The organism is Mesorhizobium sp. M0910, from assembly GCF_040319465.1.
Taxonomy (GTDB): domain Bacteria; phylum Pseudomonadota; class Alphaproteobacteria; order Rhizobiales; family Rhizobiaceae; genus Mesorhizobium.
The window spans coordinates 115,343-208,734 of record NZ_JAMYNZ010000010.1; the positions used below are offsets into that span (position 1 = coordinate 115,343).

At 59.9% G+C, this 93,392-nt stretch carries 83 protein-coding genes and 14 pseudogenes (1 of these 97 cut by a window edge); 47 read left to right on the forward strand and 50 right to left on the reverse strand.

Features of this window, described 5'->3' with window-relative positions; all coding sequences use genetic code 11:
* Window positions 1–11, forward strand: a pseudogene (locus tag NKH78_RS23950) (IS256 family transposase) (its annotated part extends 114 nt beyond the left edge of the window); the annotation flags it as partial.
* Window positions 12–21: 10 nt separating this feature from the next.
* Here NKH78_RS23950 and NKH78_RS23955 read toward each other — a convergent pair.
* Entirely contained in the window at window positions 22–1,191 is a 1,170-nt protein-coding gene (locus NKH78_RS23955; protein ID WP_352884442.1) for a site-specific integrase, read from the reverse strand.
* A gap of 9 nt (window positions 1,192–1,200) precedes the next feature.
* Window positions 1,201–2,298, reverse strand: a complete 1,098-nt coding sequence (locus NKH78_RS23960) for a hypothetical protein (protein WP_352884443.1) — start codon at window positions 2,296–2,298, stop codon at window positions 1,201–1,203.
* 229 nt (window positions 2,299–2,527) lie between these two features.
* On the opposite strand from NKH78_RS23960, the gene NKH78_RS23965 reads away from it, so the two are divergent.
* The 8 genes from NKH78_RS23965 (at window position 2,528) to NKH78_RS24000 (ending at window position 8,553) form a co-directional block, all read left to right on the forward strand.
* Entirely contained in the window at window positions 2,528–3,655 is a 1,128-nt protein-coding gene (locus tag NKH78_RS23965) for an RHE_PE00001 family protein (RefSeq protein ID WP_352884444.1), read from the forward strand.
* 438 nt (window positions 3,656–4,093) lie between these two features.
* On the forward strand, window positions 4,094–4,783 hold the full coding sequence (locus NKH78_RS23970; protein WP_352884445.1) for a hypothetical protein: 690 nt from the start codon (window positions 4,094–4,096) through the stop codon (window positions 4,781–4,783).
* 41 nt (window positions 4,784–4,824) lie between these two features.
* Entirely contained in the window at window positions 4,825–5,670 is an 846-nt protein-coding gene (locus NKH78_RS23975) for a hypothetical protein (protein ID WP_352884447.1), read from the forward strand.
* A gap of 76 nt (window positions 5,671–5,746) precedes the next feature.
* On the forward strand, window positions 5,747–6,127 hold the full coding sequence (locus tag NKH78_RS23980) for a hypothetical protein (protein ID WP_352884448.1): 381 nt from the start codon (window positions 5,747–5,749) through the stop codon (window positions 6,125–6,127).
* Window positions 6,124–6,384 carry a DUF433 domain-containing protein gene (locus tag NKH78_RS23985; protein ID WP_352884449.1) on the forward strand — a complete coding sequence of 87 codons (261 nt, stop codon included), beginning with the start codon at window positions 6,124–6,126 and terminating at the stop codon, window positions 6,382–6,384. The genes NKH78_RS23980 and NKH78_RS23985 overlap by 4 nt, the downstream gene beginning before the upstream one ends.
* Window positions 6,381–6,941, forward strand: a complete 561-nt coding sequence (locus NKH78_RS23990) for a PIN domain-containing protein (RefSeq protein WP_352884450.1) — start codon at window positions 6,381–6,383, stop codon at window positions 6,939–6,941. Before NKH78_RS23985 ends, NKH78_RS23990 begins: the two co-directional genes overlap by 4 nt.
* Before the next feature lie 254 nt (window positions 6,942–7,195).
* Window positions 7,196–8,248 carry a hypothetical protein gene (locus tag NKH78_RS23995; protein WP_352785625.1) on the forward strand — a complete coding sequence of 351 codons (1,053 nt, stop codon included), beginning with the start codon at window positions 7,196–7,198 and terminating at the stop codon, window positions 8,246–8,248.
* Window positions 8,249–8,319: 71 nt separating this feature from the next.
* A complete protein-coding gene (locus NKH78_RS24000; RefSeq protein WP_352884502.1) occupies window positions 8,320–8,553 on the forward strand; it encodes a BrnA antitoxin family protein in 234 nt (77 codons plus the stop codon).
* 396 nt (window positions 8,554–8,949) lie between these two features.
* Here the strand turns inward: NKH78_RS24000 and NKH78_RS24010 are convergent.
* The 11 genes and pseudogenes from NKH78_RS24010 to NKH78_RS24055 all read right to left on the reverse strand — a co-directional run.
* Window positions 8,950–9,280: pseudogene (locus tag NKH78_RS24010) on the reverse strand (UvrD-helicase domain-containing protein); the annotation flags it as partial.
* Window positions 9,281–9,335: 55 nt separating this feature from the next.
* Window positions 9,336–11,114: an SIR2 family protein gene (locus tag NKH78_RS24015; protein WP_352784319.1), complete on the reverse strand. Its 1,779-nt coding sequence runs from the start codon at window positions 11,112–11,114 to the stop codon at window positions 9,336–9,338.
* A gap of 101 nt (window positions 11,115–11,215) precedes the next feature.
* Window positions 11,216–13,651, reverse strand: a complete 2,436-nt coding sequence (locus NKH78_RS24020; protein WP_352873626.1) for an AAA family ATPase — start codon at window positions 13,649–13,651, stop codon at window positions 11,216–11,218.
* Complete coding sequence (locus NKH78_RS24025; RefSeq protein WP_352784323.1) at window positions 13,648–14,274, reverse strand: hypothetical protein; 627 nt, start codon at window positions 14,272–14,274, stop codon at window positions 13,648–13,650. The genes NKH78_RS24020 and NKH78_RS24025 overlap by 4 nt, the downstream gene beginning before the upstream one ends.
* On the reverse strand, window positions 14,271–16,040 hold the full coding sequence (locus tag NKH78_RS24030) for an SIR2 family protein (protein WP_352884452.1): 1,770 nt from the start codon (window positions 16,038–16,040) through the stop codon (window positions 14,271–14,273). The genes NKH78_RS24025 and NKH78_RS24030 overlap by 4 nt, the downstream gene beginning before the upstream one ends.
* 153 nt (window positions 16,041–16,193) lie before the next feature.
* Window positions 16,194–16,478, reverse strand: coding sequence for a PGN_0703 family putative restriction endonuclease (locus NKH78_RS32675; RefSeq protein ID WP_502899831.1), 285 nt, complete (start codon window positions 16,476–16,478; stop codon window positions 16,194–16,196).
* 158 nt (window positions 16,479–16,636) lie between these two features.
* Window positions 16,637–17,071 (reverse strand): hypothetical protein, encoded by a 435-nt coding sequence (locus NKH78_RS24035; protein WP_352873628.1) that lies wholly within the window; start codon window positions 17,069–17,071, stop codon window positions 16,637–16,639.
* Window positions 17,072–17,085: 14 nt separating this feature from the next.
* The gene (locus tag NKH78_RS24040) at window positions 17,086–17,676 is read right to left on the reverse strand and encodes a hypothetical protein (RefSeq protein WP_352784325.1); all 591 of its coding nucleotides are present in this window, start codon (window positions 17,674–17,676) and stop codon (window positions 17,086–17,088) included.
* A gap of 9 nt (window positions 17,677–17,685) precedes the next feature.
* Complete coding sequence (locus NKH78_RS24045; RefSeq protein WP_352784328.1) at window positions 17,686–18,474, reverse strand: PD-(D/E)XK nuclease family protein; 789 nt, start codon at window positions 18,472–18,474, stop codon at window positions 17,686–17,688.
* A 284-nt stretch (window positions 18,475–18,758) separates the two neighbouring features.
* Window positions 18,759–19,004 (reverse strand): DUF6074 family protein, encoded by a 246-nt coding sequence (locus NKH78_RS24050; protein ID WP_352784331.1) that lies wholly within the window; start codon window positions 19,002–19,004, stop codon window positions 18,759–18,761.
* 56 nt (window positions 19,005–19,060) lie between these two features.
* Window positions 19,061–21,514 carry a UvrD-helicase domain-containing protein gene (locus tag NKH78_RS24055; protein ID WP_352884453.1) on the reverse strand — a complete coding sequence of 818 codons (2,454 nt, stop codon included), beginning with the start codon at window positions 21,512–21,514 and terminating at the stop codon, window positions 19,061–19,063.
* 42 nt (window positions 21,515–21,556) lie between these two features.
* Between NKH78_RS24055 and NKH78_RS24060 the strand changes: the two genes are divergently transcribed.
* The 4 genes from NKH78_RS24060 to NKH78_RS24075 all read left to right on the forward strand — a co-directional run bounded on the left by NKH78_RS24060 (window position 21,557) and on the right by NKH78_RS24075 (window position 23,563).
* Window positions 21,557–21,688, forward strand: coding sequence for a hypothetical protein (locus NKH78_RS24060; protein WP_352873635.1), 132 nt, complete (start codon window positions 21,557–21,559; stop codon window positions 21,686–21,688).
* Window positions 21,689–21,966: 278 nt separating this feature from the next.
* On the forward strand, window positions 21,967–22,644 hold the full coding sequence (locus NKH78_RS24065; protein WP_352884454.1) for a hypothetical protein: 678 nt from the start codon (window positions 21,967–21,969) through the stop codon (window positions 22,642–22,644).
* Window positions 22,645–22,838: 194 nt separating this feature from the next.
* Window positions 22,839–23,156, forward strand: a complete 318-nt coding sequence (locus tag NKH78_RS24070; RefSeq protein ID WP_352873637.1) for a hypothetical protein — start codon at window positions 22,839–22,841, stop codon at window positions 23,154–23,156.
* Window positions 23,105–23,563 (forward strand): hypothetical protein, encoded by a 459-nt coding sequence (locus NKH78_RS24075; protein WP_352884455.1) that lies wholly within the window; start codon window positions 23,105–23,107, stop codon window positions 23,561–23,563. The genes NKH78_RS24070 and NKH78_RS24075 overlap by 52 nt, the downstream gene beginning before the upstream one ends.
* A 14-nt stretch (window positions 23,564–23,577) precedes the next feature.
* Here the strand turns inward: NKH78_RS24075 and NKH78_RS24080 are convergent, their stop codons facing one another.
* The 5 genes from NKH78_RS24080 to NKH78_RS24100 form a co-directional block, all read right to left on the reverse strand.
* Window positions 23,578–24,030 (reverse strand): hypothetical protein, encoded by a 453-nt coding sequence (locus NKH78_RS24080; protein ID WP_352884456.1) that lies wholly within the window; start codon window positions 24,028–24,030, stop codon window positions 23,578–23,580.
* A gap of 44 nt (window positions 24,031–24,074) precedes the next feature.
* Window positions 24,075–24,977 (reverse strand): hypothetical protein, encoded by a 903-nt coding sequence (locus tag NKH78_RS24085; RefSeq protein WP_352884457.1) that lies wholly within the window; start codon window positions 24,975–24,977, stop codon window positions 24,075–24,077.
* 141 nt (window positions 24,978–25,118) lie between these two features.
* A complete protein-coding gene (locus NKH78_RS24090; protein WP_352873640.1) occupies window positions 25,119–25,478 on the reverse strand; it encodes a hypothetical protein in 360 nt (119 codons plus the stop codon).
* A gap of 41 nt (window positions 25,479–25,519) precedes the next feature.
* The gene (locus NKH78_RS24095; protein WP_352451809.1) at window positions 25,520–26,437 is read right to left on the reverse strand and encodes an endonuclease/exonuclease/phosphatase family protein; all 918 of its coding nucleotides are present in this window, start codon (window positions 26,435–26,437) and stop codon (window positions 25,520–25,522) included.
* A gap of 73 nt (window positions 26,438–26,510) precedes the next feature.
* A complete protein-coding gene (locus NKH78_RS24100; protein WP_352884510.1) occupies window positions 26,511–27,539 on the reverse strand; it encodes a ComEC/Rec2 family competence protein in 1,029 nt (342 codons plus the stop codon).
* Between NKH78_RS24100 and NKH78_RS24105 the strand changes: the two genes are divergently transcribed.
* Complete coding sequence (locus NKH78_RS24105) at window positions 27,525–27,707, forward strand: hypothetical protein (RefSeq protein ID WP_352884512.1); 183 nt, start codon at window positions 27,525–27,527, stop codon at window positions 27,705–27,707. The two genes, NKH78_RS24100 and NKH78_RS24105, sit on opposite strands and share 15 nt — an antisense overlap.
* On the opposite strand, the pseudogene NKH78_RS24110 reads toward NKH78_RS24105, so the two are convergent.
* The 3 genes and pseudogenes from NKH78_RS24110 to NKH78_RS24120 all read right to left on the reverse strand — a co-directional run.
* A pseudogene (locus NKH78_RS24110) lies at window positions 27,657–27,854 on the reverse strand (metallohydrolase); the annotation flags it as partial. The gene NKH78_RS24105 and the pseudogene NKH78_RS24110 overlap by 51 nt on opposite strands.
* Window positions 27,836–29,668: a gluzincin family metallopeptidase gene (locus NKH78_RS24115; protein ID WP_352884458.1), complete on the reverse strand. Its 1,833-nt coding sequence runs from the start codon at window positions 29,666–29,668 to the stop codon at window positions 27,836–27,838. The pseudogene NKH78_RS24110 and the gene NKH78_RS24115, both read right to left, overlap by 19 nt.
* Window positions 29,669–29,727: 59 nt before the next feature.
* Window positions 29,728–30,567 (reverse strand): S1/P1 nuclease, encoded by an 840-nt coding sequence (locus NKH78_RS24120; RefSeq protein WP_352784353.1) that lies wholly within the window; start codon window positions 30,565–30,567, stop codon window positions 29,728–29,730.
* Between the two features lie 240 nt (window positions 30,568–30,807).
* Between NKH78_RS24120 and NKH78_RS24125 the strand changes: the two genes are divergently transcribed.
* The 3 genes from NKH78_RS24125 (at window position 30,808) to NKH78_RS24135 (ending at window position 34,584) form a co-directional block, all read left to right on the forward strand.
* On the forward strand, window positions 30,808–31,866 hold the full coding sequence (locus NKH78_RS24125; protein WP_352884460.1) for a hypothetical protein: 1,059 nt from the start codon (window positions 30,808–30,810) through the stop codon (window positions 31,864–31,866).
* A 943-nt stretch (window positions 31,867–32,809) separates the two neighbouring features.
* On the forward strand, window positions 32,810–33,274 hold the full coding sequence (locus NKH78_RS24130) for a hypothetical protein (protein WP_352784359.1): 465 nt from the start codon (window positions 32,810–32,812) through the stop codon (window positions 33,272–33,274).
* Window positions 33,275–34,380: 1,106 nt separating this feature from the next.
* Window positions 34,381–34,584, forward strand: coding sequence for a hypothetical protein (locus tag NKH78_RS24135; protein WP_352784365.1), 204 nt, complete (start codon window positions 34,381–34,383; stop codon window positions 34,582–34,584).
* Between the two features lie 119 nt (window positions 34,585–34,703).
* Here the strand turns inward: NKH78_RS24135 and NKH78_RS24140 are convergent, their stop codons facing one another.
* From NKH78_RS24140 to NKH78_RS24150, 3 genes and pseudogenes are all read right to left on the reverse strand, one after another.
* Window positions 34,704–36,119 carry a hypothetical protein gene (locus NKH78_RS24140; protein WP_352884461.1) on the reverse strand — a complete coding sequence of 472 codons (1,416 nt, stop codon included), beginning with the start codon at window positions 36,117–36,119 and terminating at the stop codon, window positions 34,704–34,706.
* Window positions 36,120–37,343: 1,224 nt separating this feature from the next.
* Window positions 37,344–37,664: a hypothetical protein gene (locus tag NKH78_RS24145; RefSeq protein ID WP_352784380.1), complete on the reverse strand. Its 321-nt coding sequence runs from the start codon at window positions 37,662–37,664 to the stop codon at window positions 37,344–37,346.
* Between the two features lie 182 nt (window positions 37,665–37,846).
* Window positions 37,847–38,575: pseudogene (locus tag NKH78_RS24150) on the reverse strand (IS6 family transposase).
* A 268-nt stretch (window positions 38,576–38,843) separates the two neighbouring features.
* Here NKH78_RS24150 and NKH78_RS24155 point away from each other — a divergent pair.
* The gene (locus NKH78_RS24155; RefSeq protein WP_352451800.1) at window positions 38,844–39,221 is read left to right on the forward strand and encodes a flagellar export protein FliJ; all 378 of its coding nucleotides are present in this window, start codon (window positions 38,844–38,846) and stop codon (window positions 39,219–39,221) included.
* Window positions 39,222–39,422: 201 nt separating this feature from the next.
* Here the strand turns inward: NKH78_RS24155 and NKH78_RS24160 are convergent, their stop codons facing one another.
* Together NKH78_RS24160 and NKH78_RS24165 are read right to left on the reverse strand one after the other, a co-directional pair.
* Entirely contained in the window at window positions 39,423–41,342 is a 1,920-nt protein-coding gene (locus NKH78_RS24160) for a potassium transporter Kup (RefSeq protein ID WP_352884462.1), read from the reverse strand.
* Between the two features lie 84 nt (window positions 41,343–41,426).
* A pseudogene (locus tag NKH78_RS24165) lies at window positions 41,427–41,601 on the reverse strand (IS6 family transposase); the annotation flags it as partial.
* Between the two features lie 470 nt (window positions 41,602–42,071).
* Between NKH78_RS24165 and tyrS the strand changes: the two are divergent.
* The 4 genes and pseudogenes from tyrS to NKH78_RS24185 all read left to right on the forward strand — a co-directional run.
* Entirely contained in the window at window positions 42,072–43,331 is a 1,260-nt protein-coding gene (gene tyrS / locus NKH78_RS24170) for a tyrosine--tRNA ligase (RefSeq protein ID WP_352884463.1), read from the forward strand.
* 322 nt (window positions 43,332–43,653) lie between these two features.
* Window positions 43,654–43,932 carry a hypothetical protein gene (locus NKH78_RS24175; protein ID WP_352451797.1) on the forward strand — a complete coding sequence of 93 codons (279 nt, stop codon included), beginning with the start codon at window positions 43,654–43,656 and terminating at the stop codon, window positions 43,930–43,932.
* Window positions 43,933–44,995: 1,063 nt separating this feature from the next.
* Window positions 44,996–45,235 (forward strand): annotated as a pseudogene (locus NKH78_RS32680) (hypothetical protein); the annotation flags it as partial.
* Window positions 45,151–45,528, forward strand: a pseudogene (locus NKH78_RS24185) (hypothetical protein); the annotation flags it as partial. The pseudogenes NKH78_RS32680 and NKH78_RS24185, both read left to right, overlap by 85 nt.
* Before the next feature lie 389 nt (window positions 45,529–45,917).
* Here NKH78_RS24185 and NKH78_RS24190 read toward each other — a convergent pair.
* The 4 genes from NKH78_RS24190 to NKH78_RS24205 form a co-directional block, all read right to left on the reverse strand.
* Window positions 45,918–46,205: a hypothetical protein gene (locus tag NKH78_RS24190; protein WP_352830472.1), complete on the reverse strand. Its 288-nt coding sequence runs from the start codon at window positions 46,203–46,205 to the stop codon at window positions 45,918–45,920.
* A 556-nt stretch (window positions 46,206–46,761) separates the two neighbouring features.
* Complete coding sequence (locus NKH78_RS24195) at window positions 46,762–47,505, reverse strand: 2OG-Fe dioxygenase family protein (protein WP_352884464.1); 744 nt, start codon at window positions 47,503–47,505, stop codon at window positions 46,762–46,764.
* Entirely contained in the window at window positions 47,502–48,743 is a 1,242-nt protein-coding gene (locus tag NKH78_RS24200) for an argininosuccinate synthase-related protein (protein WP_352884466.1), read from the reverse strand. The genes NKH78_RS24195 and NKH78_RS24200 overlap by 4 nt, the downstream gene beginning before the upstream one ends.
* Window positions 48,744–48,746: 3 nt before the next feature.
* A complete protein-coding gene (locus tag NKH78_RS24205) occupies window positions 48,747–49,658 on the reverse strand; it encodes a DMT family transporter (RefSeq protein WP_352509681.1) in 912 nt (303 codons plus the stop codon).
* A 917-nt stretch (window positions 49,659–50,575) separates the two neighbouring features.
* Between NKH78_RS24205 and NKH78_RS24215 the strand changes: the two are divergent.
* From NKH78_RS24215 to NKH78_RS24235, 5 genes and pseudogenes are all read left to right on the forward strand, one after another.
* Window positions 50,576–50,728: pseudogene (locus NKH78_RS24215) on the forward strand (IS110 family transposase); the annotation flags it as partial.
* A 701-nt stretch (window positions 50,729–51,429) separates the two neighbouring features.
* Window positions 51,430–51,732, forward strand: coding sequence for a DUF982 domain-containing protein (locus NKH78_RS24220; RefSeq protein WP_352509682.1), 303 nt, complete (start codon window positions 51,430–51,432; stop codon window positions 51,730–51,732).
* A 284-nt stretch (window positions 51,733–52,016) separates the two neighbouring features.
* Window positions 52,017–52,235 (forward strand): DUF982 domain-containing protein, encoded by a 219-nt coding sequence (locus tag NKH78_RS24225; protein WP_352785962.1) that lies wholly within the window; start codon window positions 52,017–52,019, stop codon window positions 52,233–52,235.
* A gap of 401 nt (window positions 52,236–52,636) precedes the next feature.
* Window positions 52,637–52,873, forward strand: a complete 237-nt coding sequence (locus NKH78_RS24230) for a DUF2442 domain-containing protein (RefSeq protein WP_352774745.1) — start codon at window positions 52,637–52,639, stop codon at window positions 52,871–52,873.
* A 104-nt stretch (window positions 52,874–52,977) separates the two neighbouring features.
* The gene (locus tag NKH78_RS24235; protein ID WP_352509686.1) at window positions 52,978–53,619 is read left to right on the forward strand and encodes a hypothetical protein; all 642 of its coding nucleotides are present in this window, start codon (window positions 52,978–52,980) and stop codon (window positions 53,617–53,619) included.
* Between the two features lie 1,012 nt (window positions 53,620–54,631).
* On the opposite strand, the gene NKH78_RS24240 is transcribed toward NKH78_RS24235, so the two are convergent.
* Window positions 54,632–54,922, reverse strand: coding sequence for a hypothetical protein (locus NKH78_RS24240; RefSeq protein ID WP_352707951.1), 291 nt, complete (start codon window positions 54,920–54,922; stop codon window positions 54,632–54,634).
* Window positions 54,923–55,165: 243 nt separating this feature from the next.
* Here NKH78_RS24240 and NKH78_RS24245 point away from each other — a divergent pair, with 243 nt between their 5' ends.
* Genes NKH78_RS24245 through NKH78_RS24255 form a run of 3 tightly spaced genes read left to right on the forward strand, consistent with a single transcriptional unit; the run spans window position 55,166 to window position 56,744 of the window.
* Entirely contained in the window at window positions 55,166–55,519 is a 354-nt protein-coding gene (locus NKH78_RS24245) for a hypothetical protein (protein ID WP_352884468.1), read from the forward strand.
* A complete protein-coding gene (locus NKH78_RS24250; protein WP_352884469.1) occupies window positions 55,480–55,878 on the forward strand; it encodes a hypothetical protein in 399 nt (132 codons plus the stop codon). Before NKH78_RS24245 ends, NKH78_RS24250 begins: the two co-directional genes overlap by 40 nt.
* The gene (locus NKH78_RS24255; protein ID WP_352884470.1) at window positions 55,875–56,744 is read left to right on the forward strand and encodes an SGNH/GDSL hydrolase family protein; all 870 of its coding nucleotides are present in this window, start codon (window positions 55,875–55,877) and stop codon (window positions 56,742–56,744) included. The genes NKH78_RS24250 and NKH78_RS24255 overlap by 4 nt, the downstream gene beginning before the upstream one ends.
* 97 nt (window positions 56,745–56,841) lie before the next feature.
* On the opposite strand, the gene NKH78_RS24260 is transcribed toward NKH78_RS24255, so the two are convergent.
* Entirely contained in the window at window positions 56,842–57,030 is a 189-nt protein-coding gene (locus tag NKH78_RS24260) for a hypothetical protein (RefSeq protein WP_023722438.1), read from the reverse strand.
* Window positions 57,031–57,209: 179 nt separating this feature from the next.
* On the reverse strand, window positions 57,210–57,491 hold the full coding sequence (locus NKH78_RS24265; protein WP_023722439.1) for a hypothetical protein: 282 nt from the start codon (window positions 57,489–57,491) through the stop codon (window positions 57,210–57,212).
* A 312-nt stretch (window positions 57,492–57,803) separates the two neighbouring features.
* On the opposite strand from NKH78_RS24265, the gene NKH78_RS24270 reads away from it, so the two are divergent.
* A complete protein-coding gene (locus tag NKH78_RS24270) occupies window positions 57,804–58,082 on the forward strand; it encodes a hypothetical protein (RefSeq protein WP_023722441.1) in 279 nt (92 codons plus the stop codon).
* On the opposite strand, the gene NKH78_RS24275 is transcribed toward NKH78_RS24270, so the two are convergent.
* The 9 genes and pseudogenes from NKH78_RS24275 to NKH78_RS24315 form a co-directional block, all read right to left on the reverse strand.
* Window positions 58,076–58,429 carry a hypothetical protein gene (locus NKH78_RS24275; RefSeq protein ID WP_352451783.1) on the reverse strand — a complete coding sequence of 118 codons (354 nt, stop codon included), beginning with the start codon at window positions 58,427–58,429 and terminating at the stop codon, window positions 58,076–58,078. The genes NKH78_RS24270 and NKH78_RS24275 overlap by 7 nt on opposite strands.
* A gap of 1,151 nt (window positions 58,430–59,580) precedes the next feature.
* Window positions 59,581–59,727, reverse strand: a pseudogene (locus tag NKH78_RS24280) (IS5/IS1182 family transposase); the annotation flags it as partial.
* Between the two features lie 426 nt (window positions 59,728–60,153).
* On the reverse strand, window positions 60,154–61,179 hold the full coding sequence (locus tag NKH78_RS24285) for a transketolase family protein (RefSeq protein ID WP_502899832.1): 1,026 nt from the start codon (window positions 61,177–61,179) through the stop codon (window positions 60,154–60,156).
* Window positions 61,176–62,015 carry a transketolase gene (locus NKH78_RS24290; protein WP_352884472.1) on the reverse strand — a complete coding sequence of 280 codons (840 nt, stop codon included), beginning with the start codon at window positions 62,013–62,015 and terminating at the stop codon, window positions 61,176–61,178. Before NKH78_RS24290 ends, NKH78_RS24285 begins: the two co-directional genes overlap by 4 nt.
* Before the next feature lie 19 nt (window positions 62,016–62,034).
* Window positions 62,035–62,787 carry an SDR family NAD(P)-dependent oxidoreductase gene (locus NKH78_RS24295; RefSeq protein WP_023722445.1) on the reverse strand — a complete coding sequence of 251 codons (753 nt, stop codon included), beginning with the start codon at window positions 62,785–62,787 and terminating at the stop codon, window positions 62,035–62,037.
* A gap of 35 nt (window positions 62,788–62,822) precedes the next feature.
* A complete protein-coding gene (locus tag NKH78_RS24300; RefSeq protein ID WP_352884473.1) occupies window positions 62,823–63,716 on the reverse strand; it encodes an amidohydrolase family protein in 894 nt (297 codons plus the stop codon).
* 64 nt (window positions 63,717–63,780) lie between these two features.
* Window positions 63,781–64,737, reverse strand: coding sequence for a substrate-binding domain-containing protein (locus tag NKH78_RS24305; RefSeq protein WP_502899837.1), 957 nt, complete (start codon window positions 64,735–64,737; stop codon window positions 63,781–63,783).
* A gap of 28 nt (window positions 64,738–64,765) precedes the next feature.
* Window positions 64,766–65,770, reverse strand: coding sequence for an ABC transporter permease (locus NKH78_RS24310; protein WP_352786282.1), 1,005 nt, complete (start codon window positions 65,768–65,770; stop codon window positions 64,766–64,768).
* Entirely contained in the window at window positions 65,767–67,299 is a 1,533-nt protein-coding gene (locus tag NKH78_RS24315; RefSeq protein WP_352884474.1) for an ATP-binding cassette domain-containing protein, read from the reverse strand. Before NKH78_RS24315 ends, NKH78_RS24310 begins: the two co-directional genes overlap by 4 nt.
* A gap of 103 nt (window positions 67,300–67,402) precedes the next feature.
* Between NKH78_RS24315 and NKH78_RS24320 the strand changes: the two genes are divergently transcribed.
* Window positions 67,403–68,398, forward strand: a complete 996-nt coding sequence (locus tag NKH78_RS24320; RefSeq protein WP_352884475.1) for a LysR substrate-binding domain-containing protein — start codon at window positions 67,403–67,405, stop codon at window positions 68,396–68,398.
* A 203-nt stretch (window positions 68,399–68,601) separates the two neighbouring features.
* On the opposite strand, the pseudogene NKH78_RS24325 reads toward NKH78_RS24320, so the two are convergent.
* Both NKH78_RS24325 and pdxR read right to left on the reverse strand, forming a co-directional pair.
* A pseudogene (locus NKH78_RS24325) lies at window positions 68,602–68,697 on the reverse strand (MOSC domain-containing protein); the annotation flags it as partial.
* A 161-nt stretch (window positions 68,698–68,858) separates the two neighbouring features.
* Window positions 68,859–70,355, reverse strand: coding sequence for a MocR-like pyridoxine biosynthesis transcription factor PdxR (gene pdxR, locus NKH78_RS24330; RefSeq protein WP_502899833.1), 1,497 nt, complete (start codon window positions 70,353–70,355; stop codon window positions 68,859–68,861).
* An 83-nt stretch (window positions 70,356–70,438) separates the two neighbouring features.
* On the opposite strand from pdxR, the pseudogene NKH78_RS24335 reads away from it, so the two are divergent.
* The 4 genes and pseudogenes from NKH78_RS24335 (at window position 70,439) to NKH78_RS24350 (ending at window position 73,493) form a co-directional block, all read left to right on the forward strand.
* A pseudogene (locus tag NKH78_RS24335) lies at window positions 70,439–71,607 on the forward strand (trans-sulfuration enzyme family protein).
* Window positions 71,608–71,659: 52 nt separating this feature from the next.
* Window positions 71,660–72,562, forward strand: a complete 903-nt coding sequence (locus NKH78_RS24340; RefSeq protein ID WP_352884478.1) for a dihydrodipicolinate synthase family protein — start codon at window positions 71,660–71,662, stop codon at window positions 72,560–72,562.
* 34 nt (window positions 72,563–72,596) lie between these two features.
* Window positions 72,597–73,297, forward strand: a pseudogene (locus NKH78_RS24345) (FMN-binding negative transcriptional regulator).
* A 70-nt stretch (window positions 73,298–73,367) separates the two neighbouring features.
* Window positions 73,368–73,493: a type II toxin-antitoxin system prevent-host-death family antitoxin gene (locus NKH78_RS24350; RefSeq protein WP_352779269.1), complete on the forward strand. Its 126-nt coding sequence runs from the start codon at window positions 73,368–73,370 to the stop codon at window positions 73,491–73,493.
* A gap of 539 nt (window positions 73,494–74,032) precedes the next feature.
* Here the strand turns inward: NKH78_RS24350 and NKH78_RS24355 are convergent.
* Window positions 74,033–75,109 (reverse strand): hypothetical protein, encoded by a 1,077-nt coding sequence (locus NKH78_RS24355; RefSeq protein ID WP_352884480.1) that lies wholly within the window; start codon window positions 75,107–75,109, stop codon window positions 74,033–74,035.
* 191 nt (window positions 75,110–75,300) lie between these two features.
* Window positions 75,301–75,660 carry a hypothetical protein gene (locus NKH78_RS24360; RefSeq protein WP_352884481.1) on the reverse strand — a complete coding sequence of 120 codons (360 nt, stop codon included), beginning with the start codon at window positions 75,658–75,660 and terminating at the stop codon, window positions 75,301–75,303.
* An 8-nt stretch (window positions 75,661–75,668) separates the two neighbouring features.
* On the opposite strand from NKH78_RS24360, the gene NKH78_RS24365 reads away from it, so the two are divergent.
* The 5 genes from NKH78_RS24365 (at window position 75,669) to NKH78_RS24385 (ending at window position 83,948) form a co-directional block, all read left to right on the forward strand.
* Entirely contained in the window at window positions 75,669–76,187 is a 519-nt protein-coding gene (locus tag NKH78_RS24365; protein WP_352884482.1) for an AbiU2 domain-containing protein, read from the forward strand.
* A gap of 1,175 nt (window positions 76,188–77,362) precedes the next feature.
* On the forward strand, window positions 77,363–78,211 hold the full coding sequence (locus tag NKH78_RS24370) for a DUF3991 and toprim domain-containing protein (RefSeq protein ID WP_502899838.1): 849 nt from the start codon (window positions 77,363–77,365) through the stop codon (window positions 78,209–78,211).
* A 329-nt stretch (window positions 78,212–78,540) separates the two neighbouring features.
* The gene (locus NKH78_RS24375; protein ID WP_352884483.1) at window positions 78,541–79,146 is read left to right on the forward strand and encodes a DUF1419 domain-containing protein; all 606 of its coding nucleotides are present in this window, start codon (window positions 78,541–78,543) and stop codon (window positions 79,144–79,146) included.
* A 10-nt stretch (window positions 79,147–79,156) separates the two neighbouring features.
* Complete coding sequence (locus NKH78_RS24380; RefSeq protein ID WP_352884484.1) at window positions 79,157–79,555, forward strand: DUF3085 domain-containing protein; 399 nt, start codon at window positions 79,157–79,159, stop codon at window positions 79,553–79,555.
* 85 nt (window positions 79,556–79,640) lie between these two features.
* On the forward strand, window positions 79,641–83,948 hold the full coding sequence (locus NKH78_RS24385; protein WP_352884486.1) for a helicase-like domain-containing protein: 4,308 nt from the start codon (window positions 79,641–79,643) through the stop codon (window positions 83,946–83,948).
* Between the two features lie 196 nt (window positions 83,949–84,144).
* On the opposite strand, the gene NKH78_RS24390 is transcribed toward NKH78_RS24385, so the two are convergent.
* Complete coding sequence (locus NKH78_RS24390; RefSeq protein ID WP_352884488.1) at window positions 84,145–84,507, reverse strand: hypothetical protein; 363 nt, start codon at window positions 84,505–84,507, stop codon at window positions 84,145–84,147.
* Window positions 84,508–85,306: 799 nt separating this feature from the next.
* Here NKH78_RS24390 and NKH78_RS24395 point away from each other — a divergent pair.
* The 4 genes and pseudogenes from NKH78_RS24395 (at window position 85,307) to NKH78_RS24410 (ending at window position 88,781) form a co-directional block, all read left to right on the forward strand.
* On the forward strand, window positions 85,307–87,019 hold the full coding sequence (locus tag NKH78_RS24395; RefSeq protein WP_352884489.1) for a ParB N-terminal domain-containing protein: 1,713 nt from the start codon (window positions 85,307–85,309) through the stop codon (window positions 87,017–87,019).
* Between the two features lie 94 nt (window positions 87,020–87,113).
* Window positions 87,114–87,587 carry a UCP036055 family protein gene (locus NKH78_RS24400; RefSeq protein WP_352884490.1) on the forward strand — a complete coding sequence of 158 codons (474 nt, stop codon included), beginning with the start codon at window positions 87,114–87,116 and terminating at the stop codon, window positions 87,585–87,587.
* A pseudogene (locus NKH78_RS24405) lies at window positions 87,584–88,468 on the forward strand (DUF7007 domain-containing protein). Before NKH78_RS24400 ends, NKH78_RS24405 begins: the two are co-directional and overlap by 4 nt.
* Window positions 88,468–88,781, forward strand: a pseudogene (locus NKH78_RS24410) (hypothetical protein). Before NKH78_RS24405 ends, NKH78_RS24410 begins: the two co-directional pseudogenes overlap by 1 nt.
* Before the next feature lie 13 nt (window positions 88,782–88,794).
* On the opposite strand, the gene NKH78_RS24415 reads toward NKH78_RS24410, so the two are convergent.
* On the reverse strand, window positions 88,795–89,037 hold the full coding sequence (locus NKH78_RS24415) for an alkylphosphonate utilization protein (protein ID WP_352884492.1): 243 nt from the start codon (window positions 89,035–89,037) through the stop codon (window positions 88,795–88,797).
* Window positions 89,038–89,608: 571 nt separating this feature from the next.
* Here NKH78_RS24415 and NKH78_RS24420 point away from each other — a divergent pair.
* Complete coding sequence (locus tag NKH78_RS24420) at window positions 89,609–90,196, forward strand: BAR domain-containing protein (protein WP_352884508.1); 588 nt, start codon at window positions 89,609–89,611, stop codon at window positions 90,194–90,196.
* 305 nt (window positions 90,197–90,501) lie between these two features.
* Here NKH78_RS24420 and NKH78_RS24425 read toward each other — a convergent pair whose 3' ends face one another.
* Both NKH78_RS24425 and NKH78_RS24430 read right to left on the reverse strand, forming a co-directional pair.
* Window positions 90,502–90,984, reverse strand: coding sequence for a GrpB family protein (locus NKH78_RS24425; RefSeq protein WP_352884493.1), 483 nt, complete (start codon window positions 90,982–90,984; stop codon window positions 90,502–90,504).
* A gap of 143 nt (window positions 90,985–91,127) precedes the next feature.
* Window positions 91,128–92,021: a LysR family transcriptional regulator gene (locus tag NKH78_RS24430; protein ID WP_352884494.1), complete on the reverse strand. Its 894-nt coding sequence runs from the start codon at window positions 92,019–92,021 to the stop codon at window positions 91,128–91,130.
* A gap of 123 nt (window positions 92,022–92,144) precedes the next feature.
* Between NKH78_RS24430 and NKH78_RS24435 the strand changes: the two genes are divergently transcribed.
* Window positions 92,145–93,056 (forward strand): DMT family transporter, encoded by a 912-nt coding sequence (locus tag NKH78_RS24435; RefSeq protein WP_352884495.1) that lies wholly within the window; start codon window positions 92,145–92,147, stop codon window positions 93,054–93,056.
* Window positions 93,057–93,392: the final 336 nt, after the last annotated feature.

Consider the following 93,392-nt stretch of genomic DNA (forward strand, 5'->3'; position numbering starts at 1 on the left):
CCGCAACCGGGGGTCCGGGTTCTAAACGATGAGTCTTGCTGCCCTTCCGAGCGTGCGTTCGGCCTCGTTGTAGTAGTTCGACGCCTGCTGCACAGAGCGATGCTGTGACTGCTGCATGGCTTCGGGCAGCGGAATGCCGCGGCGAGCGGTTTCGGTGAGATAGCCGGAGCGCAGGCCATGGGCGGAAAACGCCGCCGGGTCGAGGCCAGCCTCGGCAACGCGCCGCTTCAGGATCAGGTTGACGGCCTGCGGGGTGAGGGCGCGTTTTTCGAGATTTCCCCAGCGGTCGATGCCGCGAAACACGGCGCCCTCGCTGATGCCGGCGCGCTCGAGCCAGTCCTTCAGGGCCAGCACCGGGCGGCCGACGAGCAGCACGAAAGCGTCGGTGTCGGCCTGTGTCGTCTTGGTGCGGCCAAGCCGGATTTTTAGGCAGGGCAGCTTTGGTCCGTCCGGGTCCTTCGGATCGGCCGGCACAGGCTCTTCCTCAACCAGCTGCTCGACACGCAGGGACGAAATTTCGCTGCGGCGGCGGCCGCCGGAGGCGAAGGCGGTGATGAGAAGCGCGCGGTCGCGCACGTCGACGAGACGGTCGCCGGCACAGGCTTTCAGAAGGGCGGCCAAAATATCGGCGGTCACCGCCTTCCTGCTCTTGCGGCCGCGCGGGCGGGCGCTGGCGCGCACCGCCAGTTTTAGCGCGCTGTGCAGTCCAGGGGCGTTGAATTTTCCGCGCAAACCGCGCCATTTGGTCAAGGTCGACCAGCTCGACAGCCGCCGGCGCACGGTGGCGGGCGCGTGCGGACCGTCGCTGCGCAGAAGCCCTTCAGCTTTCAGCGTTATCGCGACTTCGGCGGGCATGCCGTGCGCCGGATCCGTCTCCCGTTTCGAAAAATCCCAGAGATGATGGGCGACGAATTTGATCAGCAGCGCTTCCGGCGCGGGCCAGGGGAGCGAAAAACCGGTCGCGGCAAGCGACCAGGCTTCGAGGTAGCCGAGATCCGAGGCCAGCGCCCGCAGCGAATTCTCGCCGATGCCTTCTTTGGCCAGATGGCGCAGCGTGGCGACGTCGTCGTCGGTGAGGATGTCGGCCAAAAAGTCGCGGCGGTCGAACGGCAGCACAGACTCCAGCGCGTCGAGCGCCTCGGCGCGGCGCAGTTTCTGGTCGGATGCGGGTTTTGGCAGGCGAAGGTCCATGACGCCGCCTCAGAACAGATATTTTCTGTCGGCCCACTCAAGCAGCACGGCGGCATCGCGGTCTGGCAGGCGCACGCGCCCGGTCCGCAGCCCGTCAGCGACGGCGTGGCCGACGTCGGGATCGACAAAATGGCCGTGGGTCATCAGAAAAAACCAGGCGAAGGGCAGGCCGACTTCTTGGTCGATCGCTTCGATCCGCTCCATCAGCCGGTGCACGGACACCCCCTCTCCAGCGAGTAACTTTTCGGCCGGATGTTTCAGCGGCCGCGGAATAAACCCGATCTCGCGTTTTTGGCCGCGTCCCTCAAAATCGTGGATGTCGAAGGCCCAGTGGTCAAAGATGCGTGCAGCCGCGGAGCTGGATCGCGCCCAGTCGGCAAAAAAGCGGTTTTCGCGCGGAAAAAAATCGAACCAGTCCGGGTTGGCGTCCAGGAACGGCGTGTCCCTGACACCCTCGGAGCCGACCTCGTGGATGATGCGGTTTTCGAGTTCGGGCCGGCTTGCTTCGCGTTGCTCGCGTTCGATGCGGGCACGGCGCGCCAAAAAACTCCTCATGTGGACGATGCCGCCGCCGGTGCGGCCGCGCAGCCGGTAAACCGGTCCGGCGAGCTGCCGCGCCGCAACCGCGAAATCGCGAGTAACCCAGGTCGGCTCGAACAGATCGTCGGCGCTGGTGGGGCGGTAGTCGGGATCGACCAGGGCGCCGGCCAGATGTTCCGTCTCGCGGCCGAGCGAGAGCTGGACGAAGTCTGCGACGCCCGGACCGGTCGGCGCGAAGGTGAAGACGCTGGTGCCGCGCCATTCGGCAAAGTTTTCTCCGCTCTCGCGATGCCGGCTCCAGAAGGCGGTGAGGTCGCCGCCGACATCGGCCAGAGCGCGCTCGACCCAGGCGCGATGGTCGCCGCGGCGCGTGCCGTCGGCAGCGACGACAGCATGAGGGTTGCACCAGTAGGGGTCTTTGATCCTCGCGACGGTAAAGGCGAAGCCCGCAAAAGCGTTGTTCAGGGCCGGGGCGAGTTCGGCGTCGGCCGACTGCGGCTGCAGAGCTGCGAGCACGGTTTCGACGGAAGCGGGATCGGGCAGGCGGACGGTTTTTTGCTCGGGCATGCCGGGTGCTTCTCTATTGGTCTATTGGCCAGAAAAGGCCGCCCAGAACGCCGACCGTACGACGCCGGCGGTCATCTGGAGGACGATTCTGGCTGATTTGCGGGTCAAAAACCATCACTATCGATAAGAGGTCATTATCGATAGTGATAACGATCGCCGGGAAAGTCCCCGGCCAGTCAAGTTAAAGGGCATCTAGCTTGACAATTGCAAATCAGATACAAGCAAAACAATGGCTTACGAGATCGGAAAAATCCCCCTGGAGAGCCTCATCGGGCCCATCGCACAGGCCACGGGGGCGTTGGTGCGTCTCGACGAGCGCATCGCCCGCTCACCGGTGCGCCAGGGTTGGATCGAGCGCTCGCACTTCCATGACGCCGCCGCCGCGCTGTGGATTGAGGGCGAACTCGTCCACCTCGAGGACCTGGTCTTCCACGACGCGCATATGGACCAGCGCACGCCAACCCACGAGCTGACGCGGGCCCACGCCGTGGTTCGCAAACGCCGCCGCATACTGTCTCAGCCGCGCGACTGGGCGTTCGGTCGCGAAGGGCTGCGCGAGCTGACTGGGCAGCAGGGCGAGATCGGAACGATCCAATCGGAAGACGATCGGGAAGGGGAGGGGAGCGTGCTGCCGGGGGCCGAGCCTCCAGTGCCGGCCAACAGCCCGGACGACGATTTGCTCGCGCAGGAGTTTGCGGAGATCGACGCCTTGCTGGCCCGATCGTCCAAGGTCCTCAGCGGCGCAGAAATGCCGCCGCGACGCCTTCCGCAGGACGACGACCGGCTGTCGGTGCTCTACGACCAGGATTGGGACGAGGCAGCCCGACTCTCCGAGTGGCGCGAAATGCTGGACCGGTCGCGGCACGTTCCCGTCGTGCTGCGCGTGGCCCTGGCGCTTGACGCTTGGAACGACATCGATGTGCTGGAACGCGGCGCCTGGGTCGGTCCGCTGCTCATGGGGGCGCTCATGCGCCAGGAAGGCTTGGCCGCCCACCACCTACCGTGCCTGCATCTCGGCGCCAAGAACATTCCGCGGGAACGGAGGCGCGCGCGCAACCGCTCCGACCGGCTGCTCGCCTGGATCGACGCGATGTACGAAGCCGCGAGCGCTGGACTGAAGGAGCACGACCGTTTGCTGCTTGCCAAGGGCCAGATGGAACGTGTGCTGCGCGGCCGCCGCGCCAGCTCGAAATTGCCCGCGTTGCTCGATCTGGTGCTGTCGCGTCCGCTCGTGTCGACCAGCATGATTCAGGATGCACTCGAGGTTTCCCGGCAGGGTGCGCTCGACCTCATCGGCGCACTCCACCTGCGCGAGATGACGGGCAGGGGGAGTTTCAGGGCGTGGGGAATCCTGTAGATCGGATACGTGTGAGGCGGCCACTCGGCTTCGCCAGCGAAGGTCAGGCCTCTCGAACTTCGGCAAGCCGCCCATCAAGGCGGTCAAGCTGGAAGTGATCGCCCTTATCCTCAGCGCGATACTCGACCTGTGCCGGCAAGAGACCGGTCGGGATAGGATTTGTTGCGAGGGGTTGTGGACCACAGCCATTGGCTGAACCCTTCCCAAGAGCAGGGACTCATCAACGTCCACCGCCCATATCGCGCTGACCGCGGCGAAGGCCGGATCGAGAAACGTGTATGCCGAAACGGAAGCCCCGTTGGGCTTGGGAATGTGGAAGCGCTCCTGATGGTCTGACCCGACGGCTTTCTGGGTTTCCCGATCAATGTGTACCTGCGTAGGACCCACACCGAATGTGGCCTCGACTGCAAAAGGGAACTGACTGATGCCGTTTAATTCATGGAAGACGCCATCGGCACTGCGCAGAAGCCGGCCATTGACCGAAATGACGTAGGCGTCTGCAGCGCCCACGACGCCATTACCGAGATCGCCGGGTCGCTCCTCATTCCCCAAGAGGACGACAGCCTTAGCGGCGATGGCGGCCGTCCACCGCAACAAGAGTGCCTCATGGGGAAATGTACGGACAACTCCGAGTCCGGGCGCCAGCCATGCTTCGGGAATGTTGGTTGGCTCTGGTGTCACGATTTCAATCCAGATCCTTGTCCCATCCTGATCCAGAAGCAAATCTGGACCTATGCGATGATGGATTGCAGCGAGGCCATGCTTTTGAAGCTGATCGGCCAACAATACCTTGGAGAGCTGTTGCCAATACACGGCATCCTGAGGCGAGCAGAGCTTCTGCAGTGCATCTCGGTCTCCGAGCCCAGCGTCGAGAAAGGTTCGGTATGCTCCTTCCAGCGCGGTCCGAAGCGCTGCGCCGTGCTCGCCTTGGTTCGGATATCGCCTCCCGATTGCGGAGGGAAGATTGAGATCACGCATTTCACCGTTCGACATTTTGGCGCTCGACAGCAGGAGAGGTCAGGCGGGAATCGACCGCGCCAGGATGGCCTCGGCGGCATAAAAATGAGCCGTGTAGTATTCAGTCAGGTGCTTGCCATCAAAGCTTTTGTGCGAGTGCGTATAGTGTAGCCATGTTGGACCGAGCGTAATAGTGCCCGACTCGGTGCCGTATGCGTCAGATTCGGACGGCCAGAGATGGAGGCCATATCACGATGCCGATTCCTGAGAACCTCAAGCTTCTTCACACCGGTGAGGAAGTCGTATGGCAGAAATCGATCGCGACGATCGAGGCCGATCCTGACCTCAGCCTTCATCTGGCGATGATCGAGTGCGTGATGGACCTGCTGCAGTTCTACCGCATGGCCTATGATGAAAAGGACGAGGACCAGCTCATCGTCAAGCTGCTCGGGGCCAGGATTTTCAACGATCTCGGCGCCTCGATCAGGCTGATTTTGGGAGGGTACTACCAGGCGGCGGGCCTGCCGACCCGGGACATTCTGGAGACTGGGTTCCTGCTCGACTATTTCTCAACCGACCCGGCGCTGATCCAGACGTGGAAAGCCGTTCCAGAGGAGAAGCGCAACAAGGAGTTCAACCAAGCGAAGATCCGGGAAGTGCTCGACAAGCGGGACGGCTATGAAGGCAAGAAGCGATACGAACACTATAAGCTTCTGTCGGCCATTGCGGCACACCCGACATTCGCCGGCTTCACCATGCTCCGGCCGGAGCCGGGCGCCAACGCTCATATGGGCCCGTTTTTTGTTCCCAACCTTCTCACGGCTACGATTCAGGAGCTGGTGAAGGTGACAATGACGGCCTGGGAGAACTTCAAATGGTTCTTTAAGCCCGAAACCCTTTCCCAATTTCGAGCGACGCTACGCTATCTCGAGATGAGCTCGGAATGGGTTGAACGCATCTACGGAAAGAAGCTCGATCGAGGTGATATCGAGGCGGTCAAACGGATTCTCACACAGATTGATGGTCAGCCAAGCGACCGCGTCCCGCCCGCTGCATGAGGCCATCCGACGCTCGGTGGTTGCATCTTCTCTAATTCATCCTTAGATTGGGGAGGAATTAGAGAAGGAGGTACCGATGGCTTCCCCACAGACATTGACGTTGAGCGAGGCGGGCTATGTCCTCGACCGGTCAACCACGACGCTGAACAAGGCAGTCGATACCGATGTCATCCGTGCGAAACAGCGCAGGGTCGGCAAGGCCGTGCAGCGCCTCGTCGGTCCAGCGGAACTTCGCTTTCTGCGACTGGCCGATGAGCTCGAGAAGGACCTCACTCCTTCTGGTCGGCGGCGCCTCTATGGGCGCTGCGGAAGTTATCTGCCAGCACCCATATGGTGCGATGGGGCAAGCTCGACCTCGACCTCGCGCGGATCGACAGCGATCTGGAAGTCCGCCTCGCTCGGCTCGAGCACATTCGAAACTGGGTGGATCGCAGTGAGGACCAGTCCGAGGCTTTGATCCGGGATACTGGGATCCCCGCCCATCTGGTTGCTGCGCTCTCCAAGGAGCAGACCGTCGAGGAGATCCTGAGCGATTTTCCGTCGTTGTCGAAGACTCAGGTTGAGGCAGCGATCGAGTACGCTAAGGCCTATCCCAAGCGCGGTCGGCCTTACGCTCCTCGGAGCCTGAAGCGGACGCTGTCGGAGATGGCCGACCTTGGCGTCTTCGATGGAGACGACAGACCGGAGGAATCGGCGCCTCGGCCAATTCCGTGACGCTGTACCTTCTCGATGAGAATGTCCTTCGAGAGGCAGGAGCCCGCGGCAACGAGAATGTTCGCCGCTGGCTCGCAACCATCGACGATACCGACCTGCGCTTGAGCGCCGCCACGCTGTTCGAAAAGCGTCGCGGCGCGCAGGCTCTCAAGGGCCGCGATGCGGAGCGCTCCGCAGTCCTTCTCGCCGCGATCGATGCGCTGGAGAAGTCGTTTTCGGATCGCATCATCCCTATTGATGCGCCCGTGGTGGCGGAGTGGACCCGTCTGCTTGCGGGCAAGAACAAAGACCGGTGGGATCTGGCGCTTGCGGCTACGGCGAGGTTCGTGGGCTTGTTCTCGTCACGCGGAATGTGCGGGACTTTGCCGGACGTGGTGTTCGCATCCTTAACCCCTTCAAGGATCCGCCTGAAGAGCTCGAGGCCTGACCACGTGCGCGAGAAACCCTTCGCCCATTCCGCCATCGTGTTAATGGCCCAGGCCGCGCAGACTCACACCGAGATAAACAAGCTGGTTGTCTGCACGACTCTCGTCAAGAGTGGCGGGGGTTGCGCTTGATTTTTGCGAGACGAGCATTGCAACGGCGGCTAAACGACCTACGCGCGACTCTTGAGGGCAGCGCGGTCGACAATCTAGCGGCGCGACTTAACCGACCGGGCAGAGATCGGCTTGCGGCAATGTGGGAGGTCGCAGTTCTTCATGCTCTAGCGGATTCCGGCATGCTTCGGAGCGAGGTTCCACTCCCTTCGGGGAGTCGCCCGGACGCCTTCTTCGATAATGGGGACCTTCGGTTCACCGCAGACATTACTACCGTGTCAGACGAGGGTCTCGATGACGGCAATCCTTTTTTCGAGCTGAGCGCGCTTATTGAGAAAGAAAAGACTAAATTGGGACTGCCTATCGGCGGCGTGGATTTGCGCGTTAAGTCGATGGACCATCGAACCGGGCGAGGAACCAGGACCGTGCTGCGGCTGCCTCCCCGCAACCAGCTGGAGGCGTTTGTCCGGAACGAGATAGTGCCACAGTTGCGCAACCAGATACGTGCAGACGAATGGCCGTTGCGCGTCGCGATTGACAGCGATGACGCAGGCTTGGATATCACGATAAATCCTGCGAAATCGCCCTACAGCCAAGGCGGATTCGCCGCCTATGACGTCCCGCGGATTAAGGACCGCAACCCGCTGTTCAACGCGCTCAAGCCAAAGGCGGTGCAACTCCGCGGTGCTGAGGGCGTTACAGGCGTGGTTGTGTGCGACGGGGACTGCGCCGCTCTTTCCGAATGTCAACATAGTCAAAATCAAGTATCAGCCGAGACAATCGCCGAAGATTTCTTGCGCCAATATTCATCGATCGATTTCGTTCTCCTGTTGACGATCCGGGAGGCACAGCAATTGTGGCCGCGGGTTGACCCCGCGGATCGCCGAGTACACCACATCCTTGTGGTCCGCCCGGGACTTGATGCTAAAGACCAGCTGAGTGCCCTGTTTACCGCGATGATCGGAAAGCTTCCGAAACCCGTGGCGATGCCGGTCAACGGCGCGCTGCGCGCACGGGAGCGAGGATACGACCTTGGGCATCACGGAGGATACCAGATGGAAGGAAAGAAAATCCGCATCAGTTCGCGGGAACTGATGGAGGTTCTTGCCGGCCTTCGGACGCTCGCGGATAATGGCGCCAAGAATGTTGAGGCTAGCCGTCGCCAGCCATCCCGGCCAAGCCCGGTACAGAATGTCTTCCTGAGGAATCTTCAGCAGGGTCAGCGTCCAACGGCCATCAATGTCATCAAGACTGACGAAGACGATGGTGATGATTGGATTGAGTTCGAGTTCGACGAACCCGACCCGGCGATTTCCCCGTTCAGCTGACTTGCTCAATCAACCAGGTGACCGGAGTATCGGGTTCGATTACCTCCCCACGATCAAACAGGTCTATTGCAATGGCAAGTCCCCCGCGCCGACCCACAAATCCCTTGGCTGCCGCAGAAGCAGCGTTCAAGCCGATCAAAAAGCCTGCAGTGGTTCGCGAAGCCTCGGCTGCTCCAAATATCAGGGAGCTTGTTTCAATCAGGATCGACCGGGCAGTGCTCGATTATTTCCAAGAGGACGGGCCGGGCTGGCAGGATCGGATCAACGACACGTTGAGACAAGCCATCACGCATAAACGCGACTGATGCGATCGCTAATTGAGAAGACGGAATAATGCGTCAAGCTGCACTGGATGCGCAATGCTGCTATGCACAACTCGCTCTTCATACGGCGGCTGTATCAAGTAGGTTGCTGGCATCGAATTTCGTCGAGGTCACCTCCTCCCGACGTTGGCGACTTAGGGCGGCATTTATTCCTCCCGAATGCTGCCGTCCAATCAAGCCCGCCACACCTCCTCCCGCGGCGGGCTTTTTCTTTCAGCCGGTCGTCAAATATCGAACCGGAGTTGGGTTCCGTCATCACTCTCGTCGCCAAGCGACGACAGCGAGATTCCAAGCAGGCGAATTCCCTTGCTGGCAGGGAATATCGCCTCCAACAATCCGGTTGCTATTCGATCGAACTCTGACTGGCCGTTGATCGGCAATCTGATCGGCATAATCACGCAGAAGCCGCGCGCCGATTCCACGGAAGGTACCGGCCCATGTCAGAGCATCGGCCATCACGCCGCCATTGCCGTTGAAAACGCGGTTGCAGATTCGTTCGACCCGACGTGACATCTCGGCCGCCGCACGGCGCGAGAATGTCCTCAGCAGGATCCGGCGCGGATCTGCGCCGCCAACAATCAGATGGGTGACCCGATGGGCGAGGGTGTTGGTCTTTCCCGATCCCGCGCCTGCGATGAGTGAGAAGAGGTGCCGCAAGCATCGCCTTTGCGTCGACGACGCCACGCTCGACAGCACGCCGCTGCTCGATTCACTGAATCACGTTTCTCGTTTTGTTCGTAATGGCTCCGCAGTGGCCGTTGGCTTTATTGCCACTCCATCCAGCCGGCCACACGCCTGAGATTGAGGGCGAAAAAGTCTAGATAGGCGTCGCTTCCGTGGGCAAAGCCGGCCTTCAGTAGATCGGCGCGGATTGGCGGCACGAGCAAATCTTGTTCCACGGCCTGTCGTGCCGTTTCACGCCAGCCAATACGCCCGACGGACATGCGTTCCTTGCGGTCGTGGACAGAAAGGGTAGCCTTCAATTCATCTTCACTGTGTTCTTCCAAATGGGCGAGCGCCCCAAGTGTCTCGAACCGATCGAAGATCAGTCCAAGTTCGGATTGCATCCCAACAAACGACCGACCCCATTCGGTGAAAACATTCAAAAGATGGTCGCTTAGAGGTGTCTTTCGACGATCCAGTCCTTCAAGCGTCCTCCATGTGTTTTCATCGAAGCCTTTCCAGTCCCAAAGAAAAAGTGTTTTCACCAATGGCTTCGGGGTGCGGTCTTCGCGGGGCATCTTGAGATAGAACAGGTCGTGCAATTCTCTCCATCGTTGAGCGCGGACCAACCCCAATCCGTAGGCGGTAAACACCAACAATGCGGGATAAGACCTGAGTCCAAGCCAAATACTAAGGCCACTTCCTTCCTTGTTGGCATGCGAAACCAAGGCCCTTACGATATCGGACAACTGCGAAAATTCCGCGCCGTCACCCCACCGACCCATCGCGCCGGCGGCTCTGGCCAGCGGCTCCGATGCGGCCTGATAAATCTGGACGCGACCGCGAAATTCCTCCGGAGTCCAACTGCCTTGTGGCGATAGCTCGGACATGCCCATCCGATCCAATAGGCGCTCACCCTCTTGCGCGATGATTTCGTCAAGTTGGATGCGATGCTCTCCCTTGGCCAAATACCGCTTTACAGTGCTAACGAGTAGCTCGACGCTTAGCGGGTTTTGTTTCCGGGTGTGGCTTAGGGTCTCGACTCGTTGGGCCAATGAGACGAAGAATGTATCTGCGTCTGAAATCGTCACCTGTTGTGCTTTTCGGTGGCCAATCAGTTCACCAGCACCGCTGCCCGGTTCACCACGCAGGGTCCAGAAAGTAGGATATCGTCGGTTTGGTGCCCGTAAGATGGCTGCACGTAGTGCATGATCCCAGTCGCCAGACCAGCCACACAAAATAAGTCCGTGCTCATCGAAAATCCGATCGAGAAGCGCGTCATATTCGGGCGGATAGCCGTTCAGTTCTTCATCGGTGTTAAGGATTCTCGCATCCTTGTAATCACCGTGAAGCTTGAAGATGTAGCATGAGCTGTGGGACAACGGCTCTGCTCCGGCGAGCGCATCCACCGACCACACCACAGTTGGTTCAACACCTGCCTCCCTGAGCGCATTTTCCATCAACCGATCAAAATTCGTCGTGACGATCACTTTAAAGTAGCCGTCACGGACCAATCCGGCGATAGCATGATGTGCGGCCGTGGGGACTTTTCGCCGATCAATTCGATCCTGTTCATCAGGTTCAATGTACGAGTGCAGGATTGACCGTCGTTCTGCGCGCGATGATGCAAGTTCTCCCAGCAAAATAGAGTAATTTGGCTCGCTACCAGTCTGGGTTCGATACCATTGGGCCCAATCGGTCGGATCCGCCGCTCCCTGTGCCAAGGCGACGCGACGAACGAGATCGAGGGTGATTTCCCAGCCCGTTGGTATTCCCGCTGACCGGGAGAGCCCTGATCCCAGCAGCAGCGCATAAACGCCCTTGTTCTCAAATATAGAAAAGGCAAGTTGAGTGAGAGGATCGCCTGCCAAGATGCTCATGCGGGTTCCAACAACATATGACTCTTGATATGTCAGGACAGTAGAAGTTCGTTCCGACAGCGATCGTGAATATTCCCCTGCTAAATCTGTGAACTATGAACCTATGCTGCCGACCGCAGCGCAGTTTCCTCTTTGAAACTACGCCGATCAGGTAAGCATCGCGTATCCTGTTTAGGGCCACGCGAGAGTTCAAGTGACAACAAACTGTCGCCGGCAAATGCCGGACTGAGTTCGAGTCTCAGATATTCGAAGAGTTGACGATCGTGCACAGCCACGATCACTTGACGCTTTTGTCCCTTTGAAAGCGTCCGAAGCAACGCCGCGAAATGGGCGATATGCACGTCATCCATCGATTGAACCGGGTCGTCAAGGATCAGCCATGGCAACTGGGGCGCGACGCTCAAATGGAGTGCGATGAACAACGTCAGTGCAGCGGTGTTGAGATTCCCGGCGCTGAGCATTGCGCCCGGCGTGCCGCCGGCGCCGCCCGAGCGATGGGTGGTAATGAGTTTCGGATTGAGCCGATGCGTCGATTCGCTGGGGATCCTAAACGCAGGAACAAAGGGTTCATTCGGCGCCAGCCGGACAAAGAGATCTCGCCAGAGGCGGTTTAGCCGCTCATTAAATTCCCGAACGATAATGCGCGAACGAACAACCTCAACCTTTGCCCTGATTTTCTGAGCGTCGGCGCGGATCCCATTTGCTTTGCTTAGGGCGCTTTCGACTTCACTATATGTGCTCGTATCGTCACGGATCAGCTTCTCGGCGAACTCGCGTCTCGCGACTTCTGCTCGTATTCGCCGGAGAGCATCCTTGGCAGTGCGACGCGCGCTGACGCGCGTGTTCAATGCAGCCGTTCGCTGATCGAGCGCATCCAGGAGCTGAACGATGGCGGACTGGGGCGTGGCAATCAGTTCTGGCGCCGCCTGACCGAGCGTTTCAGTGAGCTCGGTCAATGTTGCCATCGTGGCGGTGCGAGCCAGATCCGCAGACTGGTGGCCAGCGAGAGCGCGGCGCGTGGCGGTCTCGACCGCAGCTCGGCGCGATCCTTCTCGAGCGACATTCTCACGCTGATCAAGTTCAACGACCAGGGCATCAACATCGGCAGACTCGCGCTCAAGGTCCGCAAGGGCTTTCGGTTCTAGAAGGCGCGACTTGAGCTCGGTCGCCTCGCGTTCTAGCCGCTCGACCAAGACCTGCTGCTCGGCTCTGTTCGTACTCAGGCCAAGCAAACGCTCTGCCGATCCAGAAAGGGTCCGCACCTTGTGGTTCAAATGCTCGGTAAGCGGACCTTGGCCCTTCTCGGCAAAATCGCGATCGCACACAGGACAGTGATCGTTCAAAACGAAAGACGACAGCTCCGCGAGTGCAGCGGCCAGGTTCCCCGAGTTGGTGGCTATGCGTCCTATCTCGCCGTCAATCGTCGTGAGATGCTTGCCGGCGACGATCAGTTCCGCCGTCACTTCCGATTCGCGCTTGGTGTCTTGAGCGGCGCGAACTTCGCGCTCGTTGAGCTGCACTTTCCGCGCCCGCAGAAGTTTCAGCGCATCAAGGCGCATCGCTTCCGGATCGGCTTGCGATAGAACTACATCGGGCAAAATCTTAGTGACCCGGTCACGTAGTTGGGAGAATACGTTCTCGAACTCTCTCTGCCATCCCTGGAGGTCGCTGTTCGCCTTACCATGGGCTTCAGAGAGACTCGTTTCGTCCTGTTGCGAAACGGTGGAAACGTTTCGCACTGCTTCCTGTTGGACGGCCAACACCTGCCGACGCTGGCCTGCCAAATCATTCAGTTGCGCATCTTCCGGCGATTGGGAGATCGCCTCCTCGATCAAATCTAAGCGCGTTTCGTCGATCGGGTTGAGAAGCTCCAACTGTGCCAGCGCCAGATTTAGATCGCCAAGTGCCTCAGCAATTATCTTCGCGGCCGCGTCGCGGGCTCCGCGATGTTCCGAGAGGGTTCGCTCAAGCCGTGTCTTTTCATACTCGACCTGACCATAGCGGTCGGTGGTCTTCCTTAGATTCCTGATGTCCGCTGCAGGGAGCAGCCCTGTTTCAATTGCATCAAGGCGGTCAAGGCCAAGCAACTCGTTGACAAACCGCGACAAGGGCGAATTCGGAGCCGAGTCCGAATCTTGATAGATTTGCAACAGCTGTCCGAGGAACGATTGCGGCAGATAACACCGTTCACTGAAGAACGATGCTGGTCCAGCCGGCAGTTTCTCGCCAGGCTCGACCCCGGCCCTCGTCAGAACTGAATGGAAATGATTGCCTCCGGCCAGCCCAAGAGTACGAAGGTCGATGTGCCCGCGTTCTGCCGAGCAGTGTAGCAATTGCTTTTGATACTGCGGATCCGCTCGGCCCAACGAAACAACACGCCCAGTGAGCGCCGTCTCGATCGCTGACAAAAGACTGGTTTTGCCGGCGCCGTTCTCACCATGGACGAGTATGACCTTAGCATCTAGTGGAGCGCGCACCATACCCTTGATGCTACGGAAGTTGGAGACCTCGAGTTCTTGGAGCTGAATATCAGTCATGAGCTGGTCCGCAGCGTCAGGACTTCGCCGAGACGTGCGCCAAGAGCCTGAGTAACCGCCTCCTCTCCATGAACCGACGCCTCAACGAGCCCGTCGACCAATTCGCGATCTAGGGTCTTCGGAAGCGCTGCAAGAAGTTCGGTCATCGTGTCGCTTTTCGACGTGCGTTCATCCGCTTCGTCCGAACCTAGGTCCAACGGCAAAAGGACACGGATTTGGTCGTCTAGAGCTTCGGCAACAGCGACATTGATGGGCCGGCCGTCGGCGTCAAGGGAGGCACTTTCCACGCTGAGGACTCGACACGTCGCGGACAGGGCTTCCATGTCTCCCTGCAGCATCGCTCCAGCAAGGATCACTGTCAGCACGTAGCGCGATTGCGTGATGTCCAGGGCCCGGCTGAGCGTCTCGATACGCTGCCGAACCCGCGTCGCATCCCTATCGCCATGGTCGCCGGTAGCCGTATCGACAATTAGGATGAGGTCGAGCCCGCGACCGTCACTGCCGCGCAATGCCGCGGTAAACTCGAAGTCCACTGTGGCAACCTTGAAGGGGGTCGCCAGTCTTGTGTAGCCAGCCGCCTCCAAACGTTTAACCAGGCCGTTCACGAGCAGAGTGTCGTTCATAGCGTAACCTCGCTGACGAACCTTGTCTTCAGACTGGCAAAATCTGGCTCGGTATCGAGCATCTGCGCTATGCTGACATGTCGTGTCCCGACCTTGCCTGTGCGGCCGGGAGGGCGGCTGCGTACGCGCGCGCTATCGACATTGTTAGGGAACATTTGTTGCCACACGTCATCGGCATGAATGACAACGGTGTTTTCGTTGGCGAAGGCCCCATGTTTCTGAAGATCAAGAGCAACTCCTGTCGATCGGGCGAGGAAAATAGCGCGTGAAGGAGCACCCGGCCAAGAACCCGTGCTTGCTATCGCGCCTGCCCCAAGGGCTTCGTCCGCGGGAGGCCTAAGCTCCCACAATCTCACGTTCTGGCCGTGTTCGAGAAGAGAAAGCGCGATGGCCATCTCTCCAAAACCGGCTGCTCGTACGTTCATGTCGCCCGCCAATTGTCCAACCGGAGTCGTGCTTATCACCTCATACGCGTCAGGCTTCGTCGGCAAGTGACCATTACGAAACAGGCTAATCATGCGCGACCATACAGCGATGGCGCGTGTGGTGAACTCAGTTCGATCAGTACCAATTGCACCCGCAATCGCATCCCGCATTCGGTGGAGTCCGGCTATGATAGGCTCAGTCTCACCTACGAACACAGTCCCAGCCAAACGCAGACTCAACAATGCGCTCAGCTTGTCAGTTAGCAGCTTCAGGATCAGCGCAAGCAGAACCTGCTCCGCCCAGGATCGAAGATGTGCACCGCCCTCGATTTCATCGACGAACTCGTTATACGTGCCCGCGTACACCATTTTCAGCATTGTGCGCTGACCGTCGCTGATCGCTTCTTCGCAAAAGACATGGCCTTGAGCTCTAGGCTCGCAAGGCCAAGGCCACGGGTTCGCTTTGCGAGCCTTATTGAAGGTCGCCTGCAGATTCACGTCCTGCAGCGAAAGGCCAATCATTAAAGCTTTCAAATTAGTTGCAGCAGAAAGTACTTCGGTTTGCATTGCCGCAAACTTCGGGTTTTCAGGCCACCCGATGATCTGGGTTTCAGAAGCAGTCAGGAACTCACGATATACGTCGGGATCCTCTGTTGCGTGGACAATACAGCCGTGAAATTTGAGGAGACGGGCCTTGGCCGCAGCATCTCGTAGATGACCTGGATCAACGACAACCTGCAGGTTTCCTTTTACGCCCCCGGCGAGGCGCTCCACCGCGGCTTCGATGAAGCCATCCCAATTTGCAGATGCTATCTCGTTGACGGCACCCTCGAGGATCAGGATCGCGATAGATAGATGCTCGGCAGCCGGTGGTGCGGGGTCCTTGAAAGCGTCACGGATGTCGACGCCCTCCCAAAGCAGATAATCCTCGCGTTCGCCCTTGATTCGGATGTCGAGAAGCTTGGAATACTTATTCCAGAGAACGCTGACGATCTTGTCGCGAAGCTCAGTTGGCCAATCCGCGAACTGTTCCTGAAAGTGCGGTTCTACTACATCGACGTTGATCTCGCTCAGTTTCAGCGCGGCTCGAAACGCGGGCTCGAACTTTGCTTGGGTGTCGGGATCCACTGCATGTTTACGCAGGAACTCCATGGCGCGAATGACGATCCCGCCGAGACTTGGCGCCTTGCGTGAAATGCCGGACCCCACCCAAAGCGCAAACTCGCCATCCTCAATGGCAACTGCCATCGCGCGAAAATCGCCGTCAAGTTTCTGGAGGGTATCCAGCACAGTGATCGAGGAGGCTGTGGGCAGAGGTGTCATTTCCACCGGAATACACACCCTGGGCGTTCCCTGCTCCGCCGAAGGGAGCGACGGAAAGCCCTGAGATCATAACCTCGGCGACCGAGAATCCACTCGTCGAACAACACCTCGGTTCTCGTAGAATCCATTATCGCCCCCCACTCGCCATAGTAGCGGCTAATCCTTGATTTCCTACAGCAAAGATCGTTGGGGGCTGCACAAAACGGAAATTGTGATTTCTAAATGCCATCCGCCCGTCGCTTGACCCGCCCAGCAGGGCACAACCCACGCCGGAAACGAACTCAAAACTGGATAGAAACTGGGGGCAAGGTCAGGCGCGATATGCAGAACGCGGACGCGTTCCGTGCCGTCTTCCTTCGTGGCCTGCATACGCGATGCCAGCATTTGCTGACGAAAGAGCTCGTAGAACGGCTCCCAAAACAGATCCGGGAGCTTCAGGTCTGCACTGCTGCGCAACGGGCCGATCGGCGCGAAGGCGATGTTCTGGTAGCGGCGAGACGCTCCGCTTCGCGCTTCGGCTCGGGCGGAGCGCCGTAGGATTCAGTGTACTTCCACTCGACGAGCAAGGTCTCGACTCGGCCTGCCTGCCGGAACGCAAACGGCATCGGCGCTTGTCACATTGGCGGCGCGCTTCGGGGCCATTCGTTCAGGTAATCCGTACGGCCGATCCATTCAAAGCCGACGAACCAGGGTTCACCGTCCGGCCCTTTCTCGACCTTCAGCATTTCCGGCAAGTCGCCAAGCGCGCTTTGGACGAGTCGCGGCAACATCTCCGGACGCGCGTCGCGAGAGGCATCAGGAAATTCAGGCAGCAAACCTGTGACGAGAGGCCATGAGCGGCATGCTGATGCCAAGCGATGGCATTGTCGGCGAAAATAGCGGTTGGCAATGTCGTGGATGTCGGGGTTTAGGTTAGAAAGGCGGTTCGCGGGAGCAAGGCGAAAGGCGCTCCTTTCGAAGCCGGCTTCGCCGGGAAGGTAGGCTTCGAAGAAGGCAGCCTGCCGCGTGCGTTCCTGTAGTACGAAGTGAGGCTCGCATGGATCCGTCATGGTGACTTTGACCGTTAGGCTTTCCTCGCCTTAGCGAGCAATGTTGAAAACAGAGTCTTGGCTTTGTCTGCTCGTTCCAAAGCCTCCAGTAGCGGGGTCATCGCCTCTTCAAGGCGGCCATCGGCAATCGCGGCAGCAACTGCTTTTGAATCCAGGTTGCACACCGTGTAGAAGTTGCCGCTATCGCTGAGATGGAAATCGGTCTCGGCCAAAACGCGAGCGTGATCTTTCGCGAGGGGTTTCCATTTCCTCGTGCCCGTGGAGTCTTGCCCGAACCAAAGACAAAGTTGGCCGCCTGCGACACCAAGATAGCGGGAGAGCCAGAAGTAAGGCTCCTGACCTATGCCTTCGCCGGTATCATCCGGTCCCTTGTCCGGATAGAACCAAGCCTCCGGCTGACCTTCTAGAAACCATTCTTGGGGAGCCGTCCAAGGATTATCTCGCTCGAAAGCTCCTTTCCAGCCTTGTTTCTTTGCCCAGTCATCGAGATGCTCGATAATCGACTCCCAAATGTTTTCACCAATGACCTCAATTCGCTTTGCAGCGGCATCGAGGTCCAACAAGTTTTCTACGATCAATCCATCAAGTTCTGCGTTATCGGTCATTCAAACTCCTTAGTGAAATTGGCCCACATGCGCTGCGAAAAGCAGCGCTAGTCGCGTGGAGAAGGTTTCCGCGCCAAGATTTCGCGCGACGGATTTGATCGCCCTCGAAACGTCTGCCCACCGAAGCTGGATGCAATTTGTGGGATCTGAGGGCGATGTTTCTGAGAGGTATAGGACGGCCCAATGCTGCTTGCGAAGGCTCGCCGCCTTTGTGGCTGCCAACTGCGCGTATAGAGCTACTTGGTCCCTTTTGGTTTCAAGCGCGTCAATCTTGACTTCCAGGAACAGGAGGAAGTTCGCACCCGTAATCTCGATATCGACACGGTGATCCCCATTGCCAAGCGGATAGCTCTCACGAACCGCACCTTGAACATCCCTGAGCAGGAAGCCCGCCTTGCGCGTCCCGCCGATGCGGTTCCAAATCTCAATCAGGTAGGCATCCCCAGCCCCGTGAGAGCCACCGGGATCGAGCAGCCAAGTTAGAACCCTCGCTGTACGGACCTCGTTGCGACCCAACCCCGCGACAGACCAGACGTCGATTGCGTCGCCGCGCTGCCGGGCCTGTAGCAGCGCGGGCGACAGTGCGCTCAGCACTTGGTCGAGTTGCGCTGGCACGAGCGTTTCAGGGGCCGAGACTAGGGCGCGGTGGTTGGCTTTCAACCCCGATCGAATCCGGAGGAGGATATCGCGCAAATTCTCGACGTCGACTGTTCTGTGCGGCTTCAGGTTCTTGCGCCAGTCCTTCAGAAATGAAGCGAGCCGTGCAAATGACGCAGAGGGCTGCGGATCTTCAGGCATCAGCCGTACGCTCGGCAAATCTCGCCGCCAGCTTTTCCCACTCGTCCTTGATCGCGAACGCATCCCGAAACTCGGCAAAGGCCCATGGATGACCGCCGGATATACTCGATGTGGAACCGTATCTCGCCCGAGAGCACAGCTGCGGAACTTGCAAATAGCATTCGTGCTCACGACGAAAGAATTGCCCATGGAGACACCCGGGGGGCTCGCTATGGTAGCGCCACTGCATCCGCCAAATGCAAGGTTTCTCAATGCGGATGAAAAGATCGCCGCGGTCATCGAAATCATGCGCGCGAAGCACTGCGGGTGGCTATTTCGCCTAAGACAGCATGAAGAAGCGTTCCAACTTCCTGTTCGGCCAGCCCAGGTGCAATTCCTGGTTCGGACAGTTGAACGAGAATTGTCTTGGCGGTGCTGCGCCAGAAGGCATTCGCGTCATCCCCGTTCTTGGATTCCAGGACTTGGGCGATACCTTCGACCAATTTCCGCCGCCGATGCAGCGGAAACGCGCTTATGTTTGAATCACACATCGATCACCTCACCCCTTCAATCTCGCGAATAAGCATTGGCGGGTTAAAAAATTTGGTTAACAGCGCTTTTTTCTGACGGTGGCCAGCAATGGAATACAGCGTCCGCTACGCTCGGTGGACGGTGCCGCGAATAGGGCATTCGGTCTTACACTGATCGTCATTTCGCAGGCGCTGTGTGATCTCTCAACGATGTAGCCGGCACGACACGTGGGACATTGACGTAGAAGGTCGCCGTCAATGGTCTCGAAGCGCAGGTTGTCGCCGGCAATCTCGGAGAGCTCGCGGATGTATCGAGATGGTTCGCGGCTGTTGGCGAGCAGGAACACGCCGCGGCTGGCGCGGGTTAGGGTGACATAGAACAAACGCCGTTCTTCGGCATATTCAAATGTCTCCGGTCGCGGCATGACCAAGTTCAGCAGTTCGTCGTCCTCGATCCGGCTTGGCACCCCGTAATCGCCTTCGCTGATATCGAGCAAGATTGTGTAGTCGGCCTCGAGCCCCTTGGCACGATGGAACGACAGTCCCGAGACGTCGATGTTTTCGAAACCAGGCTTTGCGCTCTTGAACGGGTCGAGCTGGTTGTAGCGCCAGAGCACCATCACTTTGAGCTTCTGGCGCCCATCGTTCCGCCATTGCTCTGAGATACCACCGAGGAAAATGTCGAGGCGCTTCAGCAGCCGCCTACAGGCTTCGCCAAAGTCGGGTTTGCCGCGGTCGCTCGCGACCGGAATGACGCGGATCGATCGAGCGATCGCCGGCCGTGTCGAATGCACCGACTTTTTCAGCTGCGCGGGATTGCGCTGCACGAAGCTCGCGGCAGTCTCGGCGATGAACTGGTTGCAGCGATAGGTCTGCTCGAGGCGACCTTGCCAGCTGGCCCCGAAATTCGCCTCGAACTGCGTGAAGATCGTGATGTTGGAACCGGCAAAACGGTAGATGGACTGCCAGTCGTCACCGACGGCAAATATCTTGGTGAAAGGTTTCTGGTACTTCAGCGCTTTGATGAGATTTGCACTCGGCTCGGAAATATCCTGGAACTCATCGGCGAGGATCAGGGTGTAGGGGCTCTGATACCGGCCGGTCTCCACAAGGCGCGTCGCCTTCGCAATCATGGAGTCGAAGTCGATGCGGTTGGCTTCTTCCAGCTTGCGGGAATAGGCCTCGGTAATGATCCAGACCGCGCGGGCGAAATCCTTGGCGCGGGCGCTATCGTGCAGCGATCCGGCGCGCTCGACGAGCATCTCCAGGGTTAGGTGCCTGGCGCGGATGTGTTTGATGCAGACCGCGATCAGCTTGTGATAGTGCTTGATCACCACCGGCTCGAGGGCCTGGACGATGGCGGTATAGCACTTTCGCCGGAGCGGAATACTGCGCTTGGCGAGCTCCGCTTCGAGCTCTGAGACCAGCGATCCACGACTCGCTTGTGCCGACGTGGTCTCGAACACATCGAGCCCCGCCTCGCGATACGAAGCCCGCTTGCTTTCGGTATGGGCGACGTAGTCGGCGAAGGGCGACGAACCGTCGGCGTTGATGGCCAGATGCTCGTGAATCGTTTGGCTGGCCGTGTAATAAAAGTCCGGATGCAGGTGCCTGATCGCACCGTTTTTGTTTTCGAGCGCGATCTGTCGCTCGTACTCGAATTCCACAGAATGCAACCATAACCAGTTGACGATCGTCTGCTCCTGAAGCGACTTCACGTAGACGCCGGCCATCGTGCCGATGGTGGCATTGCCATTTCGCCACCGCACCGACAGGTAGCGTTCGTGATCGGCCTTCGTATCGAAGACCTCGGCGGGGATATCGGCCTTGGGATGCAGAACCAGAAGGTCGATCCAGAGCCTGGCGAATTCCGGATCGACGCCCAACAAGTCTTCGATGATCTTCTCGATCACCTTCGCCTCACCAGCCGGGTGCTCGACCCAGTCGGCGAGTTGGGGCGGCCGTTCCTCGGTCTCTTCGATGATCTTACGCCCCAGCGCGTGAAAGGTGGTCACCCGGCATTTCAGTTCCCCCGCTTCGACGCCGAGTTGACGGGCAATCCGCCCCTTGAGTTCCTCGGCGGCGCTCCTGTTGAAGGCGAGTACCAGGATTTCGTCGGGGCGATGGAGCTGCTTGTTGAGGACATATGCGACCTTGCCGACCATGGTGGCGGACTTTCCGGAGCCCGCCGAGGCGACCAGCAGGTTGTTGTCCTCCAAGCGGATGCAGGCTTCCCGCTGCTGGTCGGACAAGGATCGCCCGTCGAGATCATCAAAGAATGATCGGTATCTGCTGAGCTCCGCGGAAACGAACTCATCATTGTACCGGTGGCGAACGCTCGGGTCCGTGAGGAACGCGAGGGACGCCGGCAATGCGGCCTTTAGACCCGAGGGCATCATTTCCGGATCGAAGAGCGGATGGGACAAAGCAGCTGCAGCCTTGCCCGGCACGGCCGCGATCACCCTCGCGAGATCGGCGTGGGCTAGGTATTGCCGCTGCTGCTCCGTGATCGTCCGCAGCCGGGCGTCCACCTCGCTCAATCGGCCGCTCTCGGAGGCAACGAGGTCGAACAGATGAGCGTTGACGAAACCATAGAGGTCGGTCGCGAGCTGCACCGCTGCCTGTTCTCCCAGGCAGGCAAGACTATCGACCCGATGGCTGGATCGAACCTCGACGCAATGCCACAGCAGGGCCTTGCTGACTGAGATGGCGGTTACGTCGATGCATGGCATATCGATGGTGCCGGACGAGACCAGTCGTACCATTCCCGGCGTCGATCGATTGAGCGTCAGCTTCCAGCGTCCGGACGGCAGAAACCGTGCGAAGAAACCAGGCCGGTATGTTCGAGTGCGTCCAGACATCCTGGACTAGGTGCCACATCGATGGCGTTGTCGTCACGCCGAGCAGAGCTGGCCAGCAATACTATTTTGTGGCGATCGCGGTCGCACGTGGCAAGATCATCTCTGGATGATGCGAGTCTCTTGTGAGGCGCAAGATGAAGCTGAGACGACTTGAAAAGATGCGCACGGGCGGTACCCGCACGAAGATGCAGCTCTCCATCCCAATGCCCAAGACGCCTGATGGAAGAGTCTATCGCTACTCACCCAATGCGGAGGCCCACCCCCGGCATTTCGTGCTCGGGGACCCTGTCGTCGGATTTGTTGCGGATCCTGATAGAGCCGTCCGGATCAAATATGCTCCTGGCACTCCGGGGACCGTCTGCCCCTACAGTGGCGTCAGGGCCGACGATGCAGAGTTCATGCATCCGGACGATCGCAAGGCTGCAGTCAAGATTGTGAAACAGGCCGCCTTGCAGGACATGCAGGACGCGGTTTCGGACATGCTTGCCGGTGTGGCGCGAGGCAGCAAGTCGATTACCTACAAGCCGGCAGCCCGCCGGAGCAAGTCTCGCCCTCGTTTCGGCCGCCGTGATCTTATGCGCCTTCTGGTCTGCGATTGCTGCGGGCGGGACTATGGTGTCTTCGCGATTGCGCTGTTTTGCCCCGACTGCGGGGCGCCCAATCTGGCGTTGCACTTCGCTCGCGAGGCCGAGTTGGTCGGGCAGCAGGTGGATCTGGCGGAATCCCAGGGTAAGGACCGGCAGGAACTGGCCTATCGCCTGCTCGGCAATGCTCATGAAGATGTGCTGACTGCTTTCTAGGCAACCCTCAAGGTCGCTTATGCCTATCGCGTTCAGAACCGTGTCCCAGGGTCGACACCGATCAAGCCGATCGGCAACGATTTCCAGAACATCGACAAAGGCCGCAAGCGCTTCGAGGAATTCTCGTTCGATCCGTTCGCCGAACTCGACGCAGGGGAGCTTGCAGTCCCTCACTCAATATCCAGAAACGTCACTTGATCGGACACAATCTCGGCGTGGTCGATGCCAAATTTGCGCAACATGCCAAGGAGGCAAAGCTGGGCGAGACCGTTGAACTGGTGGCGGCCGACGTCCGTGCCTTCGCCGCTCTCTGCAAAAAGGTGGTTCGACGGATCGACGATATGCTCGGGGACGCAGCACTGCCACCACCGGCGGACCAGACCGAGGAGGAGGCGATGCCGCCCCCAACAGAGACGGTCGGTGATCTGACCTCGGAGGGATCGGCACTGGGAAAATGGATATGCAAGACTCGGTCGATGGCCTACCCCATCATCTCAATGAGGATGCGCTGATCGCAGCCTTTCCAAACTGGTCTACGGATCAGTTCGCCGAAGCGCTGGCCGAGGACGACTACGTGAGCCTTACTCACACGATTTCCGGGCGTTTGCCGCGCGTACACGTGGGCGCGGACCTCTTCTTGACCTTCGATCCGATCTGCATGGAAAGCGATCCGATTGCCGACGCGCTGCAGCTGATCAGGCTCATCCTGGATAAGGACTCGGTGGACGTGCCTGCCCTGCATGCGGAAAGCCAAATGTCGCTGCGGCGCTTCAACCCCGCCATCGGCATGATCATCGCGGAGATCGGTGAGGGCAGGGTGTCCGAAGCCTACGTTGAGCGCTACCCGGCGCCGTATTTCTTCATCGTCGATTCTGATCGCGTGGCGATCAAAAGGCTGGCTCGGCGGCTGGAAGGTTAGTTGGAGCCGTCAACTCATGCCGATATGCTCGTGAGACGCGCGTCCGACATAGCCGGCGGGCGAGACGTGAGCGACCCGAGCATAGGTGACGGAACGTACCGGACACATAGTGTAGTGCACCCCTCGGGTGAGACAGAGATCAGTAACAGTTCTCTGTTTCTGAGATCGCCGCAGGGGCTTCCCGCCGCGAAGCTGTCCAAGAGCGCGGCGTGCAGTACCTCAGAGATGGCAAAGGTCTGGTACTCGGGCAGAATTCCATGTGACGCGACCTGACGGGCCACGGCCGCCTCGACCTCCTGTGGATTTTCACCAGCGTCGATGAGCTGGCGCGCCGCGATGGGGTAAGCAGCCGCCAACGCCGCTTCGAGCGTCATGCTGCCTTGCTTGAGCAGAGGGGAGGCCACTTTTCCCACCCGCTCCCCGAGCACAAGCTCGACCCGGGAGAACTTCCGCAGTTCGTTGGTCATCGGACCTGATCACTCAACGCTCGCAAGTGCTTCTAATACAACGGCTAGCGAGCACTTAGCTCGTTGCGCATTTTCTCATAGCTGTCCAACAATGCCTGCGACTCGGGAGTGGCGCTGATCGCGTGATTTATGAGCAGCAATCGATATTCGAAATTCGGGTGAGACTGCCCATGATCCCAGAATATGCGGGGATCGCCAAGCGAGCGGCATCCGAAACAGGCGAGTGTTGCCTCGCTCGAGACCACGAAGGAGAGGCTGCTCAGGAACATGATCGCCTCGGTGGTGCCGAAATAGAGGTCGTAGTTGTCGATCGGCGGATTGCCGTTTCCGAGTCGGCTAAATTCCCTTTTCAGGATTGTTGCAACATAATCGTCGGCTTGGCGCTCCCGCGCTTTCGCCTCGGTCTCGTCGTTGTTTGGCACGGCGTCGGCCGTTGCCGGAAGGAACGCACCGTAGTGCCTGTTCCCGATATGGCCCAGCTCATGCAGTAGCAGGAACACGAGCATCGAAATCTGCTTGTCCTGCATAAGCACATTGTCTTTGGACAGAACCGCGAAATTGCGCTCGAAATGCACGCCGCTGATCACAATCGTCCGGCAGCCTGCGGGTACTTCCGCGACGACCGGCCTGGCCTGGTCCGGCCTGATATGATGGACGGGGATCTCATCGCTGCTCGCGTTGTCTTCCGTCGTATTCGAGAAAAACAGTACCAGTTCCGGATCGCGCACGGCCGCGTTGACAATTTCGATCGCCCGTTTGATTTGGGCATCTGTCACCTTGGTGCTCCGCAGGGCAAAATCACAGGCGGCGACGGCGTTGCCCACGCCCAGAATTAGGGCCAACGAGGCGAATGTCAGAATTCGTACGAGCATTTCGTGCTTTGCAACGGTTCGCAGACCGGAGCAGGTCATCAAGGTATTGGCGCGCCGCCTGTGCATCGGTTTCATCTCTGACCGAACTGAGCGTTTTGGCCGCCTCCTGTTCAATGTTGTCCACGCAGCCGAAACGGCTATCGGCGACGCCATTCAGATAAGTTGCACCGGACGTCGAGACGGCGGCGCCTGCACCGAGCAAACCGATGGCAAGGGTCAGCAGGATGCTGGCCCGCGGTCCCATTGGATTGCCTTCTGCAGGCCAGCGAGTACCGTCGTTCCAGCTCCGAACACGACGACCAGCATCAACAGCCATTGTGCCCAGGATTTGGTCTCAATGGTCGCCTGATTCACGCTGGTCGCGATGGCATTGGCTTCGCTGATGGCGTTGTTGATTTCATCCGGAGGCAGCGGGAGGGCACCGTCGAACCCCGATCCGATGCGCGCAAAATCGCCGACGATGCGAAGGGCCTCCGGTGTCAGGGCGAACGTGACAAGAAGGCCTATCGCGAGAATGGCAATACCTATCGCAATGAGTGTCTTCCCCATGCCCCCTCCACGTCGATCAACCAACATGCACCGCCTGCCCCATACCCTGAGATCCGACTTCGCCAGGACTAGGTTACGCTCACAGCAGCAGCAATTTCGGCGCTCCCAAAATCATCGTCCCGCCGCACCACGATTGAGGTTTTCACCAGATAGTGGTCGGAAAGATACTTATCATGCGCCAGGGGACTTGCCGATCTCAGAATATACTGGCGGCTAAACCGGAAGGTTTTCCGCTCGGCGCCGCGCGGGATAAAGATGCGGTCGAACGGAGCATCATTGCCGATCGCGTAGGTCGGGATGTCGTCTTCATTCAAGTCTTCAAAGCCGCTCTCGATGAAGGCCTGAATCGCTCCTTCGTCACGCCTTTTGCAGTTGGTGTCGCCGAGGACGATGATATCACGCTCATCGAAGGCATCGCCAATTGCGGCAATCTGCGCCATCAGTTCGCGCGCTTCATGGTATCGCGTGCGCATCACGACGTGGCGTTGCCCGACGTTCGACTTCATGTGAAGCGGTATCACCACGAAGTCCGTCAGTTGTATGGCTGCGTCTTCACCGGGCCTCGCCGCAAATTTCACCGCATGCGGATGCCTGTCCCAAAGGAAGAGCCTGTCTCCGTTGTCGTCGACGACCTGGTTCGACACGTTGACGCGCAGGGTGTCGCCGACTTTTGTCACGCGGGCCGTGTTCCAGGCGATGCCACAAAGCTGTTCTCGATCGCTCGGATCACGATTCGGGAAGATTTCGTACTCCCAATGATTGCCGGTGTGCTCCTCGACGAGATCTAAGGAGGCTCTGAGGAACTTGTTTCCAAGTTGGCCGCCGGCTGGGAAATCATCCGTGATGTAGAGCTCCTGAATCGCTAAAATGCTGACGCCGGAGAGTTCGATGTGCTCGGCGATGGCGTACTGATTGTTCGGTGAGTCGTCCACTCGCCCGAAATGTTCGATATTCCAGCTGCCGATATGTATGTATCTTGGTTTCATGTGACCCTCCCTTTGCCAAAATGACGGTTCATGTCATGCGGTGCTGCGCGGGCCCAGATCGACGCCCGGGCGGTCACTCCGCTTCGATCTCGATATCCACATAAGTCTTGCCACTGAGGATGCACTCGAGGTCCGTTCGCGGCGGTTGTGCCTCCATGAGCCACTGCTCCTCCCGGTCCGCATAGTGCGGCAGGTTCGCGGCACCGGCCGCACCGAAGCTGTCCAGATACTTTCGAGCGTTGCCGACGCGCTTGCCGAGCTCGACAAGAAGCTCGGAGCGCGGGATGCTTGGGTACGTGTTCCCTCGTGCCGTCGACACGAGCGCTTTCGCGGCTGGCTGCTCTCCATCGGCAGGAAGGGGAAGGATCGCATTCAGGATCCTGGCAGGCTCGCTTTCGCCGTTTCCGCCGCTGGACCAAGGCGTGGCGTTCTCGCTGCCATGATGGCCGATTTTGAGGAAATCGATCGGCTCGCCCAGAAGTTCGGGCCGCGTGTTCCACATTGTGTTCCAGGAACCATTTCCCTGCCCAAGGCGGAACGTATTGGTCCATTCTGCATCGCCGACGAACAGAAGGCGCCGTCCTTTCCATTCGATCAGCAGAACGACACTGGTGTTGTTGATGACTTTGTCGTTTTCCTGCGTGAACGCGAACAGTCCCGACATCATCCGCGATCGCAGACGCCGGAAATCGGAGCCGCTTATGCTCTCGGGCCTGACCTGGGGCTCGTCCCTGAGCGTTCGCAGGGCACCTGTCGTTTCATTGAAGGCGTGAACGATCTCCGCCCCTTCATCACCGAGATAATAGAGGTCGATATTCTCTTCGGGCCCGAGAACCTTGAGAGTGGCGCCCTGCAGTGTCTCGATCGCCAATTCATCTTCCGTCATGTCGGCATGGACGTATTTGGGTTCGATTGCGTTTCGGGTCGGAAGCGTGGTTCGCAACGCCTCCATCGCGCCGTCATTGCCGAGCTCATAGAGGGCGACGAGGCCTTGGAGCTCAGGGCTCAGGGACAGGTCCCTCGCCGCAAGATTGCGCATGGCCCGCGTCGCAAGCCGGTTGAGGGCAAAGGCGTGTTCGGCTTGAGGATGCTGCGCGTTCATCGCCGCGCTCATCCAGATGTTTTCGATTTGGATGCCGTCGAAGTCCTCGGGGTCGAATCCCTTGATATGGTCGGCATGTTCGTGTGTCGCGACCAGAAGGTCGAGCCGAACCCGCCCACCGCCGGCGTCCGGCAGGATCTCTTTCAGATTTGCGACCGCACGCTTTAGTAGCGCTGCCCGGCCCTTCGAACCGCAGTCTATGAGGATGTGGAAGTTGTCGACCGCACCGTCTTTCACACGCGCCCCGGGAATGCAGCAATAGATGCAGTCGCCGACCTCGACGTCGTAGGCGCGGACTAGGAGCTTATCTGCCACTGCACATCTCCCATTTCATCGTCGCGATCGTCATGGAGGCCGATATGCGGAGCCAGGTGAAAGCGCACCGTGCCGTCGATCACGCGCGAGCCGAGAGGAGCTATGCTCTTCTCGAGCAGCCCAGCCTCCCCACCAATCGGATTGTTGATTCTCCCTGCCGCAATCCGACGGGCCAACGCCGAGAGGAAGGCCGCCCTGCGCTCTCGTCCTTCCTCAAGCTCATCATCGGCGTCCCGGCCCGTGCCAAGCTGTGGCCCGGTACCCGGCTTCCGCGCCCAGTGAAGGACGTTGCCGTTCTCATCAAGCGCGATTGTGCCGCCGCACAGCAGACTTGTGGTCTGGCCTTCATAGGCGCCGAATTCAGCACCGTTGAGCTCGACATCCTCGCGCCAGACGTACTGGACGAGGACCTGCTTCGGCTGTCGGCGCCCGTCGATGGTGAACTTCTGCGCGGTCGTGACCTCAGGAAGAACAATGTCTGCCGTGTACGGGATAAGCAGCGACTTACGGTTATCGTCGAGGAAGCGGTAGGCGTACGCCCGCGAATTCGCGATGGTTTCGACATCGTGAAATATGTCGACAGGCAGACGCCGGAACGTGACCTTTGCTCGGCCAAGCTCTTCACGCTCCGACTCGTCGATCAGCCCGCGTTGTATGAACGCGTCGAGCATCATCGCTCGCTGACCGTCCGGATCGCTCGGATTGGCGATCTCCTCTGCCCGCAGGACGGCGATCGCATAATCTTTGAAGGTGACGTCTACGGGCGGCAGCAGATCGAGGGGCTGCACTGCTACGTTTTGCATCCGTCGCACAGTGTACCAGAATGCCTTTGCGACAGAGAGCTTTTCAACGTCGATATAATATCGCGACAGCCGGCGGAGGATGTCAAATATGGCTCCGGTCAGCACCTCCGACATGAAGTGTTGCGACTGGCTGTCTTTCACGTCAGCAAACCTCTGCTTGTTCAGAGCGCTACGCAGGTAAGGCCGATCCTTCACTTGTCTGCCGAATTCGTCGGCAATGCTGGACAGCGCACTCTCGCTGTCGAGGTCGCCCTCTGTTTTCGCGACGAGTTGGGCACGGAAGGCATTGTTGCGGAAGGCGATCAGGATCGCAGCCATATCGCCCATGAACTCGTGAAATCCCGCGGTCTCGGGCAACACGGACTCGTTATAGTAGGGACGTAGACCATCGAGCACGGCATGGCCGAATTCGTGGTTGATGATGTCGGCTGAGAGGCAGGTGAAAACGCGGCCTGCAGGTCGGTCGAAATAATAGAACTGGAGCGACTTGCTCTCGCGATCGTAGTAGGCGTTTTCGCCGTAGCCGGCGTGGGGAACAACGATCAGCCGGTTGCCCTCGAAACCCCAGCGAATTGGCCGTCCCAAACCAAACCCGTTCTCGAAGTAATCAAGTCCGTTCTGCAGCGTGGCCCAGACGTTCACCTGGTGGAACTGAGGCGTGTTCAGCTTGTTCCGGTCTACCTCATCGCCATTCTGGTCGAGAAAAACGTTTCGCCGAGGATCCCACTTCGCCGGCGCGGCGAAGGACTCAGTGCCGCCGTCATAATCGACCACCACGAATCGTGCACTGGTTGGACCATCGCCCAACCCCGGTTCCCAGGGCACCAGAAATCCATCCGCGAAATCGAACTTCTGGTCCGACGCCGTGATGGCCGGGTCCTGAAAATAGACGTCGAACGGGATGCGTAGGTCCAGTTCCTCCTGTACGTCCCGCTGCACGTATCGGCGCGCCGCATAGACCTGCCTCCGAGCCTCCGGGGAAATGGACAAGTCCTGCGTCGCTCTTGGCATGTCACCTCCCGTGCCGGAGTTTTCCGGCCACCTCACAAACGCTTCGTAACGGCGTCTACTCAATCACTAGGTAGGCAGCTGCTGGTCGAGAAAGCCCTGTTGAGAAGTTCCGCCAATCGAAGGCCCGCGGTTCCCAGCTGGTGGTCAATCAGAGGAAGGTTCTCGTTCCGATAAGCATCATCCAGCACTATGTTGTTCGGCACGCTGGCGATCAGTGTGACTGCGATGCGGTGGCTCTCGTTCGCCCAGTCGGTGGTCGTACCGACAGAAATGGCAGTGGCGTCAGCCGTCCTGAGCCAACCGGTTTCGAGGCGCTCGACATAGCTATCCCATGACCAGCCGGTCTTGTCGATCAGAGCAGCGTCCCAAGTTGAGTGCAGGTTTGTGTTGAACGGTAGGTCTCCGTTCACCCGCTCCAGGGTGGTTATCGTGACATCGATGCCGTTTCCGCCGCGTTCGTCCTTGATCGTGTGCAACGGTTGATGGAGGCCTCCAATGAGGTGAACCAGGAACTTCAGCGCCCGCTGCCGCTGTTCCGTTGGTGCGGTGGCACAGCTGACGAGCGCGAGTTCCCGGTCGATCGCTGCGATGATGCAATCACCAAGCGCCGGGTCGGGTGTGCAGTCGCGAGTCGCGTCGTAGGCTGCGGCGGCGGATGGTATTTCGACGAAATGCCAACGGGTCGTTCTCCGGTCTCGAGCGCGTTCATCATCTGCCCAACTACCGATGGATGCGAGTGACGTACCCGGCCCCAGGATGGATTCGACACCAACGGCGGCCGCGTCGTTCAAACGATGCTGCGCGATCTCCGCAACAATCGAATGACCAGAGGTCCCCCAAGCAAACGCAGTATGAGTTGCCGCAAGTACACCCAATGCTGTCAGCACAAGTGTCCGCATTATGCACGTCCCCTCAAGATCTACATTAAGACATCCTTTTTGTGACAGATGCAAGACAACGGCCTGAGGCCGACGGACGAGGTGAAAAAACTTGAGCTTGGTTGCGGAAGTTGCGATCCAGCCATGACGCAACAGCAAGCCACACCGATGCCGATGGATGGAGGGTTTCAGCGCGAGCTACGCCTTCGCGGGCTGCTGAACTCGGTAGCGGTTTAGAGGCTTACAAACGCAGGAGACACAATGGGGAAGATGAAAGAGCTGCAGATCGAGACCCACAACCTCGATCGAGATTGGCAAGATCTATTGCTACGCATTCTCGCGCAGGAGGACGTCGGCCTGGCGGCCGCAACGCGGCCGGATGAAGAGCCAGCAGACCAGGAAGAATGGGAACTCTACCGTTCGCTTCCAGACTTGACGTTTACGCCGAAAGAGACAGTCAGAAAGTTGGCCGTCGAGTTCAAGATGTTCCGCTGGCAGAAAGATTGGCAGCGGCATGTAAGAGACGCGATTTCTCACATCCATGGGATCGTTAGAACAGAGGGCTTCGATGGCGGGATTGTCATCGTATCCCTCGACATTTCGGACCAGGCCCTCGCGGAGCTCAAGTCGACCGCCGCACCTGAAGTTCAGATTTGGGGACTGGGCACTCTGAGGTCGTTGGCAGAGAAAGATGACGCACTCGCGGACGCCCTCGAAGAGCTCGTCTCAGAAACTGTCCTCGACGGTGATTCTGGCATTCGCGGCAACGTGGACACGCAATCGCCGACAGGCTGGAAGCTCGCTTCGCGCCTCCGTCAAATCCCAGCCGGCAAGGAAGGTTGGAGCGACTTCGAGAAATATTGCGAGCAGGCTATTCGGTTTCTATTTGCGGCGGAACTCTCCAATCTGAGTTCTCAACAGCGCACCGACGATAAGCTGAACCGAATGGATTTGATTGGCCGGATCAAATCAGATCGCGGTTCATTCTGGTCTATGATCGCCGCCGACTTCTCGTCTCGCTACATTGTCTTCGACGCGAAAAACTATCATGAGCCGATTGGTCAAGCTGAGATCCAAATCACCGAAAAATATCTCTTCTCCAAAGGGCTCAGGACGGTCGCTATCCTGGTCGCGCGATCAGGCGCCGATGAGAGCGCCCGGAAATCTGCCGAGACGATCTTGCGTGAGAATGGGAAGTTCATACTGGTCATCAACCTAGACGATCTGTGCCACATGCTTACGGGAGCGGATGCGGGGGACCCGCCCGAGAACCGGCTTTTTGAACGAATGGACGAGATGCTCATGAAGATGGGTCGATAGACAACCGTCAGCTCGGCGCACGCTCTTAGCGACGCAAGTAGTCACCGCGACTCCGACGCATCAGAGGAACGACCGTCAAGATCTATCTTCACGGCCAGCTTGTCCGGCAGCCGCCCCTAGGGTTGGGTCAGGATTGAACCTTCTCAGCAACTCGCATATTGTTGGTTGAGCGCCGCCATCATCGGCGTGGCCGCTGCCATGGCGAAGGACCGTCGTCCAACGGGTATTCTTTCTCGCGACCGAACCCTGATTCCGGCCGCAAGAGGTGAGCAGCGCATCTCGACAAGGCCGAGATGAAGGACTTCGCGTGTATTCCACACTTGATGGCGCTAAGAAATGCGCAAAGGAGTTGAAGCGGCTGTTTGAGGACAGCGGCTTCGTTTTTCCGTTGAACAAATGCCAGGCAGCAGTTGCCCGCGGCGGGGGCTTCCGAGACTGGCACGATCTTGAGGCAGCTCTCAGCAACTCCGTTCGACCAATCGAGCTAGGTGCCTTTCGCAAGCGGCTGCTCGTAGCGTTGCCCGAGCCCTGCCGTCCACCCGTGCTCGCGTGGCTCGACAAAGATCCGGCGGAAGCAGCACCCGATCGCGAAACACCCCGCGTTGGTATCGCGACGTCTTTCCGTATCTGTTGGCGACCGCCGCGTTGCACCGCAGTCGCAGCCCTCTGCTACGGCCTGGTTCAGGAGCCGGCCAGCGACTGCGAGAAGCACTCGTCCTCGGCCTCCTTCTCAACGTCCATGGAGGAACGCGAGCCGTCCCCTGGCTTGAGCCCGACACACTTGCCTTTGTGTTCCGTGGCGACCTGGCGTCTCTGTTTCAAGACGATGCTCGGCACCCACGGTTCGACGCCGAGCTTGCGACATTGATCGCTGCCGGCATTCTGGACGTCCAGGAGGGGCGGGTCAGGGTGCTTTCTCCCAATGCGGAGGCGGTGGCGGCGCGTGTTGCTGACAACCGGACCGGAAAGGCCGAGTATTGGGCAGGGGCAGGCGGCGCCGAGGGTACGTGCTCTGCACGACGCGCTTGCTGCTATCGGCGTCCGCAACGCGCGGCGGGTCGCGGACGCCATCTCCCGTTTCGGTTCGGACGCGTACATCACACCCTCCGGGCCGGTGCTGGAGTTACTTTCTTCGCTCGCTGAGGAGGGCGAGGTCCAGACGTTCGCCAAGGCATACGGGCTGTTCACCACCCTTCGGCCGCTCAATGCCCACTATGTGCGCGAGTCGGTACCGGCAAAGATCTCGTCGCGCTATCTTGCGAGTCATCGACGTCTCGATGCATCCAAGATACTCGCATGGGCATCCGTCCATCCGGATTGGCCAGATCAGCTCAAGGCGACGCTATCGAAACCGGCCCTATTCGCTCTCACAGTCAACGCGATGGCAAATGCGATCGCGGTCGCATGATCATCAAACCGCCGCCGCGCATACGGCGGCGGCGGTTCCTCCTAGTTAGATATCCGTTCGGTTCTTGTGCTTTCGTCCTCCCTGCTTGCCGTCCGCGGGCCGATCCAGCCGGAGGGAGAGGTGGTCCATCTTGTTGCCCATCACCTCACCGACCTGTTCGGGGGCATTGCACATGCCTCTAAACCTAGGACGGGAACTCTCCTATTCCGAGAGGGAAGCCCCGGGTATCAGCCGCTTCGCTCCCAGCATATTCCATTTGGGTCGCATGGCGCGGATGAGGGCGGCTTCAAGCCCGGCGGCAGTGCTCACCGGCAGACCGTTCCACTCGAGCGCCTCGGGTGTCGCGACAAAAACCTGCACCGACTTTCCCTCGGCTAGGCACTCGAGGATCAGCGCCTTCCACGCGCGAGCTCGTCCTGTGGCCTTTGTGGCCCCGCCGGTAGTGGCCCATCCGCGCGTGCAAACCTGTCTAGGTCAGCCCGATATATTTAACCACTCCGTCAACGGCGAAGGCGTAGATTCCAGGCTCGTTGGGCGCCCTCTCGCTAAGATGGGAGGCCTCGTCCGAAAGGCGGGTCCACTCGCCGACTGGCCAGAACCCGGCCTTGATCAATACTGCAGGCGAGGCGTCCAAGCGCGGGCTGGCAGCCGCATGATCCGCCGCCTTGGGTTTCCCGGCGCTACGAGGTCGTTGCCCCTGTGCGCCTCTGGCTTCCTCATCGACGAGCACTTTGCGAACATGCTGGTATCGGAGCTCGAGCATACGGGCGATCTCCGCCCGCTCGTAGCCGGCTAGCCGCGAGCGCCCGAATTCGCGCGGATTTGGTTGTAAGGCCAGTAATCACATCCTCGACCGGAGGTCGTGCGGTTCGCAGGTCAGACATCGATCGACCAGACCTCAATACCATCTTTCTCAAATTGCGGCCGCCGCGAGTTTCCGGGGAACAGCGGAGACATGAAGAACACGTACCGGTTGCGTTCGGGCCGCCCCGCGAGCTTCGCGAGGTCCGCCGCAAGTTTGCCGTTGTTGCGGGGGGTTGCCGCAGCGAAGGTCTCCGCGCCAACCTCACCAGCTCCACGCTCATGATGTCGAGCTCGAGCGACGCATGGGCGCCAGGCGCGAGGCGGAAGCCGCCGATATTCGGATGCAGCTGCAGCAACTGCCTGGCAGCGCCAATCGCGACTGCAAACGTCCAGGTCTGATTGATCTGCTCGATGAAGTTGAGCGCACGATCCTCGATCGAATGAAAGGCGACAGGCTCGAACTTGATCTGCCGCAGCATGTCGAGCGGATCGCCGGTTTATGCTGACATCCAGTCCCGCGCTCGTGCGGCCGACGCACGCACGAGCGACATCAGTTCGTCGGCCTCCTCACGGCAGCTGACGGTCAGCGCAGGCGCCATGGCGATCCGGCGAACCTCTTCCAATGTCATCTCCCCATCGTGCGCCCGCACCAGAACCGATAGGTGCTCATGCGTCGATCGTCGACGACATGTCCGTGAATCCCGCGAGCCTGCACGACCGCGAGGGTGTCACGCATCCGCGCCACGCGGTTCTGGCGATCGACCGTTGTGGCCAGGGCCATCTGAAGGCCGTCAAATGCCAGGATTTCCTCGTGGAAATTGTGAGCGGAGCCGTGGTGGGGCAGCGTCAATATACCAACATTGGACGCGTATGGCTGATAGAAATTCATCCAGGGGTCGCGCCGTAGCTTCTGCTTCAGCGCGGAATCTCCCGTTCCGAGCCAGCCCACAGGTTCAATGAAGCCGATGTCCCAATGGGGAAAGTCCTCATAGGGCCATCCGTATCGATGCCAGCGATGATCGTCATCGGCTGGTCGGGTGCTTTGACAATACGGTCCGGAGTAGAGCGACATCGACAGGGCGTTGTGGCCGTGCCCGAAGTGCTCACCGTAGAGATCAAGCAGCACCTTCGTCTTCTCGGGCGAGCAAAGAAATTCGATCAATTTCGCGGCGAGCTTTTCCTCGTTGCCGCCTCTGATCCTAAGGGCCTTTGTGACCGCTCGCTGAAAGCGGGAACGAACGGCCTTGTCGACCGGATGCACATAGGGGAGCAGGATCCAGTCGCCGATCTGCCACTGTGCAGTTTCATAATAGCGCCACTCCAGTCGCATGAAGGAGCCGGCGCCGGCAAGAACGGCGCCGTCGGCGGCTTCTGACCTCGCTTCGCTGGCGGCCGTCAAACCTTCCGGGACAGGTCCTCTTGGCTTACGCAGGTGGTGGGCAAGCCGCGTGCCGGGCTTTTTCTTTTCCGGCAATGCCATCGCATCCCGGCGATCGTCACCCCCGCCGTCGTCGATCGGACCATCGGGCTCCATCGGCCCGCCCGGCCGCGGAGCATCACCATCATCCGCCTCGAGAAAGATGACGTATCTCGCGCCGCGGTCCAGCCACCAGCCCGCCGGATTGCCGAAGTACTCGCGAGCGGATGTCGAAATGGCGCCGGACTCCGTGTCAGCGAGAATGAAGATCAGTCGCTCGATGACGTCGAGATACGGCACGACGACGGTCTCTGCTGGTGCAATGGCCTGCAAGTGTTCGATGCCGTTGGAGTGATCAGAGTGGAGGTGGGATACGAAGAGAATGTCCGTGCGTTCCTCGCAACTCAGCCGGTGCGCGTTTAATGCGCTCTTGAACGCGTTGCCGTGCTCGGACCCGCAGTCATAAACGTACCGGAAGCTCTTAATCTCCGTATAGCCTTCCAGCTCCGCACCAGTTCTTGGTGGCTCGAAGACCTGAATGTGTCCCGTGTGGAAACCACCATGTCCAACGGCATGTTGTACGCGACTGACGCACGCCCTGAGCACGATTGCCCGCCCCCCCAATTTTCTTTCCTGAAGCTTATAGCAGCATTGCTTGCCAAATCTTTGCTAGTCGTGGAATCGCGTGACGGTGCTCCAGTCTGCACCAGTTCTTTCCGATCGAACGGGGCGGTGGCGCATGAAGACGCTGCCTTAAACATTGTCTGGCGCTCACGGCACGAACTGACCTCAAGGGGGTCTAAACATGCCAGCACGCTCTCATGTTCACGTTCTGTGCTCGAAAAGTCGCATAAAGAGGCAGTCTGGAGTTGAAAGTTCAGGACCCAAAGGGGCCTCATTTCATTCCATTGAACCCGCCTTGGCCGGATAACCCTTTGCGACGTAGCTAAGAAGGCGGCTTCATAGCCGAGCGCCATGGCGAAGATGCGCTAGTCTAAGTCTAGACGCATCTGTGAATTTTTGCATGCGCATCGCTGCCGACAACGCCTGGCATGATTGTCCTGCTCGAAAACGGCTGCGGCGATCGCGGCAACGCGATCGATGCGATCATTTAGACAGAGGCCTCCGCCTGGCATCGAGCAACATGCACGGAGGTACGCAAAGCGCAAATTGCATCAAGTATTTGATGGGACGAGCCCCCCGCGCAAAGAGCTTGCGCTGCGTCCATCGTGCCGCCGAACTGGGGGCGTGACGATCGACCACGATGGCCTATTTTTTTGCAAAGTCGAATGTCCCGATTCCGAAGGCAGGGAAAAACTCCGACCACAGCGAAGAATAGTAACAACACGGGCGACGCAAGCCGCCTTGCCCTCTAGCAGGGGAGGTGGTTGCGGTGCTCTCACTGACACGAGATCGCAAATGGCACGTGGGTGAGCAACAGAACTGGCGACGCCCATGGTGATCGGCTTGACTCGCTGGAGGAAGCACAAGGTCTCGGCGGGCGCAGGCGCAAGCGACGGGTCGAGGCTGGCCACCGCGGTATCTGATCGAAGCGTAGTCGGACAAGCAAGCGGCGTAGTGCCCTACCTCGATGTTCCTAGAAGCGCGCCGGCAGCCTGGGCGGGGGGCTTGGGGTTAGACTGCCGGCGCACGCCACTCATGAAGAGCGGCCTCTTTTCGCGGTTCGGACACCCATAGTCAACCCGGCAACGTCTGGATGCCCGCTGTGCTCTTTGCAGAGCGGCGATGCCGGCATATCGGCCGATCCTGTCTAGGATGGTGGGCCACTCTCGTCGGCCGAGTTGATGCTCCAGCCAGTATCGCCTGCCGACCAGCATGAGTTCGCCGTTAGCAATCCATCGTCGCGAGCCGAGACCGAGGTAAAAAGCGCGTGTTATCGACTATGTAGCTGACGCTCCCGCTGACGCCCTCGAGTGCAGACGCTATGGCCCGTTCGCACATCTTGTGAATAGTACTGCCCCATGCACCTGAAACCGCCTCCTGGGACCAGGCTTGCTCAAGCCCTTCCTTCAACACGATTGATCCGACGCCAAGGGAAGCGGTTTCGAGGTGCCGCAGCGCGTCCATGATGATGGCCGCCGCGGGGGCCTCGCGGACTTCGAGAACCTTTTCACCGGTTGAGATGTGTTCGAGCCCGGTTATTGAAATACTGGCTCTTGCGGATTCTGATCGACTTCAGTGCTCGTCGCGATCGATGCCGCAGGCCATTTTTCTGCAGCAAATGACCTTTCCGAAAGTTTGCGACAGAACCCGCCGACGCCGCTCTCATCGAAGCGGATGAGGCTCAGCGGCCTCCCACCGTTGCCGGCCGAGGGCTGCTGCTGCAGAATTCATGCGGGCGTTCCAGTCACGGCCTTCCATTCGGCGATGGCTTGCAGGCGATGAACATGTATGGCGAGAGCAGAACGTTTGGGGCGGGGCGGGACGAAGAGGTTGCGGAGGGCTGACAAGGTCGAGACGAAGCGTTGCAGGCCTCCCGGCGATCGGACCCCCTGCATCATCCGCTCCCGTTTCGCGGCGGCACATGGGAATTCTCCGCTCTGTTGTTCAACCCCTTGTGCGACCGGTGCCTCGACGTCCGGCATCACCTGTCGCTTTGCCGCTCCATACGAGCGCAGCTAGTCGGTGATCATGCGCTTCGGCGCGAGCCCCTGCTTCTTCAACAGCCGCGTCAGCAAGCGCTTGGCGGCCTTGGTGTTGCGGCGGTTTTGCACGATTTCGTCCAGCACATATCCATCCTGGTCGACGGCGCGCCACAACCAAAGCTTTTTGCCGGCGATGGTGACGACCACTTCGTTCAGGTACCATACATCATTCCGGCACGGCGGCTTGGGGCGCAAGCAGCGAGCGTAGTCCGGCCCGAACTTGATGCCCCACCGGCGAATTGTCTCATACGAAACCACGATGCCGCGTTCCAGCAGCATTTCCTCAACCAGGCGCAGGCTCAGCGGAAACCGGAAATAAAGCCAGACCGCGTGGGCGATAATAGGCGGCGGAAATCGGGGGGCGTGTAGCTGACGGCGGGCGTATTCATGCCCCCCGGCGTCTATGTCGCAAATCTTGGCGATTGGTTTGTGTGACAAGCCCGCCGCAGGTCTCAACGCGTTCATATGCAGACAATGTGAAATCGCCCTATTCCGCCTTTTTTTACCGCTCCTTAAGTCCCTCGCTCGCATGCTTGTCGATGCCATTGAACTCATGGCCATCGGCCAAGGATTTGGAAAATACCTCTCGCAGCAGAAACCGTGAGAGTCGCTGTAGGCCTAACGTTAAGGGGCTGGGAGAGAGCGGTTTGATTGGACGAAATGTGTACCGGAGTACCGAGTCATGAAGCCACGAGGTAATCTGGTCCGACTGAAGCAATTTCAGGTGAATGAGAAGCGGCGACAGTTGCAGCAGCTAGACATGATGATTGCCGATTTCGAACGCATGGCGCGAGAACTGGACTTCCAGATAAACGCCGAGGAAACGAAGGCCGGCATCTCCGATATCAATCATTTCGCTTATCCGACGTTCGCCAAGGCCGCCCGCCTACGTCGTGACAACCTCAAGAATTCGCAATCGGACCTTCTGCGGCAGAGAACCACAGCCGAGCCATGCCTCGCCGAGGCTGAAGCAGAGCTCTCCAAGGCGCAAATGCTAGAATCGCGCAGCGGCAGAGGCCACGACCTCGAACCCGGCAACCGAAGCGCCATGATCGGCTGAGCCGGACGGCTTCAGCGCGCCTCAATTCGCGACACCCGACTGGCCGTTGGCGCGTGTGTCGCCGCAGCGTGACAGCCGTCCCGGCCAGCTATCGCTGCATCAAGCCGCTGAAACTTTACAGTGCCGGGCGCGCTGCTACCTCAATTTCTTTACCGCTCAATCAATGTGACAGCACCGATTCTTTCTCAACCGCGGCATGCCCTAAATCGTCACCTGCGTCCCGATCTCGACGACGCGTCCGGTCGGGATCTGGAAATATTCCGTCGCATCTGCCGCCGTGCGCGCCAGCCCGATGAACAGCTTGTCCTGCCAGGCCGGCATGCCGGAATTGGGCGAGGCTTTGAGCGAGCGCCGCGACAGGAAGAACGACGTCGTCATGATGTCGAACTTCCAGCCCTGCTTGCGGCAGATGGCCAGCGCGCGCGGGATGTTGGGCTGCTCCATATAGCCGAAGGTCAGCGTCACGCGCATGAACAGCTCGTTGACGGTCTCCATCTTGACGCGCTCGCTGTCGGGCACGACAGGCTGCGGCGCCGTCACCACCGAAAGGATGACGTTCTGTTCGTGCAGCACCTTGTAGTGCTTGAGGCTGTGCATCAGCGCGGTCGGCGCGCTCAGCGGATCGCTGGTCAGGAACACCGCGGTGCCCGACACCAGATGCGGCTTCTTCTTCAGCAGATTGCCGGCAAGGAAATCCAGCGGAATCTCGTTCCGGCGCGTCTTGTCGAACAAATAGCGGGTGCCGCGGATCCAGGTCCACATCGCCAGCACGATGGTGAAGGCCACCGCCAGCGAAGCCCAGCCACCTTCGAACACTTTGACGATGTTCGAGGCAAAGAAGCCGATGTCGATGAACGCGAATACCACTGTCAGGGAGATGGCCAGCCAGAGCTGCCATTTCCAGATGCGGCTCATGATCACGTAGAGCAGCACCGTCGTCACCAGCATGTTGCCGGTCACCGAAATGCCGTAGGCTGAGGCAAGCTTGCTGGATTCGCCAAAGCCGACCACCAGCAGCATCACCACCAGCGCCAGCAGCATGTTGACGCGCGGCATGTAGATCTGGCCGGACTGTCTTTCCGACGTATGCAGGATTTCCAGGCGCGGCAGCATGTTGAGCTGCACCGCTTGCCTGGTCAGCGAGAAAGCGCCGGAGATCACCGCCTGGCTGGCGATGACGGTCGCAGCGGTGGCGAGAACGACCATCGGAATAAGCGTCCAGCCTTCGTTCATCTCGAAGAAGGGATGACCGACCACGCCGTTTTTCGCCAGCACGAATGCGCCCTGCCCGGCATAGTTCAGCAGCAGGCAAGGGAACACGATTGCCAGCCAGGCGAGCACGATGGGCTTGCGGCCGAAATGGCCGAGGTCGGCGTAGAGCGCTTCGGCGCCGGTGACGGCGAGGAAGATGGCGCCGATCGTCACGAAGGCGACGTCGGGTGAATTGATCAGGAAGGCGACGATATAATGCGGGCTGACTGCCAGCAGGATTTCCGGATCGGCGATGATGTGGTTGAGACCGGAAAGGCCGATGGCCAGGAACCAGACTGCCGTGATCGGGCCGAAGATCAGGGCGACGCCGCCGGTTCCAAACCGCTGTGCCGAAAACAGAATCGCCAGGATGACCAGCGTCAGCGGCACCACATAAGGCTGGAAGGTCGGCGTGACGACGTTCATGCCTTCGACCGCCGACAGCACCGAGATCGCCGGCGTGATGACTGCGTCACCAAAAAAAAGCGAGGCACCGACGATGCCGATGCCGAGGATCACCGCCGAGCGGGTCGGGAAACTGTTGCGCGCCAGCGCCATCAGCGACAGCACACCGCCCTCGCCGCGATTGTCGGCCCTGAGCACGAACATGATATATTTGATGGTGACGATGATGGTCAGCGACCAGATGATCAGCGACAACACGCCGAGGATCTCGCCACGGTTGGCGACTTCGCCCCCCGACGATGCCACCAATGCCTCGCGGAAAGCATAGATCGGGCTGGTGCCGATATCGCCGTAAACCACGCCGAGTGCGCCCAGCATCAGCACCTTGGTGCTGTGCTGCTCGACCTCAGAATGGCTCGATTGTTCGACGGGTTCTGCCTCGTTACCAGCATTGGTAAGGGCCATGGACGACACTCCGATAAGCGCGCGGTGCTCTACGCTTGCTGCACTGCAATATCAAGTGCCGTCACGTAATGGCTCCGTATGCGGACCGCATTTGTTGCCCCACCGGCGGATTGTCTCATACGAAACCACGATCCCCCTCCAGCGCCATTTCCTCGACCAAACACAGGCTCAAGGGGAACCTGAAGGAGAGCCAGACCGCATGGGCGATGATCTGCGGCAGGAAACGATGGCGCGTGACGCTCAACCTGCCCGACCTCAGCTGGAGTTTGCGACGGAACCGGGAAATATGCCGGACCAAGCTGACTGGTGACACACGAACGCATTATTGTCTTCCGGTCTGGCGGCAACAGTATCGGCAGGACGGCAAAGCTGACCGGCTGCTGCAGCGAAGCGCAGGTGAAGCGCGTCTGGGCTCGACATCAGAAGGAAAGCGGGAAGCAGGAAATGCTGTCGCAAAAGTTGAGCTCTGCGACGGTGCAAAAGTCAGTTGCAAATCGTCGCGACAGAGGCTCGGCAGCTCCCCGAAGTAGCCATTTCAGATTGCTTGCAGGTGCGGATAAAGTCCTTTATGCATCGGCACATGATCAAGTCCGCGCTCATCGCTGCAATCTATTATGCGACGCTTCCATAAGGAGCGGCGCGTTTCGATCATGCCTTGAAACAAGCCGCCGTCAGGCGGCTTTGTTCATGAGAGGACCCCCTGGCGGCAATACCAGGAGGATTCCCTATATGGCACTTCCCGATTTACCAACCGATCATTCCGAACCATGTTCGGCGGCTTTGAAGACGCTCATTGAGCGCGGCTATGTAAATCAAGGGACCGACCTGCCGGGTGTCGATGCCGCCTTTGAAGCAGGCATCGTACCCGCTTACGCTGGTTTCGATGCGACGGCTGACAGTCTTCATGTCGGCCATCTTCTTCTGATCATGGCGCTTCGTCATCTTCAGCAGACTGGCCATAAACCCATCGTTCTCATTGGGGGTGGGACCACCCGCATCGGCGATCCCAGCTTCCGTTCGGAGGCGCGGCCCATGCTGACGGACGAGCGGATCGCCGCCAACATTGAAGGGATCAGAAAGGTCTTTGACCGTCTCCTTGTCTTCGGAGACGGTCCGACGGATGCCGTGATGGTGAACAATGCCGACTGGCTGGACAGCATTCGTTGGATCGACATGCTGAGAGACGTCGGCAGGCATTTCTCCGTCAATCGGATGCTCTCTTTCGACAGTGTGAAGTCGCGGCTGGAAAAGCAGGAGAATCTGAGCTTCTTAGAATTCAACTACATGATCCTCCAAGCGTTCGACTTCCTTGAGCTATCCCGCCGGACCGGTTGCCGTTTGCAGATGGGTGGAGCCGACCAGTGGGGGAACATCATCAATGGCATCGACTTGATACGGCGGACGGATGGAAAGGAAGTCTTCGGAGTGACTACGCCGCTTCTGACGACTTCTTCAGGTGTCAAGATGGGTAAGACGGCTGCCGGAGCTGTGTGGCTCAACGAAGATCGCCTTTCGCCATACGATTACTGGCAATTCTGGCGTAACACGGAAGACGCTGATGTCGTTCGGTTCCTGAAGCTTTTCACCGATCTGCCGATGGACGAGATCGAGCGATTTGGACAGGCTGAAGGAACCGAGCTAAACGCCGTCAAAGAACGTCTGGCCAACGAAGCTACGGCCCTGGCACATGGAACTAACGCCGCCAAACAGGCGGAGGCCACGGCTAGCCAAGCATTTGGGCAGGGCGAAGCCGCAGAGGGGCTACCGACGCTTCATCTAAATGACGCCGAGGGCTTGGCCGGAGTAGCCCTTGTGGATTTGCTGGTACGCGCCGGATTGACCTCCTCCAAAGGGGAAGCGCGAAGGGCGATCTCGGGACGAGGTGTGCGGATCAACGGCAACGTCGTCGAGATTGATACAATGATATCGTCCCAAGACCTCCCGATCCGGCTTTCGCTCGGCCGGAAGCGCCACACTGTTGTAAAGTAGGGTTTCAGCAAATGCTGTCGCAGAAATTCTGCCCGCTTAGCGGATATTGCAGACATTCGCGTCGAGTTCCCTGAGGAATGTCGAGAGACATTCCCCAGGGGGTAGTTAAGGCCGGGCAAAGGCAGCAAACTGGCCGGGTGGGTGATTGGCTACTATATTACGTGATGCATTAACATGTAGGAGGTCGAGCAGCATTGTCACGCTTCCATGCGGCAATGGGCGGGCCGTTTCCTTTGATGTGATCGGCATTGACGGCGACCGCACACAAGGTGTCCACCTATTTTGGTGACGCCTCATGCATCAGAGCACTCAACAGTAAAAGGTGCGGGGAAATTCGCGCTTACTAATTAACTGCCAAGCGACACACGTTTCGCGCGCGGATCTGCAGATCATCTTGCGGCGCGCGGCATTGATGCTCAGAAACGTCGCCGGCGTGCCGCTGGAACCGGCCACCGAGGACGCTCTCAACGCCATTGCTGCCGAAATGGAAATCGGCCGGGCGGACCTCATTCAGATCGTGCTGCGGGAATGGTTGGAAACGAACGCCTATCTGCCCGTGCGCGAAATCGATGAGGAGAATGAAACGGACGGGAGCGCGTAAATGCAAACTTCCGCGATCACGCTATGCACGGCGAAGCTGCGACTCATCTATCGCTAAGGCGCGGCGGACCTGATGGCCTGTCGTATTCGTCGATGGCCATGGTTCGAGCGATAGGAACGCGGAACGCCTCCGTGGCGCCCCGAATGTCGTCATCATATACGGCTTGTACGCGTCCCCAACTGCCGCAGCTTTCATCGGCTGCGCACTTCGCCATCCGGACTTGAGACAGTGCCGGCTCTGCTTCGGTGCAACGTCCGCGATGGCGGCTCGATTCCTGGGCCAAGACTCCATTTTCGGGCGGCAATTCCAGCACCGACCTTGACCGAGTCATGCCGCATATGTGTTGGATGTCGCATCGTCGTAGCCCCGCTAAGCCGACCAGGCCTCCCGACCGCCGGATCGATAATGATGATCGCCTCTGGAGAATTGTTCTTGCTGTCGAGCGCGATGGTCTCCACCGTCTTGCCGTGCTCTATTTCCGCTCAGTCATGAGCAACGCCAGCCAGCCTGTCGACACTTTCGACGAGGTCCCGTGCCTTATCTGCATCGTGTGAAGGCTTTGTGGGTTCGCTCGGGCCGCGCCATCCCCAGCCTATCTTCCTTCACGGCCAACAGCGAAGCATCCAATGCTAATTCGTGAAGCGTCGAGAAAACAAAATTTGACTGGCAATCAAGTTTCTGTGGCGCGACCTTTCGTGGATGCGACAGCCAAACAGCCTGACTTCCCCACTGGGAATGCTTGCTGCCTCGACCTCTCTCCGGCCGGCCGAACGCCCTTTGCGGTGCCGGCCGACACGTTCCGTGCCGGTGCCGGAGCCGAGGAGAGCCCGAGGCCTTCACCATCATCAATCCGCTATATGGGCCATGCGCTCAACAACGCGCTGCAGGACACAGGACGTGCCGTCCCACAGGGATTATTGAATCCCGTTAGGATTTAAACGCCATATCCAATCGCAGCCATCCGCTGAACGCAGCTATCGCCGTCGACGCGAACATCGAACAGAACCGACCCTGCGGTTTTTTCCGCAGCGTCAGCCACACGATCGCAGAACGGTCGATTGAGGTAACAGGCACAGCAATAATCGTGTTGGGGAACAACGGAGAACTTAGATGCGCGTCGGTAAACGGGGACACCGCCCTTTTGGTGGCGAAATTGGCTGCGTGGAATGCGTCTCCGCTGAGTTCCGAAGTCGGAGCCCGCACCTCGGCATCGCCGACGGCGTCGAAGATTTCCAGGAAATCATTATCCGGCATTCCAAATATGCCGCCTCGCGTTTTGCCCTGGAAGCCGAGACAGCGCTGATCCAGTTCGCGGAGTCTTCGCCCATGCCGTTCGTCAATGGCATCAAGGCTTCGCGGGAGCGTGTCGTCGCTCGGGACGACGAAGATCGCCAGAGCTTCCTGCGCAAGCGCGGCTTCTCCAAGGCGGAGACGACGAAGATCATCGATGCCGTGCTTTCGGAGGAAGGGCACCCGCCCGCCTCGATTTTCGACTTCGTGCAGGGCATTACACGGGTGGCGCGCGACAAGCCGCATCAGGATGTTCGCCTGGAGATGGAGGGCAAGGCCAAGAAGCTTCTCGATCTGGCAGCATGATACTGCAATGCTGCGCGCGGCGGGAGTAGGTAACGTCACCGGGCTGCTGATGCCGCCAGTTTCGAACATGTGCATCGCTGCGGCGCAGCACACGGCCTGCGCTGCCGGTCTGGCAAACACACCTCTCAGGTCTAGGTGTGCGCTGCACAGATCGCAATGCTGCTATGCACAATTAATGCTTCTCGGGAGCGTGGAAGGGAGTAGGTTGTCGGTATCAAGTTTCGTCCGGGTCACCTCCTCCCGACCTCGGCGATCAGGGACGGCATTTATTCCTCCCGAATGCTGTCGTCCAAATCAAGCCCGCCGCACCTCCTCCCGCGGCGGGCTTTTTCGTTGTGCGAGCGGCGGCTTCTTCCAGCCCGATGAAGGAAACGAACGCGGAGGGTCCGTCAATCGGGGCGGTTGAACCGTTCGATGGTGATGGTACGCGCGACATCCACCGTAATCTCCAGCACTTCGTTCCATGCCTCCTCGCCACCGAGCTCCGAAAGGGCGAGATGAAAGAGCCTGTGCTGGAGATCGAGGCTCATCAGGCCAGGGGCGGTGTTGAAGGCGACCAGCCCGTCATCGACCCTCGCTTCGAACAGCAACTTAAGTTTCTTGTAGTTCTCTAGCAAACGAGTGTCGCGCAAAACGCGGGTCTCGTCTTTCTCCAGAAGCTTGTAAGCAATTTCCAAGCAAAGAACGTACTCCCAGAAGGCAGCAACGACTTACCCGGCAGCGTCTGGATGCCCGCTGTGCTCTTTCAGAGCGGCTCGCGATGCCGGCCATGTCGGCCGATCCTGCCTAGGATGGGGGGCCACTCTCGTCGGCCGAGTTGATGCTCCAGCCAGTATCGCCTTGCCGACCAGCATGGGTTCGCCGTTAGCAATCCATCCTCGCGAGCCAATGCTATCGTGCACGTGTCGCAGCACTCCGGGCGGCTATATCGCCTAAGACAGCATGACGAAGCGTTCCAACTTCCTGTTCGGCGAGCCCGTGTGCAGTTCCTGACTCGGACAGTGGACGAGAATTCTCATGGCGGTGATGCGCCAGAAGGCATTCGCGTCCAACGGAATCAAGCCTCGACTATCAGTCCCAAACTACACATCACAAGAGCGATCTTCCACCCATTTGCAGATTATCCGACTGATCAGGCGGCGTCCGATATGTCCGACTCTGCCTCAAGAATTCCCACAGGTATGGACAGCGATCTCGCTATTGGTCGCAACGTGCTTAGGTTCAAGACTTGATTCATAGTTTCTCGAAGGCGATGACAAGGACGTCACGATATGCGAACGGCATTTTCGGATTTTCGGTCACGATCGGTGATACATCATGAAACGTCTTGCGATCGTTGCAAATCACAAAATCAGTTGGAAGGTTCATTTCGACATCGCCGAGGAACCGCTTTGAGGCATCAGTAATCGTGCTCATACCGCCGGTCACGTTAACCCGCCCGATCATGTAAGAAACGATGAAATCCACCCCGTCCTGATGAAGGCCCTCGGGTGCTGGTTTGCCGTTTACACCGTCGCGTGCAACAATCCGGTAGGGATGCAGCTTAATATCCCAACGATCATGTCCAGCGGTTTGACATAGAATTCTGCAGAAACCTGTCAGAATCTTGTTTAAGACAGGATGATCTATAAACGATTGTTCAAAGGGCTCGAAGTAGCGCTTGAAGCCGCCATTCAAGTGGTTGATGGCTTTCGATTGCTCGTAAGGGGCATGGGGCAGGAGCCGAAAAATTCCGTCAACTGCGTCATATTCAAACGCACCATAGCGCCGGTAGCGATAGGTCCCGCCGTCACGCATGTATTCATCGAGAAGCAATCGATTCCAGTGGTTAGCAAAGTTCTTCCAGTCAGCATCAATTTCGATGCCGAAGCCGGCTTCGGTGCGCTTACCTCTGGAAAACCACCATCCATTCGTGACCAGATGATCAGTGCATTCTTGACTGAGGCTGCATAGCGCCTGGGGTGCGACCTTTTTCATGGGTGTCTCCCGTCTTGGTAATTTGGCGAGGGGGAAGTTTTAAAGGACGCTTGGTGGCTCGCGGCTTGGTGTTCCCAAAGGTGGCGGTCCGTAATGTATTTCGGCGTGCTGGCTATGATGGACCGAGGTAAAAAGCGCGTATTATCGACTATGTAGCTGACGCTCCCGCTGACGCCCTCGAGCGCGGACGCTATGGCCCGTTCGCACATCTTGTGAATAGTACTGCCCCATTCACCTGAAACCGCCTCCTGGGACCAGGCTTGCTCAAGCCCTTCCTTCAACACGATTGATCCGACGCAAAGGGAAGCGGTTTCGAGGTGCCGCAGCGCGTCCATGATGATGGCCGCTGCGGGGGCCTCGCGGACTTCGAGAACCTTTTCACCGGTTGAGATGTGTTCGAGCCCGACAAAGCGGCCGTGTCCGAATTTGCCAACTGTTTTATTCAGGAGCGGGATTGTGTCGATCAGTGCAACATCACGGTCATCAATTGACACGAGATTTCCGTCGATAAACCCGAGTTTGATCTCTACCGGCTGCTCTGCGGCAGTGTTGCGCGTCCAATCAAATGCCTCTTCCGGGATAGAAAAGTTCTCGGGATCATCCAAAGGTCCAGACTCGAATTCCCGGCACCAGACGTTTTCGTCTCCGCTCCAGGTGCGGTCCGTCACAAAAGTCAGTCCGAACTTAGAGAGGGCGGCGGCCTTCTGCTGCCGGGAAATCACCGAGCATTCATACGGACTGCCGAAGTTGCCGGAAAATCCCGAGCGCTTGATGCTATTGTTAAGGCGCGGAAGCCTATTCTGCGAAAGACTTGCTGTATGAAGAAGCAGCCGTGAGCCGATTGATGTTGCATGATCAACAATCAACGAGGCGATTACGGGACGGCTCAAGGAACTGCTTAACGGATAGTTACCAAGGTACTTGGCGTGGGCCCGAATGGCGGGTTTCACGCCTTGTTCGACAAAAGCTTCCCGCCCTTCGAGACAGACAAAGCGCGCGCCGAACCTGGCTGCCGTCTGTTCCAGCAAAGGCTTATCGATGGAAGTTCCGACATCCACCGCGACAGCTTCAATATTCGAAAAGCCAAGGCTTTGCAGCTTGTAGAGAAGGTAGGTGCTGTCGAGACCGCCGCTGAACATGGTTGCAACTGGTGCGTTTCGGTCCGGAAAAGCCTCCAGATCTTCGAAACTCAAAATGCCGCCGGTAGATGGTTTGATCGAAGTTGAGACGGGGTTCATTTGTCAGGTCCTGCTCTCAAAAAAGATGCCGGAAAAGGTTCCGGCGAGGATGAGGCCGGCACCTATCAAGCCCGTTGCGGTCAAAGATTCTGTCAGGAGAAGGTGCGCGAGGACGAAACCAAAAAAGGGTTCTGTTCCCATCAGCAAGCCAACCCGTGTCGGCGTGGATTTTCTGACCGCGGCGTTTTGAATGTAGAATGCAGCGATCGTGCAGAAGAGTGAAAGGAAGGCGACGGCGCCCCAAAACTGAAGGGGGGCCTTCACAATAAGGCCGTAGATTCCGAATTGACCCACGGCTAAAACGAAAGTGAGTGTTGCCACCGCCGATCCCTGGATGGCCGTCAGTGCCGCAGACGAAATCTGCCGGCCGGCCAGAAGGCGTTTGGTGGAAACGACCATAATTGCTCGCAGAATCGCAGCCCCCAGCACAAGCGCGTCACCCGGACTGAACTTGCCGATCCCGCCAGTGAGAAGGCCGACACCGATGCAGGATATGGCGGCACTTGCCAATATGCCCGGAGGTGGAAGTCGCCCCGATAGCCCATAGTCAATGATCGGCGTGAAAATTACACAAAGCGAAATGATCAAGGCCGTATTCATTGCGCTTGTTGATGCAACACCGTAAGTTTCAGCAATAAAAATTGAAAAAAGTATTGTCCCCAATACGAGGCCACGGATGCAATCGCCCCAAGAGATCGACGCGATCTCATGTCTTGCCACCACTGCCATAAAGATCGTGGTAATCAGGAAACGATAAAGAATGAGGATCAAAACCGGCGCATAGAATAGTGCGCTTTTCGCGACCGGATAGCTCGCGCCCCAAACGAATGCGGCACCCAGTACGGCCAGGTCGGCCGAGAAGGATGAGGTCAGTGACCTCCTCGCAGGTATTGAAGCACGTTCGAAAACGTCCACGTTCAAGTATCCTTTGTGCTAGCCACCCATCCTACTGTGCAGAACGAGTCAAAACAGATTAGGCCGTCCCTATAACGTTGGTATCGCGGAACTGTCCGGCCTTCCGCGAGGCGCTCATCGATGTCCCACCACTGGACTTCATTAAGCGGCGGGACGATCGAGCGGCTTTTTGTCCAGTCGTGGCCCGCGTCGCGAGATTTTGGCGTCCCCACATGCAGTAGGGGGAGTGTTTGGTTACAAGCTCGGCCCATTCCGATTGCAACCGGAGGGCGGATTCGCATGCACAGATCTTGCTGTAGCGACTGCCTGAGGCTGTTCATGGAGGAACTCCTGCAGGTTCGTGCCGTAGGTATTTGTGATTCAGCAAAGCAAATGCCGTGCCAATCCAGAAAACCATTTTTAGACAACACGATCGTTTTGATAGTGCAGTGTTTCATACCCAACATTGTCAGAAGGCCGACAATGAGTCCGACTGCCGGGCATGCAACCGAACGCTGTGATCCTGTTATCCTGACAGGTTTCCCGCTGCAGCCCGGCTTGGCAATTCATCAGGGCCTGTCGCAAATGAAAAGTCGAAGGGCGAGGCGGCTTCCGGCTCGCAGAGCGGCCCGAACGACCTCGGCGCGGTCTCTAAGCCTCGCCCCGATGCAGCTTGGCCTACATACCGACGATCTCGTTGACTACGCCGCGCGCAAGGAAACGCGGTACGAGCACCTTGCCGTAGTTGCGGACGCTGTACAGCTTCGTACTTTCTCCGGGCGGTGCGCGCGAACTGAAGGAATGGCTGTTTCGGGAAGCCGACTTGGCAGTGTCGAACGAGGATATTGCCCGTCGCTTCGTGGCCGACTGCCGTCGCACCCGCACGGGTCGGGAGTTCCCCGCCTGGCTCGGGCCGACACCTTCGCAAAACTCGAGGGGCGGCAGCGGATCCTCGGCTTGTCGCGTTGCTCGCCAGGAAACCCGTGCGCTTGGCGAGTGTGGCCATGGCGAACAAGATGGCCCGTGTGGTCTGGGCGATCATGGTACGCGCGAGACCTCAAGCTCGTCATGCCGCGAACCTTGCGGTGTAAGGTTGCGAAGAAGATAAATTTTAGGACAGAGAACAGGCGGGCCGATCGATCGGCTACCAGTAGGTTGTGAGAGCGACGCGATGTGATGGCGAGACTGGTCAGGCCGGGAACAGGGACAACCCGTCGAATGTCCGAGCACCATAGCCTGATAGGCAGATTGAGATCCAGTTCGCCGGTCCCATCAGGGCCAGCAGTCTCGGATGGCTGCATCAACAGGCCGGACAGAAGACTGCACCCGCCCAACGCGCCGTAACGTCCAATTACCTCTTGCATCGCGGGAGCCATCCACAGAGGACGTTTCTCGGAGAAGGCGACGGCGCTGCATGCGGAGTACCACCGACCGGCGGTCTGCCGACCGCCCGCGCTCGTGTCGGTAATGTCGAGGCTTCCTTCAGCGAATAGCGACCAACAGGAGAACTTTGACCGATCGCGGGTGCGAAGCCGCATTGGCATGTGAGCGCCCAAATAGACTGCCAAGCCACGCTCGAGTCAGCGTGCAAATTTTTGCCCAATGGCCCGAGGTGATGGGCTGCCAAACCGTGACTCTCAAGCTCCCCTCCGAAGACTGCACCAGAGGACTACGACCCGCTGCCTTCCTCTTAAACCGTCATCGCTCTGACAACACATTCTGCAATGCTCGGCGGATGTCGATGAGGCGGCTCATCACGCAAAGTAGGTATTCAGCAGGTCGGGAGGAACGAATGAACCCTGATGCTTTCCGCAGCCCAGTTTTCGTTAAGCGTGCAACGTACATCGTGCAAGAGATTGCCAGCCTGGCCGACGCCATCGATTTCCTCAACGAGTGGCCAGGAAACCGCAGAGACTTGATCCACGAAGCCGCCCTCAAGGCCTGCTATGATGCATACGACGAGCGAATACCTGTAAGCGCAGCGCGCAATGCCTTTTTCGGCTTTGCGAAACGGGCCGCTATATTGGAAGATGCAACCTCCGCGATGCAGTGGCTCGCTGCCTGCAAGTCGGGCAGTGGAAAAGTGAAAGTGTAGGCATACGCGAAATGTGCGAGGCTGGCGCGGGTAGCACCAAGGAGGGCACTGTGTCGAGATTTCACAGTTCGCCGAAAGCAAAAGCTTCTCAAAATCAACAGCAAAACGGCAGATCTCGCGCAACCCCCATCATAACCAGACCCACTGCACTCGGTCGCTAGGCTAGTGCCAAGTCCAGCGACGAAGATGCAGCGGAACCATTCGGCTGGCAAAGAAGTGCGACCGAGGCCTGTTGCCGTAGAGGAGGCGGAGAGATGATCGGCTTGAGCAGATTTGAGCGGCCAATGGTTGTTAAGGTTAGCCGTCACAGATCGGAGCGTATCGTGTTCGACGTCAATGACGCGGCCGCTATCTTGCTCCGTGATCTTAGTCGTCGGACCGAGAAACGGAAGATACCGATGGACGCCTGTCGGCAAGTATTGCGTGGCGAGGCTCATCCACCAGCTGCACGAAGAGCTTTCGTCGCAGCCGCGCTCGAAGCAAAAATCCTGCGCAGTGACTAAAAAATGAAGCCGCGCGATATCGGTTGGCTATGCCCAGGTTCGAGCACGCCGTTCGGCTTCAGCGTCGAGCAGCCGTTTGCCGCGAAGAGCGGCACGGCGATATATTGATGGAAAGGAGAAGGGAGTTCGCGCGGCTTGTGCCCCGGAGCGGGTGTCCACACAGACGGCGCAGCAACTGGCTTCGCAGGATCGGCCTCGGATGATAGGCAGGCCGCTGGCCGCTTCCAGCACGACCCGGCAAAGCCGACGGCGCCGAGGTCGAGTTCTCGATGAAGACTTCGATGAGTCGGACCGGATTGTCCTGCATCACCTAAACGTCTAGGCACTCGGGAAAGAGCGTCGCTTGCCGGCGATCCTCGCCCTCGACAAACCGATTCATCCCATGTCGGCTCTTCTGAGCCTTGTCCACCGAGAGCGGGATTAGCCCGACCGGCCTTGGCCTGCACTGGCCGCAGCTCGATGCCGATGTGGATGTGCCGGCGCTGCTGCAAGGTGTGTTCGGCTCCAAGCGTTGCCAACGTGCCAAGAGAATCGCGGGCTCCCGCTGTTGGCCGGCCTCGTGCCAAAGTTCCTCGATGACATGGGCATGGTCGCAACCAATGCCTCCGCTCGCGCGCGAACACATCCGTGAAAGTTGATGCAATCAGTCAACAAACGTGATAGCGGCGTCCCCGCCTGCACTGATGGGTGCAATAAGCCTTTCAGATTGACGGAGATCAGGGGAATGGGGTTAACCCGACGCTTGGACGAACACGGCGATCGTCCGGCGCTGATCTTTCCCGGCCGCACGCCGATCACCTACCGCGATCTTGCGCTACGTGTCACAGCGGTGGCAGCCGAGTTCGGACCGGAGAAAAAGCTGGTCGCGGTAGCAGCCGAGCCGACGGAACACGCGGTCATCTCCTATCTGGCAGCCATGCACGGCAGGCACGCCGTCGCATTGATCCCGCCCTGCAACGCATCCGCTCTGGACGACTTCGTCGCCGACTATTCGCCCGAAATCATCTGCAGACGCGTAGACGCCCGCTGGCGCTGCCGCGCGGAAGCCGGGAAGTCCTGCATCCCGATCTCGCGGTGCTGCTCGGTACCTCCGGCAGCACCGGCAAGAGCCGGTATGAACAGTTTGCGCGCGGATCTTTCGACAAGTCATTGCTCCACGAGCCGAAACGCTTGTGGAAAAGAAGCGCGGCGCTCGGGAGGACGAATGAAGCGATATTACAAGGTCGTTCGTCCTATTGGCCATCTTGGGCTGGCTGACGTGGCGGCTCTGTGGTCGCATGACAGCAGCCGGCCACTTGGGTGTGTTGGCCGCCGCGACAGCAAATATCGCAGCGGCCGGTCCACCCGCCGAGCAAGTCATATTCTTCCACCATGTAGCTCTTGATCTTCAGCCAACTGCCGTGCCGCCAACCGGCTTCCATGGATGCAGGTCAATTCACGATTTGCTGAAACGCGCTGTTTCCGCCCGGGTGGAGCTAGCCTGTCAGTTTAGTGAAGTCGTGGCGCCGCGCGCGAACATGTGCCAGCAAATTCGTTTCGTTTACGACCCCTGATTGAAAGAGATTCAGCGTGGTCGAGGCCAGAATCTGACCGTCTATCGAAGTGCTGTACCATTTAGCGTGGGCGGCTATCTGGTCGACAACCCGCTGGCAAATCGCCCGATCTTTAGGTCTAAGGAACTGACTTTTCGGCGCTCGTAGCATCTCGATGCCTTTAAAGGGGAGTCACTTGTCTCCCAAGCGACACCCATGCGTGGGTCTCCCGAGAATGGATACTAAATGCATCCAGGCCATTCGTTTGAGTGGTACGATGCGGGGCGTTGGCATCGGTGACGTGGTTGCGATCACGGCCGCGGTACGGAGGCGGTCACCGACGAGCGTATCAGTGATACAACGCACTTCCTTAGCGGGCGGCCCAGCAGCTTGGGTTAGGGGGCGGCCGCTGGGCCTGACCAGCGAGCGTTCGGGAATGCTCGACTGGCTGGTTGGTATTTTAGATAAATCTAATATAATCGAACCATGCGAACGAAGTACGCGGCGGTAAGAAAGTGGCTGGCGTCCGATTCACTTAGCGGCGCTTTTGCCTTGGGTTCTGGCGAGCTTTCGGACGGGTTTGCAGCCAATTTTGCAGATCGCCGATCTGTTACCCACAGGGACTTTTTCCTCGTCAACAAATCGTCACGATCGCCCTCAGCGGTCGCTCGGCTATGCATCGCAGCTATGGCGTAGTCGGCTCTGTTGGTTCGATAGTCTTCTTTTTGGACAGTCATCGTTTGCTCCCAGTTTCATAGCCCCTCTTTTGCCCTGGCGGGGAGATTAACTGCCGGTGCATTACGCGAGTCAATCGATGAAACGACCACTCCGCAGTCGCGAGGGCGGGGAGCAACCCGACAATTTTTAACGTTGGAACGGCTTACAGACTGCAACACAGCCGCCCTTTCGTCGGGCTGCGTTGATCGCGTTCATGTTGCCCTTCAGCTCGCCGGTCTTGGCTTCACGTACCTTGATGTCGTGTTGTCGCATCATGCTGCCAACCGGCAAGCCAAGCCAAAACACGCCGTCCACGTCACGGCGGGCGGTTCTGTCTTGTACGGCCATTATCGGCGCGAGGTCGGAACTCGTTCGGTAAAGTTCGGCTTCCAACTGGCTGCAGGACTTGCCCGCGTATACGCTGGACGAAACCAGCATGGGCTTGATGTCGGCTGGGCGAGTAGCGCAGCCCGACAAAACGCTGATGGCTACAAACGCACGTAACTTGATTCATGCTTCCCCCCAAAATGCCCGCGGCGAGCAGGCGCTGAGGGCAGGACGAAGTCTATGTGCTTGACGGCATGCGGAATATATTCCTATTCTGCGGGATGCCGCACCCTCGCCGACACGAAGCCGTTTCCGAATATCACCTCGCCAAAATTGAACGACAGGCGTGGCGCCTTGTCTCTGTCGGTCGGGGCGACGCTTTTGGACCTCAAAGTGTCCGCTGCCGACCTCGGCCTGCGGGTTGGTGAACCCGTTGAAATCATCGTTGATCTGATCGCCGCACAAAGCCTTCAGATCATCGGCAGCATCGCGGTGTCATCCGGGGTGGCGCACAACGAGAGCAACACGGTCAACCCGGCAGTGGCGGGCGGGCTGGGCTACATGAGCGTTGGGCTGACCGTCATGCCGACCCAGAACGATGTCACGTTTGGCACGAGCCTGCTGGTTCGGCTCAACATCGCTGCCGGCGTCGGTGCGAATGCCTGTTCGTGCTCGGCTGGGCTGTCCAGAAGGCCAAGTCACGCCTGACCTACATCGGCGGGGCTCTCCAATCTGCGGCCATGGTGGCGGAGGATGCGCACCCGAAGCTTAACATCGACCCGTTCTTCCGCATTGCGGCCAGCGGCGTCACCAACGACTATGCTGGCAACCCCCTGATCGGAGCATCGGCTGGCGGGTTTCCTCCTGTTCTGGTCAACGCGCCGGCAGGCTCGCCCTTCGGCACCAGGCCATCAAGCTGCCGGCCGGCCACGCTGCACGACATCGAGACGCCCGTAGCCAAAGCAGGGTTGACGGTGGGAGAAACTGTCTGGTGTATCTTCGCCTTCATGGCGGGGAGTGCCCAGTCCATCCAGTTCATCCACTACATTCGGTGTCGTCCAGGGTGACCCAGACCGTTCAGATAACCAAAACGGTCAATGGCCTGACGTATATTTCGCTGCCCATCGTGGTCACCCAGAACGACGTTACCTACGGCCTTAATCACCAGCTCCGCATCCTTCCGACAGGGGCCTTGGCCGCGGATGCCTACCTTCCCGGCTGGGCCATCCAGAAGGCACCGGGCCGGCTGATCGATAACCATGGCCGGTTTGACAAACTGGCCAAGGACGTTGCCTCCGTGCCGGCCTCGCAGTTCGCCGGCAAGATCGGTGCGCACTTCGGCGATAGCATCATCGAAAGTGTCATCTGGCCGGGCATCACGCCGACCGCCAAGATTGCCCAGCGCACCGGCATGACGATCACCAACTGCGGCGGCGGCGGTACCCGCATGGCCAACCATGCTGCGAACTATGACAAGTTCTCGTTTTACCGGCTGGCCGATGCCATTGCCTCCGGTGATTTTTCCCAACAGATAGCCGCAGCAACGGTCATCGGAGGCACCTTTCCAGCGATTGCAGCGCGCATCGCATCGGTGGATTACAGCCTGCTGGATTACCTGATCCCCTCGTTCGGCACCAACGACTTCACCGGCGCCGGCCCGACGTGCCCCATCGGCACCAATGCGGACATAACCGGGGCGACCTTCAAGGGAGCCATCAACTACGGCATCCAGACGATCATGACCGCCCGGCCGAACCTGAAGCTCATCTTCACGACGCCGATATGGCGGACGCTGGACGGCACTGCGGGAGGAGCCGGAAGCCAGCTGATCGACTACGCCAACGCCATGCTTGAGGTCTGCGCCCTAAACAGGGTGCCAGTGGTCGATCTGTACCGCCGCTTCATCATCAACCAGTTCAACTACGTTCATTAGATGGGTCCTGGAGACGGAACTCACCCCAACAATCTTGGACAGGACCTGATCGGCGGCATGATGGCGGCGGGGCTGTTCGACAACTTCTAAGTTGCGCCTAGACAATCTCGGCGCGGACGAAATGCCATGACGCCGTGTTAATGATCGTGTCCGGGGTGTAGGGATTGGTGAGTTTCACTAGCGTCCCATCAACTTCCGCGACCGTCCAGACGCCAGTTTCGTCGCTCCAGTCGCCCGGAACGGCTACAATCATGGTGATGCGGTAATCTCTTCCGATTTCGAACATTCGGCCCTCCCCAGTTTTTGGTTCGGGGCAGAATGCGCGCGTGCTTGGGCCGGCGCAAGCGTCACCGACCTCGCAGGCGCGGATGGCGTCGACCAGCGCGACAACCGCGCCACGGGCCAGGTGGATGCCATCCTCGACGTGATCTCGAGCAACCTTTTCACGGCGATGGCAAATCTACCCTAGTGGAAGTCAATCTTTTTCGACGGCTGCGCGGTGTGGCTTTTGAGACTGATGAGCGCAGGCGTGTCGATCTTCGACGCTATCCGCCGGGCCAGTTCCCGCAATTCGAAAAAGCCGTCAATACTCATCAGGCTCAACGGTGTGCCTGACGAAGTATCCCACCGCAAAGGTACTTTGTCTTGCCTGTACGAAGATCCGTTCATCTCGCAAATGGCGTCGTAAATCGCCTGCGCGATCGACATTTCGGCCCGGATACGCTCTGCGTCTTTTTGGCTGTTCATAAGAATTTTTCCCAAACCACGGTCCCCCTTAGCCGCTTTAATTAGGTGTCGCTAGATCACGCGGATGTGACACGTCGGATAAAATCGATTGATATGGCCGAGGGAGCGCACGCGGTTTTCTTTGGTCTTCGCCGTGTTGAGCGCCATGCAAGACTCGTGCCGCGTCCATCTTGATCGCAGCGTTGAATGGGCACTATTCGCAATGTATATTGCGCCCATGAGCACTGCAGCTGACAACAATTTTTTGCTGCCGCCTCCGGCTCCAGCGTATCTGCCGGCGCGCGTCATCGGCGACCCGAAGAAGGCGGCGTAGTGGTCAGCCCGCTTCCGGATCCCGAGGTCGCAGACGAAGCGCCAAGCGAGCCCTACCTCACCCCATACGACAATAAACGCGTCGCCATGTATATGTGGCTGCTGGACGCCGCCTATGACGACGAGGATTGGCGCGTGGTTGCCAGGACTGTGCTGCATATCGATCCCGAGAAGGAACCGAAGCGGGCGCACCGAGCCTGGGAAACTCATCTCGCCCGCGCCCGGTGGATTCTCAAGGAAGGGTACAAGTTCCTGTTCCCGAGCCCCACGACTCACTGACGAGTCTGTCCGTTAGGGCCGAAATTGGGGCCGCAAGAAGATACCGACAAAAGGTTTAATGAAATCAAGGGCATCTGGCGGAGGGAGTGACCGTCCGGCTGTTTTTTCGCGCCGACGTCATGCCTTTTCTTCGCACCGGTTAAAGGTTTTGGTTCCCTGGACCAGGAAACATCGATGGGGCTCGCGGTCACCCAGGTGAAGCCACCGCATCCACCATGCGCATCAAGCGCACTGGTCAGTCGACGCGACAATACACGAGACCCGCCGCGCAGTGCCTCCAGTTCTTTGAGACTGGCACTGATGAAGGCAAGTGCCTCGCCGCGGTTGGGAACCGGTCCCTTCTTCATAGCACGAACCCTGCTGCCACGAATTGACCCCAACTTAATTAAACGCGCTCTCATGGGTGAAAGTGACTGTCAGCATTGGAGGCGCGGAAATTTCTCCCAATGCAGATGCTCAGGACGTCCTTCGCACTGCCGGACGGTGCCTTTTTGAAGCGAAACAACATGGACGAAATCGTGTTTCGTTCGTCTATGACGCCGCCATGTTGCGGGTCGTGACGCCCTAACCTACCGCTGGCCCAGCCCTGACGCTGGCAGAGTATCGCGAGAATGGGGCCTGCCTTCCAACCGATTGCGGATGCACCAACAACCCGGCCACGTTCGACGTTTCACAGCCTGGGGCCTATTTTTCAGGTAACCGGCAATTCGTTGGAGTCCGTTCTCCAAAGTGACGCAAAAAGGCCCGCCCCATTGTCTGGAGCAGGCCCTTTGACTTGCGCGGTACTCAGAACCTTGCCGCTTCGCGAAAGATAATAGCGAATGGTAAACATCGACTGAACGTCCGTGCAGCTTCGGTGGCCTTGGGTTAGGTGCGGCCTGTCCTTGTTGCTGGGCGAGATCGGGGCGGCTGATGCCGGCTCAGTGCGACGCGGATTCCGTGCAAACCCCAACAATGCTGCCCCCGCATCGATCACCGCAAGCAGATTGGCCAGCTAAATGTCATCAACTGCAGGGCAAATTCGTTGCTCGCCGGCCGACAAATGCTGGGAGGCACTGCATGCGCGCACTCGGGGACCTGCGGTGAGAGATTGGCGCCCGGCCGCGATTGATCAAAGTTGGGCCTACGGACCGAGTGTCACCGCTTGCGATCGTAACATTGCTGCGATCCGAATTTACTCTTTGGCTCGCGCCCAAGCTGGACGCTCAAGAATGCCGCGTCTTCGCCGATATCCTGACGCTTCAGCCCGGCGACCGGTGGCGCAGGGAAATCTCACGAACGCGAGCCGGATCGCGAGCCAGACCGAAGATGAGCTTTCCACCTCTGGATGATACCGGAGTCTGGGCCCGTTGGCGCAGGATGGAAGTCGATCCTGATGTACGATGATACACTTCCCGTGCGTCGAGATGGGCGGACTCGAAATGAGGCCGCAGTTCGTCAACGACACCGTTGTCGCTCGGGATTGCCTGCTCGAACAGCAGATGTCCGTAATCGGCCGTCAGGCTTCGAGCTCCTTCGGCTGACTTTTGAGGGCGGCGATGAGTAGCCCCAAAAGAGCCTTCCGCCACCGGAGCAGGAGCGAGAAGTTGTATCCGGCGGGGGCCAGGACGGCGTCGCCCTGCTGGCGGGCGAGGTAGTTGCGGCCAGCTTCTTTCGCTTCGCGCCACCAACCTTCGACCAAACCGGTGCCGTGACACCCGTTCCGAGAACAGGCGAGCCGCGCGCCGGTCCATATGCCGCGAAGGACAGACGAGCCAACATCCCGAAACTTGCTTACGTCGAACTCGCGGGAGACCGGCACCAGGGGGCCTGACACCAAGTCCTCGAATGCCCTCGATGTGTGTTCAAGATCCTAGGAAGTTCTCTCCTTACCACTGGAAGACAGCTCGTCCAGCCGCATCTGAACAGGAGGCCGGTGCTCAATCAGTGCCGCGCAGGATGTGCCCGATTGACAGGCATCAGGGAAGCCCAGGTCCTTAGTCCACAACGCTGTGACGAGCGCGACAACCGCGGCGGGGTTAGCCAGCTCACAGTTCAAGTCGACGGCTCAACTGTTGCATGGGGAGAGCTCTTACTTCTCGCTCCAAGTGCGGACGCGGCGCACGAGCTCGGAAGTTGAGATCCCGTAGCGATCGTGAAGCGTCGGCAGCGCGCCAGCGTCGAGGAACTCGTCCGGCAGGGCGATCTGCCGAAAGACTGGGGCCACTCCCTCCCGCATCAGCAGCGCGGCGACACCTTCGCCCAGCCCACCGATGATGGTGTGGTTCTCGGTCACTATCACTAGCCGTCCCGGACGGCGCGCCGCGGCAAGTATCGTCTGCGTGTCCAGAGGCTTGATCGTCGGAACGTGCAGAACGGCGCAGCCGATCCTGTCGGCTTCAAGCGCCTTCGCCGCCTCCAGCGCGCGCATGGTCATCAGGCCGCTTGAAATGAACAGCACATCCTCACCCTCGCGCAACAGGCGTGCCTTGCCGATTTGGAATGTGTAATCGTACTCGTCGAGCACGACAGGGACCTTGCCGCGCAAAAGCCGCATGTAGACCGGCCCGTTGTAGTCCGCGATCGCCTCCGTGGCCTGTTCGATGTCGAGCGCGTCGCAAGGGTCGATGATCGTCAGGTTCGGCATCCCGCGGAAGATCGCGATGTCCTCCGTCGCCTGGTGGCTGGGGCCGTAGCCGGTCGTCAGCCCCGGTAAGGCGCAGACGATCTTCACATTGAGTCTCTCCTCGGCGATCGCCATGCAGATGAAATCGTAGGCACGTCGCGATGCGAAGACGGCGTAGGTGGTGGCGAAGGGCGTAAAACCCTCCCGCGCCAAGCCGGCGGCGACGCTCATCAGCACCTGCTCCGCCATGCCCATCTGATAGAAGCGGTCCGGATGCTCCTGTGCGAAGACATGGAGATCGGTGTATTTCGCGAGGTCCGCCGTCAGGCCAACTATCCCGGGCCGCTGGTGCGCCAGTCTGGCCAGTGTGTGCCCGAACGGCGCATTGCGTGTCGGTACGCCATCGGGCGCGATCGACGCGATCATCGCCGATGTGGTCTTGCGCTCACCGGCATTGGCGGCGTGGCGCGGCGCGAACTTTGACAACCTCAACGCGGACGTCCCTTCTCCAAAGCTTCGAGCGCCAGCGCCCATTCATGCGGTTCGACGCGGATGAAATGCGTGATGTCGCGGGTTTCCAGGAACGGCACGCCCTTGCCCATGCGGGTATCGCAAACGATCACACGCGGACGAGGCTCCTTCAGCCCGCGCGCCAGGTCGAAGGCCACGCGGACCGCTTCGATGTCGTTGCCGTCGACGCGCTGCGCGTGCCAGCCGAACGCCTCGAACTTGTCTGTCACCGGCTCGGAGGAAAGCATGGCCGTCGATGGACCGTCGGCCTGCTGGTTGTTGAAGTCGACGATGGCAATGAGATTGTCGAGCTTGTGGTGGGCCGCCGACATCGCCGCTTCCCAGGTCGAACCCTCGCCGAGTTCGCCGTCGGACAGGAGGTTATAGACGAAACTGTCGCTCTGCTTGCGCCTCAGCCCCATGCACATACCGACAGCGATGCCAAGGCCGTGACCGAGCGAGCCGCCGGTGATCTCCATGCCGGGCGTGTATGGCGCCATGCCCGACATCGGCATACGGCTTTCATCGCTGCCATAGGTTTCGAGCTCTTCCTCCGGCAGCACGCCCGCTTCGATCAGAGCCGCGTAGAGCGCGATCGCATAGTGTCCGATCGACAGCAGGAAGCGGTCGCGTCCCTCCCACAACGTGTCCTCCGGCCGGTAGCGAAGCGCATGGAAATAGGCGACGGCAAGCACGTCGGCGACACCCAGCGCCTGTCCGACATAACCTTGGCCCTGGACTTGGCCCATTCGCACGGCATGTCGGCGGATACGATAGGCTCGTTCGGCCAGGCTGACATTGCTGCCAGCGCGAGGCATCTCAAGATCCGTTATCCTCTCAGCCATGGATCAGCATCCCACCGTTGACGTCGATCACGGCGCCGGTGATGTAGCTGGCCAGATCGGACGCCAAAAAGAGATAGGCGCCAGCGACGTCGCGCGCATCCCCCAGCCGGCTGAGCGGGATTCCCTTGATGATGTCGGCGCGCATGGCTTCGGTCAGTTTGCCGCCGGTGATGTCGGTCTGGATCAGGCCCGGTGTGACACAGTTGACGCGGATGCCTTCGGGACCGAATTCGCGCGCCATGGCCTTGGCAAGCCCCAGAACACCCGCCTTGGCAGCCGAATAGTGCGGGCCACCGAAGATGCCGCCGCCGCGCTGGGCCGAAACCGACGACATGCAGATGATCGAGCCACCGCCATTTTCGCGCATGTTCGGGATGAATGCCTGGCTGAGATAGAGCACGCCGCGTAGGTTGACATCGAGCATGCGGTCCCAGTCAGCCGGGCCGATATCCAGTGTCTTTGCGGGCTGCGTGATCCCGGCAATGTTGCACAGCACGTCGACCTTGCCGAAGGCTTCGGCCACTTCGGCAGCAGCCCTCTTGCACGCATCGAGGTCGGCGACGTTACAGGCGAGGCCAATGTGCTCGGGCCCAAGCGACTCGGCGGCGTCACGGGCCTGTTGCTCATCGAGGTCAAGAATAGCAATGCGCGCGCCTTGCTCCGCCATCAGCGTTGCCGTGGAGCGGCCTATCCCCCGAGGGCTCGCGGCCCCTGAAATCACCACGGCCTTGCCCTTCAGCAACATGTCGAACTCTCCTGCTATTTCTCTTTGCCGGTGATCTAAAGTCGGTAGAACCGGGCAGCGTTGTCATGGAACAGCGCGAGCCGCTCCTCGTGCGGGTAGGCGATCGTAGTTTCCTTGAAGGCGTTCAAAATGGCGTCGAAGCTCGAGAACAGCTTGTCGACGGGGAAGTTCGTCGCGAACATCGAGCGGCCGACGCCGAAGGCTGCGATCGCCTCCTCGACATAAGGACGAATCGAGGCCGTGGTCCAAGTCCAGTCGCCCATGCCGAGGCCCGAGATTTTGCAGGCGACGTTCGGCGCTTGCGCCAACTGGTGCATGCCTTTTTTCCAGGCGCCAAAATGCTCGGCGCCGTCGACCTGCATGCCGGTGTGATTGAGAATGATCTGGACGTCGGGAAAGTCGCGCGCGAGTTCGAGGAACTCGCCCATCTGGGGATAGTAGAGCTGCAGGTCGAAGCTCAGCCGTCGCTTCGCCAGCTCCCGGAAACCACGCCGCCATTCGGGTGTCCGGCTCACCTCCGGCCGCGCCAGATAGGTCTTGGTGGCGTCGGGATGGTAGTTCATCGACTGCCGAATGCCGCGGAAGTTCTGATGTTCCATGTGGCGGTCGAGGAGCTCGCCAACATCGGGTCTAGACAGGTCGGCATAGCCGACGATGCCGTGGGGAAACCCCCGCTTGTCGGCGATCTCCTGCAGCCAGCGCGTCTCCCCAACCGGATCGCTGGGATCGAACCCCACATCCAGGTGCACCGATTTTACGAGGTTCTGGTTCTTGCCGTCCTCAAGATAGTCCTCGAGAAGGTAACTTTTTCGGATCGCCTCGTAGTCACCGAAGGCTGACGGCTTAACCCCGTCGGTCAGCCACGGATAATAATTGGCCTCCAGATCCCACAAATGATGGTGCGGATCGATGAACGGCAGCTCGGCCACGGTCGGGATTCCTTGCTTGAGGTCTGGACCCGCCGGCCAAGCCGGCGGGTCCATTGGGTGGCGGTCAGTTGCTCGGGGGAAAGACGCGGGCGATGACCTTCTTGGCCTCGGGACTGTCAACCTTGTCGGCCGTAACAAGAGGCATGACCAAGGCCAGATCCTGGGTCACCGGCGCGCCCGTCAGTGCGTTGTAGACCTGTTGGGTTCCGTCGATCCCTTGGCCCACCGCCTCCTGGAAGAAGATGCCTTGGATCGCTCCCGTCTTGAGCAGCGCAATCGTTGTCGGCGAGCCATCGGCGACGGTAATGCCGATCTTGCCGGCCAGGCCGCGCGTTTCGACCACCTTGGCGGCGCCGCTGCCGGCTTCGTCATACATGCCGTAGATAGCCTTGACATCGGGATTAGCGGTCAAGAGGTCATTTGCCTGGGTGACGGCTTCGTTGATCGTCAGGCCACGCGTCTCCAGCATCTGGACGAGGTCACACCCTGCGGCCGCGAACGCCTCCTTGGCGCCCTTGAGGTATTTCTGCGCATTCTCCCGATCCTGCGGCAAGGACAGCATACCGACCTTGTTGCCGCCACGCTCCTTGGCGAGCTCGCAGGTGAATTTCCCCTGCGCCTTGCCGGTCTCATAGTTGTTCGCCGTGACCGAGGATGTGTAGTTGGTGAGGCCCGGCTGCGGCCCGATGCCGGCGAACGCGATCGGTACTTTCTGCTTCGCCAGATAATCGAGCAGCGGCGGTGTCGATGTCGAGCTAACGGGGCCGATCACAATGGCCGAGACACCTTTGGTGACGGCGGTCCTGGCATTGTCCATCTGCTTGGCGGGCGAATTCTCCGACGTGTACTCGACATAGTCCATGCCAAGCTCGTTGGCCTTCTCCTTCACGCCGTAGCCGACCCATTGCCAGTAGGAGATATCCAGCGATGGGGCGATATAAGCGACGGTCTTCTTGTCTTCAGCATATGATGCGCTGGACAGGCCGGACGCCGCCAATGCTGCAAGCAGGATTGTCTTCATTTTCATCTTGGTTCCTCCCGTTGATGATCTAGATGCGGTTGTTATTGCTGAAGCGGTCGATCAGAACCGCGAGCAGGATTGCAGCGCCGGTGACCGAGCCTTGCCAGAAGCTGTTCACGCCAATGAGGTTCACGCCGTTCTGGATACAGGTGATCATCAGCGCGCCCAGCACGGCGCCGATCGCGCTCCCGGTTCCGCCAAAGAGGCTGGCCCCGCCAATGACGACGGCGGCGATTGCCTGCAGCATCAGGCTGGCGCCGGCAGTGGCTTCGGCGTTGAGGATGTAGCTTACCGTCAACAGCCCGGCGAAAGAGGCGAGCAGGCCCGAAGCGACATAGGCCGCGAACTTAATGCGCAGAACCGGAATGCCGAGCAGCCGGGCGGCAATTGCCGATGAGCCGACGGCGTAGAACCAGCGTCCAAGGACGACCTTGCGCAAGGCGTATTCCAGCAGGACCATCAGGATGATGCAGAACAGAAGATGGTTCGGGATGCCTGGGATGATCTCGCCCGAATTCAGGAGCCAGAAATCCGGGGCGCCGATCGGCATCGAACGCCCATTGGTGACGATGAAGGCAAGGCTGCCCGCCACCGCGTAGGTGATGAGCGTGACGACGAAAGGCGCGAGCCCGACGACCGTGACCAGAAGGCCATTGATCGAGCCGAACACAAGGCCGACCGCCAGGCCGGCAGCACTCGCGGTCAGTCCGTCACCGCCATTGGCCATCGCCAACGCGGTCACCATTCCGGTCAGGGAAAAGACTGAACCGACCGAAAGATCGATTCCGCCGGTAATGACGACCAGCAAAACACCGAGCGACATGATTATGAGAGGCGCGGCGGCCTGGATGATGTTTTGCACATTGCCCATGCTGAGTGCTGCGGGCACCAACATGCCGACGGCCAGCAGCAGGACGACGATCGCAGCGGCAATCGCGGCTTCCGTGCGGTAGGACAAAAGAACTACTGGGACGCGCGACGTGGTGGTCCGGAGTTTTTTCGTCGTGGTGGTGCCGTCGGTTGCGTCGGTCATGCCGCCATCCCCGTCAGTTCGGCGAGCCCCTCCTCGGTGAAGTGCTCTTCAGGCAGAAAGCCCTTTGGCCGCCCATCGGTGTCAAAGGCGAAAATGGCGTCGCAAAGCTCGAGCAGTTCGACGTTCTCGGTCGACCACCAGATGATGATCGCGCCAGCGTCGGCCATCTCCCGGATCAAACCGTAAATGTCATGCTTGGTGCCGATGTCGACGCCACGCGTCGGCTCTTCCAGCACCACCATCCGGAGCGGCAGCCCAAGCCACCGTGCGACGAGAAGCTTCTGCTGGTTGCCGCCGGACAACGAGGCCGGCAGGTCCCAGATCGAGCTGGCTTTCAACTTCAGCGCCGAAACGAGATCACGACATTCCTGCCGCTCGGCTGCGCCTACGATCCGCCGCCTCTCGCGAACCCTGCGTGCTGCAAGCACGTTATCGACGATGGGCAGCTGCGAAAGGATCCCTTTGGTTGCGCGGTCGCCCGAAACAAAGCCGATACCGGCCCGCGCCGCTGCCACTGGGGACGAGAAACGGTCCCCAAAGCCCCCGCCCGAAAGGCGCCAGCCAGCCCCCGGTCCGGCGCCCACCAGGGGAGCAATGAGGCCGGTCGGGCCCGCCGGTGCGCCGGCCAGTCCCAGGATGGTGCCGGACGAAATTGCGATCCTGACGTTGTTTGGGCCCAGCAGCTCGATCGGTGGGCTCTGGGGGAGGCCCCTTTGCGGTTTGCGGTGGGTTGCTGGACGCTGCGCGTGTTGGCCCATCTGCTGGATGATGTCCGCGTCGCTGAGCGAGGCCAGGGGCGTGGCATTCGCGATCGTGACGCCATCGCGCAAGATCGTGCAGACATCGCAGAGCGCGCGGATTTCGCGCATGCGGTGAGAAACAAAGACGATACCAATGCCTTCTTCTCGCACCAGCCGCTTTAGCACCGAGACGAGTTTGACCGTCTCGCCGGCTGTCAGGTTGGCGGTGGGCTCATCGAGAAGCAGCACTTCCGCTCCGGTCGAAAGTGCGCGGGCGATCTCGACGATCTGGCCTTCGTGGAGGGACAATTTGCGTGCCGGCCGATCGATGATCTCTTCGCCGATCGCGGGGTCGATCAGGCGGAGCGCACCAAGCGCGATTTCCCGCATGCAGCGACGGCTGATCTGCGACCAGCCCGCCTTTGCATGGACGATGCCGATGTTTTCCGCGACCGACAGCTCGGGCAATAGCGCCAGCTCCTGATGCACCACCGCGATGATCGGCCTGGCGTGGCCGGCCTTCGACGAGGCGAAGCTAATATCGCCGGCATCGCGTGAGGTCAGCCCGGTGATGATGCGGATCAGGGTGCTTTTGCCGGCGCCGTTGCCGCCCAGGAGCGCGTGGATTTCGCCAGGCCGGACCTGAAAACTCACGCCCCGAAGGACCCGTGTTGCGCCGTAGTTCTTCTTAACATTGGAAGCCTCGATCAGGGGCTTCCTGGTCGATGCCTGTCCAACTGCCGGCACATTGCCGGCACTACCCAAGCTTGAGGCTGCACCCGGTCCCATTCTGTATCTCCTCCCGAGACCATAGGATGATGCGACCGATTGACATTCGGCTCAATTCTCGTTTCTTAACATTCTGTGTAGCTGAGCTTAACTGACGAGGACGATGTCAGACATCAAGTTCAATTCGATGACGTATTTCGAGGCGGTCGCGCGGCTCGGCGGTGTGGCAAAGGCCGCGCAGGAATTGCAGGTGACACCTTCGGCGGTTAGCCAGCAGCTGCGGCTGCTCGAACACCAACTCGGGGTGCGGCTTTTTCAGCGCGAAAAGCGCCATCTCTCGCTCACGATCGACGGTGAGCGGCTCTTCCAGACCACCACCCAGGCTTTCGAATCCATACGCGAGGTGCGTAATGCCATTGTGCGGCAGCGCGAAAGCTTTCAGCTCAGCCTGCGCGTCAGTCCTTCCTTCGGTGAGAAATGGCTGGCGCCTCGGTTAGCCGAGTTCAGCAAGGGCTATCCGAGCTGGAATTTGCGCGTCGACGCCACGCCCAATTTCTCGGATTTCGAAACGGAGGTCATCGATCTCGATCTTCGTTATGGCGACGGCGGCTGGGCCGGCCTTTATTCGGATTGCGTCGTCAACGATCTGATCCTGCCGATGTGCTCGCCTTCCTATCTTGCCGGACTGCGCGCGATCTCACCGGATCCGCGCGAGCAGCTTCGCCGTGCGCGGTTGATCGACAGTGTGAAGGCCTATTTCCGGTGGGATTATTGGCTGCCGCGCAACGGTATCCAGGGCGCCCGCATGGCCTATCCTTACCGTTTCGACCGTTCGTCAATGTCGATTCAACTGGCGAAGGACGGTGCAGGTGTGGTCCTGGAAAGCACATCCATCGCATTCGAGGACCTGGTGTCGGGTTCTCTGGTTCCGGTCTCGATAGAGTTCGAGGTCATCGAGTTTCCGGGATACTGGCTGGTCTGTCCTTCGCGGCATATGAACCGGCGCGCGGTTCGCCTGTTTTCGGACTGGGTGTCACGCGTGGGTAAGCGCGACACCGATCTGGCTCGCCAGTTTCTGGCGAAAAAGCAACTCCGCATATCATTCGAACGACGGCCACATTTCGGGGCACGAGATGACAAAGCGGCGCCAATGGCGTGAACAGTTCGACGTTCAAGACACATGGCAAGACGAAGATTGACAGCACGTTACGGTTGAGGAGCTGGCAAAACGCAGGCTGTGTGCAAGCGAATGGGTTGGCCCCGCTTTTCATAGTCCGCGTAGCCTATGCCTGTGGCTGCCCGCGCCACAATGACCCTCGAGATCAGTCAAGCTGCGACCTTCTTGCGGCTCCGCTTCTCGGCTCGGCGGGCAATAAGCTGCGCCTCCGCCAGTTCCTCCATTTCATAGGAGGCAGCGGGCGCGATATGGATATGAAGCAGCTTTCCTAGCCAGGTCATCATCGCTGTCGGAGCTTCGTCTCGTGGAAACCTGCTGCAAAACTGGCCTGATCAACAGCGCCAGTTGCATGGCGTTTTCCCAGTCCAGTTGGCTTTGCAAAACGAAATGCGGTTCAGCCCAAGGGTCGGTTTCCTCACCAGCACGCCACGTCCCCGCCGTTTTAGCCACAGTGTCCCGGCAACGCATCTTGCACCTGCTTGACAACCGCTCGCAGGATCTCAACGCCCTTCTCGATCTGCCGAATGCTCAAGGCGGCATAGCCCATGACAAGCCCCATGCGATCGATGTGGCCTTCGTCCGACTGCCGCTCGTAAAGGGGCGAGATCAGGTGTAGCCCCAGGCCCGCGCCTCGGGCGGCTTCGACCAGGGTCGTTTCCCGCGATCGCGGCAGTTCGTCGAACCAAACGACGACGTGCAGACCGGCCTCTGCTCCCTGGACAGCGATGCGATCTCCGAAGCTGCGCCGCAAGGCGCCCAGCAACGTCCCCCGACGCTCGCCGTTCAGCCTGCGCACGCGCCGCACATGGCTTTCGTAGCCGCCACTCTCGATCAAAGAGGCCAGAGCCTCCTGTTCAGCCACCGGCGAATGCCGGTCCGCGAATTGTTTGGCGGTAGCGAAGACCTCCTGCAATTCCGTCGGGACGACGAGATAGCCGATACGCAGCATCGGCGAGAGCGTTTTGGAGATCGTGCCGAGGTAGATGACAGCCCCGTGGTCCTCGAGACTGTGCAGCGGAGGGACCGGATTGATGTCGTAGCGATATTCGCTGTCGTAGTCGTCCTCGATCACATAGGCGTTGTTGTGCCGCGCCCATTCCAGAAGCTGATGGCGGCGCGCGATCGGCATGACGCCGCCCAGCGGAAACTGATGCGATGGCGTGACATAGGCCAGTCGTGCCCCGATCCCCGCCAGCAACTCCGTCTTCATCCCGTCCTCGTCGACGGTGACCGGGATGGGCAAGGCACCCGTACTGGCAAAGACCTGACGCGCCATCCTGTAGCACGGGTCCTCGATGACGAAGCGGTCGGCGCGATCAAGAAGCAGGCGAGCGCACAGATCGAGGCCCTGCTGCGAACCGTTGACGATGATGATCTGCTCGAGGTCGCAGCTCAGGGTTCGGGCGCGCCAGAGATAGCCCTGGAGCGCCTGGCGCAGCCGGCGCGAGCCGCGAGGGTCGTCATAGGCAAGACGCAACGGGCGCTGCCCCATCGCCTCGTTCATCGCACGTTTCCAGACCAATGCGGGGAAGTCTGATGGCGCCAGGTCGCCATAGCGGAAATCGACCTTCAGTCCAGTCGGCAGATAATCCGGCCAGGGCGGCGTAACGCGCAGTCGTTCGCCATAGGCGGACAGATGAACCGGGCCGACTCGTTTCGCGACGGTGCGGCTCGTCTCAGGACCGATCAGCGAGGATGCAACGCGAGGTCGTGCGCCTTGACGGACTTCGATGAAACCTTCCGCGGTCAGTTGGTCATAGGCGACCGTCACCGTCGTTCGCGAAACCCCAAGGTCACTTGCCAGGCCGCGGGAGGACGGCAGCTGACTACCGGTTTCATAGACGCCGCCGAGGATTTGCTCGCGAAGAGCCTCGTAGATCTGGCGTGCACCCATCGCGTGCGAGCGACCTGCAGAACCGGCACTTGAAGACTGGACCATTTCATTCATTGCTAACTGGATATTTCACATTGGCCAGTTTGCCGTCAATCTTTCGGAAACCCAAGAAAGATCTTAGAGGCCGAATGACCCGCTCCTATCAATCCGAAACGGATGCTCTCACGCGGTCGCTCAACGACACCGGTCCCGCATTCGCCACTCGGGCGATCCATCATGGCTACGATCCGGCCGGCTTTTCCGATGCCGTTCAGCCGCCAGTCTTCTTGACCTCGACCTATGGATTCGAAAGCGTGGCAGCGAACGAGGCCGCCGCCGCCCTTGGCGGAAGGCTCTATGCGCGCGAATACAATCCGACGACGGAGATCCTCGAGCAACGGCTCGCCAATCTGGAAGGAGCCGAGGCAGGTCTGGTCGTTGCCTCGGGGATGGCGGCTTTCGGGACGCTGATCCTGTCGCTCCTGTCCCAAGGCGATGAACTCATCGTCCACAGGACGCTTTATGCGAACACGCTTGCCATGGTCGAACAGGCGGTCCCCCGCTTCGGCATCAAGGTCGTCGCGGTCGACCTGTCCGATCCTCACAATCTCGATGCCGCGATCACCGAGCCATTGCCGAGCGCGCCCACGCGCGCGGTGTAAAGGTTGCAGTCGACAGCACCTTCGCCTCCCCCGCGCTCCAGCGGCCGCTCGAACATGGGGCAGACCTCGTGCTCCACTCGCTGACCAAATACATCAATGGGCACGGCGATGCGCTTGGCGGGGCGATTCTCGGCGACGCGCAAACGCTCCGCACGCTGCACGAAACGGGCCTGCGCTACATCACCGGCGCAGCGCTCTCGCCCATGTCAGCCTTCCTGATCCTGCGCGGTCTGAAGACGCTCACGCTGCGCATGGAACGGCACAGCGCCACTGCCCTTGCGGTGGCTCAGGCGCTCGAGGCGCACCCGGCGGTGGCATGGGTAAGTTATCCCTTCCTCGACTCGCACCCTGATCAGGTGACGGCGCGAAAGCAGATGTCCCAAGGGTCGGGCATGTTGGCCTTTGGCCTCCACGCTGGGTTCGAGGGCGCGCGGCGGATGATGGACCGGCTCAACCTGATCACCCGGGCTGTCAGCCTCGGCGATGCCGACAGTCTCATCTATCATCCGGCAAGCCTGACCCGTGCTCGTCAGCCGATCCGCAAGGATGCGCATCTGGCCGATGGAGTCGGCGAGGACCTCATGCGTCTCTCGGTGGGTCTTGAAGACGTCGATGACCTAATCGCCGACCTGCGGCGGGCTCTGGACGCCTTGTGATGACCTGTCGTCCGGCCAGTCCTGCGCTCACGCACAAACCTGGAGCCTTGCCATGGCATTCCTGAGCGGTCTTTCCGCGTTTCCCATCACGCCCGCCGATCGTGACGGCCGCGTCGATACCGTTGCTCTGCGCAGGCTGATTGCTCGGCTTGGCGCCGCTCAGGTCGACTCCATCGGTCTTCTCGGCAGCACCGGCACCTATATGTATCTGTCGCGCGAGGAACGGCGACGGACGCTCGCCGAGACCTTGGACGAAATCGCCGGGCGAATGCCGGTCGTGGTGGGTGTGGGCGCGCTGCGCACCGATGAAGCAGTGAGATTCGCGCAGGACGCCAAGGCCCTTGGAGCTGCCGCGGGGCTGCTTGCGGCCGCCTCCTACACCCCGCTTACTGAGGACGAGGTGTTCGAACATTTCTCCACTGTGGCGCGCGAAAGTGGCCTGCCGATCGTCGTCTACGACAATCCAGGAACGACGCATTTCCATTTCACCCCAGCACTCGTCAGCCGCCTGGCAAAGGTGGGTGGGATTGTCGCTATCAAGAATCCGACAGACAAGGGCGATGCGATCAAGAGCCATCTGGCCGACCAGAGGCGCACTGTGCCGGAAGGGTTCTCGATCGGCTACAGCGGCGACTGGAACGCCGCAGAGGCCATGATCGCCGGCGCCGACACATGGTACAGCGTCCTCGCCGGCATCCTGCCCGAGGTCTGCGTGAAGATCGTCACGGCGGCGCAACAGGGCGATGCGGCCGAAGCGCGACGGATCGATGCCACGCTTGCGCCGCTCTGGAGCCTCTTCAAGGAGTTCTCGAGCCTTCGCGTCGTCCATGCACTTGCCGAATTGCTCGACATTTGCCGTGCCGACCCCCCGCGTCCCATCCTGCCTCTGCCCTCAGCAGCGAAGCGCCAGATCGCCGCCGCGTTGGAACGCTTGCCATCGGATGTCAACCGGTGAATAGCGAACCCGGCGGCCAGTGAAGGAACCTGTCATGTATGTACCCGCGCATTTCGATGAACCGAGCCGAGAAGTCCGCTACGAACTGATCGAGAACAGTGCACTTGGCATGCTGATAACCCATGGCCGGAGCGGTCTCGACGCCAATCACATCCCTTCGAACTCGACACGTCACAGGGAGAAAACGGTACCCTTCGCTGCCACGTCGCGCGCAACAATCCAGTTTGGCAGGACCTGACGACCGCCCATGAGGTGCTCGTGGTGTTCCGCGCCGCCGACGCCTACATTTCACCGCAGTGGTATCCGAGCAAGCAGGAGTTCCACAAGCAGGTGCCGACCTGGAACTACCTCGTCGCACATGCATATGGACGGATCACAATCCACGACGACGAACGCTATGTCCGCCGCCATGTCGCCAAACTGACCCACAGGCACGAGGCGACCCAGCCTGTCCCGTGGAAGATGGGTAACGCGCCGAAGATCGCTTGCAGATTTCTCCTGTCAAAACCACGGGCCCCGCCGATCGTGCAACCAAGCTGCCCGGTCGACCATCCGGACCGCGGCCTTCAGTGCCAGCTCGCCTTGGGACCGGCCCTCCAGCAATTGTTTGAGCGCGCAGCGGAATCCGGCTGGACCGAGGACGAGATAGCCTGTGCGCTCCTCGAGCTCACTCGCGAGCGCCTCAAGGGACAGCTACCAAGCGAGGCGTTATTTGATCGGGAAGGTACTTCGTGAAGCAGGTAATTTAGCCATATTGCCAAAAACAGCTATTTCGCCTGTTTTAGGGGTGAAGATGGAGACCAGGATGACCAGCTTTACGCTAACCGACCTCGGCAACAAATCCGGCGAGGTGGTCGAGGCGGCATACCGAGGGCCTGTCGAGATCACAAAGCGCGGCAAGCGCAAATTTGTGCTCCTAACCGCCGAGTAGTTCGATCGATTGTCGGGACGAAGCGCAAATTGAGCGTATCGTGTCGAAGATCTCAAGGGAGCCGAGCGCGATGAAATTCTCGCTGGCCTAGACGGCCGTCACCTTGATGGATAGCGGAGAATGACCGAGCCTGAACACGACCAGGTCATTTTCTATTCCTACCTGTGGGCGCGAGAATTCGATCGCGGTGAAGAGAGTGGCCGAAAGCCTCGGCCGACTTGCGTGATGGTAATCGTCGCAGGCAAGAACGGCCGCACGCGGCCTCTGCTTTTTCACGATGAGTAACGCTCCGGGACCTGACCGGCGTCGAGATCCCGGAGCCTGAGGCGAAGAGGGTGAAACTCTATACGCGGCCTGGGCCATCGTGGACGCCTCATGGGCTTTTGGAGTCCACCGTTCCGGTAGGCCAGTTCACGCGACGTTTCATGGCGAAGCTTGCGGCTGAGGCAGCGACAGCCATTCGGGCCAAAAACATTCGCAGCATACCGCGGCAATAATCATCGCATCGCTCGCTGAAATCCGGCATTTCCCTAACTTGATCAGTACCGACGATGGGCGCGCAGTATTACTCCGGTCGCCTTTCCAGACTCCACATCGATGCCTACAAGGACCTGGATACGCGGCTTCTGCAGCTCCTTCACCGCCAACCCTACCGGTGCAGCTTCATCCATGGAGGCCCAACGCGCGCCGATGTCGATGCTTTCGATGAGATGAGAAACCTTGTGTTCGGTAAGCGCAATTAACCCGTCGAGTTCCTTCGCCCGGGTAGCAATATAACGTGTCACATCAACGGACGTGAAGGCACCTGTTGGCCTGCCAGCCTTATCCACACATACGATCGCCTGATGCTTCTCATCGACAAGCCCGATCACATCGTTCAAGGCGGTGTCGGGAGTTACGCTCAAGAACGCTTTGTCGAGCTTCGCAGCGAGATTATTTGCCGCAGTACCGTCCCGGCGCGGTCGGGTTCTGACGACCGCGCTCAGCGTGGAGTGATGCCTCATCCACTCTGCGGTCTCTTTGCAGCGCAACTCGGTCAGTCGAACGATCTTTGCATAGATATCCGTGATGTTCATGTCCAGAATTGGCTCGTGATGAGCAACTCGATTCCGGAACGTGTTGATTGGCCTTACGAGGTTCTGGATATCCTGCCGGCTTTCCCCATGCTGCAGATGGGGGAAGGCCAAGTTGACGGTCGTGCGCCAGAGTGCGCCATACTCAGATCGAAAGAGATTCGACCAGAAATCGAATGTAAGCGTTGCGACAATCTGATCTCGGGAAGCGTTCTGTCCCGCCCGTTGAATGGCCTTGTCTAGAGTCCATAGACCCTCCGGCGTCAAAGTATGATCCCGGAAGGCGGCATTCTGATGCCAGTTCTGCTGAAACTTACTGACGAGGATCTCATCGACGGCATTGCGAAGCGTGACTTCCGCCACGTTGATAGGATACAGGAACGCCTTCGCGACGCGGGCGTTGTAAAGATACAGCGCCAACGCATACTCTTCGTGGTTGCCGCCCTTGGATAGGTAGGTGGCAAACCGTGGCTCAGAGATGGAGGCCCTGATCGCCTGCATCGTGGGTTGCGAGTACAGATAAGGAACTTGACTTTCCGCCATGAAACGAAGATAACTCCCCCAAGCAGTCGAACTGGCCCCACTGGCTTGCCAAGCGCCGTCGACACCGATTTATGTGCACCAGGTCAGGCCAGTCCTCACCTGGTGTTTCATTTTTGGGTATCATGCAAGCTTACTTGAGACGAGGCCCGAAGTTATCGTTATAGCTGGAGCGCCGCTTTCAAAGCGCGCCATCATCGACGGTCGTGATCAGGGGGATTGGTCCAACACCCCTGATAATCGCCATCTTCTATCCCACCGCCGCGCGTCGGCAACGGCAGCTCGCCTGATTGCATGGTGAAATACGCGAAAACCTGCACGTCATTGCGCCAAATCAGAGTACATGCTGCGAAGTTTATTGACATGATCGAGGTCAATCGATGCAGAGATCGGCACAGCAGATCGAACGCATATCTCGCTGGCGTGAAGCATTTCGCGACGACACGACCGGCATCCACAAAACCATTCAGGATCTCCTCTGGAACTACGCTGCTTTCCGGACGACGGTAAGGATCGTGCGGCTCGCAAACGAAAGGCGCGAGGCGCGTCGCCACTCAACCAAATGCTGTTCAACCTTATATCAGAGGGTTACTGGTCGAGCCTGCTTCTAGGCACAAGACGGCTTCTGGACAAAGCGCCCCTCAACGGCCCAAAGGGCGTGTATTCGATCCGCTCTGTCGTAAAGGACGTGGAGACAAGCCGCGAATGGCTCACCCGGAGGATCTACGTCGAGAAGGTGCTGGATGCTCACTACGATCTCGATCGACTACGCCGGGAACAGCATGAGAAACTCACCGCGGCGAAGGGAGGGGTCATCTGGGGCGATCCTGAACTCATGAAGAGCGAAGCCGCGCACCGTCATTTCGATACCCTAAGCGGTGTATCCCACTTGGCACGTAGTCCCGATGATCTCGTCGATCCTGCGATCTTCACCCGGATCGAGGCCCGCCTAGCAGCCCTGGATGCAATCGCGGTGCATGTCAGCACACACGTAGCCATGCCGGCAACAAGGAGAGCCGCCTTAACAAGCTGCTCGACGATTTTGACGTACGCGATGCGCAAAAGACCCTTAAGCAGCTGAAGGAAGTTGCCGACCTGACCGGGGTCTGGTTTGCAAATGAAGGCGGCACGGGCCTTACAACATATATCGGAGACCAGTTCCAAGGCCTCGATCAGCCGGTTGTACAACAGGCGGACATCGCTGATCTGGCCGAACAGTGGCGTGTGATCGATCGCGAGGTCGCGAACTGGTCAATCGATCCGGCGGGTCTCTGAATGCTGCCTGCCTTCACCCTTTGGCGTGCTTTCAGCTGAACTTCAACCCGATCTTCCGGTTGGCCGCAGGAGGCGGCGCAGCTTCGAAAGCGGCTGGTTTTTCGACCAAGCTCCATCGTCTTCGCCAGGACGAGCGCGACGTCGAATTGTTCGGCGCCATCATCGGATAGTCGGAGGCAGGTTCCACTTCTGCCGATACTGGTCCGATGTCAGATGCGTGGCGCGGCGGACGCCGCTATCGTGGCTGCATCGTCGGTACAAGAAGAACGATTTTTTCGCCCAGACCTTGACGAAGCCGGCATAAGTCAGCCGCAAGTGCCGCAGGCATGAATCCGCGAGGTTTCGTGCCAAGTGAGCTGGCTCCTGTGCAGAGCCCATTTCCCGCTCTGTCGGCTTAATTCCCTTGTTCCAGCCCGGATCTTGCCGATCAACCCGCTGCGGGGTCGGACTACGCAAAGCGTGCCGTCGCCCATGGCTTCGCCATCGCGATGATCGCGGTCCCGGCTGGACCCGACGGGCGCCTGTCGAGCGGGGAATGGTCTCCGCGACCAAGGAGCCAAACAAATGTCGCACGAACTCAGTCTCGCTCAGAGCCACGCCTGGAATCTCGCTCGCATTGATGACGCCGGTCATCCTGTTCAAGGTCGATGACAACGAATAGGGCGTTCTTCCTGCCGACGACCTCGACGGCGACGAAGTCGACGCGATCGCCGAATACTGCCCATACACAGGAGGTCGGCCGGTTCATTGAACCGGCCCTCTGCCACGGCGTGCCGCTTGCGAGCGGCAGGCCGCAAGGGAGGCTGCGCCGCGGCGGAAGCCGCGCCCTTGCGCCCTTTGCTCTTCGCGGCGGTCGCGGAGTGTTCCGCGAATTGTGTGGAAGAAATTGACTTGGAGAAAGGGACGGCCGGAAGGCTGCCGGGAGAGAAGAATGGAAAGACGGGTATAGAAGAGCTGCGCGGCCGGGTCGGGTGTGCGGCGGTGCTGGAGACCGGCGGCTTCACGGTCGACCTCAAGGAAAGCACTCGCAAAGCGGTCAAATACCGTCGCGGCGACGATATCATCATCGTCATCCATGACGGCAAGGGATGGTTCGACCCGTTGTCGGATGCAAAGGGTGATGTCTATTCGCTGGTGCAGCATCTGGACGGCGGCGATTTCCTGGAAGCGCTCGTGCAGGTAGCGTCGCTTGTGCGATTTGTGCTGAGCGAGCCCGAATGGAAACGGCAGTCACGGGAGACCGAACCCGTCCAGCCCATTCCGAAGCGATGGGAGGCGCGACGCAAGCCGTGGCGCGGGTCGGCGACCTGGCGCTATCTGCGCGATGAACGGCACATTCCCGAACAGGTCATCCGGACCGGGATCGCTCAGAACATTCTGAGGGAAGGCCCGCGCGGCAGCCTGTGGGCCGCCCACAGCGACGCGGCCGGTCTCGTCACTGGCTGGGAGGAGCGCGGCCCGCAATGGCGTGGTTTTGCGGCCGGAGGCGGCAAGGTGTTGTTCCGGTTCGGGACGGTGGAAGCCACCCGCATCTGCGTCACCGAAGCGGCGATCGACGCCATGAGCCTGGCCGCGATCGAACGGATCCGGCGCGACACGCTGTATGCCAGCACCTGCGGCGGTTGGTCGCCGACGACGGACACGGCTCTTCGCCTGTTGGGAGGAAGGCCGAACACGCGGCTTGTAGCGGCCACCGACGCCAACCCGCAGGGCGAGGCATTCGTGTCGAGGCTGCGTGAGCTTGCCGGCGAGCTCGCCTGTGACTTTGAGCGGCTGAAGCCGCGCGCCCAAGACTGGAACGCGATGCTGCAGGACGCGGCATCCGCCTGACGGCGCCGATCACTCAACCGCAGCGCAGAATTGAAGATCAGCCCGCGCTTTGCCATGGCCATGCTAGCTTGAAAGGATGCGCCACGCGGCATGACAGCCGGTTTCGCACCGCCAAATTGGGGAGGCAAGAAGCGAGAAAAGAAAAGGAAACCCGGCTGCCGCATGCCCGCCGGTCGCGTGCAAGGGTGAAGCTTCGCCCGGCTGCGCCGGCCCTTGACCCGCCCGGACGGTGAGGCGGCCGCAGGAGAGGGGTCATGAAGGGCTGAAGATGATGGGCATCCACGAGGATGCTGCGCGCTCAGGCCCGACGAGACTGAAGGAGCCCGCCGATGAACCCCTTTTTTCCCACCCGTAAAGTCTACCAGGGCATTGCCGACCGCCGGCAGATGTGCCGTTTGTTCGACCGCCATGCGCAGCGCCCGATCCGGGAGCATGTCGATGCCGGAGTTCTTTATAGCGGCGAGTGGTTTGAAGTCGGCCCCGTCGAGCACGACTACATGCTGGAGATCCTGCCACCGCTCTGGATGCGCGGCGAGATGTTCGCGCTGCGCGAGTTCCTTACCGACAGCATCACCAGCGTCTTCTACACGCTGCGCATCGACGGCAGAACGCGTTATTTCCATGCCTATTGCGATCTGAATGTGGCGCGATCGCCTGCCGAAATGCGCGATGCCATCGTCGAGCGCGAGACCTGGCCGGTGAAGGCTATGACGCGCGAAGAGCGGCTGGAGCATATCTGGAGCGCCACGCACGACGAGTACGGTGGCTATGCCGGCGACCGCTGGCTGCCGCAGCATCGAGGCAAGCGCACGGTACTCTGTTATGGCGGGCGGCAGGGCGCCATGCTGAAGCTGCTCGACGAGCTCACCGATGATGAGATCGCGGCGAAGCTGCCGGTGCATCTGCGCCACCTCCCCCTGGCCGTTGCCGCGTGAGGGGAATGCGATGTTCACTTTTCCCATTCTCGCAGTTCGCAAGGTCATCGAGCGCGGAAAAACCGATGCCGCCAAAAACGGCGGTTTCCGCAATCCCTATTATGGCCTCAAGCCCGGCGAGGGCGAGATCCCCGGCCTCTGGCTGGTCGGAGACCAAGGTGTCTATCTATTGTCGAACGGAAAACTCGCACACGGCGAGCGCCCGCTCGTCCTCTATTCCGAAGAGTGCCACCCGATCGGTAACCCCGACTGGTTTCACTACAAGCAGCGCCATTTCGGTGGTGACGACGGCATCGAATTCATCGACGCCGAGCAACTGATCCCGCTGTTCGATCGCAACCTTCGCTGCACGCATCTCAACGTGCAGCTCACCGAGACCGAAGTCTCGCTCTCGCTGATCGCCCGCTAACCCCAGCAAACCTGCCAGCCGTTTCACTCGGACGCCAACGCCGTCCGCGCGATCGTGCTCGCCCTCAAATCCAAGGAGATTTTCCATGGCTCATAACGACCCCTTCACATTCGACCTCTTTGGCAATACCGCGCTTTCGTCGGGGCTCAGTCTCGCGCGCTCCGTCGATCTGCTGAAGCCGGGGGCTCTTGCCGCCTTCGTCACCAGCTGCGGCACTTTTGATAAGGCCGACAGCACTGCGCGCGAGCATATCGCGAAGACCGCCGACCTGATTGCCGCGATCCGCCTGCCAGAGGGCAGTTTCCGGGCCGACGCCGGCACGGATGTCGTGGTCGACATCCTGTTCTTCCGCAAGCGCAAGATCGGCGAGCCAGAGGGCGACCTGTCATGGCTCGACACCGAAGAAATTCGGGCCGCGACGCCCGATGAGGGCGCCATCCGCGTGAACCGCTGGTTCGCGCGCCACCCGGATTTCGTGCTCGGCACGCATGCCACCATCCCGGGGCCTTACGGCGAGGCCTATTCCTGCCTGCCCCATCGCGGCGTCGATCTGGAGCGGGCGCTCACCGCAGCGATCTACCTGCTTCCGGAAGCCATTTATGACGGTGATCCGGACGAGATTGGTCATAACGCCGAGGACAGTGTCAATGTCGTCGATGCCCTGCCGGAAGGCGCCGGCGTGCGCGAGGGCAGTTTCTTCGTCGCGAAAAATACCGCCCTCGCGCAGATGATCGATGGCGCCGCTGTCACCATCACCATACGCAAAGGCCGGGCGAGCGAAGGCGTGCCGGAAAAGCACGCGCGTATGATCCGTAAGTTGATCCCCATCCGTGATGCCGTACGTGAAGTCCTGAAGGCCCAGGAGTTCGACCGGCCCTGGAAGCCGGCCCAAGTCAGCCTGCGCATCGCCTGGTCGAATTTTGTGCGCGCCTTCGGCCCCATCAACACGACCGTCGTTTCCACCAGCGAGGACGCCGAGACCGGCGAGGTCCGCGAAGTGCATCGCCGGCCGAACCTGCAGCCCTTCCTTGACGATCCCGATTGCTGGCTGGTCGCCTCCATCGAGGACTATGATCTCGAAACCAATACCGCCCGGCCGGGCCCGATTTTCACCGAGCGCGTCATCGCGCCGCCCGCAGCACCGATCATCACAAGTGCTGCCGATGCGCTTGTCGTCGTGCTCAACGAACGCGGCCATGTCGACGTCGATCACATCGCCGAGCTGCTGCACGCCGATGCCGAAGCAGTCATCGCCGAACTCGGCGACGCCATCTACCGTGATCCCGAGACCGGTTCCTGGCAAACGGCCGACGCCTATCTCTCCGGCCAGGTCCGCGACAAGCTCAAGGCTGCAAAAGCCGCTGCCGCACTCGACCCCGTCTTCGAGCGCAATGTCCGTGCCCTGGTCGAGGTTCAGCCGGCCGATCTTCGGCCTTCCGACATTACCGCGCGTCTTGGCGCACCATGGATCCCTGCCGCCGATGTTGCCGCCTTCGTCAAGGAGACCATTGGCGCCGAGATCAGGATCGATCATATGCCGGAGCTGGCATCGTGGACGGTAGAGGCGCGTCAATTGGGATGGATGGCGGCCGGCACGTCCGAATGGGGCACCGACCGCCGTCATGCCGGCGAGCTCCTAGCCGACGCGCTGAACAGCCGGGTGCCGCAGATCTTCGATACGTTGAAGGAGGGCCATGCCGAAAAGCGCGCGCTCAATGTTGTGGATACGGAAGCCGCCAAGGAAAAGCTGCAGAAGATCAAGACCGCTTTCCAGAACTGGATCTGGTCCGATCCCGACCGGACCGACCGGCTGGCGCGGATTTATAATGACCGCTTCAACAACATCGCGCCCCGAAAATTCAACGGGGATCACCTGCAGCTTCCAGGCCCCTCAGGCGCCTTTTCTCTGTATGGGCACCAGAAGCGCGGCATCTGGCGCATCGTGTCGGCCGGCTCGACCTACCTCGCCCATGCCGTCGGCGCCGGCAAGACCATGACGATTGCCGCGGCCGTCATGGAGCAGCACCGGCTTGGCCTGATCGCGAAGGCCATGTTGGTGGTCCCCGGCCATTGCCTTGCGCAGGCGGCCCGCGAATTTCTGGCGCTCTATCCGACCGCGCGAATCCTGGTGGCCGACGAGACGAATTTTTCTTTAGCCAAGCGACATCGCTTCCTGTCGCGTGCGGCCACCGCCACCTGGGATGCGATCATCATCACCCACAGCGCCTTCCGCTTCATCGGCGTGCCGTCGGCATTCGAGCAACAGATGATCAGGCAAGAACTGGAACTTTACGAGACGCTGCTGACCAAGGTCGAGAGCGACGACCGCGTCTCGCGCAAGCGTCTCGAGCGGCTGAAGGAGGGGCTCAGGGAACGGCTGGAGGCGCTCGCGACCCGCAAGGATGCCCTGCTCACCATCTCCGAGATCGGCGTCGACCAGATCATCGTCGATGAAGCCCAGGAGTTCAGGAAGCTCAGCTTCGCCACCAACATGTCCACGCTCAAGGGCGTCGATCCGAACGGCTCGCAGCGGGCCTGGGACCTTTATGTCAAATCCCGGTTCGTGGAGACGAAGAATCCGGGCCGGTCGCTCGTGCTGGCCTCGGGCACACCGATCACCAACACGCTTGGCGAGATGTTCTCGGTGCAGCGCTATCTCGGTTACGAGGCGCTGCTTCAGCGCGGCCTGCACGAATTCGACGCCTGGGCTTCGACCTTTGGCGACGTCACGACTGAACTCGAATTGCAGCCATCCGGAAAATACAAGCCGGTGACGCGCTTCGCCACCTTCATCAACGTGCCGGAGCTGATCGCAATGTTCCGCTCCTTCGCGGATGTGGTGATGCCGCAAGACCTTCGGGAATATGTGAAGGTGCCGGCGCTTTCGACCGGCGCGCGTCAGATCATCACCGCCAAGCCGTCCGCGGCCTTCAAGCGCTACCAGCTGGTGCTCGACGCCCGCATCAGGGCCATCGAGGAACGCGACCGTCCGGCAGAACCTGGTGACGACATCCTTCTCTCGGTTATCACCGATGGCCGGCACGCTGCTATCGACCTGCGCCTGGTCGATCCGGACAATGACAATGAGCCGGACAACAAGCTCAACGACCTGATCGGTAATGCCTTCCGTATCTGGCAAGAAACAGCGCAAAGCAGCTATGTCCGCGCCGACGGCAAGCCGTTCGAGCTCCCGGGCGCAGCGCAGATGATCTTCTCCGATCTCGGTACGATCAGCGTGGAGCAAGCCAGAGGCTTCTCAGCTTATCGTTGGATCAGGGATGAACTGATCCGCAGGGGCGTTCCGGCATCCGAAATTGCCTTCATGCAGGACTCCAAGAAGTCGGAGGCCAAGCAGCGCCTGTTCGGTGATGTGCGCGCAGGAAAAATCCGGTTCCTGATCGGCTCTTCCGATACGATGGGCACCGGCGTCAACGCGCAGCTCCGCCTCAAGGCGCTGCATCATCTCGACGTGCCGTGGCTTCCTTCCCAGATCGAGCAGCGTGAAGGTCGCATCCTGCGGCAGGGCAACCAGCACGATTTCATCGATATCTTCGCCTACGCCACGGAAGGATCGATGGACGCCCAGATGTGGCAGAACAACGAGCGCAAGGCCCGGTTCATCGCGGCAGCCCTCTCCGGAGACACGTCCATTCGGCGGTTGGAGGATATGGGTGAGGGGCAGGCCAACCAGTTAACGATGGCCAAGGCGATCGCCTCGGGCGATCCGCGTCTGATGCAGAAGGCGGGTCTGGAGGCGGACATTGCCCGTCTGGAGCGCCTGCGCGCGGCCCACATTGATGATGAGCACGCCGTTCGACGGCAGATCCGCGATGCCCAGCGCGATATCGAATACTCGACCCGGCGCATCGGCGAGGTCGGCAAGGATTTCGAGCGCCTCGTGCCGACGACCGGCGATGGGTTCAGCATGGTGGTCAGAGGCGACGCGTTCACGGAGCGCAAACTCGCCGGCCGTGCGCTGATGAAGGAAATCCTGACCCTCGTGCAGCACAGGCAAGAAGGTGAAACCACCATCGCCTCCATCGGTGGGTTCGATATCGGATATTCCGGCGAGCGTTTCGGCAAGGACGGCTACCGCTATGCCACCATGCTGATGCGCACCAGCGCCGATCATGAAATCGAGCTCCCTGTCACGACCGCGCCGCTTGGCGCCATCGCCCGGCTCGAGCATGCCTTGGCCGGCTTCGAGAGCGAGCAGGTACAATACCGCCAGCGTCTTGAGGATGCCGAGCTCAGGCTCACCTCCTATCGCTCGCGTCAGGGCGGCGAGTTCGGATTCTCTGGTGAACTGGCTGAGAAGCGCCGGCAGCTTGCGGGGATCGAAACCGATCTTGCGACGTCGATTGATGGCCAGGATCAGCGTTCAGCCGCATAGCAGGCTCGACACCGGCTGCCGGTCATTGCGTCAGGCATTGACCGGCGGCAGGGGTTCGGCAGTTTGAAAGTGTCTGAGCAAAGGATGGCGCCAGATATTCGATCGAGTCATCCCGATAGCCGGCGATCGGGAATCCGTAAGGCCGAAGATAAGAAGAAACAGCACCAGCATATGTTGGCAGCGCTGCACAGTGACTTCAATGCGACAAGAACAATCGGGCAGCAGCCTTCTTGGCAGTTGCCTGAATCGATGTGGAGAATCCATGCGGAACGCATTGGTCAACAATGAATGGCGTGAAGCAGAACGCGGTCTGCCTGGCGCTTGCCCTGGCTGCGAACAGCCCATGACACCGAAATGCTGCGACCGTCGCATCCGACATGGGGCGCATCGTGGCGTACGGACCTGCGATCCCTGGTGGGAGCCAGAAACGCCTTGGCATCGGAACTGGAAAGCACAGTTCCCGCCCGCCTGGCAGGAAGTCATCCAGCACGATGCCAGAGGCCAGCGGCATATAGCGGATGTGAGGACGGATCACGGCCTCGCCCTCGAGTTCCAGCATTCGCATCAGCGCCCTGAAGAATGTGCCACTCGCGAAAGCTTCTACGGCAACATGATCTGGACGTGGACGGAACGCGGCTGAAGCGGGATTTGTCGCGCTTTTCGGAAGGCCATCCTTCACTGCGTCGCTCGCCCTTGCACGGAGTATATACGACGCCGTTCCCGGCGGAGTGTTTCCGAGCAGCTGGCTCGAATGCCGTACTCCGGTCTTCTTTGATTTGCAGGTAACGAACCGCTTGAACCAAACACTTCGGTCGAGCGCCGCTATCTGCGGGGGATTGCTACCGGGACGTCCCGATGGCCATGCGGTCGTTGTCGCGTCGCAGCGGCAGAGTCTGATTCATGCCGCGCACCATCGGCCGCAGATCGTCGCTTCCCAGAAGATAGTCCACGCGCTGGCTGAAAGGTTCAGGGTGGCTCGGGTGCAAGCGATGCAGGAGGCGCGCCGATATCTGGTCAACACAGTGCGGAAACCGCGACACAAGTCGTAGCGGCGTCCGTCTCGGATGGTTCGGTTCTAGATCTACGTCGGAGGGAGGAAGAAGGAAAACGAAGAAAGAATAAAGCCCGCTCGCAGATCGGGCGGGCCGCTGACGCTGGCCCTCAACCGCGCCGCTCGCGATCCCGACCGCGTCGTCCTGCGCAGGGCCCAAGAGCCCCGCTCGGCCAGCCGGGCAGGGATGCTCGGCCGCGGGTGCACCAGCCCGCCCGCTCCGCGGGCCGGGGAGTGTCTTCAGGAAGAAGACGAGGAAGGACGCAGCGATTAGCGGCGTCCGAAAACCCCTTGAAGGAGCATCTCCATGGAACTGAAGTTTGTCGATCCGCGCGCGCTGAAGGATAACCCTGACAAGGCGCGACGCTCGAAGTCGAGTCCGCAGGCCGACGCGCTGCTGCTGGCTACGATCCGTGCCGTCGGCATCGTGCAGCCGCCTGTCGTCGCGCTGGAGACGGATGGCGGCAATGGCTACGTCATCGATGCCGGCCATCGCCGGGTGAAACAGGCGATCGCGGCCGGTCTCGAAGAGATCGCCGTGCTGGTGATCGAAAGGGCCAAGCATGGTGGTGCAATGCGGTCGCTGGCCGAGACGCTGGCGCATGAGCAGCTGAATCCCGTCGACCAATGGCGCGCAATTGAGCGGCTGGTCGCGCTCGGCGGGACCGAGGAAGCGATCGCCGTCGCTTTAGCGCTTCCCGTCCGCCAGATCAGGAAGCTGCGCCTGCTCGCCAACGTTCTGCCGGCCATGTTGGACCAGATGGCCAAGGGCGACATGCCCAACGAGCAGCAGTTGCGCACCATCGCCTCGGCTTCGCTTGATGAACAGAAGGAGGTCTGGAAGAAGCACAAGCCCTCCAAGACCGATCCCCAGGTGTCGTGGTGGAGCGTGGCGCAGGGCCTTACGAAGCGTCGCATGTACGCGCGCGACGCCAGCTTCGGTGACGATCTCGCTCAGGCCTACGGCATTGCCTGGGTCGAGGACCTGTTCGCTCCGGCCGACGAGGACAGCCGCTATACCACGGATGTCGAGGCCTTTCTTGGCGCGCAGCAGGAGTGGATGGCAAACGCTGTGCCCAAGCGGGGGGCGATCGTGGAGGCCGATCAGTGGGGCGAGCCGAAGCTGCCTGCCAAGGCCGAGCGTGTGTACGGCAAGCCGTCGAAATCCGATCACACCGCCATGTATCTTGACCGCGACGGCAAGGTGCAGTCGGTCGGGTACCGCATGCCGGCGGCGAACAAGCCCAACGGCAAGAATGGCGCTGATGTTGAGGCCGATGGCGATTATATCGTCGTTACGGCAAAGCCGCGTCCAGACGTCACGCGCAAAGGCATGAAGATGATCGGCGATCTGCGTACCGATGCGCTGCACGAGGCGCTGTCGCGCGCACCGATCGAGGACGACACGCTGATGGCGCTGCTCGTTCTCGCCTTCGCCGGCCAGAATGTCACAGTGGCATCCGGTGCCCGCGACATCTCCTATTACGGGGCGGCACGACTCGGCGAACATGCCGCGCGCCTGTTCGACCGGGAGGGCAAGCTCGCGTTCGACATGGACACGCTGCGCACTGCCGTGCGCTCCTTGCTGATCGACGTTCTGTCGTGCAGGGAAAATCGCTCGGACAGCGGCGTTGTCGCCCGTGTCGCTGGCGACGTCATCGCCGCCGACAACTTCCTGGCCAACATGGGGACGGAGGACTTCCTGTCATGCCTGTCGCGGCAGGCATTGGAAGCCGCCTGCGCGGATACGTCCGTCCTGCCCCGTCAGAAGATCAAGGACACCCGCGCGGCCCTGGTCGAGCATTTCAAGCAAGGCCGCTTCGTCCACCCCTCGGCGCTGTTTGCGCCCACTCCGGAAAAGCTGACCTCCTGGCTGAAGATGATTGAGGCCAGGCAACAGCCCGAGGACGACGGCACGCCGCAGGACCAGGACGAGCTCGACGGCGATGCGATCGTCGATCCTGCGCATGACCATGTCGGCGACGATGACGCTGAAGGCTTCCGCGAGGCCGCCGAATAACAGCGCGCGCCTTCTTCCTTCCGTTCGCATTCCCGCCGCCGGTGACCTCACCGGCGGCGGTTCTGTTTCCACCATGAGCAACACGGAGACCATCATGTCGGCTCAATTGATCTATGACCTCGTTCCACTCGGTTCCATCGTGAATTATTCCGATGGATCACCACGCCCGCCAGAGCGGCATCGCAAGAAGCTCGCCGCCTGGGAGAACCGCAACTGCGGCGGCCGTCTGATCCGCAAGCAGGCCGAAGCCCGCGTCGGCAATACCACGCTGCCTGCCTCGATCACCCTGCACAAGGGCGATTATGGCAGTCAGGGCACCATCGTCCTGCGTGTTCACCAGAGTTTTTCGGTGAACAGCGACCTGAAGTTTTCGGTCAAGGAGCGGCCCGCCATCGGCACGGTTCTCGTTCTCAACCGCGCCGGCCACGATGCGGAGCTTGTGCATCTTGCCGCCAATCGCACGGCCGCCGAGGAATGGCTTACCCGCCACGGCTATCCGAACGCCGTGTTGCAGCAAGTCACGCCCGACACCGTAGCGGCGGATACTGTAAAGGGGAGGGCAGCATGACTGCGCGAACTTCTGAAACCCATGTCGTCGAAACCTCCGGTTTTCCGGGAGTTACTTTTGGCCGAAGCGCCGATGGGCTTTGCGTTGCCCTTGTCGGTGAGCACGGCTTCGCCATGGCTCCAGCCCGCGATGGCCGGCACTATCTTGTCACGGGCTGGCGTATCCGTCGGCCCATGGCCGAATGGACGCGCAGCGATTTCTACGGTCATGCCGGTGAGCTTGCCGACGAGGCGGCGTTTCGCGCGCATGTCAAGGAGAGCGCCCTCCACCAGCAGCAGCGCGCGGCTCTCGGACGTCGCGAAATCCACTCCCGCGCCCACACGCCATGGGGAACGTCGCAGGGAGCGACCGCCTATGCCGAGGGCGTCGTGGCTCACTCGACCGCAGGCCATGGCGGGTTCCATCTGTCGGCGGAGCGAAATCGCAAAGTCCAGCCTATGCTCCGTGCCGATGGCGGCTGGTATGAAGAGGACTGCCATTGGGCGTCCGTCGCCCAGGCTTTCCCCGAGCTCTTCACGGACTTCGAGAAGGCTTGTGCGGAAACGACGATCCGCGACTGGTACCCGGACGCGTGGGAGGCGATCCGCGAGAGGGTGCTCGAACCCGGCCAAACTGCGAAAAAGGACGAGCGGGCGTTGTTCGAGAAGCATACCGATGACTGAGTCTTGGTGTCGGCGATCCGTTCCGAGCACCAGGCCGGTTTCACCGAGGTTATCGCGACCCCTGGCGGCAAGCGCGGACCGGGCACGGAGGAACGTCGCTTTCTCGTTGCGACCGACGAATACCATGTCGGCCGCTTTGGATTCGTCATCGATGTTGCGCGCCACCGTGTCTATGGCGGGCCATCGAGCTTCATGGATTGGCAGGGAAGGAATGCATAGTGTCTGTCCCCGATCGCCGCGCACAGCTCTTTCGCATGGAGGAGGCACGGCGCCAAACACAGCGCCAGCTCGAAATGATCGACCGGCAGATCATAAGGCAGATGACGGCGATTATTCCGCAGCTCAAGCCCCAGCGTATCGGCCACCGACGCCGAAAATCTGGCGATGCAATAGCCTTCTGGATCGGTATCGATCGAACCTCGCAGCGATCAGGCAGCACGAGATCGCCGCTCTCTCCCGCAAGCTGGCAAGGCAGGATGCTGCAACCGAGATGCTGCGTGCCAGACTGCCAACGGACCTGATGCGCGCCTGATACCGCAGCTTGGTCAGCGCTTGCGGACGAACTCCGTTCGCAACACCAGCCCCTTGATCGCATCATGCGGACAATCGATTTCTTCGGGATTGTCGGTGAGCCGGATCGACTTGATCACTGTCCCCTGCTTCAGGGTCTGGCCGGCACCCTTGACCTTGAGATCCTTGACGAGGACGACGGCGTCGCCGTCGGCGAGCACATTGCCGGCGGCATCGCGCACTTCAATTTTCCCGGCAGAAGCTGCAACGGCAGCCATCTCCGACGCCGGTCGCCATTCCCCGGTCACGTCGTCCTAGACGTAGTCGTCGTTCTGACCTGTCATTGCTGCCTCGCCTCGGGATTGAATACAGTACGCTGTCAGTCCGACGTGGGTACAGGCCATCGATCCGCATCGGTGGACCAGCGCACGTCACATATACCGGCAGGAGCCGAAGTTCAAACCACTATCGTCCCCGCGCAGCCTGGCGGGCAGGCGGATCGTGTCGCGGCGGGAATTGAACACTGCATTCCTCTCGCATGCCGATGTCCGAATTCATCCCTTGCCGGTCTTCCCGGCGGGTTTGCTGCGGTCTGAACCGGCGGCTGTCCGCTTCAAGGCCGCTATCGCGCCGCGGAGCGGCCGGAACCCGCCGATCTCGGCAAGGCTGGCCCGCGTCCCGCGCAGGGCCAGTGAAGAACTGGCCCCGCTTGTCCGCAAGCCAACCTCGCTCGCCTGGCAGGCTCCGGACCCTGAAGCACAGCTTCCGCCGGTTCCTTTTGACCGCACCCGCAGGGAAGACCGGCAAAGGCCGGAACACCTGAAGGGCATCGCTAGAAAGGAAAGCTCAATGTCCAGTTCAACCCGCTCCACCAAGACCAAGGCCCGCGTCGTCCAGCTCCGTAAGGGGACCACCCTCGAAATGGTCCGGCTCTGCTGCCCGGATGGCAACCAGGCCGCCCTCATCTCGGAAAGTTTTGGCCTCCCCGTCCTCGACGGTGATGGCATCCGTGAATTCCACGAGCGCAGCCTGTTCGATGGTGCAGACACACTCTCCGAGGGCCTTTCCGACAAGGCGATGCAGATCCACCTGCAGAGGATCGTCGGCTCTTATGTCGGCTCCGCCTATGGAGCAGGCCAGTTCTACTCGAAGGCCGTCACGGAGGCGAAGGATGCCACGGCCAAGCTCGCCAACGACACCCGCGACGAGGACATTGACGGTCCGGCCGGCTTCGACAGCAAGGCTCAGCGCAAGCGCGAATTCGCCGCCGAAATGGGCCTTCAGGCGCATGCCCTGCGCATGGCGGCCGAGGGCGCCGTGGCCGCCTACGAGCACGTCGTTGGCGAAAGCTGGAAGCCTTATGAACGTCAGACCGAGAACCCCGGCCAGACCGTCAACCGGCAGGCGGCCGATCTCCAGATGGCAGCCCTTGGCTAACTGCCACCGGGCGGAGCTTCGACTCCGCCCGACCTTCTTTGTCGATGCCTGCGCCACATCGCGCTCCGGTCCGACGAGCACCGAAGCACAGCGGGTTTCCGACGCGCTCGCCGGCCGCGCAAAAGCGGATTATCTCTCCGGTCGCCGTGCTGGGGGCAGCCCTTGGCTTCGCGAGAGGCCCGACAAGTTCGGTATCTCTGTCGAGGCAGTCGAATCGATCATATTGGAATTTCTGGAAGTGCTCGGCATCGAGATTCGCGATTTGCCGCAAGCGAAGCGCACCACCCGTAGTCCGGGCCGGAAAGTCAGGAGTTCCGCGACCGCTTTGACAGTGCTTCGGCGATAAATGCCGTTTTGGCGTTGCTGTAGCCTTCTCGACCAGAGCCGAACCTGTCGGCAAGGCGCTTCTTGAGAAGCCCATATGTTTTCGCCACGTCGGGATTGGCGCGCAGGTAGTCGCGAAAAGCTATATGCCGCCCGAGTTCTGGATTTGCCGCTGCACATACGTAGAGGTGATGCGCCGGCAACCTGCTCGGCTGAGTAAAGGCGTGACGCCCATCAATTCCCCTCTCACCCTCATATGTATATCCAATTTTCGAGAGCTTACTGATCGCAAAAGAAAGGTCGGCTTCGGTTGGAATCACCACATCCATGTCGATTATGGGCTTTGCGGCTAAACCGGCGACCGAAGTGCTTCCGATATGCTCAATCTCAAGCGCCGTTCTCCCTAGATGTGAGCGCGATCTCATCTCTGATCTGAGGAAAAACATCGGGCCATGCTGAGTCATACGGCACGATAATCACAGGATTGACCATTTTTCAAACCGATGGCTTTTTGTCGCGAAGACCTGTGATGTAGCAAACTTTAAGATTTTTGCGACAGATAGTCCGTTTGCACGACAAGCAAGCCGTCAGAGGCGGCAAGTTCCGGCTATCGCCCAATAGCAAAGGCTGAAAAGTCGAAGGTATTCACATAGTCGCGGAATGCGGCCTGCGCCTTGGACTGGTTCTTCAGGTTGGGAAAGATCAGCGTCATTTCATAGGGTGGAATTTCCCAGCCCGGGAGCAGTTCCACAAGCCGGCCGACCGCGACGGACGGCTGGCACACATAAGCGGGAAGGAGTGCCACCCCATTGCCCGCGATGCAGGATTGCAGCAGGAACCCCATGGAATCCGAGATAGCGGCCGGCGGCGGTTGTAGGACGATCGGTGTGTCGTCTGACGAGAACACCCATTGGGGCTGCGCATCATGCACCAGGCAGCGGCGATGCAGGAGATCGGTCGGTTCCCGAAGAGGACTGCCAGCCGCCAGATAGGCTGGCGCGGCGACGAGAACCCGTTTGATCGAAGAGACACGCCGCACGATCAGGTCCTGACCTGTGGTCGTGCCGACGCGAAAAGCGAAATCAATCCGCTCGCGGATGATGTCGAGATGCCGGTTTGTGGCGATCAGATCGATGGCGATCCGGGCAAACTGCGTGGTAAATCCGTGGAGGAAGGTCGGCATGAAATAGGTGGCTGTTACCTCTGGGCAGGTGATCTTCAGCGTCCCGAGCGGTTGTTCCTTGAGATTCGTCATCGCCATGTTCGCGGCCGAAACCTCTGCGCGGACGCGGTGGCAGTATTCGAGATAAACTTGGCCGCTGCCGGTAAGGCTTACGTGCCGGGTGGAACGATTGAGGAGGCGCAGTCCCACACGGGCCTCTAGCTGGGCGATGCGCTGGCTGACGGTAGATTTGGGCATCCCAATGCGCTCCCCGGCGCGGGTAAAGCTGCCCGTCTCGGCGACTTCGGCCAAAAGGATCATGTCGTCGACGCTGTCCAAAGTCCGCACCCCTTCTCATGTCGTCGCTCATTGTACAATAACACGGACAAGATTTCCGTATAATCAGAATTGTTGGAACGTTCTCGGCTCGCTAGCCTGGGCGCCCGAAGAAGGAACGCGAAAATGTCGATCAGTCAGACGGCCCCCAAAGCGGACAGGGTGGGCATCGCCGTTGCGACGATGGTTTTCACTGACCTGACGCTTTCCATCGCGGATGCGATCATCAAGGTCACGATCTCGGAGATGCCGCTGTCGCAGTTCATTTTCCTGCGGTCCTGCGTCACGCTGCCCTTGTTGATCTCGATCCTGAAATGGCGCTTTCCGCAGGTGTCGTTGCGCCCAGCCCATCCTGGCTGGGCCATCGTGCGAAGCAGCCTGCTTCTGTCGAGCCTGCTGATCTATTACGCTTCGCTACCGCGCCTCGATTTCTCGATGGCGGCGGCGGTCTATTACACGATCCCGCTGTTCATTACCCTTTTTGCGGCCTTCTGGATCAGGGAACCTGTCGGGGCGCAAGGTTGGGTCGGAGTCGCCCTCGGCTTCATCGGTGTGCTGCTCATGCTGAAGCCGCAGGCCGGCGATCTTGGCATCCATGCCGTGATGCCGCTGGTTTCCGCGATTCTCTACGCTCTGGCGATGGTGCTGACGCGCACCAAGAGCCGTGGCGAAAACCCCTTCATTTTGGCGCTGATCTTCAACCTGATAGCGATCGTTCTCGCGGGCGGCGCGAGCCTGGCGGCCGTGATCGCAGGGAGCGAGGGCGGACAAAGCCTGTTCATGGACGCGTGGATTCCAATGGGCTGGACCCAATGGGCGCTGATCGGGCTTTTGAGCATGACCATGCTGATCGGCAGCGTCGGCACGGCCATCGCCTATCAGTTGGGACCATCCTCGATCATCTCGACCTGGGACTTTTCCTATCTGGCCTTCGCAGTGCTATGGGGCGTCGTGCTGTTCTCGGAACGTCTGGATACGGCTTCCATGCTCGGTATCGTTCTCATCGCACTGGCTGGAATTATCGTGATCCGGCGTTAACCGAGGCGGATGACGGCTTCAGGTTACGAGTATCGCAAAACTCGCAAGTTTTGTTCGGGTTTTGCGACCTGAGCGCATGAATCGGTGCCCCTGCCACAGTGATGCGATGCAGGAAGACCTCGCCGCGTATGCCACGCAGGCCGGTGCGGATCGCCAGATCCACCTCCAGATCCACCTCCACGGCATCGTCCCACGCCCTGGGTCGTTCTTCCGCATGAATCGAATTCCCAGCTGTGGCACCGGTCAGTTCGGGTAGGCCCCAGCGGGCCGAGCCAGATCAGCCGGCCCGTGCCGACGTCCAGCCCGAGAGGCGTATTTCCATGGCCGTGTACGCGG

Excerpts from the sequence above, each read along its gene's own strand:
- NKH78_RS24135 (WP_352784365.1), top strand. The coding sequence starts at position 34,381 with ATGGGCGCCAGGCGCGAGGCGGAAGCCGCCGATATTCGGATGCAGCTG.
- NKH78_RS24090 (WP_352873640.1), bottom strand. The coding sequence starts at position 25,478 with ATGTTGGTTGATCGACGTGGAGGGGGCATGGGGAAGACACTCATTGCG.
- NKH78_RS24025 (WP_352784323.1), bottom strand. The coding sequence starts at position 14,274 with ATGAACGACACTCTGCTCGTGAACGGCCTGGTTAAACGTTTGGAGGCG.
- NKH78_RS24290 (WP_352884472.1), bottom strand. The coding sequence starts at position 62,015 with ATGCCTCGCGCTGGCAGCAATGTCAGCCTGGCCGAACGAGCCTATCGT.
- NKH78_RS24385 (WP_352884486.1), top strand. The coding sequence starts at position 79,641 with ATGGCTCATAACGACCCCTTCACATTCGACCTCTTTGGCAATACCGCG.
- NKH78_RS24420 (WP_352884508.1), top strand. The coding sequence starts at position 89,609 with ATGTCCAGTTCAACCCGCTCCACCAAGACCAAGGCCCGCGTCGTCCAG.
- NKH78_RS24020 (WP_352873626.1), bottom strand. The coding sequence starts at position 13,651 with ATGACTGATATTCAGCTCCAAGAACTCGAGGTCTCCAACTTCCGTAGC.
- NKH78_RS24075 (WP_352884455.1), top strand. The coding sequence starts at position 23,105 with ATGCAAGACTCGGTCGATGGCCTACCCCATCATCTCAATGAGGATGCG.
- NKH78_RS24435 (WP_352884495.1), top strand. The coding sequence starts at position 92,145 with ATGTCGATCAGTCAGACGGCCCCCAAAGCGGACAGGGTGGGCATCGCC.
- pdxR (WP_502899833.1), bottom strand. The coding sequence starts at position 70,355 with ATGGTCCAGTCTTCAAGTGCCGGTTCTGCAGGTCGCTCGCACGCGATG.
- NKH78_RS24260 (WP_023722438.1), bottom strand. The coding sequence starts at position 57,030 with ATGTTCGAAATCGGAAGAGATTACCGCATCACCATGATTGTAGCCGTT.
- NKH78_RS24365 (WP_352884482.1), top strand. The coding sequence starts at position 75,669 with ATGCTGTTCAACCTTATATCAGAGGGTTACTGGTCGAGCCTGCTTCTA.
- NKH78_RS24340 (WP_352884478.1), top strand. The coding sequence starts at position 71,660 with ATGGCATTCCTGAGCGGTCTTTCCGCGTTTCCCATCACGCCCGCCGAT.
- NKH78_RS23960 (WP_352884443.1), bottom strand. The coding sequence starts at position 2,298 with ATGCCCGAGCAAAAAACCGTCCGCCTGCCCGATCCCGCTTCCGTCGAA.
- NKH78_RS24160 (WP_352884462.1), bottom strand. The coding sequence starts at position 41,342 with ATGGCCCTTACCAATGCTGGTAACGAGGCAGAACCCGTCGAACAATCG.
- NKH78_RS24240 (WP_352707951.1), bottom strand. The coding sequence starts at position 54,922 with ATGCTGGTTTCGTCCAGCGTATACGCGGGCAAGTCCTGCAGCCAGTTG.
- NKH78_RS23975 (WP_352884447.1), top strand. The coding sequence starts at position 4,825 with ATGCGTCAGATTCGGACGGCCAGAGATGGAGGCCATATCACGATGCCG.
- NKH78_RS24305 (WP_502899837.1), bottom strand. The coding sequence starts at position 64,737 with ATGAAGACAATCCTGCTTGCAGCATTGGCGGCGTCCGGCCTGTCCAGC.
- NKH78_RS24080 (WP_352884456.1), bottom strand. The coding sequence starts at position 24,030 with ATGACCAACGAACTGCGGAAGTTCTCCCGGGTCGAGCTTGTGCTCGGG.
- NKH78_RS24125 (WP_352884460.1), top strand. The coding sequence starts at position 30,808 with ATGGGGAAGATGAAAGAGCTGCAGATCGAGACCCACAACCTCGATCGA.
- NKH78_RS24400 (WP_352884490.1), top strand. The coding sequence starts at position 87,114 with ATGTCGGCTCAATTGATCTATGACCTCGTTCCACTCGGTTCCATCGTG.
- NKH78_RS23980 (WP_352884448.1), top strand. The coding sequence starts at position 5,747 with ATGGCTTCCCCACAGACATTGACGTTGAGCGAGGCGGGCTATGTCCTC.
- NKH78_RS24195 (WP_352884464.1), bottom strand. The coding sequence starts at position 47,505 with ATGAAAAAGGTCGCACCCCAGGCGCTATGCAGCCTCAGTCAAGAATGC.
- NKH78_RS24415 (WP_352884492.1), bottom strand. The coding sequence starts at position 89,037 with ATGGCTGCCGTTGCAGCTTCTGCCGGGAAAATTGAAGTGCGCGATGCC.
- NKH78_RS24115 (WP_352884458.1), bottom strand. The coding sequence starts at position 29,668 with ATGCCAAGAGCGACGCAGGACTTGTCCATTTCCCCGGAGGCTCGGAGG.
- NKH78_RS24355 (WP_352884480.1), bottom strand. The coding sequence starts at position 75,109 with ATGGCGGAAAGTCAAGTTCCTTATCTGTACTCGCAACCCACGATGCAG.
- NKH78_RS24395 (WP_352884489.1), top strand. The coding sequence starts at position 85,307 with ATGGAACTGAAGTTTGTCGATCCGCGCGCGCTGAAGGATAACCCTGAC.
- NKH78_RS24100 (WP_352884510.1), bottom strand. The coding sequence starts at position 27,539 with ATGAACGCGCAGCATCCTCAAGCCGAACACGCCTTTGCCCTCAACCGG.
- NKH78_RS24350 (WP_352779269.1), top strand. The coding sequence starts at position 73,368 with ATGACCAGCTTTACGCTAACCGACCTCGGCAACAAATCCGGCGAGGTG.
- NKH78_RS24105 (WP_352884512.1), top strand. The coding sequence starts at position 27,525 with ATGCTGCGCGTTCATCGCCGCGCTCATCCAGATGTTTTCGATTTGGAT.
- NKH78_RS24060 (WP_352873635.1), top strand. The coding sequence starts at position 21,557 with ATGAGCGTTGACGAAACCATAGAGGTCGGTCGCGAGCTGCACCGCTGC.
- NKH78_RS24310 (WP_352786282.1), bottom strand. The coding sequence starts at position 65,770 with ATGACCGACGCAACCGACGGCACCACCACGACGAAAAAACTCCGGACC.
- NKH78_RS24320 (WP_352884475.1), top strand. The coding sequence starts at position 67,403 with ATGTCAGACATCAAGTTCAATTCGATGACGTATTTCGAGGCGGTCGCG.
- NKH78_RS24085 (WP_352884457.1), bottom strand. The coding sequence starts at position 24,977 with ATGAAACCGATGCACAGGCGGCGCGCCAATACCTTGATGACCTGCTCC.
- NKH78_RS24315 (WP_352884474.1), bottom strand. The coding sequence starts at position 67,299 with ATGGGACCGGGTGCAGCCTCAAGCTTGGGTAGTGCCGGCAATGTGCCG.
- NKH78_RS24035 (WP_352873628.1), bottom strand. The coding sequence starts at position 17,071 with ATGACGGATCCATGCGAGCCTCACTTCGTACTACAGGAACGCACGCGG.
- NKH78_RS24390 (WP_352884488.1), bottom strand. The coding sequence starts at position 84,507 with ATGCTGGAACTCGAGGGCGAGGCCGTGATCCGTCCTCACATCCGCTAT.
- NKH78_RS23970 (WP_352884445.1), top strand. The coding sequence starts at position 4,094 with ATGGAAGACGCCATCGGCACTGCGCAGAAGCCGGCCATTGACCGAAAT.
- NKH78_RS24040 (WP_352784325.1), bottom strand. The coding sequence starts at position 17,676 with ATGACCGATAACGCAGAACTTGATGGATTGATCGTAGAAAACTTGTTG.
- tyrS (WP_352884463.1), top strand. The coding sequence starts at position 42,072 with ATGGCACTTCCCGATTTACCAACCGATCATTCCGAACCATGTTCGGCG.
- NKH78_RS24295 (WP_023722445.1), bottom strand. The coding sequence starts at position 62,787 with ATGTTGCTGAAGGGCAAGGCCGTGGTGATTTCAGGGGCCGCGAGCCCT.
- NKH78_RS24200 (WP_352884466.1), bottom strand. The coding sequence starts at position 48,743 with ATGAACCCCGTCTCAACTTCGATCAAACCATCTACCGGCGGCATTTTG.
- NKH78_RS24265 (WP_023722439.1), bottom strand. The coding sequence starts at position 57,491 with ATGAACAGCCAAAAAGACGCAGAGCGTATCCGGGCCGAAATGTCGATC.
- NKH78_RS24000 (WP_352884502.1), top strand. The coding sequence starts at position 8,320 with ATGGCAAGTCCCCCGCGCCGACCCACAAATCCCTTGGCTGCCGCAGAA.
- NKH78_RS24050 (WP_352784331.1), bottom strand. The coding sequence starts at position 19,004 with ATGTGTGATTCAAACATAAGCGCGTTTCCGCTGCATCGGCGGCGGAAA.
- NKH78_RS24220 (WP_352509682.1), top strand. The coding sequence starts at position 51,430 with ATGAACCCTGATGCTTTCCGCAGCCCAGTTTTCGTTAAGCGTGCAACG.
- NKH78_RS24015 (WP_352784319.1), bottom strand. The coding sequence starts at position 11,114 with ATGAGCATCTTGGCAGGCGATCCTCTCACTCAACTTGCCTTTTCTATA.
- NKH78_RS23955 (WP_352884442.1), bottom strand. The coding sequence starts at position 1,191 with ATGGACCTTCGCCTGCCAAAACCCGCATCCGACCAGAAACTGCGCCGC.
- NKH78_RS24120 (WP_352784353.1), bottom strand. The coding sequence starts at position 30,567 with ATGCGGACACTTGTGCTGACAGCATTGGGTGTACTTGCGGCAACTCAT.
- NKH78_RS24425 (WP_352884493.1), bottom strand. The coding sequence starts at position 90,984 with ATGACTCAGCATGGCCCGATGTTTTTCCTCAGATCAGAGATGAGATCG.
- NKH78_RS23965 (WP_352884444.1), top strand. The coding sequence starts at position 2,528 with ATGGCTTACGAGATCGGAAAAATCCCCCTGGAGAGCCTCATCGGGCCC.
- NKH78_RS24380 (WP_352884484.1), top strand. The coding sequence starts at position 79,157 with ATGTTCACTTTTCCCATTCTCGCAGTTCGCAAGGTCATCGAGCGCGGA.
- NKH78_RS24155 (WP_352451800.1), top strand. The coding sequence starts at position 38,844 with ATGAAGCCACGAGGTAATCTGGTCCGACTGAAGCAATTTCAGGTGAAT.
- NKH78_RS24225 (WP_352785962.1), top strand. The coding sequence starts at position 52,017 with ATGGTTGTTAAGGTTAGCCGTCACAGATCGGAGCGTATCGTGTTCGAC.
- NKH78_RS24375 (WP_352884483.1), top strand. The coding sequence starts at position 78,541 with ATGAACCCCTTTTTTCCCACCCGTAAAGTCTACCAGGGCATTGCCGAC.
- NKH78_RS24275 (WP_352451783.1), bottom strand. The coding sequence starts at position 58,429 with ATGAAGAAGGGACCGGTTCCCAACCGCGGCGAGGCACTTGCCTTCATC.
- NKH78_RS24095 (WP_352451809.1), bottom strand. The coding sequence starts at position 26,437 with ATGAAACCAAGATACATACATATCGGCAGCTGGAATATCGAACATTTC.
- NKH78_RS24045 (WP_352784328.1), bottom strand. The coding sequence starts at position 18,474 with ATGCCTGAAGATCCGCAGCCCTCTGCGTCATTTGCACGGCTCGCTTCA.